We start from the raw sequence: 111986 nt of genomic DNA on the forward strand, positions 1-111986 counted from the left end.
GCCGGTTTCTTCCTGCTTCGTTAATCCAACATCTGCAATACCGCAGCTTGTTCCGGCGCCATCCGGCGCCGCGATCCAACACGGCCAGTCTCGGGGGGAGGACCACGGTTTGAGTCAGTGTGTTTTTGTAGCGCGTGAAAGTGATACGGCAGAAGGTCGTGTCGCGGCTTCCGTGGAAACCGTCAAGAGAATGAAAGGCCTCGGGCTGGATGTGCTCGTAGAGGCCGGAGCGGGGCTTCGATCCCGAATTCTCGACGCCGACTATGAAGCTGTCGGTGCGCGCATCGTCGGGGCCGAAGAGGCGAGATCCGCCGATGTGGTGCTCAAGGTGCGCCGGCCCTCATCCGCTGAAATCGCCACCTACAGGCCCGGTGCCGTCGTCATCGCTACGATGGATCCCTACGGCAACGAAGCTGCCATCGCCGAAATGGCGAATGCCGGTCTCACCACCTTTGCCATGGAACTGATGCCGCGTATCACGCGCGCCCAGTCGATGGACATCCTGTCCTCGCAGGCGAACCTTGCCGGCTATCAGGCCGTCATCGATGCAGCCCATGAATTCGACCGCGCCATGCCGATGATGATGACCGCCGCCGGCACGGTGCCGGCCGCCAAGGTCTTCGTCATGGGCGCCGGCGTTGCCGGTCTCCAGGCCATCGCCACCGCCCGCCGGCTCGGCGCGGCCGTTTCCGCGACAGATGTCCGTCCGGCCGCCAAGGAGCAGGTCGCTTCCCTCGGTGCCAAGTTCATCGCCGTCGAGGACGACGAGTTTAAGGCCGCGGAAACCGCTGGTGGCTATGCCAAGGAAATGTCCAAAGAGTATCAGGCGAAGCAGGCAGCCCTCGTCGCTGACCATATCGCCAAGCAGGACATCGTCATCACGACCGCGCTTATTCCGGGCCGTCCGGCACCGCGCCTCGTGACCCGCCAGATGCTGGCCGCCATGCGCAACGGTTCTATTGCCGTCGATCTTGCCGTCGAACGCGGTGGCAATGTGGAAGGCGCCGAGCCCGGCAAGGTCGTCGAGGTCGAGGGCGTGAAGGTCATCGGCTATCTCAACGTGCCGGGCCGTATCGCGGCCTCCGCCTCCGCGCTTTACGCGAAGAACCTTCTCACGTTCCTTGAGACCATGGTCGACAAGGAAACGAAATCGGTTTCGGTGAATGTCGAGGATGAACTCGTCAAGGCGACGATGCTGACCAACGGCGGCGCCGTTGTGCATCCGAACTTTGGCGGTGCGGTTCAGCAAGGGGAGGGCAAGTGATGGCGAACGAACTTCTCGACAAGGCAATCACTGATCTTGAACGCGCCGTGGAAGCCGTTCGTACGGCGTCCGAATACGTGCCGGATGCGGCCGCTGCCGCTGCGCACGGCATTTCCGGCGGGGCGATCGATCCCTTCGTCTTCCGCCTCGCGATCTTCGTGCTGTCGATCTTTGTCGGCTACTACGTGGTTTGGTCGGTAACGCCCGCGCTGCATACGCCGCTGATGGCTGTTACCAACGCCATCTCGTCGGTCATCGTGGTCGGTGCCCTTCTGGCTGTCGGCATCTCGCTTTCGGGTGTTGCGACGGGTTTCGGCTTCGTCGCGCTCATCCTCGCCTCCGTCAATATTTTTGGCGGCTTCCTCGTCACCCAGCGCATGCTGGCGATGTACAAGAAAAAAGAGAAGTGAGGGCGGCCAGATGAACGTGAACTTCGCAGCCTTCCTCTACCTCGTTTCCGGGGTACTCTTCATCATGGCACTGCGTGGCCTGTCGCACCCGACGACCAGCCGGCGCGGCAACATGCTCGGCATGATCGGCATGGGTATCGCCATCGGCACGACGCTGCTTCTGGCAACGCCGTCCTTCGGCGGCCTCGTGCTCATCGTGCTCGGCATTGCCATCGGCGGCGGTGCAGGCGCCTATATCGCCCGCTCGATCCCGATGACGTCGATGCCGCAGCTCGTCGCCGGCTTCCACTCGCTCGTCGGCCTTGCCGCTGTGCTGGTCGCCGCTGCCGCGCTTTATTCGCCGGTGTCCTTCGGCATCGGTCAGGTCGGTGAGATCCACGGCCAGGCGCTTGTCGAAATGGCGCTCGGTGCGGCCATCGGCGCGATCACCTTCACCGGTTCGATCATCGCCTTCCTGAAGCTCGACGGACGCATGTCCGGCAAGCCGATCATGCTGCCCTACCGGCATGTGATCAACATCGCGCTGCTGGCCGCGATTGTCGTCTTCATCGTCGGACTGACCCTGTCGGAAAGCCATTTCGATTTCTGGCTGATCGTCATCCTGGCGCTGGCGCTCGGCGTGCTTCTGATCGTACCGATCGGCGGCGCCGACATGCCCGTCGTCGTCTCCATGCTCAACTCGTATTCGGGTTGGGCGGCGGCCGGTATCGGCTTCACGCTGGGTAACCTCGCGCTCATCATCACGGGCGCGCTGGTCGGCTCCTCGGGTGCGATCCTGTCCTACATCATGTGCAAGGGCATGAATCGCTCGTTCATTTCCGTCATCCTGGGCGGTTTCGGCGGCGATAGCGGTGCGGCGGCAAGCGATGACGGCGTGCAGCGCACGGTCAAGCAGGGTTCGGCCGACGATGCGGCCTTCCTCATGGCGAATGCCAGCAAGGTGATCATCGTGCCCGGTTACGGCATGGCGGTCGCGCAGGCTCAGCACGCGGTACGTGAACTGGCCGATGCGCTCAAGAAGAACGGTGTCGAGGTCAAGTATGCCATCCATCCGGTCGCGGGCCGCATGCCCGGCCATATGAACGTGCTGCTTGCCGAAGCGAACGTGCCCTATGACGAAGTGTTCGAACTCGAGGATATCAACTCGGAATTCGCACAGGCCGACGTGGCCTATGTCATCGGCGCCAACGACGTGACGAACCCGGCCGCGCGCGACGACAAGTCCTCGCCGATCTACGGCATGCCGATCCTCGATGTCGACAAGGCCAAGACCTGCCTCTTCGTCAAGCGTTCGCTCGGCTCCGGATATGCCGGCATCGACAACACGCTGTTCTACAAGGACGGCACGATGATGCTGCTGGGCGATGCCAAGAAGATGACGGACGATATCGTCAAGGCGATGAACCACTAAGCGGTTCAAACCAGCCCGGAATGAAAAAGCCCGCGATCATCTCGCGGGCTTTTTGTTTGGGAAGAGCGACAGCCGTGTCAGGCAGGCTGGGGCTTGTTGCCGGCGCCGCGCGTGCGGGCGAGGCCATCCTTGGCCGGCTTGTAGTTGGGATCAAGGCGCAGCGCCTGCGAGTAGGAGCGGGAAGCCTTGGCCATTTCGCCGCGGCGCTCGTAGATCAGCGCCTGGTTTGCCCAGGATTCCGATAGCTTCCCGTCGAGGCCGATGGCCGTGTTGAAGTCCGAGAACGCGTTGTTGTCGTCGCCCAGCGCCGCATAGGAAATGCCGCGACCGTTATAGGGCTCAGCCGAGTTCGGCGACAGCGAGATGGCCTTCGAGAAGTCCTCGATCGCCTTTTGGTGCTGGCGGCGGGCCTGATAGATCAGGCCGCGATTGTGATAGGCACGGGGATCGGTCGTATCGAGCTCGATGGCGCGGTTGAAATCGCGGAACGCATCGTCCAGGCGCCCGGCCTGGCGGTACAGATTGCCGCGACCGATATAGGCCACGTCATAGCGCGGGTTGATCTGCAGCGCGGTGTTGTAGTCGGAGACCGCCTGCGCCTGATCGCCGAGGCTGCGCTGCACGAGCGCGCGGTTCGCATAGGCCTGGTAGAAACGCGGATTGAGCTCGATCGCCCGGTTGAAGTCGTCCAGGGCCCGGCGGTTTTCACCAGCACGGCCATAGGCCGAACCGCGCACATTGTAGCCTTCGGGGTCCTGCGGATTGGCGGCGATCACGGCCGAAAGCGACGCGATATTCTGCTGCGATCCCTGGGCGCGTTCGACCTTGAGGACATCCGTCGAGGTCGTTGACTGGCAGCCCGCCAGAAGAACGGCAAGCGAGGTCGCGGCAACCGCGGCCATCAGGGAGCGACGCATGTCAGCGGCGGGAAAGCGATTGTTCAGAAACCCGGTAGATGCAGCCATATTCAAGTGCGAATCCTCAAAGTAAGCTTCTCTTGCGCCTCATGCGCAAGGAAACCGCTACGGCTTTGTCAGCAATTCCGGCGGGTAATTGTAGCGGGTGCGCCCGAAATTGCACGGAACGTCTTTCATAAGGGTGAAAAAAGATCCGTTCACGTCAAAAAAGGCGGCGGCGATATGTTCGCCCCCGCCCGGTCTTGCATCCGAAAACGTCGAAATGACGGCCGATTAACGGGCGCCCGGACGTGCGCTGACGAGGCCTTCGCGCTGCGCACGCTTGCGAGCGAGCTTGCGAACGCGACGAACGGCTTCAGCCTTCTCGCGTGCACGCTTCTCAGACGGCTTTTCGTAATAGTCGCGCATCTTCATTTCACGGAAAATGCCTTCGCGCTGCATCTTCTTCTTGAGAGCGCGGAGAGCCTGATCAACGTTGTTGTCGCGGACAAGTACCTGCACGAGAATCCCGTTCCTTTGGTTGTTGTAAGCCATGCGAGTACTGGTCGCGAGGCAAATGGATGACGTTCGCTCAGCCCAACGGGCCGGCAATTGGCGGGTCGGATATCAGATCGTCTGAGGAAAGTCCAGCCTCTGACGGCGCGTGTTAAGGATATTTGCATGGCGCCGTCATAAATCCCCAGCAAAGGGCGGATGCGGGCCATGTCGCATGTGGTACAAGGTGCGCCTGAATGCGTCGCAAAGGATACGGCGCGAAACGCCAGGATTTGCTTTTTATCGGGGCAGGAAACAGCCGGCGCGACCGGCGAGATATTGAGGATACGGGATGCGCAAATATTCGGTTTTCGCCGTCGCCCGGGAGGCGATGCGCGGCCACAAGGGGTGGGAGGCGCAGTGGACCTCGCCCGAGCCGCGCAAGGAATACGACGTGATCATCGTCGGCGGCGGCGGCCACGGCCTGGGCGCAGCCTACTATCTCGCCAAGGAGCACGGCATCACCAACATCGCCGTGATCGAGAAGGGCTGGCTCGGCGGCGGCAATACCGGCCGCAACACGACCATCATCCGCTCGAACTATCTCTATGACGAGAGCATGGATATCTATGAGCACTCGCTCAAGCTCTGGGAAGGGCTGAGCCAGGACCTCAACTACAACGTCATGTACTCGCCGCGCGGTGTAATGATGCTGTCGCACAACGTGCACGACAAGCAGTCCTTCGGCCGCCACATTCATGCCAACCGCCTCTACGGCATCGATAACGAATGGCTGACGCCCCAGCAGGCGAAGGAATTCGTTCCGGTCCTCGATATTTCGGCCTCCGCGCGCTACCCCATCAATGGTGCCGCCCTCCAGCGCCGCGGCGGTACGGCTCGGCACGATGCTGTTGCATGGGGCTATGCCCGCGCGGCGTCGGATCGCGGCGTGCATGTTATCCAGAACTGCGAAGTGAAGGGCATCCGCCGCGGGCCCGACGGCGCCGTGACAGGCGTGGAGACCTCGAAGGGGTTCATCGGCGCCAAGAAAGTCGCGGTTTCGGCGTCCGGCCATAACTCGGTCATCCTGTCGATGGCAGACGTGAAGCTGCCGCTGCATTCGGTGCCGCTCCAGGCGCTGGTTTCAGAGCCGATGAAGCCGATCTTCCCGTGCGTGGTCATGTCCAACTCGGTGCATGCCTATATCTCGCAGTCGGACAAGGGTGAACTCGTCATCGGCGCCGGTACGGACCAGTACAATTCGTACTCCCAAACCGGCGGCCTGCAGATCATCACGCATACGCTGGATGCCATCTGCGAACTCTTCCCGATGTTCCGTCGTGTGAAGATGATGCGCCAGTGGGGCGGCATCACCGACAACACGCCTGATCGTTCGGCGATCCAGGGCGTGACGCCAGTGAAGAACCTCTTCGTCAATTGCGGCTGGGGCACCGGCGGCTTCAAGGCGACGCCCGGTTCGGCGCATCTCTTCGCGCATCTCATCGCGAAGGGCGAGCCGCACAAGCTGGCGGCCGGCCTGACGCTCGACCGCTTCCGCACCGGCCGCCTCATCGACGAGGCAGCGGCCGCGGCCGTGGCACACTGATGAACGTGGCGCTCGCCGCCGGATTGCTGATGACGGCCGGTGTGATGCCGGTGGGTTCGATCATTCCCGAACCCGACGATTTACGTCTTCAGTCGATCCGCAAGGCGGCGGGCGAGCAGAACTGGCCTTTCGTCGCGGAGAGGGGGATGCTGGGGTGCGTCGAAATGCTTGGCGAGCGGGTGGTCTATTTCATCCCGGGCGACGAGATGGAGCGGGCCTACAACATCGACATAAACCTTCTTGCGATGAGTGTTGCCAATCTCGGAATAACGAATGTGCTGGCCCCCTATGAGGATAGCGCGCAACTGCTTTACCGGCTTGTGCCTTTCGTCTCCATGGGACAGCGACTTTGCGATCAGGAACCGGGCACGTTTGTGACGGAACCGGAGCTTTAAACAGGTAGGAAACAATGCTGCTGATCTACTGCCCCTACTGCGAGGAAGAGCGCTCGGAGCTCGAATTCCGCCACGGTGGCGACGCGCACATCGCCCGGCCGACCAACATCGCCGACATTTCCGACGAGGAGTTCCAGGAATACTTTTTCCTGCGCGACAACCCGAAGGGGCTGATCTTCGAACGCTGGCGCCACATCCATGGTTGCGGCCGCTTCTTCAATGCGGCACGCGACACCGTAAGCGACAAGTTCGTCATGAGCTACAAGGCCGGCGAGCCGAAGCCGGATCTGCCGGGTGCCGCGCCCGCGTCCGAAAAGACTGTAGAAACCTATGAAGCCACGGAAGGAACCGCGAAATGAGCGGCGCCAATCGCATTGCCGGTCAGGGCCGCCTGACGCCCGCCAAGACAGCGCGTTTCACCTTCGACGGAAAGACCTATCAGGCGCTTGAGGGCGATACCGTCGCCTCTGCGCTGCTCGCCAACGGCGTGCATCTGGTCGGTCGTTCGTTCAAGTATCACCGCCCGCGCGGCATTCTTTCGGCCGGTCCGGAAGAGCCGAATGCACTGATCGACGTTTCCCGCGATGCCGCGCGCCGCCAGCCGAACGTGCGCGCGCCGGTGCAGGAAGTCTTTGACGGCATGAAGGTGGAATCGCAGAACCGCTGGCCCTCGCTCGCCTTCGATATCGGCGGGGTGAACAATCTGCTGTCGCCGTTCTTCGCAGCCGGCTTCTACTACAAGACCTTCATGTGGCCGAAGGCTGCCTGGGAGAGGGTCTACGAGCCCTTCATCCGCAAGGCCGCCGGCCTCGGCGTCTCGCCGACGGAAGACGATCCCGACCATTACGCCAACCGCTATGCGCATTGTGACGTGCTGGTTGCCGGCGCCGGCGTCGCCGGGCTGTCTGCAGCGCTGGCAGCGGCTCAATCCGGCGCCCGCGTCATCCTCGTGGACGAGCAGCCGGAAGTCGGCGGCGCGTTGCACTATGATACGTCGGTGAAGATCGACGGCCAGAACGGTTACGACTGGGCACAGGCGACGGTCGAGAAGCTGAAGGCGATGGAGAACGTCACCGTTCTGACGCGCACCACGGCCTTCGGCTACTACAACCACAATTTCGTCGGCCTCGTGGAGCGCGTCACCGATCATCTCCCCAAGCCGGACAAGACGCTGCCGCGCGAGCGCCTGTGGCAGGTCCGCGCCAAGCGCGTCATTCTCGCGACCGGCTCGATCGAGCGCCACATGGTGTTTGCCAACAACGACCGGCCCGGCATCATGCTGGCCTCGGCCGCGCGCACCTATCTCAACCATTTCGGCGTCGCTGTCGGCCGCAAGGTCGGCGTCTATACGGCAAGCGATTCTGCCTACGAGGCCGCCTTTGATCTGAAGCGGGCCGGTGTGACCATCTCTGCCATCGTCGACAACCGCGAGAAGCCTGGTGAGGCGGTGCTGACCGAAGCCCGCAGGCTCGGCATCGAGGTGCTGACCGGTCACTCGGTTATCGACACTAAGGGCAAGCTGCGTGTTTCTGCCATGTCGGTCGCCCGCAACGGCGGCGGTTCGGCGCGGTCGATCGCGATCGATGCGCTGCTGATGTCCGCCGGCTGGACGCCCTCCGTGCACCTCTTCTCGCAGTCGCGCGGCAAGGTAGCCTATGATGCGGCTTCCGGCCGCTTCCTGCCGGGCACCTATGCGCAGGATTGCCTTTCGGTCGGTTCGTGCAACGGTACCGACGGTCTTCAGGCAACCATCGAGGAATCGCTGGCTGCCGGCGAACTGATGGCACGCGCCACCGGCAATGAAGGCGGCGCCAAGGTCGAGCTTCGTGGCGAAAACGCTTTCGAATGGACTGGCGGCATGGCCGGTAGCGCCGAAGGCGCCGGCGCCGATACGACCGTCAAGGCTTTCGTGGACTTCCAGAACGACGTCTGCGCCAAGGATATCCGCCTTGCGGTGCGCGAAGGCATGCACTCGATCGAGCACATCAAGCGCTTCACCACCAACGGCATGGCGACGGACCAGGGCAAGCTGTCCAACATCCATGGCCTTGCCATCGCGTCCGAAGTGCTCAACCGCGAGATCCCGAAGATCGGCCTCACGACCTTCCGCGCGCCCTATACACCCGTTACTTTCGGTGCGCTGATCAGCCATTCGCGCGGCGCACTTTTCGATCCTGCCCGCAAGACGCCCATGCATGCATGGGAAGAAGCCCACGGCGCGGTCTTCGAGGACGTCGGCAACTGGAAGCGCGCCTGGTACTATCCGCGTTCGGGCGAGACGATGCACGATGCGGTCAACCGCGAGTGCCGCACGGTGCGTAACGCCGCTGGCCTCTTCGACGCGTCCACGCTGGGCAAGATCGAGGTCGTCGGGCCCGACGCAGAAGTGTTCATGAACCTCATGTACACCAACGCTTGGGATACACTGAAGCCCGGCCGTTGCCGCTACGGCATCATGCTGCGCGAAGACGGCTTCGTCTATGATGACGGTGTCGTGGGTCGCCTGTCGCAGGATCGCTTCCATGTCACCACCACGACGGGCGGTGCGCCGCGCGTCATGCACCACATGGAAGATTATCTCCAGACAGAATTCCCGCATCTCAAGGTCTGGCTGACCTCCACCACGGAACAGTGGGCGGTCATTGCAGTCCAGGGCCCGAAGGCGCGCGAAATCCTCGAGCCGCTAGTCGAAGATATCGACATTTCGAACGAGGCTTTCCCGCATATGAGCGTGCGCGAAGGCAAGATCTGCGGCGTGCCGACCCGGCTCTTCCGCATGTCCTTCACCGGTGAGGCGGGCTACGAAGTCAACGTTCCCGCCGATTACGGGCAAGCTGTCTGGGAAGCGATCTGGGCAAGGGCCGAGCCGCTCGGCGCCTGTGCCTACGGCACCGAGACCATGCACGTGCTTCGCGCCGAGAAGGGCTACATTATCGTCGGCCAGGACACGGACGGTACGGTCACCCCGCACGACGCCGGCCTCAGCTGGGCCGTCTCCAAGAAAAAGACGGATTTCGTCGGCATTCGCGGCCTCAAGCGGCCGGATCTCGTCAAGGAAGGCCGCAAGCAACTGGTCGGCCTCCTGACGAAGGACCCGAACGTGGTGCTGGAGGAGGGCGCACAAATCGTCGCCGATCCGAACCAGCCCAAGCCCATGACCATGCTCGGGCATGTCACGTCTTCCTACTGGTCGGAGAATTGCGGCCGGTCGATCGCCATGGCGCTCGTCGCCGGTGGCCAGGCCCGTCTGGGCCAGACGCTCTACGTGCCGATGCCGGACCGCACCATCGCGGTCGAGGTCAGCGACATGGTCTTTGTCGACAAGGAAGGAGGACGCCTCAATGGCTGATCAAGCTCTTCGCAAGCCGCCGCTTGGCCGCAGCCATGGTGGTTCCGCCAGTGCACGCGTCACGCCTGCCGCACCCGCAACCCGTCTTTCGCTGCGCGCCGGCGCCGATGCCGTCGGCACGCTTTCGCTGGCCTTCGGTCTCGAATTGCCGCAGCGTGCCAAGACTTCCGCCTCAGTCGGCGGTCGTCACGCAGTCTGGCTTGGTCCGGACGAGTGGCTATTGATCGACGAGAGCGGCGCGGACCTGATAGGCATTGCCGCTGGCGTTTCGGCGCTGCATTCGGCAACGGATGTCTCCCACCGCAACACGGGGATCATCGTTTCCGGTCCCAACGCAGCGGAAGCTATCGCAGCGGCCTGCCCGCTCGATCTCGGCAACAGGGTCTTCCCGGTCGGTGCTGCCGCGCGCACCGTACTTGGAAAGATAGAAATCGTTCTGCTGCGCACGGGGGAAGAGGATTACCGCGTCGAGTGCTGGCGCTCGTTCTCGTCCTACGCCTTCGGCATGCTGGCCGAAGGTGCGGAAGACGCCGGTCTCTAATGAAAAATCCCGCCCTGGAGGCGGGATTTTTTTAGACGTCCTCCGGCCGATCCTTCGGATCGAACTGAATGATGGTGATCCAGTCGGCGGTGAGTGCGGGCTTGCGCTCGTCCTCGATCTCCACGGAAACATCGTAGCGGATCGTCACCATGCCGGCGCCGCGGAAGCGCGCCTCGTCCAGCACGAACCGACCCCGCACGCGGGCACCGCTTTTCACCGGCGTGATGAAGCGGACCTTGTCGAATCCGTAGTTGATGCCCATCGTCTGCTCGATGATGCGCGGCACGCAATCGAAGTTCATGGCTGAGAGCAGCGACAGGGTCAGAAAGCCATGGGCGATGGTGCCGCCGAATGGCGTCTCGGCCGCCGCGCGGACGGGATCGGTGTGAATGAACTGGTGATCCTCGGTCGCACCGGCAAAACGGTCGATCATCGTCTGATCGACGACGAACCAGCGGGAAACGCCGAGTTCGCTTCCCACGAGTGCGGGCACATCTTTCAAATGAATATCTGCGGGCATAGGGCTTTCCATTGATCGATTGGCGTTCGTTCTAGAGACGCGCTTTGGCCGGGCAATGAATTTCAGTGGTTTTCGACAAGAATTTCGACTGTGCGTGCAGGCACCATTCCGTTGGGCGGACGGCCGACGGTGAGCAGGCTGACCCATTCGCGACCATCCGGCAAGGGAAGCGCCAGCGGCTGTTCACCATGGCTGCGATTGACGATGACCGCGAGGCGCACGATGCGCTGCTGCTGAGCGTCCGGTGTCTTGAAAAGGGCAACGAAGGTGCCTGCTCCCGGCTGCTCCCAGTCCTCCACGGTCATCGGCGTGCCGGCAGCGGTCAGCCATTCAACATCGCCGCCTCCGTTCAGAAACGTCGTCTCGGTCAGCGCCGGAAAACGCTTGCGGATCGCCGATAGCATGGCGGTGTGTTCGATCAGGCCGTCATCCAGATCCTTCCAGTCCAGCCACGTCAGTGCATTGTCCTGGCAATAGGCGTTGTTGTTCCCTTTCTGGGATCGGCCGCCCTCGTCGCCGGCTGTCAGCATCACCGTGCCGCGCGAGATGAAGAGGCTGGACAACAGCGCCTTAACGTCTGCCCGCCGGGCTGAAAGCACCACACCGTCCGTCGTCGAGCCCTCGGCTCCGTTGTTCCAGGAATGGTTCTCGTTGTGACCGTCCCGATTGTCCTCGCCGTTCGCCTCGTTGTGCTTGTGCGTGTAGGAAACGAGGTCCATGAGCGTAAAGCCGTCATGGGCGGCAAGGAAGTTGACGCTGCGTGTGCGATCCCCGCCATGGCGGGAGAAGATGTCCGACGAGCCCGCAAACGCTGTAACGAAGGCGCCGAGCTTGTGGCTGTCACCGCGCCAGAACATTCTCGTGTCGTCGCGATAACGGTCGTTCCATTCAAGAAAGGGGGCGGGAAAGTTGCCGAGCTGGTAGCCGCCGGGGCCGATATCCCAGGGTTCGGCGATCAGCACGCGGTCCTTCAACAAAGGGTCAGCGCAAATATCGGCCAACAGGGCCGCATTGGCCGAAAAGCCGTCGGCTTCCCGGCCGAGAATGGTCGCGAGATCGAAGCGGAAACCGTCGACCCCGGCCTGAAGCACGAAATGGCGCAGGCTGTCGATCACCAGCTGACGCACGACGGGATGCTCGCCGGCAATGGTATTGCCACAGCCGGTATCGTTGATCAGCTCGCCCGGCCGATCGGGTACGTGGCGATAGTAGGTTAGGTTGTCGAGGCCGCGCATGGAGAGCGTCGTTCCGTGGCGGTCGCTCTCCCCGGAATGGTTGAAGACGAGGTCGAGGATCACACCGATATTTTCGGCCCTGAGTGTGGCGACCGTATCGGCAAGCTCCTGCATCCCGCCGGGCACCAGACGCGGATCGAGTGCCATCAGCGCGATCGGATTGTAGCCCCAGCTGTTGGAAAGGCCGAGCGGCGGCAGATGCCGCTCATCGATCCAGGCGGTGATCGGCATCAGCTCGACGGCATCGACACCGAGCCGTTTGAGGTGCGCGATTACGGAGGGGTGGGCGAGTGCGCCGACGGTTCCGCGCATGGCCGCCGGCACGTCAGGATGCAGCATGGTAAAACCGCGAACCGCAATCTCGTAGATGAACCCGCCGGAGTGGAAAATCGGTGGCTTCACCTCGACGGGCCGGTCGCAGGTGACGATGGCCTTCGGCACGATATCGGCCGTTTCGGTGCCGAACTCCGTCAGGCGGGCGTCATGCACGAAGCAGCGGTCGAGCTCCTTTGCATAGGGATCGACAAGCAGCTTGGCAGGATCAAACCACAGGCCATGATCGGGCGAGTAGATGCCGTCGGCGCGAAAGCCGTAGCGTGTACCTTCCTGCGCGCCCTCGACGAAGACGCGGTGAAAGCCGTTCTCGTCCCGACCCATGGCGAGGCGGGCGAGTTCCTTGTCGCCGCTGGCGTCGAACAGGCAGAGATCGACACGCGCGGCATCGCGCGAATAGACCGAAAACTCCACTCCGTCCCCGGAGAGCGTCGCGCCCGGCGCAAAGGAGGGAGGGGTGAGGGCCATCTTACGTGATCACGCTGGGTTCTTGGCGGCCCGTCCGTGACTTGATGCCGGCGATCTCGTCGGCGACGGCAATGAGGTCGGCCAATGCTTCCTGCGTGTCCATGCCGTGGCGGGCTGCATCGGGCTCATAGCGCTCGATGTAAACCCGCAGCGTCGCGCCCGACGTGCCCGTGCCGGAGAGGCGGAAGACGACGCGCGAGCCGCCTTCGAACAGGATGCGGATGCCCTGGTTGCGGCTGACGGACTGGTCGACCGGGTCGTTATAGGCGAAGTCGTCGGCGGTCTCGATCGTGAGGGCGCCGAAACGCTTGCCGGGCAGGGTCACGAGCTTGTCGCGCAGGTTGGCGATTAGGCCGTTTGCAGCCTCGCTGTCGACCTCCTCGTAGTCGTGGCGCGAGTAGTAGTTGCGGCCAAAGCTCGCCCAATGCTGCTTGACGATGTCCAACACGCTTTCCTTGCGCACCGCCAGGATGTTGAGCCAGAGCAGCACGGCCCAGAGGCCATCCTTCTCGCGAACATGGTTGGAGCCAGTCCCGGCGCTTTCCTCGCCGCAGATCGTGGCAAGGCCGGCGTCGAGCAGGTTGCCGAAGAACTTCCAGCCGGTCGGAGTTTCGTAGATACCGATACCCAGCTTTTCTGCAACGCGGTCTGCGGCGCCCGATGTGGGCATCGAGCGTGCGATGCCGGCAAGGCCTTGTGCGTAACCGGGCGCCAGGTGGGCATTGGCGGCCAGCAGGGCTAGGCTATCGGATGGGGTAACGAAAATGCCCCGGCCGATGATGAGGTTTCTGTCGCCGTCGCCATCGGAGGCGGCGCCGAAATCCGGCGCATCATCGGCCATCATCGTTTCATAGAGCGCGCGCGCATGGACGAGATTGGGATCGGGATGGTGACCGCCGAAATCCGGCAGCGGCATGAAGTTCAGCACCGAGCCCTTGGCGGCGCCAAGGCGGTTTTCAAGGATTTCCTTGGCGTAGGGCCCGGTCACGGCGCTCATCGCGTCGAAGACGATGCGGAAGTCACCCGCGAGAAGGCCACGAATAGCCTCGAAGTCGAAAAGCTGCTCCATCAGCTCGGCGTAATCAGCGACGGGGTCGATGACGTTAACAGTCATCCCGGCGATTTCGTGCGTACCTTCCAGGTCGAGATTGACGTCCTCGACGTCTGCGATCTTGTAGCTGTCGATGGTCTTTGTGCGGGCGAAGATGGCGTCGGTGATCTTTTCCGGTGCCGGGCCGCCATTGCCGATATTGTACTTGATGCCGAAGTCTTCGGTCGGCCCGCCCGGATTATGGCTGGCGGAGAGCACGATGCCGCCGAAGGCCTTGTTCTTGCGGATGACGTTGGAGGCGGCCGGCGTCGAGAGGATACCGCCGCGACCGACGAGAACGCGGCCGAAGCCATTGGCGGCCGCCATCTTGATGGCGAGCTGGATGACCTCGCGGTTGTAGTAGCGGCCATCGCCGCCGATCACCAGCGTCTCGCCTTCAAAGCCGTCCAGCGAATCGAAGATCGATTGGATGAAGTTCTCCGCATAGTTCTGCTGCTGGAAGACCGGCACTTTCTTGCGCAGGCCGGACGTGCCGGGCTTCTGGTCGGTATAGGGCGCGGTCGTTACGGTCTTGATGGTCATAGGCTGATACTCTTCAGGAAAGGTTGGCTCGCGTCAGGAGACTGGAAAAAAGGTCGGCATAGCGGGCGGCGCTGCTTTCCCAGGAAACCTCCGCCTTCATGCCCTGGTTCTGGATGCGGCCCCAGACCTTCGGCTCCTGCCAGGCCTTGAAGACGCGGCGCAGCGCCTGGCGAAGGCCATCCGCATTGATGGGTGTGAACTGGAAGCCGGTCGCGACACGGGCGGAGAGGGCCGCCTCGTTGGCGTCGATAACGGTGTCGGCAAGGCCGCCGGTACGAGCGACGACGGGAATGCAACCATAGCGCAGGCCGTAGAGCTGGGTGAGGCCGCACGGTTCGAAGCGCGACGGGATGAGGATCGCATCTGCGCCTGCCTGCATGAGATGCGACAGCGGCTCATTGTAGCCGATGACGATGCCGATGCGTCCGCGATGCCGCGAGGCGGCAGCGAGAAGCGCGCCTTCCAAGCCCTGGTCGCCAGAGCCCAGCACCACCAGCTTTCCGCCCTGCTCGACGATCCAGTCGGTGACATCGGCGATGATGTCGATACCCTTCTGCCAGGTCAGGCGGCTGATGACGCAGAAAATCGGGCCGCCATCCTGCTCGATGTTGAAACGCTCCGCGACCGCCTGCCGGTTTACGGCGCGCTGCCTGAGCGAGCCTGCCGCATAGGGTCGGGCAATATGCGTATCGCTTTCCGGGTTCCAGACGGCCGTATCGATCCCGTTGACGATGCCCTCGAGGTCTGCCGAACGGGCATTGATCAGCCCTTCGAGACCCATGCCATATTCCGGCGTCATGATCTCCTGGGCGTAAGTCGGGCTGACGGTGGTGATCGACCACGCCGTGCGCAAACCGCCTTTCAGAAAACCGACATCACCGTAGTACTCCAGCCCGTCGACGGCAAAGGCTTGGGGCGGAAGACGCAGCTTGTCGAAGATGTCGGCACCGAACTGGCCCTGGAAGGCCAGGTTGTGCACGGTAAGGATAGTCGGGATGTGCTGCAGACCGGTGTAGCGCATGTAGACCGGGGTCATCGCGGCCTGCCAGTCATGAGCCTGAACGATATCCGGTCGCCAGTCAGGCAACAGGCCGCGGGCGACTTCGGCCCCCGCAAACGAAAGAGCCGCGAAGCGCTGCCAGTTGTCGACGAAGTCGTTGCCACTGCCGTCTGTATAGGGGCCGCCCGGTCTGTCGAAGAAGGTGGGTGCGTCGAGCACGAGGAGATCGAGCCCCTCGTGCGTCACTGCGAGAATGCGGGCAGGCTCGCCGAGGAGACCGTCGAAGGTGGCGACAACCTTTGGTCCGGTGAGGCGCTGCATGACGATAGGATAACCGGGCATCAGCGTACGTACGCGTATTCCATGTCCGGCCAGCGCGAGCGGCAGCGCCCCGGCAACGTCGGCCAGGCCTCCCGTCTTGATGAGCGGGAACACTTCGGATGCCACCGAAAGGATATTCATGTCCGGGTTAGAGCTCCAGCTTGTCGATCATGTTCTGCGTGATGAGGCATATTCCGTTTTCCGAGCGACGGAAGTGCTTGGCATCGAGTTCCGGATCCTCGCCGACGACAAGGCCCTCGGGGATGACGACGCCGCGATCGATGACGACATTCCGAAGCTGCGCGTGCCGGCCGATCATCACATTGGGCAACACCACCGCACCATCGAGGCGCGAGTAGGAATTTGCCCGCACGCCGGTGAAGAGAAGGCTGCGGTGCAGCGTGGAGCCGGAAATGATGCAGTCGCCCGAGACGAGTGAGGAGATCGCCGAGCCACGGCGGTTTTCGTCGTCATGCACGAACTTGGCCGGCGGCTTGATCTCGGCGAAGGTCCAGATCGGCCAGGAGCTGTCATAAATGTCGAGTTCCGGCGTGATGTGGGTCAGGTCGATATTAGCCTGCCAATAGGCATCGACCGTACCGACGTCGCGCCAATAGGCCTCGCGTTCGAAATCGGAGCGCACGCAGGAGGCGGTGAAGCGGTGCGCCACTGCTTTCCCGTGCTGCACGATATAGGGAATGATGTCCTTGCCGAAATCGCGGCTGGAGGTCGGGTCGGCAGCGTCGCGGCGCAGCAGGTCCATCAGGAACTTCGTGTGGAACACGTAGATGCCCATGGAGGCGAGCGCCATCTCCGGATTGCCCGGAATGCCCGGCGGGTCTGCCGGCTTTTCCACAAAGGCGATGATCTCGTCCTTCTCGTCCACATGCATGACGCCGAATCCGGTCGCCTCCATGCGCGGGACTTCCAGGCAACCGATGGTGACCTGCGCGCCGGAGTCCACGTGCTGCTGAAGCATCAGCTCGTAGTCCATCTTGTAAATATGGTCGCCGGCTAGGATGACCATGTATTCGACGCCGTAATCCTCGATGATATCGATGTTCTGGTAGACGGCGTCCGCGGTGCCTTCATACCATTGCGTCTCGGAGACGCGCTGGGAAGCGGGGAGGATGTCGAAGCTTTCGTTGCGTTCGGGGCGGAAGAAGTTCCAGCCACGCTGCAAATGGCGGATCAGCGAATGCGCCTTGTACTGGGTGGCCACCCCGATGCGGCGGATACCGGAGTTCAGCGCATTGGACAGCGCGAAATCGATGATGCGCGCCTTGCCGCCAAAATAGACAGCGGGTTTCGCCCGCCGGTCCGTCAGTTCCTTCAGGCGGCTGCCGCGCCCGCCGGCTAGAACATAGGCCATGGCGTCACGGGCAAGGGGTTGAATGCGCTTCTGCTCCATAGGTGTCCTCCCGATTCTTGTTTTATGCATCCAGCTCGAGCATCAGCGTCGCCAACGGCGGCAGCGTGATATTGGCTGTTATCGTTCCATCGCCGTGTTTTTTTGCCTGGACGGCGCCGCCATTCCCCTTGCCGCTGCCGCCATAGATTTCGGCATCGGTGTTCAGTATTTCCCGCCACCGTCCCTCCATCGGAAGCGGCACGCCGTAGTTCTCGCGGTAAACGGGCGTGAAATTCGTAACGATGGCGATCGGCTTTTCGCCCGGCGCCTTTCGCAACCATGCGAAGACGGAGTTCTCGCGGTCGTCGGCGATCAGCCATTCGAAGCCGTCGCCTTCGCAATCGCGCGCGTGCAGCGCAGCCTTGCGGCGATAGGTGCCGTTGAGGTCACGCACGAGCCGGCGCATGCCTTCATGCAGCGGATATTCCAGCAGATTCCAGTCGAGCGACCGTTCCTCGCTCCATTCCTGCCATTGGGCGAATTCCTGGCCCATGAACAGGAGCTTCTTGCCCGGATAGCCCCACATGAAGCCGTAATAGGCTCTGAGATTGGCGAATTTCTGCCAGTCGTCTCCCTGCATCTTGGCAATCAGCGAGCCCTTGCCGTGCACCACCTCGTCATGGCTGAGCGGCAGCACGAAGTTTTCCGTGAAGGCATAGAGCAGGCCGAAGGTCATGTCGTTGTGGTGGAACTTGCGATGAACAGGCTCGCGCGACAGATATTGCAGGGTGTCGTGCATGAAACCCATGTTCCACTTGAAGCCGAAGCCGAGGCCGCCGTCGTGCACCGGCGCGGAAACCTTCGGCCAGGATGTGGATTCCTCGGCAATGGTCAGCACGCCGGGGTGAGCGGCATAGACGCGCGCGTTCATCGACTGGAGGAACCGCACGGCCTCGAGGTTCTCGTTGCCGCCATACTCGTTCGGCACCCATTCGCCGTGCTTGCGGGAATAGTCGAGATAGAGCATCGAGGCGACGGCATCGACACGCAGGCCATCGAGGTGGAATTTCTCGGTCCAGTACAGCGCGTTGTTGACGAGGTAGGAGAGGACTTCTGCCCGGCCGAAATTGTAGATCGCGGTATTCCAGTCGGGATGAAAACCCTGTCGCGGATCTTCATGCTCATAGAGGGCGGTGCCGTCGAAACGGCCGAGGCCATGCGCGTCCGTCGGGAAATGCGCCGGCACCCAGTCGAGAATGACGCCGATGCCCACCTTGTGGCAGCCGTTGACGAAACGCGCGAACCCGTCCGGCTCGCCGAAGCGCGCGGTGGGCGAATAGAGGCCGGTTGTCTGGTAGCCCCACGACGGATCGAAGGGGAATTCGGAGACCGGCAGGAACTCGATATGGGTGAAGCCCATATCGACGCAGTAGGGTATGAGCCGCTCGGCCAGTTCGTCCCAGGTGAGGAAGCCGCCGCCGTGCTGGCGCTGCCAGGAACCGGCATGGACTTCGTAGATCGAGATCGGCTGGCGGCGGGCGTCAGCCTCGGCCCAATGTTTCAGATGCGCCTCGTCTTCCCATTTCTGGTCGATCTGGCCGGTGGTGACGGATGCATTCGCCGGGCGCAGTTCGGAACGACGTGCGAAAGGGTCGGCCTTGAGCGGCACGAGCGCGCCATCCGGCCCGACGATTTCGTATTTGTAGGCATGGCCGGGTCCGATTTCAGGCAGGAAGATTTCCCAGATACCGGTGTCGCGTCGCAGGCGCATCATGTGCCGGCGACCGTCCCAGGCGTTGAAGTCGCCGACGACGGAAACGCGCTTGGCATTGGGAGCCCAGACGGCAAAGTGGAAGCCGTCGACACCCTCCACCGTCATGGGATGGGCGCCCATCTTGTCGAAGAGCCGAAGATGCGAGCCTTCGCGGATATAATAATCGTCCATAGGCCCGAGAACCGGACCGAAGCTGTAGGGATCGATGACGATCCATTCTCCACTTTCATTGCGCGCATGATAGCGGATCGGCTGCAACTTTTTGACCGACACCTCGCCGGCGAATATGCCGGCCGAATCCAGCTGCTGCAAGGTTCCGACTTCCTTGCCGGTTAAGGTCTGGGCAATCACCTGTGTCGCGCCAGGCAGAAAGCATCGGGCGATATGACGGTCGCCGGAGACATGAAGGCCGAGAACTGCGAACGGATCCCAGTGCCGGCTTTCGAGGATTGCGTCGATGTCCGCCTTCGCCAGAAGCTCTAACGGTTGGTCCGTCGTGCCTTTGTTCGGCGGTGTGGTCATCAAGCTCTCCAGATTTCCTTGGCGTATTGACGTATGGTCCGGTCAGAGGAAAACCAGCCCATGCGCGCTGTGTTCCGGATTGTTTTTGAATACCACGACGTTTTATCGTTCCAGATGCCGTCCACCTCGCGCTGAGCCTTGGCATACGCGTCGAAGTCGGCGGCCACCATGAACCAGTCGTGATTGTAGATACCGTCCACGAGGCCGGTGAAACGATTGCGGTCGTCGGGGGAAAAGACGCCGGAGGAGATGGCGGCGAGCGCCTGCGAAAGCTCTTTCGACTGCTCGATGATGGCGCGCGGATTGTGCCCCTCGGCCCGCACCGTTGCGACCTCTTCGGCCGTCATGCCGAAGATGACGATGTTTTCTTCGCCGACATGATCACGCATTTCGACATTGGCGCCATCGAGCGTCCCGATGGTGAGCGCGCCGTTCAGCGCGAACTTCATGTTGCCGGTACCCGATGCTTCCATGCCCGCGGTGGAGATCTGCTCCGACAGGTCTGCTGCAGGAACCATGATCTCCGCAAGCGAGACATTGTAGTTCGGCACGAAGACGACCTTGAGCAGGCCGCGCACGGCCGGGTCGTTGTTGATCACGCGGGCGACGTCGTTCGCCAGCTTGATGATGAGCTTGGCGTTGTGATAGCTCGGCGCCGCCTTGCCGGCGAAGAGCTTGACGCGAGGCGTCCAGTCGAGTTCGGGATGCGAGCGGATTTGGTCGTAGAGCGCGACGGCCTCGATGATGTTGAGAAGCTGGCGCTTGTATTCGTGGATGCGCTTGATCTGGATGTCGAACATCGCGGTCGGATCGATGCGCACGCCCATGCGGCTGCCGACGAGATTGGCAAGGCGATTCTTGTTGTCGCGCTTGATCGCGGCGAAACGCTCCTGGAAATCCCTGTTGTCGGCGAACGCGTCGAGTGCTGTCAGGGCCTCGGCGTCGTCCATGAAGGCGTCGCCGATCGACTCGCGGATCAGGTTGAACAGGCCCGGATTGCACTGCATCAGCCAGCGACGCGGCGTGATACCGTTCGTCTTGTTGTTGATGCGGTCGGGGTAGAGCTTGTGAAGGTCCGCAAAGACGGTTTCCTTCATGAGTTCCGTGTGGAGCGCGGAAACGCCGTTGATCGAGTGGGAGCCGACGAAGGCGAGGTTGCCCATGCGCACGCGCCGTTCGCCCGATTCCTCGATCAGCGATATGCTGCGGATCCGCTGGTCCTCGAAATCCTTTTCCTTGCGGGCCTCCAGAAGGATCTTCGCGTTGATCGCGTAGACGATCTGCATGTGTCGCGGCAGCAGGCGTTCGAACAGCGGAACCGGCCAGCTTTCAAGCGCTTCTGGAAGAAGCGTGTGGTTGGTGTAGGAAAAGGTGCGGCGCGAGATATCCCAGGCCGTATCGAAATCCAGGCCATGCACATCGCTCAGCAGGCGCACGAGCTCTGCGACGGAGACGGCGGGATGCGTGTCATTGAGCTGGATGGCCACGGCGTCCGGCAGCGATGTGAAATCCGGGTACTGCTGGAGATGGCGACGCAGGATGTCCTGCAGCGAGGCCGAACAGAAAAAGAATTCCTGGCGCAGGCGCAGTTCCTGGCCGGCCGGTGTGGCGTCCGCGGGGTAGAGAACACGCGTGAGGCTTTCGGCCTTGTTGCTTTCCTTCAGTGCGCCGATGTGGTCGCCGGCGTTGAACGCCTCAAGAAGGATCGGATCGATCGGGTTGGCGGCCCAAAGACGCAGCGTGTTGACGCGCTTCGCCCGCCAGCCGACGGCCGGCGTATCGTAAGCGGTCGCGATAACGCGCTCAGCAGGCTTCCAGACGAAGCGCTGCTTGGCCTCGCCGATATTGATCGTTTCGACGATACCGCCATAGCCGATCTCGTAGGAACTCTCGCGCCGCTCGAACTCCCAGGGGTTGCCATGGGCAAGCCAGGTTTCGGGCAGTTCCACCTGCCAGCCATCCGCCATCTGTTGGCGGAAAAGGCCGTGCACGTAACGGATGCCGTAGCCGTAGGCCGGCACATCCACCGTGGCCATGCTTTCCATGAAGCAGGCGGCCAGACGGCCCAAGCCGCCATTGCCGAGGGCGGCATCCGGCTCCAGCTCCGCGATGACATCGATATCGACGCCGAGCGAGGCGAGGGCCTGGCGCATTTCCTCCATGATGCCGATATTCGTCATGGCATCGCGCATGAGGCGGCCGATGAGGAACTCCAGCGACAGATAGTAGACGCGCTTGGCGCCCGTCGCATAGGTGCGGCGGGTCGAGTCCATCCAGGCGTCGGTGATGCGGTCGCGGGCGACGAGAATGGCGGCCGTCAGCCAGTCATGCGGCTTGGCCACTTTCGGGTCCTTGCCGATGCGGTATTTAAGGCGTTCCAGAAGCTCGATCGCCAGTTGTTCGACATTTGAGGTGCGGAGCGCCGGAGCGAGGTCGCTGCTGTTAACCCGGTTCATCATCGGTGAACTATGCCCCTCGCGTCATTCTGTTTTCGGTGCTTCGAAAAGCGCGTTTAAATCAATTTATGCATCTATCCGAAGCGCTTGCAATATGCGTTTTCAAGAAAGGACGCATGCATTTTAAGTGGAGCTAAAGGACTATGAAAATGACAAAAAGACCGCTGTACGGACGCACAGCGGTCGTATTTTGAGACGTTGACTGTTTATTTCGTCAGACGAGAGACGACGGCGGCGGTTTGCGAGCCGATGACACTGAAAGCGCTGACGAGGGATTCTACATTTTCCGCCGCAAAATAATGCTGCTCGGTCGTCGCACAATACTTCAGGAGCTTCTGACCGCGTGCGGGCGCGAGAAAGGCAACGGCATAAACCTCGATATTTGCGGTTCGAGCCTCATCGCAACTGATCTTCGTATGCCGATCCGCCTCGGTATCGCTAGCCTGTTTTCTATAGTGCGTGTTCTCACCATCGGTCATGAAGACGATATAGCGGTTTGGCGTCTTGCCATTCTTGGTCTGGTGCGCCGTAAGTTCGCTTGCATCCTTGAGCCTTTTAACGGCTTCGGCGAAGGCGTCGCTTGAATCGGTTCCTCCCGTTGGCATTCTGGGTATTGCGTTGACATAATCGACCACGCTCTTCGTGCCCCACGCGAGGGCTGAAATCTGCGGCCATATTATATCGTTGTAAGAGGAAGCGCCCATGCGGACATATTGAGCATTCGGGTCAGCCTTGTTCATCTGCGTGGCGAGAGTTCCAACCGCTCTTTTAAGAGCATTGATTTTTGGAACGTAGCAAGGCTTGCTCTTTTTTAGGTTCGTTTGTTCGTTCCAGTTGGAACTTGTGAAATTCTGGCACGGATTATCTTTGCTCTCGATCTCAGTGGTAATAAACGACATCGAGCCGGAGCGGTCCAGCACGAGGAACATCGAGAAGGCATTCTTTGATTCCGTCGCGGAAACACTTTCGGCCGTGCTGGCTGCTGCAAGCTTGATCGTGCTGTGACCCAAAAGACGTGTGAAGACGCTGAACTTGACAGAGTAGCTTGTGGCAATGTCAACCGTGTAGGATTTGCCATTGTTCTGGATCGCTGTTTCCTTGATGTCGATGACTGGCGCGTCATCAACGAGCGTCTTGTCGCCTTCCTTGACGATCCCCGACGTGCCGCTCATCTGAAGGGCGAAAAGTTCGGCGGCAATCTTCTTGGCTTCGGCGGCCGTCTTGTTGTCGTTGGCCAATGCTGATGCCGCCGCGAGTGCGGCCGCATCCGATGCATCCTGGAGTTCGGCTTTCGCCAGAACCATCTTGGTCATGTCGATGGCGACGCCGCCGGCGGCGAGGATGACGGGTATCGTAACTGCCGTCACCATGGCGAAATTGCCGAGACGATCCTTCAGCAACCGCGAGAGGATCGCCGGTCCTTGTATCTTCTTCGTCATGAGATGCCACCCGCCATTGCCCTAATGTGCGGTCAACCTATCAGCGAAGTCTTATTCAACGGTTTGAAGGCTTGGTATAGTTTTCGTAAAATTGCGCCCATCCCGCAATTCCGACCATGGTTCTGTTCCCAAACGGGAATTCAGCCCGGCTGGCGCACGGGAACGACGTCGACCGCGTGGGTGGTCTGGTGTTCGCCATAGCCCTTGAGAACGCCGATCACCGGGACGACATCGGAATAGTCGCGGCCATAGGCGACAACGATATGGTCATTGCCGGCGGGAATATCGTTGGTCGGGTCGAGTTCCATCCAGCCGTTGACCCGGCCGCACCAATAGCGCACCCAAGCATGCATGGCGTCCGCGCCCTCAAGGCGTTCCTTGCCCGGCGGTGGAATGGTGCGCAGGAAGCCGCTGACATAGCCCGCGGGTATGCCGAGACTGCGCAGCGCAACGATCATCACATGAGAAAAGTCCTGGCAGACGCCACGTTTCAGCTTGAAGGCCTCGCGCGGGGTCGTGTCCACGCTCGTTGCCTCCGCGTCGTAGGTGAAGTCCTTGTGAATCCGCGCGCAGATGGCCGCGGCGATCTCGCGGACCGTCATATCAGGATTGACGATACCCCTAGCATAGTCGGTGATTTCAGGGCAGTCCTTCAGGCGCGGGCTGGAGCCGGTGTAATGATGCGGCGAGTTGGCATCGAGTGACCAGTGTCCGGCGATCTCCGACGGCAGGGCGTCCAGACGCGGCGAAAAATCCGCGGCGGCCTGCGGCACGTCGACATGAACGCGGGCCTGCATGCGGATGTCCAGGCGCTCGTGGTTGCTGCGAAACAGGATCGCGCTCATCGGATTTTCGAAGAAGTCGCTGTGATCGACGCGCTCGCCGGGCACCGGCGCCACGCCGATCGTCCCGGCCACCAGCCGCTGGCGCCGGCCCAGCGAAAGCGGCAGCACGCGCACGATATGCCGGCCGCCGGAGACCGGTGTGTCGTAGAGATAGCCGATGTGAAGGTTGACGTCGTAGAGCATGGTCACAGCGTCGTCCTCCAACTCAGCTCAGATAGGTTTGCGCGAGGATGTCGGACAGCTTTTCGAGCTCCGCCTCGAAGCGCTTGTAGACGGCGTCCGTCATCGTCTCCGGCGTCATTACGGCAAGACCGGCATGCAGGCGCATCGCCTCGCGGTAGAACGGCGACATCTGGCCGTTGGCATAGGCGTTCGGCAGTTGCTCGACCTCGTTCTTGATCTCGTTGAGCTGGTAGAGGATCGAGCGGGGATTGAGCGGATCGAGCGCCAGAAGGTCGGTCACGGTGAGGCGCGCGGTGGCGACGTTATAGCGGCGACGATGGGTCATCACGCTATCGCCGATCTCAAGCAGCATGTCGAGCGCCCCGTCAGGTGCATCCTCGCCCGACATGTGGCCGAGAAGGCGCGTCATGTGCAGACCGCGCTCGAGATAGCGACCGATGGACAGGAAGCGCCAGCCGGTGAAGCGATACATGTTTTCGTGCACGAGGCCTGCGAAGCCGGCGAGCTTGCGCAACAGCACGGTCATCGCGCGTGTGGCGTCGTCACCCGGCTCGATGCTGACATGGAAGCGCCGGGCTGTCTTCGACAGGTCGTTCAGCGCCAGCCAGCCATCGGGTGAGAAGCGGTCACGGATGTTGCTGGCGGAGAAGACGGCGCTGTCGATATTGCGGATGAGGCTTGTCGGCACGGCTTCCGATGTGTCGATGTCGAGCGCATCGAGATAATCGGTGACATCCTTCAGCAGCGGCTGGGACGGGTCGGCGTATTCAGCATAGCGGCCATGCCAGGCGCGCAGGATGCGCAATGCCCCTTCGGCACGTTCGATGTAGCGACCGAGCCAGAAGAGGTTGTCGGCCGCGCGGCTCGGCAGGCTGCCGGGCATGTTGCGGATGAACATCTCTTCCGCCGGCAGCAGGCTGGTGCGCTCCACCGGTTTGCGGCTGACGATCCAGACATCCGCCGCCGAGCCGCCTTCCTGCATGGCGATCGCGGAGACATTGTCGCCGGCACCGATGCGGGCAAAGCCGCCGGGCATGATCTGCCAGCCGTCGCGGGTGCGCGCAGCGAACACACGCAGCGACATCGGCCGCGGCACAAGCTTGCCGTCAACGAAGGCGGGGGTTGTGGAGAGCGTGACGGCTTCCTGCCCGACGAGCCTCGGCCCATCCGTTTCCAGCCACTCCGTAATCGATTGTCTTGCCGTTTCGCGCAGCGAAGAACCGAGGACGGACTGCTCGTTGTCATCGAAGAACGGGCGTGTCGAATAGGCCGGACCGACGATCATGCGCTCGATATGGCCCGCGACATGGGCGCGCTCGTCTTCCTGGCCGCACCACCAGGTGGCAATGGAGGGAAGGCGTTGGTCCTCGCCAAGCAGATGGCGACAGATATTGGGCAGGAAGGAAAGGAAGGCGCGTGTTTCAACGATACCGGCGCCGAGCGCGTTGACGAAGGTCACAGAGCCGGCGCGTAACGCCTCGACCATGCCTGGCGTACCGATATGGGAATTCTGGTTCAGCTCCAGCGGGTCGGCGAAGGCGGCATCGAGGCGTCGCCAGAGCACGCCGACAGGTTTGAGGCCCGCGACGGTGCGCACCATGACCTTGCCGCCAACGACGGTGAGGTCCTCTCCCTCCAGCAGCATGAAGCCGAGATAGCGGGCGATATAGGCGTGCTCGAAATAGGTTTCGTTGGCGAGCCCCGGCGTCAGGACGGCGATGCGGTCTTCGGCCGGCTTGCCCGCCTGCAGCGCATTGCGGAAGGCGCCGAAGAAGCCGGCGAGCCGGTGCGCATGGGTTTCGGCATACACATCGGAGAAGGCGCGTGTCGTCGCCACGCGGTTTTCCAGTGCAAAGCCTGCACCGGACGGGGCCTGGGTTCGGTCCGAAAGAACCCACCAGTTGCCGTCAGGGCCACGGCCGATCTCGAAAGACACGAAATGCAGGAAGTGCTGCCCGGCCGGCTGCACACCCACGAGCGGCCGCAGAAATTCGTTGTTGGACGCGACAAGGGCCGGTGGCAGGAGACCGTTCGCGACGAGATCGTTCTTGCCATAGATGTCGGCCACCACCGCCTCGAGCAGTTCGGCGCGCTGGACCAGCCCTCGCGAGAGGTCGTCCCATTCGGCCTCGTCTATGAGAACCGGGATGTGGGAGAGCGGCCAGGCACGGTCTGTGACCGTCTCCTTGCCATAGGCACGGTAAAAGACGCCGGCATCACGCAGGTAGCGGTCGACGCGGGCGAAGCGGCCGGAAAGCTCCGTCTCGTCCATCCGTTCGAGCGCCGAGAGGAAATGCCGCCAGACCGGACGGACATTGCCGTCCGTGTCGACCATCTCGTCCGCCACGCCAGGGAGTGGCGCATAGCCGCGGACCGGCTTTTCGGCCGCTCCGGCTTCGGGCTGTGCCTGCGCACTCGTGGTCTTCACTCACATTCTCCTAAAGGCGGCTAGAGCCCCGGCGGGCGGCGCAGATCCAGCGTCAGCGGGAAATCCGCCGACGGCGTTTCCGGCCACAGCGTGTAGCCGCCCGCCCGGTGACCCCACGGTTCGAATCGCGCCAGCCGGCGCGCCTCGGCCTCGTTTCCGTTCACCGGGAAGGTGTCATAGTTGCGTCCGCCCGGATGGGCAACGTGATAAATGCAGCCCCCGATCGCCCGCCGCGACCATGTATCATAAATGTCAAATGTAAGCGGGGCGTTGACGGGTAGCACAGGATGGAGGCCGGAGGCGGGTTGCCAGGCCTTGTAGCGCACGCCGCCGACGGAAACGCCCTGCGTGCCCGTCGGCTTGAGCGGCACCGGGCGGCCATTGCAGGCCACGGTGTAGCGCGCCGGGTTCGTTGTTTCGAGCTTCACCTGGAGGCGTTCGACAGAGGAATCGACATAGCGGACGGTGCCGCCGATCGCGCCCTGTTCGCCCATGACGTGCCATGGCTCCAGCGCTTGGCGCACCTCCAGGCCGACACCCTCATATTCCACCTCGCCACAGAAGGGAAAGCGGAACTCCAGCTGGGCGGCGAACCATTCCGGCCTGAGATCGAAGCCGTTGGCGCGCAGGTCGGCCAGCACGTCGAGAAAATCCTGCCAGACATAGTGCGGAAGCATGAAACGGTCATGCAGCGTCGTGCCCCAGCGCACGAAGCCACCTTCGGCCGGGTTCAGCCAGAAGCGGGCAATGAGCGCGCGGATCAGCAATTGCTGGGCAAGGCTCATGCGGGCATTGGGCGGCATTTCGAAACCGCGAAATTCCACAAGGCCCAGTCGTCCGGTGGGTCCATCCGGCGAGAACAGCTTGTCGATGCAGATTTCCGAGCGATGCGTGTTGCCCGTGACATCGGTGAGCAGGTTGCGGAAGAGCCTGTCGACGAGCCACGGCAGGGGCGGTGCGCCTTGGCCGGGGGGCGGAACCTGCGCGAGCGCGATCTCCAGTTCATACAGCGCATCGTGGCGCGCCTCGTCCATGCGTGGCGCCTGGCTCGTCGGGCCGATGAAGAGACCGGAGAAGAGATAGGAAAGCGAGGGGTGGCGCTGCCAGTGAAGCACGAGGCTCTTCAGCAGGTCAGGTCGGCGCAGGAACGGGCTGTCATTCGGGTTCATGCCGCCGACGACCACATGGTTGCCACCGCCCGTGCCGGTATGGCGCCCATCGATCATGAACTTGTCTGCGCCGAGCCGCGAAAGCCGCGCCTCCTCGTAGACCGCGCTGGTGATGTCGATGCAATCCTGCCAGCTGGAGGCGGGATGGATATTGACCTCGATGACACCGGGATCGGGAGCGACGCGGATGACGTTGAGACGCTCGTCCTGCGGTGGCGCATAGCCTTCGATGTGGACGGCGAGGTTGAGACGGGTCGCCGCCTGTTCTGCAGCCGTCACCAGTTCGAGGTAATCTTCCACGCGTTCGACGGGCGGCATGAAGACGCACAGCCTGCCATCGCGGGCCTCGACGCTCATGGCCGTGCGCACGGTGCCGACGATGTCGCTGCGAACCTGCTCGACGCGGCCCTGCTGCCCGGCATCACTCGCCTGAAACGACGCCTCGGCCATTGCGCGGCCGCCCTCGGCAAAGTCCGGCAGCGGCGGCTTTGCTTCCGAGGGATCGGCTGGATTGATGTAGGGATAATCCGATGGCGGCAGGTAGGGCAGGGCGCCGAGCGGCAGGCGATAGCCTACGGGGCTGTCGCCGGGAACAAGGAAGATCTTGCCGCGGCGCGTCTGCCATCGCTCGCTGATCCAGCGCTTGCCGGTCGCCTTTGCGTTCCACGCCTGCACCGGCAGGATGTGGCCGGTCGGTTTGGTAAGGCCGCGCTCGAAGACGCGCGCGATGCGGTTACGCTCCTCTGGGTCTTCGAGTTTCGAGTTCGACGGATCGACATTGTCTGGCAGGTTGCCTTCTTTGATGATCCACTCAGCAGGATCCTCGTAGGCGGGCTGGACCAGATCGGGCGCGAGACCAAGTTCCTGCGCGACAGCGCCGAGAAGGGCCGCCGCGTCGGCTTCGCTCACGGCGGCATCGCTGCCTTCCTCGGCAATCAGGTCCGGATTGTGCCAGATCGGCTTGCCATCGCGTCGCCAGTAAAGCGAGAAGGTCCAGCGCGGCAGGCTTTCGCCGGGATACCACTTGCCCTGTCCGTAATGCAGGAAGCCGCCCGGCGCGAAACGCTGACGCAGGCGACGGATCAGTTGGTCGGCCTTCTCGCGTTTGGTGGGGCCGACGGCATCTGTATTCCACTCGCCCGATTCGAAATCGTCGATGGAAACGAAAGTCGGCTCGCCGCCCATGGTGAGGCGCACGTCGTTTGCCGCCAGCACGCCGTCCACATCGCGGCCGAGCGCATTCAGCGCTTCCCAGCTTTCTTCGGAGAAAGGCTTTGTGATGCGCGGATGCTCGGCCACGCGATCCACCGTCATCGCGAAATCGAACGTGGTGTTCGCCTCGCCGAAATAGCCGCCGCTGATCGGGGCCGCATTGCGGTAGTGCGGCGTGGCGGCAAGCGGTATGTGGCTCTCGCCGGTCAGGAGGCCGGATGTCGGATCGAGGCCGATCCACCCGGCGCCTGGCAGATAGACCTCGCACCAGGCATGCAGATCCGTGAAATCGACTTCGGTCCCGGAGGGGCCGTCGAGCGCCTTCAGGTCCGGCGTCAGCTGGATGAGGTAGCCGGAGACGAAGCGGGCTGCAAAGCCAAGATTGCGCAGGATCTGCACGAGCAGCCAGCTCGAATCGCGGCAAGATCCAAGGCCGACTTCCAGCGTATCTTCGGGCGTTTGCACGCCCGGTTCCATGCGGATGACATAGCCGATCTTCTGCTGGAGGCGCGCGTTCAGCCCCACGACCATGTCCACCGTGCGTTGCCCGGGTGTGCGATCGACCGTCGCCATGAAGGCTTCGAGTGCGGCGCTCATGGGTTCGGGGGTACGGTAGATCTCGAGATCTTCGCGCAGGTCTTCCGGATAGTCGAACGGCCATTGTTCCGCCTGCTCTTCGACGAAGAAGTCGAAGGGATTGTAGACGGTCATGTCAGCGACGAGGTCGACCTCGATCTTCAGTTCGGTGACCGGATCGGGAAAGACGTAGCGGGCTAGGTAATTGCCGTACGGGTCTTGCTGCAGGTTTACGAAGTGGTTTTCGGGCGAGACCTTCAGCGCGTGGCTGATTACCTTGGTCTTGGAATGTGCCGCCGGCTTCAGCCGGATGATCTGGGGTCCGAGGCGGACCGGTTTGTCGTAGATGTAATGGGTGAGGTGGTAGATACCGGCCTTGATCGACATACGCGCTCTTGTTCCCCTCGGGCGGTCTCACGCCGCCATCGAGAGGATTTTGTGCGCTGCGAAGAAAGATTGCAAGCGGGATCGCAGCCGGGCGCGGAGCGAAAGCCGCGCGCCCGGGAAAACTTTATTCCGGCAGGATGCGCACGGCGCCCTTGTCGGCACTGGCGGCAAAGGCGGCATAGGCCTTCAGCGCCGTCGTGACGTTGCGCTTGCGCGGAGCAGCCGGCTTCCAGCCGAGCTTGTCCTGTTCGGCGCGACGGGCTGCAAGTTCGTCTTCCGAAACGGCAAGGTTGATGGTGCGGTTCGGGATGTCGATCTCGATCAGGTCGCCCTGACGCACGAGGCCGATGGCACCGCCCTGCGCCGCCTCGGGTGAGGCATGACCGATCGACAGACCAGAGGTGCCGCCGGAGAAGCGGCCGTCGGTAATCAGCGCGCAGGCCTTTCCGAGGCCCTTCGACTTCAGGTAGCTCGTGGGATAGAGCATTTCCTGCATGCCCGGGCCGCCCTTCGGGCCCTCGTAGCGGATGACGACAACATCGCCAGCCTTGACCTCGTTGCCGAGAATGCCCTTCACGGCCGCATCCTGGCTCTCATAGACCACGGCAGGGCCCGAGAATTTCAGGATCGATTCATCGACGCCGGCCGTCTTCACGATGCAGCCGTCGAGCGCGATGTTGCCAGAGAGAACGGCCAGGCCGCCATCCTTGGAGAATGGGTGTTCGACGGAGCGGATGACGCCGTTTTCGCCGTCCGTGTCGAGTTCGTCCCAGCGGGCTTCCTGGCTGAAGGCGACCTGGGTCGGGATGCCGCCCGGTGCTGCGCGGAAGAAGGTGCGCACGGTCTCGCTGGAAGTGCGCGTGATGTCCCAGCGGTCGATCGCGTCGCCCAGTGTTTCGGCATGAACGGTCGGGGTGTCGCGGTGGATCAGGCCGCCGCGCTCCAGTTCGCCGAGAATGCGCATGATGCCGCCGGCACGGTGCACGTCTTCCATGTGCACGTCCTGCTTGGCGGGCGCCACCTTTGAAAGGCACGGCACGCGGCGCGACAACTCGTCGATGTCGTCGAGGTCGAAGTCGATGCCGCCTTCATACGCGGCGGCGAGGATGTGCAGCACCGTGTTGGTCGAGCCGCCCATGGCGATATCGAGCGACATGGCGTTTTCGAAGGCTCGCTTGTTGGCGACGTTGCGCGGCAGGATGCTGTCGTCTTCCTGCTCGTAATAGCGGCGGGCGAGATCGACGATCAGGTGTCCGGCCTCGACGAACAGGCGCTTGCGGTCCGCATGGGTCGCCAGCGTAGAGCCGTTGCCGGGCAGCGACAGGCCGAGTGCTTCCGTCAGACAGTTCATCGAGTTGGCGGTGAACATGCCCGAGCATGAGCCACAGGTCGGGCAGGCTGAGCGCTCGATGACCTTGACGTCCTCGTCGGACATCTTGTCATCGGCGGCGGCGACCATGGCGTCGACGAGGTCGAGCGCATGGGTCTTGCCGTGCAGAACGACCTTGCCGGCTTCCATCGGGCCGCCGGAGACGAAGACGGAGGGGATGTTGAGGCGCATCGCAGCGTTGAGCATGCCGGGCGTGATCTTGTCGCAGTTGGAGATGCAGACCATGGCATCGGCGCAGTGCGCGTTGACCATGTACTCGACGGAGTCTGCGATGACCTCGCGCGACGGCAGCGAATAGAGCATGCCGTCATGGCCCATGGCGATGCCGTCGTCGACGGCGATCGTGTTGAATTCCTTGGCGACGCCGCCGGCCTTCTCGATCTCGCGTGCAACGAGCTGACCGAGGTCCTTCAGGTGCACATGACCTGGCACGAATTGGGTGAAGGAGTTCACCACCGCAATAATCGGCTTGCCGAAGTCCGAGTCCTTCATGCCGGTCGCGCGCCAGAGGCCGCGGGCACCGGCCATGTTGCGGCCGTGGGTGGTGGTTCGGGAGCGATATGCGGGCATGGTCAGTTCCTCGGAGATGGACGCGGCTGGCATATGGGGCCTTGGCGGCCGCATTGCGAGCCTTGAGAGGGTTCCCTAGCGCAAAACGCCTCGCGCGTCACGAAAGGAATGACGATTTTTTGCCGTCGCGGCGCAATTTCCTTGCCAGAAGCGGGCTTTGTGCTGACCGTTGTCGGCATGGTGCATTCGTGGCATGGTCCGCGACATGAACGAAAGCAGTCAGGGTTTGGCGGAGGCCGGCGGAGAAGGCGTGGAGGCGGCGCTCGACAAGAGCCCGCTCTACCTGCGTATACGCGACGTGCTGGCCGATGCGATCTCTGGCGGCCGCCTGCCGAAAGGCGCGCTCTTGCTGGAGGGGCCGGTCGCCACGCTTTTCGCCTCCACCCGCACGCCGGTGCGCCAAGCACTCGCCCTTCTCGAAGAGGGGGGCATGGTACGCCGGTTCGACGGGCGCGGGTTCCTTGTCGGACAGGGCCGCAGCGGACCGAAACGGGTGGCGCTGACGGCGGAAATGCTGGGCCTCGACGAGGAGGCGCCGGCGTTGCGCAAGGCCCCAGGCTGGGAGGCAATCTACGAGAGCCTTGAACGGGAAATGGTGCACCTCTCCGTCTTCGGGCGCTACCGCATCAACGAGGTGGAGCTGGCGCGCGCCCGCGGCGTCGGCCGGCAGGTGGCGCGCGATGCGCTTATGCGGCTGGAAGCCCTCGGTATCGTCGAGAAGGACGAGCGCATGCGCTGGACGCTGGTTCCGCTCGATGAACAGCGCATGCGCGACCTGCATGCCATTCGTGTCGCGCTGGAGCCCGTCGCATTGCTGCAGGCGGCCCCCTTCATTCCGCCGGCTGAGCGGCAGGTGATGACGGAGCGGCTGGAGGAGGCGCTGGCCGTCTATCCTGCCCTGTCCGTCGAGGCGATGGATGATCTGGAAACGGACCTGCACATCACCTGCCTTGGCTATTGCCCGAACCGCGAACTGCTGATCGCGTTGCGTCGCGCCCATTTCATGCTGAATGTCAGCAAGCATGTCATCGGCGTCTCGCACCGCATGCCCGAAGACGAGCCCTTCATCGCCGAGCATCTGGCGGTGTTTCGCGCGCTCGACGTCGAGGATTTCGCCCGGGCGGCCGAGACGCTGCGCCATCATATCGTCGTTTCGCTGCCCAAGGTGATCGGCCGCGTTGCGGAACTGCGCGGGGTGCACCGGCCGGACACACCGGCCTATGCGACGCTGGTGGCGCGCGCGGGAGAACCGGCATGAAGGTCAAGCGCATCGTCGCCAATATAGCGACGACCGATCCTGCGGAGGTGGCCGCCTTCTACAGGGAGGTGCTGGGTCTTGACCTGTTGATGGACCATGGCTGGATCGTGACCTATGGCAACCAAAGCCAGACATCACCACAGGTGAGCTTTGCCTCCGAAGGCGGGTCCGGCACGCCGGTGCCGGCGCTTTCGGTCGAGGTCGACGATGTCGAGGCGGCGTATCTGGCTGCGCGTGCTGGCGGTCATACCATCGAATACGGGCCGGTGGACGAGCCCTGGGGGGTGCGCCGCTTCTTCGTGCGCGATCCCGCCGGCACCCTCATCAATATCGTCATGCACACGCGATGATCAGGTGATAGCGCCGACCTGCCAGGGCACGAACTCGTTGTCGCCGTAATCGAAGGCCTCGCTTGCCGTCTTGCGTCCGGACGCGGTCTCGATGACGAATTCGAAAATACGGCGGCCAGCCTCCTCGATCGTCTCGCTGCCATCGACAATGGTGCCGCAGTTGATATCCATGTCGTCCTTGATGTGTTCGTACATGGGCGTGTTTGTGGCGATCTTGATGCAGGGGGCCGGCTTGTAGCCGGAAACCGAACCGCGGCCCGTAGTGAAGGCGACGAGATTGCAACCGCCGGCGATCTGCCCGGTCACGGCCGCAGGATCGTAGCCGGGCGTGTCCATGAAGACGAAGCCCGGCTCCGTCACTTCCTCTGCATATTCATAGACGGCATTGAGCGGCATGGAGCCACCTTTGGCGACCGCGCCGAGTGATTTTTCGAGGATGGTCGTCAGGCCGCCCGCCTTGTTGCCGAAAGAGGGGTTGTTGTTGAGTTCGGCATCATTGCGCGCCGTGTAGTCGCGCCACCAATCAATGCGCGACAGGAGCTTTTCTGCGACCTCCGGCCGGGCGGCGCGGCGGGTCAGCAGGTGTTCTGCGCCATAGATTTCGGGTGTCTCGGAGAGCACCGTCGTCGCACCTTCCTTTACAAGCAGGTCGGAGGCGACGCCGAGCGCCGGATTGGCGGAGATGCCCGAATAGCCGTCCGATCCACCGCATTCGAGCGCCAGCTTGATGCCCGACAGCGGCTGTGGCGTGCGGCGGATGCGGCCGACATCCGGCAGCATGTCGTCGATCATCTCGCAGGCTGCCTCGATCGTCTTTCGCGTGCCGCCCTGGTTCTGGATCATCATGGTGCGGAAGGTCTTGCCTTCCTCCAGCCCGGCCTCTTCCACGAGCGGGCCGTATTGAAAGGTCTCGCAACCCAGGCCGATCATCAGGATGCCGCCGAAATTCGGATTGCGTGCATAGCCTTTGAAGGTGCGCGTCAGAATGCGCCCGCCCTCGGATCTAAGGTTCAGCGCGCAACCGCCGCCATAGGTCAGCGCCACCACACCATCGATATTGTCGTGGCCGGCCTCGCGGAACCTGCGGGCATAATGCTCGGCCACATAGCGCGAGACCGTGGCGGAACAGTTCACGGTCGAGAGGATACCGATATAGTTGCGGGTGCCGATGCGGCCGTTGCCGCGGTCGAAGCCGTCGAAGGTGCGTCGCCGCTCCGCCGGCACCATGACGGGCGGAGCATTGTCCACGCAGAATTCATGTTTCAGTGCCAGGTCCAGGATGGCGAGGTTCTGCAGATGCACATGCTCGCCGGGCTGGATGGCCTTCGTCGCGTAGCCGATGATCTGGCCGTATTTCAGCACGGGTGCGCCCTCGGCAATGAGAGAGATCGCCACCTTGTGACCGCGCGGAATGCGCTCGGCGGCAATGACGCCGTTCACCAGCGCGCGGCCGGCATCGACATTGGCAGGCACGACGCCGACATTGTCCTTAGCGTTGAGTACGAGCACGGCGGGAAGATCGGCAATCATCGCATTTCCTCTGTTGGTCTGCGCATTATGCACTTTGCCAGCAAAAGTCAATATTTATGGCGGCGTGTCGCGATGGCGCGGGGCTATTCACCGGCCGCGCGCTTTTTCCGCGTGCCCCGTCGGTGGACGGATGCCGCTCAAGAGCCTATGTGTTTTGCGTTCACTACGAAGGAGAGGTCCATGCGTCCCATCATCGGCGTCATCGCCGCCGCTTTTGCTGTTCTGTCGCTTGCGGGTTGCAGCACGACGTCGTCGGCCGACAACACCACCTATGCACGCCCGCCGGTTTCGGACGGTGGCATGCGGGTTCCGCTGAACTGATCAACCGATCACGAAAAAAGAAAAGCCGGCCCGCAATGAACGGACCGGCTTTCTTGTTTGGCTTGTGCTTCAGTGGCTGTCGGCGAGCCTTGCGGCATCGATCGCCGAGGCCTGTTCGAAGCGCACGCCATTGAAGAAGGCGTTGAGAACCACAGCGGCGATGGACGCCAGCACGATGCCCGATTCGATGATCGGGTGGATCGCATGCGGCATCCACATCAGGTAGTTCGGCGCCAGAAGCGGAATCAGACCGAAACCGACAGAGACCGCGACGATGAACAGGTTGTTGCGCGAGGACTTGAAGTCCACCGTCGAGAGAATGCGCACGCCTGTAGCCGCGACCATGCCGAACATCACCAGTCCCGCGCCGCCCAGAACGAAGGTTGGCACGGCTTCCACCAGCGCGCCCATCTTCGGGATAAGGCCGAGCACGATCATGATGATGCCGCCGGCCACGCAGACATGGCGGCTTTTTACGCCGGTAACGCCGACCAGGCCTACATTCTGCGAGAAGCTCGTATAGGGGAAGGTGTTGAACAGGCCGCCGATCATCGTGCCGATGCCGTCGACACGCAGGCCTGCCGTCAACTGTTGCTGCGAAACCTGTCGGCCGGTGATTTCGCCGAGCGCCAGAAACATGCCGGTCGATTCGATCATGACGACGATCATGACGAGCGTCATGGTGGCGATCAGCACGGGATCGAAGATGGGCATGCCGAAATGCAGCGGCGTGACGACGGCGAACCAGCCGGCATCCGAAACGCGGTCGAAATGCATCATGCCGAGGATGGATGCGGCGAGACAGCCGATGATCACGCCGCAGAGCACCGCGATATTGCTGATAAGGCCGCGGCCGAACCGGGCGATAAGCAGGATGGAGACAAGCACAAGCGCCGAAAGCGCGATATGGCCGGGCTCGGCATAGATCGGGTTTGGAACGCTCGGTGCGAGGGCAAGACCATCCGGCACGGCCGGGCCGCCGGTTTCTGCCAGCGTCTTCATCTGGGCGAGCCATTCGCTGTGTGCCGGGTCCACCAGCTTGGGGGCGGTGGGGCCAAAGGGATTGCCGAAGATCCAGTTGATGCCCACGCGCATCAGCGAAACGCCAATCACCAGGATGATTGTGCCGGTGACGATGGGCGGGAAGAAGCGCAGCAGCCGGCCCATGACGGGTGCAAGCAGCAACGCGATAAAGCCCGCGCCGATGATGGCGCCGAAGATCATGCGCGCACCCTCCGTGCCCGGCACGGCATTGGCCATGGAGACCATGGGGCCGACCGAGGCGAAGGTCACGCCCATCATGACGGGCAGGCGGATGCCGACGTGGCGCCCAAAGCCGAGAGACTGGATGATGGTGACGATACCGCAGACGAAGAGGTCTGCGGAGATGAGGAAGGCGACGTCCTGCGGGCTGAGCTGCAGGGCGCGTCCGACGATCAGCGGCACCGCGACCGCCCCGCCATACATGACGAGGACATGCTGTATGCCGAGGGTGGCGAGCCTGCCCGTGGGCAACCTCTCATCCACGGGATGTATGCTGGATGCGTCGCTCATGGATACTCCTCCTATCACGTCGACCCCTCAAGTCCCGTCCTCCAACGGGAGGGGGCATCTTTGGGAGCCGGGGTGCGGGCTGCAAGTATAGGCGGGCAATAAACACTTTACGGATTTCCGGGGTAATTACGCACAGGCAGATTACCCGGAAACACCGGACATCATCGAAATTCCGTTTTCGTTTCAAGCGCTTGCGCAATTGGCAAATTTCCACGCAAGCTGTATGCGACGTTATTTGAACGTCAAAGTTGGAGTGTCGTCAACTTTTTCCTGCACGGCACAGCTGTCTTGCAAACGTTATTCGGCCGCGACGGGTGGGGTCGGTTCGGACAGCGTGTCGGCTGTCTCGGGCTTCTTCAGCTTCAGAATGATCGGCGCCACCAGCGATACGGGCTCTTCTCCCATGTCAGGCGTAAAAGTGGGGAAGGGCGCGGCACGATTTGCCATGTCGATGGCGACCGCATCCAGGTCAGGATTGCCTGAGGATGTGACGATACGGGCATCGGAGACCTTTCCGTCGGCAGAAATCCTAAACCCGACGCTGACCTCGAAATCGCCGTCCAGACCGAGCTCGCGCGCTTTTATCACCGCAAGCGTGCTCTGCCGCTTGATCTGTGCGCCGACAGCTTGCGACCAGCTCTTCTTGTCGCTTGGAGCAGGGCGCTGCGACGTAGCATCCTGCGCTGAGGCGGGGAGGGAAAGCGAAATGGCCGCTGCGGCGAAGGCCGCAAGAAAGAAACGTGCCGTCATGTCATCCTCGTTGTCCGGTGGAACATCGGTGATGGCGATAAGCGTTCAATGCGTCATTCCTTCGTGTCGGCAGCCTTGTTGCCGGAGGCGTTCAGAGCGTCCAGCGCTTTCATCGCTTCGTCCGCGGCGTCGTTCGCCTCCGCCCTGCTGGCGGCCGCGCGCGCTTCCGCTTCCACCTGTTCTTCGGCGGTACGGGCAGCATACCCACCCTGCGCCCGCTCGCCAATAGTCAGCCCGAAATCGACCGTCAGCATGGCCAGGAAGAGGGTGCCGGCGATGAGTGCGATGAGCCAGAAATAAAGCCGCATGCGAGCTCCGCTATGCACTGCCAGTTTCTCGGAAATGAGGAGGCGACGCGAACCGATCACGAAACCCGAAAAACAAAAAAGCCCTGTGAAAACAGGGCCTTTTGGATCGAATGGTGGGCGTGACAGGGATTGAACCTGTGACCCCTACGATGTCAACGTAGTGCTCTCCCGCTGAGCTACACGCCCGTTCGATGAGGCGCATAGACCACAAAACATCCGGCGGCGTCAATAGGCTTTTTGAAGCTTTTTTTACGTGCCGTTTTCGTGGTCTTTTCCGAGGCTTAGGCCGCCAGCATCTTGTTGACCTCTTCCACGAGATCACGCAGGTGGAAGGGCTTGGAGAGGACCTTGGCATCCTTCGGAGCCTTGGAATCCGGGTTCAGGGCAACGGCCGCAAAGCCGGTGATGAACATGACCTTGAGGTCGGGATCGAGTTCGGTCGCGCGTCGCGCCAGTTCGATACCGTCCATTTCGGGCATCACGATATCGGTCAGGAGAAGCGAGAAGGGTTCTTCGCGAAGCCGGTCGTAAGCGCTGGCGCCGTTGTCATAGGACAGCACCTGATAGCCCGCCTTTTCGAGCGCCTTCACCAGGAAGCGGCGCATGTCGTTGTCGTCTTCTGCGAGGAGAATCTTAGGTGTCATGGAATTCGGGAACCATTGCTGAGGTTATCTGCCCGCGGAGGGGCGCTGTTGCTACAAGATCGTATTCCGGTAAATATCCGGTGAATGGGGCAGGACAAGCCCCATCCATATGCCATCGAGTATGGACACGGCCTGGGCCCGCTGGCAACATGGGCGACGCAATGACTTTCAGGCATGGTAAAGGACGGCAATGGCGGAGGCTTTCAGCGAAATCAGCCACTTCGAAGTGCTGGAGCCGGTTTCGCAGAGCGTGCCCCTTGTCTTCAACTCGCCGCATAGCGGGCGACGTTATCCACAGGACTTCCTCGCCCGCTCGCGTCTCGATGCCCTCGGCATCCGCCGCTCGGAAGACCATTATGTCGACCAGCTCTTCTCCTTAGCCCCCGCGCTGGGCGCGCCCATGCTTGTTGCGCACTTTCCGCGCGCCTGGCTCGACGTGAACCGCGAGCCCTATGAACTCGATCCGCGCATGTTCGACGGGCCGCTGCCGTCTTATGCCAATATCAGCTCGATCCGCGTTGCGGGCGGGCTTGGCACGGTGCCACGGGTCGTTGCGGAGAACATGGAAATCTACAACGGCCGTTTGCCGGTGGAAGAAGCGCTCGAGCGGGTGGAAACGGTCTACAAACCCTATCATGCCTGCCTGCGCCGCCTCGTGGTGCGCACGCACGTTGCCTTCGGCTTCGCCGTCCTGATCGATTGCCATTCCATGCCTGGAAATATCCGCGTTTCCGGTTCGGGTCTGCGCCCGGACTTCATCATTGGCGACCGGTACGGCACCAGCGCATCCGGGGACCTGTCGCGCGTCGCCATGCGCCTGCTGGACGACATGGGATTTTCCGTCGTGCGCAACAAGCCTTATGCGGGTGGTTTCATCACGGAGCATTACGGCCGGCCCGCCAAGGGGTTGCATGCGTTGCAGATCGAGGTGAACCGCGGGCTCTATATCGACGAGACGACACTGGAGAAGAAGCCCGACTTCGCGGTGCTGCAGACGGCGATCTCTGCTTTCCTTCAGGACTTTTCGGATTACGTCGAGGAATATGCGGCCGACCGGTCGCTCGCTGCCGAATAGGCCCCGTTTCCTTCCAAAAAAAACCGCGCTTGTGGCGCGGTTCAAGTCTAGGGAGGAAACACCCAAGGAGGGTATTACAGCCACAAGTGACTGCCAGAAAACCCTAATGCTGCGCTGCACAAATGTCAAGTGCGGCTGCGAAGTATTCATCGCCCTGGAACAGATGACGCGACGGCGGTGACTCTCTCCAGTTTCGTTTTTCCTGCCAATGTTTTATGGGAAGGACAGTTTCCTTCGCTTGAGAGAATTCCATGCTGCCTGATCGTGCTTTTTTCGACCTTCTTGCCGAAGCGGCCAAGAAGGAAACTCTTCCGCGCTTCCGTGTCGGCGCGGACGTTGTCAACAAGGAGGCCGGCGGCTTCGATCCGGTGACGGAAGGCGATCGCGCCGCCGAAACCGCAATCCGCGCGCTGATCGAGCAGCATTTTCCCGAACACGGCATTCTCGGCGAGGAACACGGCTCCGTCGGTCTCGACCGTGAATATGTCTGGGTGATCGATCCTATCGACGGCACCCGCGCCTTCATTTCCGGCGTGCCGGTCTGGGGCACTCTGATTGGCCTCTATCGCAACGGCGATGCGGTCATGGGAATGGTCGACCAGCCTTTTACCGGCGAACGCTATTTCGCTGATGGCAAGGCCGCGCATTATGCCGGCCCGGATGGCAGCAAGACCCTGGCCACCCGGTCGTGCCCCAGCCTTGCCGATGCGATCATGTTCACGACCTCGCCGCATCTATTCACCGGCGGCGGACGGGACCGTTTCGAGGCCGTTCAGGACAAGGTTCGCCTTTTCCGCTATGGCGTCGATTGCTACGCCTATGCGCTGCTGGCGGCCGGTCATGTCGATCTTGTCGTGGAATCCGGGCTGAAGCCCTACGATGTGGGCGGCCTAATTCCCGTCATCGAGCAGGCGGGCGGCATCATCACGGCATGGGATGGCGGGCCGGCGGAGCGCGGCGGGGAGATCATCGCGGCCGGAAGCCGCGCGGTCTATGACGAGGCAATCGCGCTGCTCCAGGGCTGAACGGCTCAGGCTCCGAGGCTGGTATCCTCGGCGTCGCTGCCCGGAATGAATGCTTCGATGGCGGCCAGCACCTGGGCGCGATAGCGGTCTGCTTCCTGAAACAGCTCATGCCGCGCGCCGTCAATTTCGATCAGACGGCCGGCGCGGAAGATGCGGGCAAGATTTCCGACCGCGGCGCGTGGCACAAGGGCATCGGAGGTCGCACAGAGCAGAAGCGTGGGAATGCGGATGCGCGTCAGGTGATCCTGCCGCGTCACCTTCGCCATCGCCGCGAGCGCCTGGTTGAGCCAGCGTGCCGTTGGCCAGCTGATCGATAGTTCCGGATGTTCCGTAACGATGGCGAGGTTGCGCCGGAAGCGGCGTTCGTCCGATGTCACGATATTGCGTGGAAAATCGAGACGTGGATCGCCCTTGCGAAAGGTGCGCTTGCCGAGCCCGGACCAGGAGGCGAGCCGCGCGATGATGGAAATCTTGCGCTGGCTCATGGTCTGCCCGTCAAGCGCGATGAAGGGCGAGGCCAGCACCATGCGTTCGATGCGGTTTTCCAGGCTCGGCGCCTGCGACAGCGCGACAAGCGCGCCTGTCGAATGGGCGACGATGAAGAAGGGCAGGCGGGCGTCCGGCAGCACGATCTTTTCAAGAAACAGCGAGAGGTCGGCCTCATAATCTGAGAAGCGTGCGACATGCCCGGCCCGGTTGCCTGCGATCAGGCGGTCCGAGCCGCCTTGGCCACGCCAGTCGAACGTCGCCACCCACAGGCCGCGGGCGGTGAGGTCGTTGATCGTCTCGAAGTATTTCTCGATGCACTCGCTGCGGCCCTGCAAAAGAACGACGGTGCCTTTCGCTTCCCGCGTGTTCGAGCGGAAGACGGCGTAACGGATCTTCACGCCGCCGCTGCCTTCGAGAAAACCGGCAAAATGGTTCTCGGGAACGGGGTTGTCGGTGCTGGCGTGGAGGATCGGATCCATCGGGGCAGGCGGTCTCGAGGTTGCTAGTGGATGGATAGGCGCTTGGTCTCTGGCCGTCAAAGAAAAAAGCCGGATGCATGTGGCAACGGGGGTGGCACACATGCAGCCGGCGCAGTTTAACCAGGGCGGAAGGGACGTTGCACCCCGGTCTTCGAAAGCTTTCGCTTCCGATGTCGCGTTTCTAGCAAGGCCAAGCTGAACGATATCCGAAGCGCACGTTCATCCGCCGTTCATGCCGGAAAAATCGCGTAGCCGTCTTCCGGCCGCGGCAACCCCTTGAACGGGCCGAAAGACGTTCCCATCTCATTGACACGGGCGCCGAAAGGGCTCGTCGAGGTCTTCGTCGCCAGAATGGGGCGCAGACCGGATGAACCGGGCTGACCCTTCGGAAATCAGGGGCAGCCTTCAGAAAGATCGCAACCGTTGCTCTGAAGGAGGACACCATGCGTCACGTCGATTTCTCCCCCCTCTACCGTTCCACCGTCGGTTTCGACCGTCTTTTCACCATGCTCGATAGCCTTGGTCAGCCTGATCAGGCTCAGACCTATCCGCCCTACAATATCGAGCGTACCGGCGAAGACACCTACCGCATCACCATGGCCGTTGCCGGCTTCGATGAAAGCGAGCTTTCGATCGAAGCGCGCGAACATGCGCTGACCGTCAAGGGCGAAAAGAAAGACGAAACGGCTGATGAAAGCCAGTATCTCTACCGCGGCATTGCCAAGCGCGCTTTCGAGCGCCGCTTCCAGCTCGCCGATCATGTGGAAGTGCGCGCCGCTTCGCTGAAGAACGGCCTTCTCCACATCGATCTTCTTCGCGAGATTCCGGAAGCCGCCAAGCCGCGCCGGATCGAGATTGCGGCCGTCAACCGCGAAACCAAGCAAATCGAAGCCCAGAGCAACTAAGCCCGGCTTTATCGGAGTGAGGAGGGCGGTGCCGCAAGGCGCCGCCTTTTTCGTTTCAGAGAGCCGAAAGGAAGGCGTCGACGTCGGCCTCGCGGGTTGCGAAGCTTGTCACCAGGCGCACCAAGGTCTCGTCGTCGCGCATGGTCGCTTTCACGGCCGGTCCGGCGGGCCAGTCATAGAAGGCCGCACCTTTTTCCCGCAGCGTTTTCAAGACATCGTTGCGGATGATGGCGAAGAGTTCGTTCGATCCGGTTGGCCAGGCGAGGCGGGCCTTGTCGGAGGTTGTAAAGCCGTTCGCGAGGCGGTTCGCCATACCGTTGGAATGGCGGGCGAGAGTAAGCCACAGGTCATCGCGGAAATAGGCTTCGAATTGCGCGGCGATGAAGCGCGACTTGGAAAAGAGCTGGGCGGAGCGCTTGCGCAGGAAATGCATCTGCTGGGCTTTCGATGTGTCGAAGAGGACCAGAGCCTCCGCACACCAGCAGCCGTTCTTCGTGCCGCCGAAGGAGAGAATGTCGACGCCGCGTTTCCAGGTCATCTCCGCGGGGCTCGTCCCCAGATGCACGAGCGCATTGGCAAAGCGTGCACCGTCCATATGAAGTGGCATTCCGGCGTTCTTCACGACATCGGAAAGGGCGGCGATCTCGTCCAGCGTATAGGCCGTGCCGGCTTCGGTCGCCTGTGTTATGCTGACCGCCATCGGCTGGCCGCCATGCACGAAATCCGGCGGAAAGCGGCCGATGGCCGCGGTGAGCGCATCGGGCGTGATCTTGCCCGCCGGTCCATCGACGGGCACGAGCTTGGCGCCGGTCGCAAAGAATTCAGGGGCGTTGCATTCATCGACATTTATGTGGGCCTCGCGATGGCAAAAAACCTGACCACCGGGCCGGTTGACGCTTGCGAGCGCAAGCGAATTGGCTGCCGTGCCCGTGCCGACGAGGAAAACGGCGACATCGCGCTCGAAAATTTCCGAGAAGGTTTTTTCCACACGCTTGTCGAGGGTGCTGGTGCCGTAGGCCGGGGCGAAGCCGCCAGTGGCCTCCACAAGGCTTTGCGCAATGTCTGGATGGGCGCCGGCCCAGTTGTCGGAAGCGAAAAACATAGGAATCTCTGTACGGTTCAAGGCTGCGCAGACCATAATGCAGAAACCAAGGCGATCAATCGCCGCATTGATCCGGCATGGTGCGGTCGTCGAAAATGAAAGGAACGGAAACAATGTGGCGCCGTCCCGTAATTTAATTTCGGGCTTTCGTGGAAGGCGGCAATTTTTCTTCATAAGGTCGTGTTTATTTGGCATGATGGCCTTGCAGGCCAAGGGCGTTTCTGGCATAGAGCACATGAAATAGGACAGGGTTGCTGTCCTATTTCGGTCAAGAGACCGAGCGACGCCCCTCCCACGAGGCCGGGGCAGAGGCGACGGGCCAGGAGAGCCGCTCTCCAGAACGCCCCGCCGCCCAGGACGGTCCGATGATCGCTAGCTGATCGGTCGTCTTGGTTGACCGCGTCACGCTCAGGAACAGACAGTCATGGCCGAGGCTTGCTGCAACGCAGGCCGCGGCCATGTGGGTGGAAGCAAAAGCCTGCGAAATGCGGGCCACAGGAGAGAGACATGGTGAAGACCCAAGCACATGATTATCGGCAGACCCGGGCGCAGACGACGACTGCGACGGGCGCCAAAACGCGCGCTTCCGCCCTGGGCCTGCCAAAAAAACAAGGACTCTATGATCCGCGCAATGAGCACGATGCTTGTGGCGTCGGTTTCGTCGCGCATCTGAAAGGCAAGAAGTCGCACCAGATCGTGCAGGACGGGCTGTTCATGCTCGAGAACCTGACGCATCGCGGTGCCGTCGGCGCCGACCCGTTGATGGGCGACGGTGCGGGCATTCTCGTACAGATTCCGGACCGCTTCTTCCGCGAGGAGATGGCCAAGCAGGGCGTTACGCTGCCGAAGGCAGGCGAATACGCCGTCGGCCACATCTTCATGCCGCAGGACGAGAAGCTGGTCGATTATTTCAAGAAGGTCATCGGAGATGTCGTCGCGGAGGAGGGGCAGGTTCTGCTCGGCTTCCGTGATGTGCCGGTCGACAATTCCTCTCTCTCCAAGGCGCCGGAGATCGCAGCCACCGAACCGCGCCACGTTCAGGTCTTCATCGGCGCCGGTCGTGAAGCCGCGACGAGCGACGAGTTCGAGCGCCGTCTCTTCACGCTGCGCAAGGTGATCTCCAACCGCATCTATGACGAATATGAAGGTGAGGAGAGCAACTTCTATCCGGTCTCGCTTTCCGCGACGACCATCGTCTACAAGGGTATGTTCCTGGCCTATCAGGTCGGGGCTTATTACAAGGATCTTGCCGATCCGCGCTTCGAGTCCGCCGTCGCCCTCGTGCACCAGCGCTTCTCGACCAACACCTTCCCGTCGTGGAAGCTCGCGCACCCCTATCGCATGGTCGCTCATAACGGCGAAATCAACACGCTGCGCGGCAACGTCAACTGGATGGCGGCCCGCCAGGCCTCGGTCTCCTCGCCGCTCTTCGGTGAAGACATCACCAAGCTCTGGCCGATCTCGTATGAGGGCCAGTCGGACACCGCCTGTTTCGACAACGCGCTCGAATTCCTGGTGCGCGGCGGCTACTCCATGGCCCATGCCGTTATGATGCTGATCCCCGAGGCTTGGGCCGGCAACCAGCTGATGAGCCCCGAGCGCAAGGCGTTCTACGAGTATCACGCCGCCCTGATGGAGCCGTGGGACGGCCCCGCTGCCGTCGCCTTCACGGATGGCAAGCAGATCGGCGCGACGCTTGACCGCAACGGCCTGCGTCCGGCCCGCTATATCGTGACCGATGACGACCGCGTCATCCTGGCGTCGGAAGCCGGCACGCTTCCGGTCAAGGAAGAGAACATCATCAAGAAGTGGCGCCTCCAGCCCGGCAAGATGCTGCTTATCGACATGGAAGAGGGCCGTATCATCTCCGACGAGGAGGTGAAGTCGTCGCTCGCCGCCAAGCACCCCTACCGCGACTGGCTGGATAATACCCAGATCATTCTGGAAGACCTCGGTCCGGTCGAGCCGCGGGCGCTGCGCCGCGACGTCTCGCTGCGCGACCGCCAGCAGGCCTTCGGCTACACCCAGGAAGACACCAAGCTCTTGATGTCGCCCATGGCGACGACGGGGCAGGAAGCGATCGGTTCCATGGGTACGGACACGCCGATCTCGGCCATGTCCGACAAGACCAAGCTGCTCTACACCTATTTCAAGCAGAACTTCGCGCAGGTGACGAACCCGCCCATCGACCCGATCCGCGAGGAATTGGTCATGAGCCTCGTTTCCTTCATCGGTCCGCGTCCGAACATTCTCGATCATGGCGGCGCGGCCAAGGCCAAGCGCATGGAAGTGCGTCAGCCGATCCTTACCAATGGAGACCTCGAAAAGATCCGCTCCATCGGCCATGTCGAGGATCTCTTCGACACCAAGACGCTGGATTTCACCTATGACGTGGCGCGCGGTGCCGACGGCATGCCGGAAATGCTGGAGCGGCTGTGCGAGCGCGCCGAGCAGGCGGTCAACAGCGGCTACAACATCATCGTGCTTTCCGACCGCCAGATCGGGCCGGACCGCGTGGCGATCCCGGCACTGCTCGCAACGGCCGCCGTGCACCATCACCTGATCCGCAAGGGTCTGCGCACATCGGTCGGTCTCGTCGTGGAGACCGGTGAGCCGCGAGAAGTGCACCATTTCTGCCTGCTCGCCGGCTACGGCGCGGAAGCGATCAACCCGTATCTCGCATTCGACACGCTCACCGACATGCACAAGCGGGGCGAGTTTCCGAAGGAAGTCGATGCCGAGGAAGTCGTCTACCGTTACATCAAGGCGATCGGTAAGGGCATTCTCAAGGTCATGTCCAAGATGGGCATTTCGACCTACCAGTCCTATTGCGGCGCGCAGATCTTCGACGCCATCGGGCTGTCGTCCGAACTGGTCGACAAGTTCTTCTTCGGCACGGCGACCACCATTGAGGGCGTCGGCCTGGAACAGATCGCCCGGGAGACCTTCAACCGTCACAAGGCGGCCTTCGGGCGCGATCCGCTGCTTGCCAACACGCTCGATATTGGCGGCGAATACGCCTATCGCATGCGCGGTGAGGAACACGCCTGGACGCCCGACGTCATCGCCTCCCTGCAGCACGCGGTGCGCGGCAATGCCGCCGACCGCTACAAGGAATTCGCCGAACTGGTGAATGCCTCGTCGCTGCGCATGAACACGATCCGCGGCCTGTTTTCCATCAAGGGCGCGGAAGCGGCGGGTCGCAAGCCCATCTCCATCGATGAGGTCGAATCCGCAGCTGATATCGTCAAGCGCTTCTCGACGGGCGCCATGTCCTTCGGCTCTATTTCCCGCGAGGCACATACCACGCTCGCCGTCGCCATGAACCGGATCGGCGGCAAGTCGAACACCGGCGAAGGCGGCGAGGAGAGCGATCGCTACCTGCCGCTGCCTGATGGTTCGTCCAATCCCGAGCGTTCGGCGATCAAGCAGATCGCGTCGGGTCGCTTCGGTGTGACGACGGAGTATCTCGTCAATGCCGACATGCTGCAGATCAAGGTGGCGCAGGGTGCTAAGCCCGGCGAAGGCGGACAGCTTCCCGGCCACAAGGTGGATGCGACGGTTGCCAAGACCCGTCACTCGACACCGGGCGTCGGCCTCATCTCGCCGCCGCCGCACCATGATATCTACTCGATCGAGGATCTGGCGCAGCTCATCTACGACCTGAAGAACGTCAATCCCAAGGCGGATATCTCGGTGAAGCTCGTTTCGGAAGTCGGCGTCGGCACGGTTGCCGCCGGGGTCGCCAAGGCGCGCGCGGACCATATCACGGTCGCGGGCTTCGACGGCGGCACGGGCGCTTCGCCGCTCACCTCGCTGAAGCATGCCGGCTCCCCCTGGGAAATCGGCCTTGCGGAGACCCACCAGACACTGGTGCTCAACAAGCTGCGTTCGCGCATTGCCTTGCAGGTCGATGGTGGCTTGAAGACCGGCCGTGACGTCGTCATCGGCGCGCTGCTGGGCGCCGACGAGTTCGGTTTTGCCACCGCGCCGCTCATTGCGGCCGGCTGCATCATGATGCGCAAGTGCCACCTCAACACCTGTCCGGTAGGGGTCGCCACGCAGGACCCGGTTCTGCGCAAGCGTTTCAAGGGTACGCCCGAACACGTCATCAACTACTTCTTCTTCGTGGCCGAAGAGGTGCGTGAAATCCTGGCCTCGCTCGGCGTTCGCTCGCTGAACGAGATCATCGGCGCCTCGGAACTGCTCGAGAAGGAGAAGATGATTTCGCACTGGAAGGCCAATGGTCTCGACTTCTCTCGCATCTTCCACAAGGTGGATGCGCCGAAGGAGGCGACCTACTGGACCGAGCGGCAGAATCACCCGATCCACGACATCCTTGACCGCAAGCTCATTGAGCAGGCGAAGCCGGCGCTTGGATCCAAGACGCCCGTTGCCTTCGAAGTCGACATCAAGAACGTCGATCGGTCGGCCGGTGCTATGCTTTCGGGTGAAGTGGCCAAGCGTTACGGCTTCAAGGGTCTGAAGGACGATACGATCTCAGTGAAGCTGCACGGCACGGCGGGCCAGTCCTTTGGCGCGTTCCTTGCCCGCGGCATTACCTTCGATCTGGTCGGCGCCGGCAACGACTATGTCGGCAAGGGCCTGTCGGGCGGCCGCATCGTCGTGCGTCCGCCGGAAAACAACCGCGCGGTGCCGCATGAATCGATCATCGTCGGTAATACCGTTCTGTACGGCGCGATTGCAGGCGAGTGCTACTTCAACGGCGTGGCCGGCGAGCGTTTCGCCGTGCGCAATTCCGGTGCCGTCGCCGTCGTCGAAGGCGTGGGTGACCATGGTTGCGAGTACATGACGGGCGGTGTCGTCGTCGTCATCGGCCAGACGGGGCGCAACTTCGCGGCCGGCATGTCGGGCGGTGTCGCCTATGTGCTTGACGAAGCCGGCGATTTCGCCCGTCGCTGCAACATGGCGATGGTCGAGCTCGAGCCGGTGCCGGAAGAAGACGACATGCTGGAGAAGCTGCACCACCATGGCGGCGACCTCATGCACAAGGGCATGGTCGACGTGTCCGACGACATGACGCGCCATGACGAGGAACGGCTTTATCAGCTCGTCTCGAACCACCTGCACTATACAGGTTCGCCGCGAGCCAAGGAGATCCTCGACCATTGGGCCGATTATCGTCCGAAATTCCGCAAGGTGATGCCGGTCGAGTACCGCCGCGCGCTCGAAGAGATGGAGCGCATGAGGATGGGGGTCGCTGCCGAGTGAGGCAGCGGTTCACCAACCTTCACTGACCGATCGCTTCAAGCGATCAGGATCGAATTCATCTTGCCGGTCTTGCAGCGGGGGCTGCGACCGGCACGGGCCCCGGAACGGCGCCCGTCTTTGAGCAAGGATTACTGAAGTGGGCAAGGTAACTGGTTTCATGGAAATCGATCGGCAGGTGGCGAAGTATCAGCCGGCCTCCGACCGCATCCGCCATTTCCGCGAATTCACCATCCCGATGTCGGATGCCGAGGTGCAGAAGCAGGCTGCGCGCTGCATGGATTGCGGCATTCCCTATTGCCACGGTCCGACCGGGTGTCCGGTGCACAACCAGATCCCCGACTGGAACGACCTCGTTTATAACGGCAACTGGGAAGAGGCGATCCGCAACCTGCATTCGACCAACAACTTTCCGGAATTCACCGGCCGCGTCTGCCCCGCACCCTGCGAGGAGGCCTGCACGCTGAACCTCGAGGATACTCCGGTCTCGATCAAGACCGTCGAGCAGGCGATTGCCGACAAGGCCTATGAGATGGGCTATATCGTGCCGCAGCCGGCGACGGTGAAGACGGGCAAGAAGGTCGCCGTCATCGGCTCAGGCCCCGCTGGTATGGCCGCTGCCCAGCAGCTCGCCCGCGCCGGACACGAGGTCCATCTCTACGAGCGCGAATCCAAGGCCGGCGGCCTGCTGCGATACGGTATCCCGGACTTCAAGATGGAGAAGAACTTCATCGACCGCCGCGTCGACCAGATGCGCGGCGAGGGCGTGACGTTCCACTACGGCGTCAATGTCGGCATCGACAAGCCGATGGACGAGATGTTTGCCGAGCATGATGCCGTGCTCTATTGCGGCGGCTCCGAGACCCCGCGCGATGCAGGTATCCCCGGTGTCGAGTTCGCCGGCGTGCACGATGCCATGCCCTATCTCGTGCAGCAAAACCGCCGCGTCGGCCGGGAAAACATCGATAGCGTCGGCTGGCCGTCCGAGCCCATTCTGGCTGGCGGCAAGCATGTCGTCGTCGTCGGCGGCGGCGACACCGCATCGGACTGCGTGGGCACGGCGTTCCGCCAGGGGGCCGTCAAGGTGACCCAGCTCGACATCCGCCCGCAGCCGCCGGAGAAGGAAGACAAGCTTGCTGTCTGGCCGTTCTGGGCGACGAAGATGCGTACCTCCTCCTCGCAGGCCGAAGGTGCGGTGCGCGAGTTCCAGGTCGGAACGCTCGAATTCGTCGGTGACGAGGACGGTGTGCTGACGGGCGTGAAGTGCTGCCAGGTGGATGAGCGCCGCAGGCCGATCGCCGGTACGGAGTTTATCATCAAAGCCGATCTCGCCTTCATCGCCATCGGTTTCCGCGGTCCCGCAACCGACAGCGTGCTGAAGGATCTCGGGGACAAGCTTGCGATCAACACCGACAAGCGCGGCTCGTCGAACGTCATCGCCGATGACCGCGACTACAAGACTTCGGTCGACAAGCTCTGGACGGCCGGTGACGTGCGCCGTGGCCAGTCCCTCGTTGTCTGGGCGATCCGCGAAGGCCGTCAGGCTGCGCGCGCGATCGACGAGGCCTTGATGGGTGTGACCACGCTGCCGCGGTAAGGCACAGGGAGAGCGCGCCGAAAAACGGCGCGCTCTCGTCCGAGTGATCCAGTGACCCTGGCACGGCCGTGACCTGTCTTGGCCCGACCATTCCGTGGCTCAGGGCGTCGCGCTCTTGTTGAGGCGAAAATCATCCACGCGGCCGAGCGGGGCATCGGCGGTTTCGCCCTTTTCGACGAGCTTGTCCCTCAGGCTCTTGCCATTGCCCTTGATGGCGGCGGCGCCCAGAAGGGCAGTGCCGCCGTCGAGCGAGGGGTCGGAGAGGCTGATCGGCTGGGTCTTGGTGATTTCGGCATCCTCGACCGGCGGAGTGGCGACGATCAGGTCCTTCAGGTCGTTCTGCAGGCTCGGGCCGTCGGCCGCCGCATCGCCGAGGATACGGCGGATTTCCTTTTCCACGTAGAAGGCGAGCTTTCGCTTGCCGGCCGGCGTAAAGTTGATGCCGTCGGAGCCGCGCAGGCGCACTTGCTGGCCGTTGATGTCGGAGCCCGACGTCACGAACTTGCCGCCCTCGTCGACGAAGCCGTCCCAGATATCGACAAAGGTTCCGCCGGTCTTTTCGGCGCTGGCGCGGTAGATACCGTTCAGTGTCGTCATGTCTGCGGTGAGCGCCGAGGACTGGAAGGCGGGCATGCCCATCCAGAGCATCGGCTTGTTGCCCTCATGGGCGATTGCGGCAATACGCTCGACCCTGGTTTCATATTCCTTCGTCCAGGCTTCGGAGCGGAACTTCTCCTTTTCGCCTGCAATCGTCATCTGCTGCCGGTCATTCGCGCCGAGGCTGATCACGACAAGCGCCGGCTTCGTTTCCGCGATCAGGCCGGGCAGCGAGGCCGGCCAGTCGTAGTAATCGTCGCGCACGAGGCCGGAAGAGCCGTTCGTGCGCTTATCGACAATAATGCCGGGCGTGGTCTTGAAGGCCTCGATCAAGCCGTCACCGAGGCTGCCAGCAATGAAATCGCCTACGACGAGCACAACCTTCGCGTCCGCCAGCTTTTCCACCGGTGCGGGTTCGGGGCTCTTCGCCACTGCCGTTGCCGGGCGTTTTTTCCTGACGGTCGCGCGGGGTTTGCGAATGGTGGGTTCGGGTGCGACTTCCCTGGGCTTCTTTTTGCCGAAGAGAAATTCGAGGATCGATCTGCGCTCGACTCGCTCCTGCGCGCCGGCCGGCGTCGCCATGGGGGCTGCGAGGCTTGCGGAGACGGCGAGGGCAAGCCCGAGGCGGATGATCCGGATCGTCATGCTCATTGCAGGGCTCCGCGATTTCTACGCATTCTGCGGATGGTCGATGGCGGCATGATGGCAAATGCCAGGGGCGAGGGAAAGCAAAAAGGGCGCCGAAGCGCCCTCATGCCGGATTGCCGCTATTTTCAACGCTGGAGTGCGCGCAGGAGCTTCTGGCTCGGCTCGCCATCGGCGGGCAGGCCCATGCGGTTCTGGAAGGCCTGGATGGCGGCTTTCGAGCCCGAACCGAAATTGCCGTCGACCTCGCCGTCGTAATAGCCGAGTTCCTTCAGGCGCGTCTGGAGTTCGAACTTCTCGGTGATGTCGAGCGTGCCGTCCGGCCGCGGCCAGCGCTGCTTGACACCGCCGTAGCCGGCGATCTGGTCGGCGAGCATGCCGACGCCCATCGCGTAGGAATCCGAGGCATTGTAGCGCTTGATGACGAAGAAGTTCTTGGTCATCAGGAAGCCCGGCCCACCATTGGCCGGCATCTTCAGCTCCGCACGGTCCGAACCGTTCTTGAAACCGCTGCCGCCCGGACGCGTGAAGCCGAGCTTCGCCCATTGCGCGAGCGTCTTGGTCTGGCCGGAATATTTGCCGCCGCCCGATGGCACCACGATCTCGTAGCCCCAGGTCTTGCCCGATTGCCAGCCGTTCTTGGCCAGCAGGTTGGCTGCGGTGGCGAGTGCGTCGGGAATGGAGTTCCAGATGTCACGATGGCCATTACCGTCGGCGTCCACCGCATAGAGCATGTAGCTCGTCGGGATGAACTGCGTGTGGCCCATCGCGCCGGCCCAGGAGCCAGTCATGTCGCGCGCGGCAATGTCACCGCGCTGGATGATCTTGAGGGCGGCGATCAGCTGCGTGCGCGCATATTTCGCCCGCTTCTTGTCGGCATAGGCGAGTGTGGCGAGCGCGCGCGGCACGTAGTGCAGACGGTCGTCCTTTGCCAGCACCGCGCCGTAGTTCGATTCCATCGACCAGATGGCGAGCAGGATATTGCGGTCCACGCCGAAATGGCGCTCGACGGCCGCGAGCGTGCGGGCGTGCTTCTTCGCCATTTCACGGCCGATGCGCACGGTGTAGGGATTGACGCGGGAATCGAGGTAATCCCAGATCTGGTGCTTGAATTCCGGCTGGTAAGCGGCCTTCTGGAGCACATCCGGGTCGGGCGTCTTGATGCCGGCGAAAGCCTGCTGGTAGGTCGATTTGCTGATGCCTGCCTCTGCCGCCGTCTGATAGAAATCGGCGATCCACTTCTGGAAGCGCGCGTCCGCATGCGCAACCGCGGTCTGGGCAAAAAGGCCGGCCGAGAGGAGGAGGGTGAGCGCGGATCGGCGCAGAACGGTTTTGAGATTCTGTGTCATCAGCTGTCGTTTCCGTTTTCAAATTTCGGTTCGGTGGCCGGGAACCACCGGCGAGGACGCAAACTTATAAAAACGAAGTCAACAAATTCTTTACCATCAAACTTTTGCCCCGTCTCTCTTTGCAAAAAAATAGCAATTGGACACTATTCCGGCACAGTGATGGCTAGCCATGAGGGCAATTGGCTCAACGAGGTGAAAAATGTCGCAGACACGCAAGGTTCGCAAAGCAGTCTTCCCGGTGGCCGGTCTCGGCACCCGCTTCCTTCCGGCCACTAAGGCCGTTCCGAAGGAGATGTTGACCGTGGTGGACAAGCCGGTGATCCAATACGTGGTGGATGAGGCGCTGGACGCCGGTATCGAGCACCTCATTTTCGTGACGGGTCGCTCCAAGGCCGTCATCGAGGATTATTTCGATATCCAGGTCGAGCTCGAGCAGACGCTGCGCCAGCGCAACAAAACGGCGGAGCTGACGCTGCTGGAAAGCATCCTGCCGGTTGCGGGTTCCACGAGCTTCACGCGCCAGCAGGAGCCGCTTGGCCTTGGCCACGCAGTGTGGTGCGCGCGCGAGCTGGTCGGCAACGAGCCCTTTGCATTGCTTTTGCCCGACATGATCATGAAGGCCGAGAAGGGCTGCATGAAGGGCATGGTCGAGCTTTTCGAACATAGCGGCGCCAACATCATCGCCGTCGAGGAATGCGCGCCCGATCAGGCCCACAAATACGGTATCGTTGGCGTCGGCGAAAAGATCGGCGAAGGCTTTGCCATCACCGAGATGGTCGAGAAGCCGCCGAAGGGTACCGCGCCGTCCAACTTCTTCATCAATGGCCGCTACATCCTGCAGCCGGAAATCTTCCCGATCCTGTCAACGCAGGAGCGCGGTGCGGGCAACGAGATCCAGCTGACCGACGCTATGGTGAAGCTCGCGACCGATCAGAAGTTCGCCGCCTATCATTTCCGCGGCGAGACTTATGACTGTGGTGCCAAGGATGGCTTCATCCTCGCCAATATCGCCTTTGCGCTTGCGCGCGCAGATATCCGTCCTTCGGTCGAAGGCCCTCTGAAGGAACTGGTCGCGGGTCTGAAGTAAAGCTCAGCGACGCAAGACGAGACCGATACCGGCACGCGTGATGCCGGTATCGACCGTACCGCCCTGGCGCGTCAGTTCGTAGGAAACGTCGCCCGTGAGCGCCAGCCAGCGATTGACGTTCCACGTCAGGCCTGCCCCGGCGAGGTAGACGCTCTGGTTGGGGATGACCGTGGCAGACTTGAAGTCGCGCCACGTATAGGCGCCGGTCAGCCGTGCCACGAGGTTATCCCGCAGTTCGTGGGTCAGGGTCGCATCGGTCGTGTATTCGACATAGCCGCTCTGGCCGGGCGCGGTCGACGGCTCCAGCTCCGTGCGCAGGCCAAGCCGCAGGTCGGTACCACGTTGCGGCGACCAGAACACGGCGCCGTCCAGCGCGATGCCCTGGAGTGCGGCAAGGCGACTGTCGTCGAACGACGCGCGCTTGTAGCCGAGGCCGAGATCGCCGCGCAGCTTTTCGCCGAGATCGACTTCCACGCCTGCGCGGCCGCCGAGGGTGAGGGCGGAGCGTTCGTAGCCGAGCGAATCCCGCTTCTGATCATAGAACGACCGTCCGACGGAGGCTTCGAGATAGGGGATCAGGGCGGGCGACAGCGCATAGCCGACACGGCCGGTCAGCGTTCCCGCCGAGAAGTTGCGATCCGAGAGGTCCAGCTTGCTGCCGTCCTGAAGGGCTGCGTCGCCGTAGACCTCGCGGTCGAAATCCGCGCTGATCGTGCCGCGGATAAGGCCGAAATCGCGCTTCAGGCTCGCGCCGGCGGCGAATTTGTGCACGCCGGACTGGGTCGTCGCACCATTGATCGCGTTGGGATCGCTGGAGCTTTCGCGCTCGAACGCGTAGCCCGCGGTCAGGTTGGCGATCGTGTCGTTGCTGAGGTCGAGCCGCAGGTCGGCATTGACGTTGACCTTGGGCTCGGTTTCGCCGCTGCCGCTGATGTTGCGCTGATGAATACCCTCAGCATCGATCGTCAACTGGTGGCGCGACCAATCGGAGGTCAGCGAGCCCTTGAGGCCCGTCTGCCAGAAGGAACGGCTTGTGGAGACGGAACCCGTCTTTGTCTTTTCGTGGTTGATACCCTGCGAAAGCGAGGGCTTCAGAATGAACGTGCCAAGGCGGATACCGGTCGGCTCGTAGGGATTGCCGAAATTGCTGCGCACATTGTCGAGATCGGCCTCGCGCTGATTCAGTCGCTCGGCGCGGCGATCGGCCGGCAGGAACGCGCCGTTTTCGCCGGGCGTCGTCTCCACCAGTCGGGCCGCATCCTCGTCAGACATGGGGGCGCGCGCCTCTATCGCGCCCGTGGTCGTGGGCGTGCCGGACGTGCTGCCCGTTGCGGTCGCGTCAGTGTCGGTTCCCTCTTCGGTCGAGGCCAGTGGGTCCGGGAAGGCGCTTGAAGCGGGGACCGTTTTTTGCTGGGCCATGGCAGGCACGACTGCAAGCATGGTGCCGGCAAGCAGCAGCGCTGCCAGACGCCGTGTCGGGCGTGACCATAGGATCCCGCGTGCCTGTAGCTGTGCCTTTGCCATGATCGGCCCTGCGATTCTCGAATTCCTAAGCGAACGTAAACCGTCATGGTTAACGCTTGGTTTCGAGGACGGCATTGGTGCGGCTACGTTCTGCATGGACAGGTTCGGACAAAAACGCTAACGAGGCGCCCATGATCAAGAGACAGGCAAACGTTGACGGCGAGGGCGCCATTGCCTCTGCGCTGAGGACCGTCGAGACGGAGAAGGCGGGGCTGCTTGCCCTTTCGACCGCGTTGCAGGGCGACCTGCACGATGCGTTCTGCGAGGCCGTGCGCCTGATCGGCAGCATCGCAGGACGGGTCATCGTCACCGGCATCGGCAAGTCCGGCCATATCGGCGTGAAGATCGCCGCGACGCTGGCCTCCACCGGCACGCCCTCTTTCTTTGTCCACCCCGTCGAAGCCAATCACGGCGACCTCGGCATGATCGGCCGCGACGATGTTATTCTGGCGCTCTCCTGGAGCGGCGAGACGGCAGAACTTCAAGGCATCGTTTCCTATTCGCGCCGCTTCTCGATCCCGTTGATCGCCATGACGTCAGGTGAGCGCTCGGCGCTGGCACGCGAGGCCGATACGGTGCTTCTGCTGCCCAAGGTTCAGGAAGCCTGCCCGCACGGGCTTGCGCCCACCACATCGACGCTGATGCAGCTGTCGCTGGGCGACGCGATCGCGGTGGCGCTTCTGGAGGCACGCGGCTTTACGGCCATGGATTTCAAGACGTTCCACCCCGGCGGCAAGCTGGGCGCGAGCCTTTCCTATGTGGGCGATATCATGCACAGCGGCGAGAACATCCCGCTGGTGGCGCTCGGCACCTCGATGCCGGATGCGGTGCTGATGCTGGCGCAGAAGCGCTACGGCTGCGTTGGCGTCGTCAATGACGAAGGCCTTCTCGTGGGGATCGTCACCGATGGTGACATTGCCCGCAACCTGTCGCGCAACCTCTCCGAACTCGTCGTCGACGAGGTCATGACGCGCAGCCCCAAGACGGTGAAGCCGGCCACGCTCGCGACATCGGCGCTGGCGCTTCTCAACCAGCACAATATCTCGGCCCTGATCGTGACCGACGAGACATTCCGTCCCGTCGGCATCGTGCATTTTCACGACCTTCTGCGGATCGGCGTCGCCTGAGGCTCAGGCCGGCTCGACGGTGAGGTCACGGCCGTTGCTGGCGGTGACGCGCACGCGCGTGCCGATCGGCAGGTCCGGCCCCTGTACGCTCCACATCGTATCGTCCAGACGGATCCGGCCGCGCCCTTCGGCGAGGGGGTGCTCAAGAGTCGCGGTGCGGCCGACGAGGCTCTGGCCCCGCTGGTTCAGGTAGGGTTGGTCGCTCGCGGAGCCGTTGCGGCTGACGATGCGCCGGCCGAGAACGGCCGCGACCAGCGACAGCACGGCGAAGGCCAGCCATTGCACCTGCCAGACCCAGAAGGCCTCCCCCCACAGGAGAAGCGAAAGCGCGCCCGTTACGATGGCGGCGATGCCGATCCAGACGAGGAAGACGCCGGGCAGCAGCACTTCGAGGATCAGCAGGACGATCCCGAGCACCCACCACGCCCAGGGGCCAAGCTCGGTGACGATGCGCTGGATCATGTTCAGCTTCCCTGCGGCGTGTCGAAGGGGTTGCGGAAGGGCGAGGTGGCGGCGGTCGTGGTTGTGGCAGGCGTCGTCTGGCGCGCACGCTGGGGGTTGCCGCCGGCCGGGGCGTTGCCGTTGCCGAACACTTCCTTGGCAATGGCGCCGATACCGCCGAGGGAGCCGATGAGCGACGATGCTTCCATCGGCATCAGCACGATCTTCGAGTTGGGCGCCTTGCCGATCGCGGCCATGGCTTCGGTGTATTTCTGCGCGACGAAGTAGTTGATCGCCTGCACGTCGCCGGCGGCGATCGCCTCAGACACCATCTTGGTCGCCTTGGCTTCGGCTTCGGCGAGGCGCTCGCGCGCTTCTGCATCGCGGAAGGCGGCTTCGCGCTGGCCTTCGGCCTCGAGGATGGCGGATTGCTTGGCGCCTTCCGCGCGCAGGATCTGCGCATTGCGGGCGCCTTCTGCTTCCAGAACCTGTGCGCGCTTTTCCCGCTCGGCCTTCATCTGCCTGCCCATCGAATCGACCAGGTCCTTCGGCGGCGCGATGTCCTTGATCTCGACGCGGGTGATCTTGATGCCCCAGGGGTTGGCCGCTTCATCGACGACACGCAGCAGCTTGTCGTTGATCACGTCGCGATTGGACAAAAGCTCGTCCAGATCCATCGAGCCCATGACCGAGCGGATATTGGTCATGGTGAGGTTGAGGATGGCGTTTTCCAGGTTGGCGACCTGATAGGCCGCCTGGGCCGGATTGAGAATCTGGTAGAATGCGACGCCGTCGGCCGAGACGCTGGCGTTGTCACGGGTGATGACCTCTTGGGTCGGAATGTCCAGCACCTGCTCCATCACGTTCATCTTTGCGCCGATGCGGTCGATGAAGGGGATGATGAGGTTGAGGCCGGGCTGCAGGGTGCGGGTGTAGCGGCCGAAACGCTCCACCGTGTACTGGTAACCCTGCGGGATCGTCTTGATCCCGGCGAAGAGGATGAGGACCACCAGCACCACGAGGGCGATGACGACAATATCCAATCCTGCAAATTCCATTCTTCTTCTCCTGACAGCCATGTATCGCGGCGCACTGTAAGCAATACGTGCCGCGATACCAGTCTATTTGCTCAGGGCGAAGATTTATCCGGGCTCAGACCCAGCCGGAGAGCTCGCGGCGCACGACCGTTTCCAGCACGCTCATGCCTTCGGGACTGTCGTTGAGACAGGGAATATGCGCGAACTTCTCGCCGCCATTGTGCAGGAAGCTTTCAGCGGCCTGTTCGGCGATCTCCTCCAGGGTCTCGAGGCAATCGGAAACGAAACCCGGATTGAGCACGGCGATCCGCTTGATGCCCTCCTGCGCCAGTTTCTCGACGGTCTTGTCCGTGTAGGGCTGCAGCCATTCTTCCGGCCCGAAGCGCGACTGGAAGGTAATTACCAGCTTTTCCTTCGACCAGCCGAGCCGTTCGCGCAGCAGGCGCGCGGTCTTCTGGCACTGGCAGTAATAGGGATCGCCCTTGTCGAAGTAGCTTTGCGGAATGCCGTGGAACGAGGTCAGTACGCGCTCCGGCTCCCAGTCGAGCGTGGCAAGATGCTTTTCGATCGAGACGGCGAGCGCGTCGATATAGACCGGGTCGTCGTGATAGGGCGGTACGGTGCGCAGCGCCGGCTGCCAGCGCTGCTTGAGCAGGAACTCGAAGGCCTTGTCGTTGACCGTCGCCGTCGTCGCGGCCGCATATTGCGGATAGAGCGGGAAGAGGAGGATGCGTTCGCAGCCCTGCTTCTGAAGCGCTTCCATGCGCGACGCGATGGAGGGCTGGCCGTAGCGCATGGCCCAGTCGACGATGACGTTGGAATGTTCGGCGAGCGAGGCGGCCATCAGTTCGGCCTGGCTGCGCGTGTAGGTGCGCAGGTAGCTCTCGTTCTTGTCCTTGTTCCAGATCATCTCGTAGGCCTTGCCAACCTTGCCGGGGCGCGTGTTGAGCACGATCCCGAAGAGGATCGGATACCAGGCAATCTTCGGCCACTCGATGACGCGCTTGTCCGTCAGGAACTCCTTCAGGTAGCGGCGCATGGACGTGTAGTCGGTGCCGTCGGGCGTGCCCAGATTGACGAGCAGAACGCCCACCTTGCCGTGCTTGACGGGCGGATGACTTGTGGGCTTGGCGGCGCTGTCCTGCATGGTTCGGTCCTAAGCGTGCGGGGTTTCGGTCATTGTTCTTCTACGCGGCGATGGGCCGTTCGGTTCGGAATGGTTCTAAAAAGAATTGCCGGCCCGGAAAAGACCGGACCGGCAGAAAATGTGGAGACAAATTGTCCTTATTTCCCGGGAATGGAGAGTTCCGTCCCGATATGCAGGGCGCGCGGGCGCGGATTGCCATTGGCTTCCGCGATGCGGCGCCACAATGTGCCATCGCCATAGGCAGCCTTGGCGATGTCCCAGAGCGTATCGCCCCGCGCTATGACGTGTTTGCCACCGGCGGCGACCGTGCCGGCTGGCGTCGAAGTTGCCGCCTCGTCGGTGGCGGTCTTCGCCTCATTCGCAACTGGTTGCGTCGTTGCTGCGGTGACCTCGGCGATGCGTCCGTCGGTATAGGGCTTGTAGGGGCGATGCGCGGCAAGATAATCGGCCACGACCAGTTCGAGGTTCGGGCCGAAATCATAGGCGTTTTGCCCTGATGTCGCGAAGACCGAATAGCCGTCGCCGCCAGCGCGCATATAGTTGTTGGACACGACGCCGTAGGTCTTCGCCGGATCGAGCGGCGCGAAGGTCTCGCCTTCCTTCACCTCAACGGAGACGACGCGGCTGCCGGCCGGCTTCGATCTGTCGAAGGTGTATTTCAGACCGGAAACCTGCGGGAAGCGGCCCGCGCCGTCCTCGATCTCGCTGAGACCGTTCTCCAGCGCCAGGACCACGTCGGATCCCTTGAGCTGGAACGTCGCAAGCGAGTTCTGGAAGGGCAGCACGGTCAAGACCTCTCCCATGGTCACGACGCCCTTGTCGATCGATGCACGCAGGCCGCCGCCGTTCTGGATGGCGATGGATATGCCCTGGGCCTTCACGCGGTCGAGGATAGCATCGGCGACCAGGTTGCCCATGGTGCATTCCTGCGCGCGGCAGGTTTCGCGCGAACCGTCGATGGTGTCGGTCGTTTCTGCGACCTCTTTCTTCTTCAGTTCCTCGATCGGCGCGCCCAGTTCCTTCACGCGCGCGGCAAAGCCCGTGTGCGGTGTGACGGCGGCGTCAAGCAGGAGAGGCGCGCCGCTCGTCGCCGTCACCTTGCCGGCATCGTCGAAGACGACCTTCAGTTCACCGAGATATTTCGAATAGGCGTAGGCCTGCGCGATGGGAACCTCGACGCCGGCCGGGTTCTTCACGAGTGTGGGATAGGGACCGGCCGCCTTGTCGTCGGTGCTGGAAAGCAGCGTGTGACTGTGGCCACCGACGATCACATCGATGCCTTCAACGGCGGCGGCAATCTCCTTGTCACGCTTGTAGCCGACATGTGACAGGAGGATGATCTTGTTGACGCCCTCGGCTTCGATCGTCGGAATGACGCTCTTGAGATAGGTGATCTCGTCCTCGAAGACGACGCCCTTGCCGGGTGATGACGTCTCGCCCGTATCTGTTGCCAGCACCGAGACGACGGCGACTTTCTCTCCACCGATCTCCTTGACGACATAGCCCTTTATCCGGTTGGCGATGGGCGTCTCGGCGCCGGCCACCGTATTGCCGGAGATGACCGGGAACTTCACCTGGTCGAGAAACTTCGCAAGCTCCTCCGGGCCGTCGTCGAATTCGTGGTTGCCGACTGCCATCGCATCGAAGCCGATGCCGTTCATGAACTCGGCGACCGCCTGGCTCTTGTAGGTGGTGTAGAAGAGGGAGCCCTGGAACTGGTCACCGGCATCCAGCACCAGCACGTTGGCCTTCGCGTCCGTCAACGCCTTGCGCGCGTTATCGATGGCCGTCTTCACGCGGGCGATGCCGCCGAAGCATTCGTTCTTGCCTTCTTCCTCGGCAGAGCAGGTGGAATCGTACTTGTTGATGGCTTCGATGCGCGAATGCAGATCGTTGATGTGCAGGATGTTCAGCTCGTAGTCGGCGAAAGCCGAGCCGCTCGAAAGTGCGATGAGGGAGGCGGCCAGAAGGCCGGATCGGAAAATCGTCATGGTCCTCTTCTCCTTGTTTGCCGCGCCTGTCGGCACGGAACGCTGGCCGATCCCAGATAGACGGCGAACATGACAGCCAGCCGGTGAATGTTTTCATCGGTCGGCGGCAACTTCAAGAAAAAACAGGACGCGTGCTGCCTTCGGCACACGACGAAAAAGGGGCCTTTCGGCCCCTTGATCATGACATGCAATGCCGTTTCAGGCGCGGCGTGCGAGCGAGAACTGCGCACCGGCGGAGGTGGTGCAGTTCAGCTGCTGCTGGCTGACCAGCGCACAATTGACCTTGGACTGCGTGTTACGCACGAGCGAGGTCATGTTGATCTCGACCAGCGTCGGCGATGTATTGATGTAGGTGCCGGATGCCAGGAGCTGGTTGGTATCGGTTGTGCGCGTCGTGAATGTGCCGGCCGCAAAGGTCGAAACAATACCGTTCGGATCCACCCATGCGCCTTCGACGCCGGTCGGAACCGGGCGCTGGGCCATGGGCATTTCGCGCGGTGCACGTTCCGTTTGGCAGGAAGCGAGTGCTGCTGCTGCCGCAAGCAGGCCCAGGACAGCGATTGGTTTCATCTGAAGTCTCCCGAGGTCGTGGCCGGCGCGAAGCATCCGTCCATTTTGCCCGAACATGCCGCGAAGAGATTTTGAAAGCAAGACATGCCGCCCGGTGGATGGGCATTATCCCATTGAAAGCGAAGACGCCCGCAGCAGGCCGCGGGCGTCTTTCAAGCAGATGACGGGTGCCGTGATCAGCGAACGAGAATGTTCTTGAACTGCCAGGGGTCCTTTGTGTCGAGGTCTTCCGGGAAGAGGCCCGGGCGGCCATCAAGCGGGGTCCAGTCGGTGTAGTGGCCTTCAACCGGGCCGAGATAGGGCGTCTGCACTTCCAGGCAGCGCTTGTAATCGATCTCGTCGGCTTCGACGATGCCGGCTTTCGGGTTCTCGACCGCCCAGACCATGCCGGCCAGCACGGCCGATGTCACCTGCAGGCCCGTGGCGTTCTGGTAGGGAGCGATGCGACGGGTTTCCTCCAGCGAGAGGCGCGAGCCGTACCAATAGGCGTTCTTGTCGTGACCGTAGAGGAGAACGCCGAGTTCATCGACGCCATCGACCAGCTCGTTCTCGTCGAGAACGTGCAGGACAGGCTGCTGCTGGCCGCCGTTGCCGAACATCTCGTACAGCGACAGGATGGCGTCGTTGCAGGGATGGTAGGCATAGTGGCAGGTCGGGCGATAGGCGACATCGCCGTCCTTATCGCGCACCGTGAAATAATCCGCGATGGAGATGGATTCGTTGTGCGTGACCAGCAGGCCGTATTGCGGGCCGGGGGTCGGGCACCAAGTACGCACGCGGGTATTGCCGCCCGGCTGCTCCAGATAGATCGCCGCCTTGCTGCCCTTCTTGTGCTTCTTGGCATTCTTCGGCATCCACTTCTCGTGGGTGCCCCAGCCGAGTTCGGAAGGCTGAAGGCCTTCGGAAATGAAACCTTCGACCGACCAGGTGTTCCAGAACGTGTTGAAGGGCTTCGGGTTCTTGGTGCGCTGGGTGTCGCGCTCGGCGATGTGCACGCCCTTGACACCCACCTTCTTCATCAGCTTGGCCCAGCCTTCGCGGTCATGCTGCGAGGGCTCTTCGAACTTGATTTCGAGGTCCTTGGCGAGGTTGAGGAGCGCCTGCTTGACGAACCAGGAAACCATGCCCGGATTGGCGCCGCAGGTGGAGATCGCCGTCGTGCCGCCGGGGTTCTTGTCCTTCTCCTTGCGCAGCGTTTCGCGAAGCGCGTAGTTCGTACGGTCGGCATTCTTCATGCCCTTGTCGAAGTAGAAGCCGAGCCAGGGCTCGACGACCGTGTCGATGTAAAGCACGTCGAGCTTGCGGCAGAGCTTGATGAGGTCGACGGAGCCCGTGTCCACCGAAAGGTTGACGCAGAAGCCTTGGCCTTCGCCTTCCGTCAGCAGCGGCTTCAAAAGGGTCTTGTAATTGTCTTTCGTGACATGCGCCTTGATGTGACGGACGTCGTGACGCGCGTAGATTTCCGCATCGGCGGCATCTTCACGCGGCTCGATGACGATCAGCCGGTTCCGGTCATATTTAAAATGGCGCTCGATCAGCGGCAGCGTGCCGCGACCGATGGAGCCGAAACCGATCATCACGATCGGGCCGGTAATTTCGCCATGTACCGGGTAGGTGCTGTCTGCCATTTGGTTCTCCTGCGGGGCGGCCGCTTGCGCTCGAAAAAAGGGCCTCGAAGGCCCCCATAGCATAATATGCCAGCGCTAGAGCACAGTTTTCTGTCACAATAAAGATTGCCGGGGAATTCCTTGGCGATATTCTTAACCGGTTGGAACCGCCGGTAATTCAGGGTTCAGGCGAGGCGTGCCCGGATGAGGCCGCGCAAGGAATTTCCCATCAGGACGGCGCCCTTCTCGATGTCTTCGGGGCGCAGGACCGCCTCGATGGCCCGGCCGCTTTCCAGAAGCTCTTCCCTGAGTACGCCTGCAAGCAGACCCGATGCCAGCGGAGGCGTTTTCAGGATGCCGGAGCCGTCATCGAGGAAGAGCGAGGTTATGGTGCCTTCGCACACATCGCCGCGTTCATTGAGGAGGATCATCTCGTCGGCTTCGCTGGCAGGCGCTTCCGCTCTGGCGGCGGCGTAGAGGGCGCGTCGGGACGTCTTGTGGCGCAGCAGCGGGTCGGTGGACGAGAGCCGCGTGGTGGCGATTTTCACGCGCCAGACGGTATCCGCCGCAAGCGGTGCGAAGGGGGCGGTCTGCACGTCGGCCCGGCCGTCGGCGAAAAGTTCGAGGCGCACCCGCACCGCTGTGTCGGCACAGGCGGTGGCGGACAGGGCCTCCCCCGCTTTTTTGGTGCCGGGCAGCCCTAGTGCGGCAGCGGAACGCGTGAGGCGAGACAGATGCCGTTCAAGCCTGATGAAACCCGTGCCGGGTTCGAAGCGCAGGGTCTCGATCAGCGAGATATCCATTGGTCCCCCACGGCGAAGCGCGCCTTCAGCAGGCATTCCTCATATTCCGATGCAGCGGTGGAATCGAAAACGATGCCGCCGCCGACATTGAAGACCGCGTTGCCGTCGTCGAACAGCGAGATCGTGCGGATGGCGACGTTGAAGCGCATGATTCCGTCGGGAGCGATGAAGCCGATCGCGCCGCAATAGGCGTCGCGCGGGCCGTCTTCCAGATCGTGCAGGATTTCCATCGCGCGCATCTTCGGCGCGCCGGTGATCGAGCCGCAGGGGAAGAGGGCGGCGAAGATCTCGCGGATGGAGGTGCCCGGGGTGAGCTTCGCCCGCACATGGCTCACCATCTGATGCACCGTCGGGTAGGTCTCGACGGCGAAGAGTTTCGGCACATGCAGGGTGCCGACCTCGGTGATGCGCGAAATGTCGTTGCGCAGGAGATCGACGATCATGCGGTTTTCCGCCTGCGTCTTGGGATCAGCCTGCATGGTGGCGATGATGCTCTCGTCTTCGGCGGCACTCGCCCCGCGCGCGGCGGTACCCTTCATCGGATGCGTCTCGATCCATCCGTCCCTGTCGATGTCGAAGAAGAGTTCCGGCGAGCGGGAAAGCAACTGCGGACCGTCGAGGGAGACGAAGGCGCCGTAGCGCACCGGCTGGCGTTCGATGAGCGACCAGAAGGCGGCAAGTGGATCGCCGTTCCAGCGCGCGCGGATCGGCATTGTAAGGTTCGCCTGATAGCAGTCACCCTGCCGCAGATGCTGGTGGAGGCGGTCGAAACGGCTGCGGTAGGTTTCGAAGTCCCAGTCAGCTTTCGGCTCGGTCAGGAACGGCTCGTTCTCGGTGCGCTGCCGCGGGCTTGCCAGCGGGTGGCCATCCGCAGGCTTTTCGAAGATGCCGAAGCTCATCAGCGGCGTCGGGCGGCCTTCGACGGCAAGCCTTGCCAGTTTTTCCTCAAAGAAGTGGCCGGCCTCATAGCTCATGAAGCCGGCGATCCAGTGGCCCTTCGCCTGTGCAGCCTGAAGCGCTGCGAAGGCAGGCTCGAAGCCGCCACGGTCTCGCACGGTGACGACCGCCAGCGGATCGGCGAAAACCACCGTCCGGTCCTCGCGGTCGTCCCTGAGGAGCACAAAGCGTTCGCGGTCGGTCATGCGGGCGGCGTCCGGCTTCCGTTTCGATTACGCCTTATCAAGCGCTTCCAGTTCGTCGATCAGCCCCTCGATCATCGACAGTCCCTTGCTCCAGAACGACGGATCGCTCGCATCAAGGCCGAAGGGCTTGAGAAGCTCCGTGTGGTGTTTCGTGCCGCCGGCCTTGAGAAGGTCGAAATACTTCGCCTGGAAGCCCGCCTCGGCCTGACTGTAGACGGCGTAGAGCGAGTTCACGAGGCAGTCGCCGAAGGCATAGGCATAGACATAGAAGGGCGAGTGGATGAAGTGCGGGATATAGGCCCAGTAGGTCTCGTAGCCCTCGGAAATGCGGATTGCCGGGCCGAGGCTCTCTTCCTGCACGGAGAGCCAGAGTTCCCCGATCTGGTCGGACGTGAGCTCGCCTTCCTTGCGGGCGGTGTGCACCTTGCGCTCGAATTCGTAAAAGGCGATCTGGCGCACGACTGTGTTGATCATGTCCTCGACCTTCTGGGCGAGCATGGCCTTGCGTTCGCGCTTGTCCTTCGTCTTGTCGAGCAGGCTGCGGAAGGTCAGCATCTCGCCGAAGACCGAAGCGGTTTCGGCCAGCGTCAGAGGCGTGGAGGCCATCAGCGCGCCCTGGCCGCCGGCCAGAACCTGATGCACGCCATGTCCGAGTTCGTGGGCGAGGGTCATGACGTCGCGCGGTTTGCCCATGTAGTTGACGAGCACATAGGGATGCGCGGACGGAACGGTGGGATGCGCGAAGGCACCGGGAGCCTTGCCGGGGCGCACCGGCGCGTCGATCCAGCCCTTGTCGAAGAATTCCTTGGCAATGTCGGCCATTTCAGGCGCGAAGGCGCCGTAGGCGGCAAGCACCGTGTCGCGTGCTTCGTTCCAGGGAATGATCGCGTCGGGCGTTTCCGGCAGCGGCGCGTTGCGATCCCAAAACTCCATCTGCTCCATTCCGAGCCACTTCGCCTTCATCGCATAGTAGCGGTGGGACAGACGCGGATATGCGTCGCGCACGGCTTCAGCGAGCGCTGCGACCACTTCCGGCTCGACACGGTTGGCAAGGTGGCGGCTGTCGGCGATGTCGGCAAAGCCGCGCCAGCGGTCGGAGATTTCCTTGTCCTTGGCGAGTGTGTTGGTGATCAGCGTAAAGGTGCGGATATTGTCCCTGAACGTCTTCCCCAGCGCCTCGGCGGCCTTGCGGCGGGCGTCGCGATCGGGCGACTGCAACTGGTTGAGGGCGATTTCGAGCGGCAGTTCCTCGCCGTCGATCGTGTAGCGCAGCGACGCCATCGTCTCGTCGAAGAGGCGGTTCCACGCGGCCGCACCCGTCATCGACTTCTCGAGGAAGAGCTGTTCGGTCTTGTCGTCGAGCTGGTAGGGCTTGTCCTTTCGCAGGTCCTCGATCCACGGACGATAGTGCGCGGCCAGCGCATCGTTTTTCAGCGCCGCGTCGATGCGCTCGTCCGCTATCCTGTTGAGTTCAAGGGAGAAAAACAGCAGGTGCGCGCCAAGGTCGGTCAGCTTGGCCTGGATGTCGCCATAGAATTTGCCGTTCGCCGGCTCGGTCGTGTTGGTGAAATAGGTGAGGCCGGCAAAGGAGATGAGGCGGCCCATCACGTCTTCCAGCGCCTCGAATTCGCGCACGGCGGCGCCGATGCCATCGTCACCGGTCTTTTCTGTGGCGGCTTCAAGCTTGCCCTTCCACCGGGCTTCGAAGGCGAGCGTGTCGGCTTCAGCCTTCTTCATATCGGCCTGGAATTCGGGAGAGGTCTGGGAAGGATAGAGATCGGTGAGGTTCCAGCCGGGAAGGTCACCGAGTTGCGCGCTTGCGGCGGCTTCGGCCGGTGCGAAGGTGATCCGGGGTTCGGGGAAATTGCGGGTCATCTCTATCTCTCTTCCTGAATGGGCAGATCGGTGTCCTGCTTGCGTCGGCAATGGTTAAAATGCAAGCCTTTCTCAAAACGGCATGTTCAACCCTTTCTGCCAAGGTCCACTGGTATTCAGTTTCCCGGGGCATGCATGACGCATGCCTTAGGCAAGGAGGTTCCAGTGACGGCCCATATTCTTGTCATCGATGACGATCCTGTCCAGCGCAGGCTTCTGAAGAACATGATCGAGCGCTCCGGCCATGTCGCCCATATGGCGGAAAACGGCCGCGCGGGCCTCGATCTGCTCGATCGCAAGGGCGGCCTGATCAACGTTATCCTGCTCGACCTGATGATGCCGGAGATGAACGGTACGGCATTTCTCGAAGTGCTCGCCGAGCGCGAGAACACCATTCCCGTCATCGTGCAGACAGGACAGGGCGGTATCGAGACGGTGGTCATGGCCATGCGGGCCGGTGCCTTCGATTTCGTCGTGAAGCCGGTTTCGCCGGAGCGTCTGGGTGTCGCCGTCGGCAACGCGCTCAAGATGGATCAGCGCGAAGGCCGCAGCCGCGCCGGGCGCCGCAATCGTGCCGAGACCATCCATTTCGAGGACATCATCTCGGCAAGCCCGGAAATGCTGCGGGTCATCGAGCTCGGCCGCCGCGCCGCGCAGTCCAACATTCCGGTCGTGCTGGAAGGCGAATCGGGCGTTGGAAAGGAAATGGTGGCGCGCGCCATCCAGGCGGCGAGCGACAGGGCCAACAAGCCTTTCGTCACCGTCAATTGCGGCGCCATTCCGCACAATCTGGTCGAGAGCATCCTGTTTGGCCATGAAAAGGGTGCGTTTACGGGCGCGACGGAGCGCCATACCGGCAAGTTCATGGAGGCCGACGGCGGCACGCTGTTCCTCGACGAGATCGGCGACCTGCCGCTTGAGGTGCAGGTGAAGCTGCTGCGTGCCGTGCAGCAGGGCGAGATCGAGACGATCGGTGCCCGTTTCCCGCAGAAGGTCAATGTGCGCCTGATCTCGGCGACCAACCGTGATCTCATCAACGAGGTGCGCGAGGGGCGCTTCCGCGAGGACCTCTACTATCGCCTGAACGTCTTCCCGATCACGATCCCCGCACTGCATCGGCGCAAGGAGGACATCCCGGTCCTGGTGCGTGCATTCGTGCAGCGCTTCGCGGGTGAACAGAAGCTCGCGCGGCCGCTCGGCGTGTCAGCCGGCGCCATGGCGCTGCTGACGGCCTATGACTGGCCGGGCAATATCCGCCAGCTGGAAAATGCCATCTTCCGCGCCGTGGTGCTGGCGGAAGGCGATGAACTGACGGCTGCCGACTTCCCGCAGATTGCGGCGCAGGTTCCCGGCTACGGCCTTGCCGAGAACGGCGGCGTGAACTTCGAGGCCGTGGCCGCGCGCGCGCCGGAACACTCCATGGACATCCGCCTGCCCGGCGTCTACCCGGATTTCCGCGCCGCCGAGGCCGTGGACACGACGCCCGACAACGCCATCGCAAGCGTCGACAGGGGCGGCCATGTGCGCAAGCTGGCCGATGTGGAAGAAGAACTGATCCGCTTCGCCCTAAAGTTTTACCATGGCCAGATGAGTCAGGTTGCCCGCAAATTGGGCATCGGCCGTTCGACTCTCTACCGGAAACTGAAGGATTACGGCATCGACCCTGATGATCCTATGAAGGAGGCTGCGTAAAAACTGCTGGAATCCCCGTCACTTGAGATTTCCTGATTGCCGTTTATTCCCTGTTAGTGGATTGTTCACTATAACGGGTGCGCGAGGACGAGTGTGGCCGATTTGCCATGCTCTCACCGCATTTGGCATTCATCTGGGGCAACGGACGCTCGTTGTCCTTCGGACGGGGTAAGAGTTGGCAAATTTGTTCGCATCGATGAAGCGCACGGGGACCTCCCTGAGCAGCCTGTGCAAGACTGTATTGCATAAGCTGCCCAAGGTCGTGACCACGGCTGTGCTCTCTGCTGCCCTCGTTTTGCCGGCGGCCATTCCAGCGACGGTTCAGGCCGAGAGCGGCAACCGCACGCTGAAGCTCTATTACATCCATACGAAGGAAAAGGCCGAGATCACGTTCAAGCGCAACGGGCGCTACGATCAGCGCGGTCTCAAGCAACTGAACACTTTCCTGCGTGACTGGCGCCGCAACGAGCCGACGAAGATGGATCCGCGCCTCTTCGACCTTGTCTGGGAAGTCTACCGCAAGACCGGCGCCACGGGTTACATCAACGTCGTTTCCGCCTATCGCTCGCCCTCGACGAACTCGATGCTGCGGACGCGCTCAAAGGGCGTCGCAAAGAAGAGCCAGCACATGCTCGGCAAGGCGATGGACTTCTACATCCCCGGCGTGAAGCTCTCGACGCTGCGTGCCACTGCCATGAAATTCCAGGTGGGCGGGGTCGGCTACTACCCGACGTCCGGTTCGCCCTTCGTGCATCTCGATGTCGGAAGCGTGCGTGCGTGGCCGCGCATGAGCCGCCAGGAACTCGTCCAGCTCTTCCCCGATGGCAAGACCATGCACGTTCCGACGGACGGCAAGCCGCTGCCTGGCTACGAGCAGGCCGTTGCCGATTACAAGCGCCGCGTGGGCTCAAGCGCCATTCAGGTGGCCGGTGGCGGTTCGTCGCCGACAGCATCCAAGCGCAAGGGAGGCTTCCTCGCTGCCCTCTTCGGCGGTGGCGGCGATGAGGATGAAGAACCCGAAATGATCGCAAGCACCACGGCGATCGCCGACGACTTCGATGAAGGCGCGGCACCCGGCCGCAGAGCGACGCAGCAGACCGCTGAGCCTGCCGCCGTTGCGGCCGAAACGGAGGTTGCATTCACCGCGCCGGTTCCGGGCAGCCGCCCTGCCTTCAAGTCGAACGAGACCGCAAGCGAGCTTGCGTTGGTCGCGCCGACAACGAGCGGTGCCGTTGCCGCGCTCGAAGCCGCGACGACGGAGGGCCAGAAGCCCGAATTCGAGGATCTCGCCGCCTACAAGATTCCGCTTCCGGTATCGCTGGGTGCACGCGGCCAGGCCGGCGATGCGCAGCCTGATAGTGTCGTGACCGCCGAGGCGGCGACGGAGGATGCCGAGCAACTCGCGATGGTTCCAGTGCCGGGCCTGCGTCCACAGGTCGAGCTTGACAAGTCGCAGACGGCGCTGATGGCCGCTGCGGAAGCGGATGTCGCGCTGCCGGCGACGGCCGACCGCTCCGGCCTTGCCGCGCTTGGTTCGCCTGCCACGGGTGTGGAGGGCGATCCGATCGAGATGGCCGCGCTCGCGTCTGATCGTGGCGCAAGCCGTTCGCTTTCCGGTGTCGATGCCTTCGAAAGCAATGCCGCCGCAGAAGAAACCCCGACGAAGGGCGGGCGTCCGAAGAAGAAGGATGCCGAGGCCGCAAACCGCGGTGCCATCCGTACCGAGCCGAAGGCCACGCAGAAGATCCTGTCGCAGTGGGCGCTGGCCCAAGACAGCGTCTCGGCGAATGCCAAGCCGGTCAAGGCGCCACGTTTCGTCAGCCGCACGCTGCGCGCCGCGCCGACGACTGTCTACCTCGCCGGCTTCCAGCCGGAGAGCAAATCCGTGGACTCGGGTCGTTTCAGCGGAACGGCGGTCAACTTCATGGAAGTGCGTAAATTCGAGCGGGCCGAGAACTAGGCTTGTCTTACCACTTAAAGAAAAACCCCGCTGGAGCGATCCGCGGGGTTTTTTCTTGCGTTTCTATCCGGTCTTATTCAGCATCCGGCGGCAGTTCGATCATGCCGAGAGCCTGGAGGTAGGTGTCGAGGATGGCTTCCTGCTCCATGCGCTCGTCCTTGTCCTGCTTGCGGATCTGGATGACCTTGCGCAGGATCTTGGCGTCGAAGCCCGTACCCTTGGCTTCGCCATAGACGTCCTTGATGTCGTCGGCGATGGTTTTCTTTTCTTCCTCGAGACGCTCGATGCGTTCGATGAAAGCGCGAAGCTGGTCGCGTGCGACGCCGTGGGCATCCGACATGATGTTCTCCTTGGTGGGCTAGAAATTCGTGAGCGCCGTGACTTGCCGCGAACTTCCGGCAAGATCAAGACCTATCGCACGGTCCTTCAGGATTTTCGCAACGGTGTCGTCTATTCTTTCGGACGGTTCGTCTCGAAGGCTGTCTTCTGCGCGTCGGTGGCGTCGCGCTGGTAACGGTCGCGCCATTCCTCGTAGGGCATGCCGTAGATGATCTCCCGCGAGCTTTCCTTGTCGAGCGGCACACCGGCTTCGCTGGCCGCATCGCGATACCAGTTCGACAGGCAGTTGCGGCAAAAACCGGCGAGGTTCATCAAGTCGATGTTCTGCACATCGGTGCGCTCGCGCAGATGCCTGACCAGCCGGCGGAAGGCGGCTGCCTCGAATTCGGTCTGCTGCTCTTTGCTCAGTTCGGTCATGATCTCGGCCTCAGTAAGGTCCCGTGCGGGACGGGAATATCTCGTATGTGTGCAGGCTTTCGTCCGCGTTCAACCGGGCGAAGACGGGCGCGAGCCGGTCAACCCATCGCGCGATGCCCTCGGCATCGCCGATCTCGTCCTGGCGGATCTCGATGAGCGCATGGGCGATCCCCGGCTTCATGCAGTGGCGGAACATGGTGTCGCCGCGCAATGCGCCGTCATAGGGTTCGTTGTCGCCGACCACTACGTCGCCGGGCGCTTCTAGCGCCGCGAGCAGCGGGGAAACCGCGCGATGGTCATTGTCCCACAGCACCGTGACTTGCCAAGGGCGCGCGACGCCTTTCCAGGTGGGGGTGAAGGAGTGCATGGACAGGACGAGCGGTGCCTTTCCGGTCTTCTCCGTGACGGCTGCGATCGTGCTGGACACCGCATCGTGATAGGGGCGGTGATAGGTATCGAGGCGATATTGCCATTCTTCCGGCGTGATCGGATGATTGCCTGGAACGATCGCTCCGTCGGAGATGCGCATGACGAGCGTCGGGTCGTCTTCGCCGCGGTTGGGATCGATCAGCAGGCGGGAAAAGCGGCTCATGACAACAGGCGCGTTCAGGCGCTGGTTCAGCCCTCGCACGAGACCCTCGACGCCGATATCATAGGCGATGTGGCGCTCAAAGGCGCTTTCCGGCAGGCCAAGGCGGCCGTAACGCGCAGGCAGGAGATTGGTGGCGTGGTCCGCCAGGATAACGAGCCCGAGGGAGAGGTCGCCGTCGATGATTTCGAAAGGAGGGTGGTCCTGCATATCTCTTGCCATATGTGTGTCACACAAGCCGATTGATCGCACGGGGTGGTGTTGCCCGCAAGAAGTGTGGCCTTGCCCGCCGAAAGGATTCACCGCGTTGTCGTTAAAATGTAATCGATTAGTGTTGCGTTGACATTCATGCCACGCCGTCGCAAGAAAGCGCATATTCAAATCAACGGAGTTCCATTGGAAGCCGTGAGAACCAAGAGCCAACGCCCGTTTTTCCCGAAAGCCAGCGGCCTTCTGCAGGCCGGTCTTTTTCTCGCATCGGCTTTCTTTGCCCTTTCCGTTCCCGATGCCGCAAAGGCGGAGTTCCGTGTCTGTAACGGAACCCAGAACCTTGTGGGCGTCGCTATAGGCTATCGCGCCAAGGAGGGCTGGATCAGCGAAGGCTGGTGGCAGGTGCCCGCCACGACCTGCGCGACGCTGATCGAGGGCGAGCTGCAATCGCGCTACTATTATCTCTATGCCGAAGACGCCGCCCGAGGCGGCCGCTGGACCGGTGACGTCAACATGTGCGTCGCCGAAAACGAGTTCAAGGTCACCGGTGTCGAAGACTGCTTCGCACGCGGGTTCCAGCGCATGGGCTTCAAGGAATATGACACGGGGCGGCAGGGAAGCTGGATGGTACAGCTTTCCGATACGCCCGGCACGCAGGAAAGCCAGAACTGATGAGACGGAACAGAAAAGTCAAAATCCTCGCCACGCTCGGACCCGCATCGGCTGAAGAGCAGATGATCCAGAAGCTGCACGAGGCGGGAGCAGACCTGTTCCGCATCAACATGAGCCATGCCAGCCATGATCTCATGCGCACGCTGATCAGCCGCATCCGCGCCGTCGAAGCCCGCTGTGGCCGCCCGATCGGCATTCTCGCCGACCTTCAGGGCCCCAAGCTGCGCGTCGGGAAGTTTGCCAATGGGTCGGAAGAGCTCACGCCCGGCCAGACCTTCACGCTCGACAATCGCGACGAGCCGGGTGACAACACCCGCGTTTTCCTGCCGCATCCGGAAATCCTTGAGTCCGTCAAGGCCGGCGACCGGCTCCTCATCGACGACGGCAAGCTGCATCTTCGCGCCGAAAGCGCCGACGGCAAGGCGATCGTCTGTACCGTCGTATCAGGCACCAAGATTTCCGACCGCAAGGGCGTCAGCCTGCCCGACACGCTGCTCGGCGTCGGCGCACTCACGGAGAAGGATCGCGTCGACCTCGACGCCGTTTTGGCAACCGGTAGCGTCGACTGGGTCGCGCTTTCGTTCATCCAGCGCCCGGAAGACCTCGTGGAAGTGCGCAAAATCGCGCGCGGCCGCGTCGGCCTGATGTCCAAGATCGAAAAGCCGCAGGCTGTCGAACGCATCGATGAAATCATCGAGCTTTCCGACGCGTTGATGGTGGCGCGCGGTGACCTCGGCGTGGAAATGCCGCTCGAAGCCGTTCCCGGCATCCAGAAGCAGCTCATCCGCGCCTGCCGCCGCGCCGGCAAGCCGGTCGTCGTCGCGACCCAGATGCTGGAATCGATGATCTCCGCGCCGGTCCCGACCCGCGCCGAAGTGTCCGACGTCGCGACTGCGGTGTTCGAAGGTGCGGATGCCGTGATGCTCTCGGCCGAATCCGCCTCCGGCGCTTATCCGATCGAAGCCGTATCCACCATGGCGTCCATCGCCAGCACGGTCGAGCGCGATCCGCACTACCCCGGCATCATCTACGCGCAGCGTTCGACGCCGGAAGCCACGGGTGCCGATGCTATCTCGCTTGCTGCCCGCCAGATCGCCGAGACTCTGCAGCTGTCGGCCATCGTCTGCTACACCTCGTCGGGTACGACGGGATTGCGTGCCGCCCGCGAGCGGCCCGAAGTTCCGGTTCTGGCGCTTTCGCCGGTCATCGAGACGGCCCGCCGCCTTTCGGTCGTGTGGGGCCTGCACTGCGTCGTCACGGGCGATGCGGAAGACCTCGACGACATGGTGAACCGCGCCTGCCGCATTGTTGTTGCTGAGGAATTCGGCAAGCCGGGCGACCGCATCATCATCTCGGCCGGCGTTCCGCTTCGCACGCCGGGCGCCACAAACATGCTGCGCATCGCCTATATCGGAGCTGACGGCGTCAGCGGCGTCTGAGCGGCGCGCTATTTGGTATTTTGCTTTGCAAGGTGGGCTTCGGCCCGCCTTGCTGATTCCTGGAGGTCGCGATCGCGACCGGCGATCTTTTCGATGGCCTCGACGGCGAGATCGGTCACGACATAATCCGGCTTATGACCGAGGTTGCGGATCCAGACGAGTTCCGATCCGGCAATGTCGCGCGCCAGCCCGCGGGAATGGATTTCCTCATAGACGACGCCATCCGAATCGCCGGTGACGATGACCGTCGGCGTGCGGATTTCCCGATAGCGCGGTTGCACGCGGCGGACATATGCGAGCAGGTTGGCAACGTCGATTGCATTGTTGCGGAACGTCGTCGGGCGCAGCACCAGGGCAGGGGCCGTTGCGTCGACATAGTCCTGCGGTCGCGGGTTCGGTTCGAAGACCGAACGCGTGCCGCTTTCTATGCGCGTAAGGCCGGCGGGCATCGCAACGATATGGCTGAACAGCCAGCCAACCACCGGCATCTTCGCAAGGTTATAGTACCAGTCGACACCGCCCGGCCAGGGATGGGTCGCGGGCGCGAGGAAAAGAAGGCCGGCTGTTTTCTCTGGATGTTCGAGGGCAAAGCTGGCCGCGATGGCTCCGCCGAAGGAGTGGCCAACGATGATTGCGCGCTCCATGCCCCGCGCCTCCATCAGGCGCGCAATAGCGCGGGCCTGCCCGTCGGGCCGCGCATTTTCCGGGCCGCCACGGTCGGAATAGCCATGGCCGGGCCGGTCAAGGAAAAGCAGATCGGACCGGCCCTCCAGCGCCGGACGGAAGGCGTGCATGGGGTCGCGCAGATTGCCGCTTGCGCCGTGGATGAAGACGATCGGCGGCAGGTCCGCCTCGCTGCCGGCGGGTACGAACACGCTGTTCATGCGCATGCCGCCGATATCGATGAGCTCGCCGATATTGTCGTATCGTCGCTCGATCGACTGCGTCTGCCATGCACTGAAGAGAAAGCCGACAAGCGCGAGAGCAAAGGGGACGGCGAGGAGGGCTGTCAGCATGGAGGCCGGGCTGCATGGAGAAGGGAGGGCTGCTGTAAGGCTACAGCCTGTTTACGACGACGGAGCCTTGGCGGATCACCTGTGGATCACGTCCTCTGTCCGGTCAGTTTTTCGGCGAGTTCCCCAAGGGCCTTCTGTGCCTGCCGCTCGGTCGGGTAGACCAGAAGGAAGCGCTCCCAGGCCTTCAGTGCCATCTCGTCCCGCCCTGTCTGGGTCATGATGCCCGCCATGCCCGCGAGTGCGCCAAAGTGGCGGGGCTCGAGCCGCAGGACCTGGTTGATGTCGGACATCGACTTGCGATAGTTGCCCATCTTGAAATGCAGCGTGGCGCGCCGGTTCCATGCTTCCGCATGGTCGGGCTTCAGGCGAATCGCCTCATCGAGGAAATCGAGTGCGGCGGCGTTCCGGTTCTCTTCGACGGCTTTGTCCGACTGCTGGGTGAGAAAGTTGATGGTGGCGCTGCCGGAATCCTGCCATTCGCGTCGGATCTGGTTGGCAATGCCCTTCGCCTTGTCAGGGTCGCCCTCACGCTTCAACTCGCCGAAAAGCTTGTCCAGACGCTGCGTCTGGGTCGTGAAGGCACTGCTGGACGACGGATCGACAGAGGCCTTGTCGGCCTGCTGTGCCAGTGCCGCTGCCGGAGCAGTACCGGCGAGGGCGAAAGAAAGCAGCAATACGGAAAACGAGAAAAAGCGCATGGCGGTCATGGTAAACCGCCAGCGCGCAACTTCAAACAGTTTTTGTTCATCACTGTCCGCACGAGGGGACAGGCAGACGCGATCAGCCCTGACGAGCCTTGAAGCGCGGGTTCTGCTTGTTGATGATGTAGATGCGGCCCTTGCGGCGAACAAGGCGGTTCTCGCGGTGGCGAGCCTTGAGCGACTTGAGCGAATTCTTGATCTTCATTTTTCTGATCCGCGTATTGCAGGGCGATGGACTCGCCGGATTTCCTCAATCAAAAACGCGCCGTTTCGGGCGCGCTTTCAGGTTGGGCAGGCATGTAACCCGTGACATTTCCGCTGTCAACCACAGGCGCCGGGTTTTCCATGCCGATCGCCGGTTTTCCAGTCTCTCTCAATCGAAAATCTGGGTGACATGCCCCATCTTGCGGCCGGGACGCGCTTCCGTCTTGCCGTAGAGATGGACGAGCACGCCGGGCCGGGCGAGCCAGGCGGGAACGTCGTCGATATCGTCGCCGATGAGATTCTGCATCACGCAATCGGAGTGCCGGCGCGGGTCGCCAAGCGTGTGGCCGGAGATGGCGCGGATGTGCTGCTCGAACTGCGATATCACGCAGGCCGCTTCCGTCCAATGGCCGGAATTGTGCACGCGCGGCGCGATTTCGTTGGCCACGAGGCCGCCATCCGGCAGCACGAAGAATTCCACACCGATAACGCCGACATAGCCGAGATTGTCGAGGATGGCGCGGGCGGCTTTGCGGGCGAGATCCACTGTTGCTTCGCTGACACGGGCGGGCAGGGTGGACGTGTGGAGAATACCGTTGGTGTGAACGTTTTCCGCCGGATCGTAGCAGGCGATGGTGCCGTCGCGGTCTCGCGCGGCGATTATCGAGATCTCTCGCTCGAAGGGCACAAGGCTTTCGAGAATCAGCGGTACGCCGCCGAGCGTCTCGAACGCGCCGTCGCGGTTTTCGGCCGGCGAGCGGAAGACGCGCTGCCCCTTGCCGTCATAACCGAGCCTTCGCGTCTTGAGCACGCCCACGCCGCCGAAACGATCGAGGGCAGCTTCGAGATCGCCCTGGCTGTCGACGGCGGCGAAGTCGGCGGTGCGGATGCCGCAGTCACGGATAAAGCTTTTTTCGACAAGGCGGTCCTGCGAGACTTCCAGCGCCCGCGGCGGCGGATAGACCGGGACGGCGGCGGCCAGCGCCTGGGCAGCGGCGACGGGCACGTTCTCGAATTCGTAGGTCACGACATCGCAGACGCGGGCGAGCTCGGCAAGCGCATCGGCGTCGTCATAGGAAGCGACGATCTGGGCGTTCGCCACCTGTGCGGCTGGACAATCGGCCTGGGGTTCAAGGATGACGGTGCGCAGGTTGAGGCGCGCTGCCGCCATGGCAAGCATGCGGCCGAGCTGACCGCCGCCGATGATACCGATCGTGCGTGCGCTCATAGCGGGCCATCCACGGGATATTCGGCGACGGCGTTCGTCTGCGTCTCGCGCCATTCGTCGAGCCTATGGGCGAGTTCCGGGTCGTTGAGCGCCAGGACGGCGGCCGACAGGAGCGCGGCATTGACGGCGCCGGCGCGGCCGATGGCGAGCGTGCCGACGGGAATGCCGGCCGGCATCTGAACGATCGACAGCAGGCTGTCCTGACCGGAAAGCGCCTTGGACTGAACCGGTACGCCGAAGACCGGAAGTGGCGTCATGGCCGCTGCCATGCCGGGAAGGTGCGCCGCACCGCCGGCACCGGCGATGATGATCTTGAAACCCTCGGCCTTGGCGCCGCGCGCGAAGCTGTAGAGCCGCTCGGGCGTGCGATGCGCCGAAATGATACGGGCCTCGTAGTCCACCCCGAGCGCATCGAGCGTGTCGGCGGCGTTCTTCATCGTCTCCCAGTCGGACTGGCTTCCCATGATGATGGCGACGGGTGGCGTTTCTGTCGTGTCCAAGGCGTCTCGTCCGGTTCAGGCGATGATGTCGGGAATGATCTGATCTTCCAGCTTGGAAATCTTGTCCTTCAGGACCAGTTTCTTCTTCTTCATGCGCTGGATTCTCAGGGCTTCACAGCCAGTCTGGATCATGGCGTTGATGGCTGCGTCATAATCTTCGTGCTCCTGGCGAAGCCGTGCGGCCGCAAGCCGCAATTCCGCCTGGTCCTGATCTGCCATGCTGTTTTTCCCCGTCGTCGGAAACAGCGGTTGGCCCGCTTGCCTCCATTCTCAATCAATCGTGCTCCTATCACGAAAGCTGTGGTAACGGGAAGTTATCCCTTGCCACGTTTTCGCCTTCGACAAATGAAAAATGAAATGGCACACTAACTTTGTTGCAACCTGGACCATCCGGTCCGTACGGGATCGGGTGGAAAACAAAAGGAAGGAACTGTCACATGACGATTGAGGCTCACCTGGCTACGCTGGAAAAGAAGCATTTCGCTCTGGAGGAAGAGCTGCATGCTGCGGTCACGCGCCCCTCCTCGGAGGATCAGACGATCGCGGAGATCAAGCGTCGCAAGCTGCGCATCAAGGATGAGATCGAGCGGCTTCGCTCGGCGCACTGAAGACAGGAATTCCACGGAGAATTAAGGGAGCAAGTCGCGGAACAGACGGTCTGTATGGGAAGATCAGGGTAGGAGCCCGTTCCGCGAAACCACTTCCCGCAATGGAAATACCGCAATAGAAATCATCGATGTCGTGACGCCCTGGCAACCGGATCTCCGTGCCGGGGCGTTCTGTTTCAGGACCAGAACTGGTCGAGCCAGAGATTGAGCCTGTCGAAGCCCTTCGCATTGATCGCATAAATCCGCTTCGTGCCCGCCGAGGTCACGCTGACAAGATTGGAATCAAGCAACGCCCTGAGATGTTGCGACACCGCCGGCCGGCTGATCGGCAAACCCTCGGATAATTCGTTGACCGTGCGCGGCGACCGGCGCAACTCCTCCAGCAGGAACCTGCGGTTGGGATCGGCAATCGCAGCAAAGGGATCAGGGTTCGCCATGGCTGAACGCTATGGCAAAGCAGCATTTCCGGCAAGTATTTTGTGCGCTGCGGCAACTTTCAGATGAAGGCGAGGATGCCGTCGTAGACGAGCTTCGTACCCGCAATCAGTGCCATGGAATACATGAAGGGATAGAACACTTCCGGCTTCATGCGCTTGACCATGAAGCCCCCGAAGGCTGTGGCGACAATGGCAAGCGGCACAAGCGTCGCGGAGATGGTCAGGTTCGTCGTGTCGAGCTGGCCGAGCGCGAAATAGGGGCCGAGCTTGATGAGGTTGAGAATGGCGAAGAACCGCACCGCTGCGCCGGTATAGTCGCGCGGCGGCAGCTTTAGCGGTAGGCCATAGACCTGGAAGGGCGCCCCGCCGGCGTGGGCGACGAAGCTGCCATAGCCGGAGAGCGTGCCGAAAAAGGCCGCCGGCACCAGGCGATGCGGCTTCGGCTCGATGACGTGGCCGTGGCGGACGCGCCAGCTGTTGTAGAAGTAGCGCAGCACGAACAGCACGGTGATGAGGCCGATGATGAGGCGCAACGCATCGCGCGGCACATAGGCAGACGTGGCCCAGCCGATGGCGATACCGAGCAGGGCTCCGGGCAACATCATTTTCAGGAGCTGGCGGTTGTTGTGCTTGCGCCATATCCAGAGCGACACCCAATCCATCACCACGAGAATGGGCAGGAGGATTGCCGCGGCCTGAACCGGCGGTACGGCCATGGCGAGCAGCGGCACACCCATGAGGGCGAGTGCCTCGCCCATGCCGCCTTTGGTTAGGCCGACGAGAAGCACAGCGGGAATCGCTGCGTAATAGATGGTAGGGTCGATGGACATTGCTGACGGTTGATCCTGTTCGTCCTTCCGTCTATCCGCTTTGTTCTGTTATGACGAGCCTGGCTACCGCTAATCCTAGGAAAGTGCCTTTCATGTCCGATGTCGAAAACCGCTGCCGCCTTGTGCTGATCCTTCCGGAAGGCGATGACCTTTCCGCGCGGGCCGCAATGTTGGAAGGCGCGCTGAAGGGCGGCGATGTCGCGTCCGTGATCCTGCCGCAATACGGCCTCGACGACAGTGAGTTTCAGAAGCATGCAGAAGTGCTGGTCAAGATCGTGCAGGACGCAGGCGCGGCCGCGCTCGTCGCCGGCGACACGCGCGTCGCGGGCCGTGCGAAAGCCGACGGCATCCATGTGACCGGCGGACTGGAGGCATTCGCGGAGGCGGTTGAAAAGTTCACGCCCAAGCTGATCGTTGGCGGCGGCAACGCCACGGATCGCCACAAGGCGCTGGAGATCGGCGAAATCCAGCCGGACTACATCTTCTTCGGCAAGATCGGCGGCGACATCAAGCCGGAGGCGCATCCCAAGAATGTGGCGCTCGCCGAATGGTGGGCGTCCATGGTGGAAATCCCCTGCATCGTTCTGGGCGGAACGGACCCGCAGTCTGCGCTGGTTGTCGCAGAAAGCGGCGCGGAGTTCGTGGCGCTCGAAAAGGCCGTTTTCGCAGAGCCGGCGCAGGCACCCCACGTCGTTGCCGCCGTAAATGCACTGCTTGACGAAAAAGCGCCACGGTTTGGGGAATAGTAGCCGCTCATGATCAGGGTCGTCCTTTCGCAAGCTTGCCGTATCGTGCCGGTGGCGCTTCTTGCCACGGGCGTTTTCGCGTGCGCGCCAGCCTTCGCGCAAGTGGCGAAAAAGGGCCCGGCTGTCACTGCGGGCGACAACGGAAAAGAAGACCGGCCGACGGCGGCGGAACCCGCAACGCCCGCGGATGAGGGCAAACAGGCGGACGGGCCCTCCGGCGGTCTGGGCGTGCTGGACCGCATGGGTGCGGAGCTTCCCGAATTGCCGGCGGAGAAGCCGTTCACCGGAAAAGTCGACGAGGCCTATGGCGCCTTCCAGCGTGGTCGTTACCTGACGGCGATGGAACTGGCTTTACCGCGCGCGCAGCTGGGAGACCGGGCCGCGCAAACGCTGGTCGCCGAAATTCTCGACCGGGGCCTCGGCGTAAAGCGCAACCGCGATCAGGCGATGTTCTGGTACGAGCAGGCCGCCAATGGCGGCGACCCGACCGGCATGTTCAAATATGCGGTTCTGCTGATGGAGCGTTCCCGTTCGAAGGATGACCGCAAAAAGGCCGACGAGCTGATGAAGAAGGCAGCCGATCTCGGCAACCCGTCGGCCCAGTTCAACTACGCCCAAGTTCTGGTGGCCGACAGCCCGGGTGAGAAGGGCTTGCGGGAGGCATTGCCCTACTATGAGAAATCGGCCGAGCAGGGCATTGCCGATGCGCAATATGCGCTCTCGCAGATTTACATCAGCCTGAAGGACCTGCCGGACGAAAAGAAAAACCGCGCCCGGGAGTGGTTGCTGCGGGCTGCGCGCGCCGGTTACGACACCGCACAGCTGGACCTCGGCATGTGGCTGGTCAACGGCACGGCCGGCGAGCGGGATTACGAGGCGGGCTTCAATTGGCTGAAGCGCGCCGCCGAGGGCGGCAACGCCGTCGCCCAGAGCAAGCTTGCGCAGCTCTACATCCACGCCATAGGCACGAAATCCGATCCCGTCGAGGCGGCGAAATGGTTCGTGCTGGCACGTCGTGCGGGACTTAGCGATCCTTCCCTCGAGGATTTCTATCTGGGGCTTGAAGAGTCCCAGCAGAAGGCGGCGATTACGGCTGCCAACAAGTTCCGCACAGGGTCCTGACGGGCGTCTATTTACCCTGTTGCACGATCGGTGCCCCTGCTTTGCGTGTCGTGCAGAGGCTTGAGGCTTGAAACTTCGGGGGATTTGTGGTCTTGAGGCGCCACATCCGGTCCCGGTACATTTTCGCGCTGCGGCTTTTGCCGCCCGATGCGCCGGACATTCCCGAAGGACATTCATTTCATGGCACGTTCCGCTCTTCTCAACGTCATGGTTCAGGCCGCATTCAAGGCCGGCAAGTCGCTCGCGCGCGATTTCGGCGAGGTGCAGAACCTGCAGGTTTCGCTGAAAGGGCCGGGCGACTACGTTTCGCAGGCCGACCGCAAGGCCGAAAAGCTCATCCGCGAGGAGCTTATGAAGGCCCGCCCGACCTACGGTTTCCTCGGTGAAGAATCCGAGGAGATCATCGGCACGGACGGCGCGCATCGGTGGATCGTCGATCCGCTCGACGGCACGACCAACTTCCTGCACGGCATTCCCTTCTTTGCGATCTCGATCGCGCTGGAGCGCAATGGCGAGATCGTCGCGGGCGTCGTGCTGAACCCGGCGACGGACGAACTCTTCACCGCCGAGCGTGGCGGCGGTGCCTTCCTCAACGATCGCCGTCTGCGCGTTGCGGCGCGCAAGAACCTGTCGGATGCCGTCATCGGCTGCGGCGTTCCGCATCTGGGTGACGTCAACCACGGCAAGTTCCTCATCGAACTGCGCCATGTCATGGGCGAAGTCGCCGGCGTGCGCCGCCTTGGCTCGGCTTCGCTCGATCTCGCCTATGTGGCAGCCGGTCGCTTTGACGGCTTCTGGGAGCGCGACCTCATGCCGTGGGACATCGCGGCCAGTGTTCTCCTGATTCGCGAAGCCGGCGGCTATGCAACCGATCTCGACGGCAGCAACGCTGTGCTGTCGAGCGGCACTGTCGTTGCGGGCAACGAATATATCCATAAGGCGTTGCGCGAGGTCGTGCAGCGGCCTGTACCGTCACGCTGACGGGTGAAACGCGCGGTGCAGGAATGCACCGCTGTTGCCGCCAAGCCCTTCAATTCGGCTCAATCTTCCACTAGTCTCCGCCCCGACGAGGAAGCGGAGATGCGACTATATGGCTAAGCTGGCGCTGTCGGGCTGGGGCGGAACCGACGAGACCGGGCACGAAGACCCGCACAAACTTTCAAGTCCCATGGCCTTCTTCTGGACGATGGTGATCTTTCTCATCATCGTCGGTTTCGTGGCCGCCATCCTCTTTCGGCAGGCGCAGACTGCGTTTCTCAGCAATCCCGGTCTAAACGGCCTCATCCTCGGCGTGCTGCTGATCGGCATCCTGCTGGTGTTCAATCATGTGCTGGCGCTGCGGCCGGAAGTGCGCTGGTTCAATTCCTTCCGTGCAGCCGGCAGCGCGGAGAAGGTCGGGCGCGATCCTGTGCTGCTGGCGCCGATGCGCGCCCTGATCGGCCGCCGCCATTCCATGACGCTGTCGACGACGACGCTGCGCTCCATCCTCGATTCGATCGCCACGCGTCTCGATGAATCGCGCGACACCTCACGTTACCTGATCGGCCTGCTCGTCTTCCTCGGTCTTCTCGGCACGTTCTGGGGCCTTCTCGGCACGATCGGTTCGATCAGTTCCGTCATCCAGTCGCTCGACGCAGGCGGCGGCACGGCGAATGATATTCTCAACGCGTTGAAGGAGGGGCTATCCGCACCGCTCCAGGGTATGGGCACCGCATTCTCCACGTCGCTTTTCGGCCTGTCCTCCTCGCTGGTGCTCGGCTTCCTCGACCTTCAGGCCGGCCGTGCGCAAAACCGCTTCTATACGGAGCTGGAAAACTGGCTTTCATCGGTGACGGATGTCGGCTCCGAACACCAGCCGCTTGCCGGCGCTCTCGAAACCTCATCCTCCGCCGATGTGCAGGCGCTGGCCGAGCAGATCCTCAAGCTTGCGCAGGATGGCGGCGGTAGCCGCTCGACGGCCGCGATGGCAAGTCTCGCCGAAGGCATTCAGGGTCTCGTGAAGAACATGCGCAGCGAACAGCAGATGCTGCGCGACTGGATCGAGGCGCAGCAGGAGGAATCGAAGGCGCTGCGCCGCACGCTTGACCGTCTCGTCACGCGCACCGCCGAGAAGGCCGAAAAAGCCAAGATTTCAGGGGGCGAATAGACATGGCTCTCGCCCGAAACAGGCGCAGCCAACGCGCGGTGGATTACTGGCCGGGCTTTGTCGATGCCCTGTCGACGCTGCTGCTCGCCATCATGTTCCTGCTCACGGTTTTCGTGCTGGCTCAGTTCTTTCTCAGCCGCGAGATTTCCGGCAAGGACGACGTGTTGAACCGTCTGACGAGCCAGATCAACGAACTGACACAGCTTCTGGCGCTGGAAAAGAGCGGCAAGCAGGACCTTGAGGATGCACTGGCCAATCTCCAGGTTTCTCTTGCCCAATCGGAAAGCGACCGCACGCGCCTCCAGCAGCTGCTCGATAGCGGCGCCGGTGCCTCCGATGCGGCCAGCGCGCGTGCGACCACGCTTGAAGGCGAGCTGGATGCGGAAAAGCAGGTGTCCGCCCGCGCGATGAGCCAGATCGAATTGCTCAACCAGCAGATTGCTGCGCTGCGCAGCCAGATCGCCGCCGTCGAGGAGGCGTTGCAGGCGTCGGAAGCCAAGGACCAGTCCTCGCAGGCAAAGATTGCCGATCTCGGCCGTCGTCTCAACGTGGCGCTGGCGCAGCGCGTGCAGGAACTCAACCGCTATCGCTCGGACTTCTTCGGTCGCCTGCGGGAAATCCTGTCGGATCGCGAGAACATCCGCATCGTCGGCGACCGTTTCGTGTTCCAGTCGGAGGTGCTCTTCCCCTCCGGCGGCAGCGATCTCAACGAGGCCGGGCAGGTGGAGATGCGCAAGCTGGCTGCAGCCCTTCTCGATCTTGCGCGGGAAATCCCGCCGGAGATCAACTGGGTGCTGCGGGTTGACGGCCACACGGACAATGTGCCGCTTTCCGGTACCGGACGATATCGCGACAACTGGGAACTGTCGTCCGCCCGTGCGACGTCGGTCGTGAAATTCCTCATCGCCAATGGCGTGCCGGCCAACCGCCTGGTGGCGGCGGGATTCGGCGAGTTCCAGCCGATTGCCGAAGGCGATGACACAAACGCGCGTTCCACCAACCGGCGCATCGAGCTGAAGCTGACGGAAAAATAACGGCCGGGATTTTGTTTCCCGGCCTGTTGTCTCTACCGCCGCACGATCAGCTGGCGGCGCGTGCTTCGCCCAGGAAGGCCTGGCCGCCGTGATCGAATTGCAGCCGGGCGAGGCGGGCATACAGTCCGCCCTGCTGGATCAGCGACTGGTGCGTGCCTTCTTCCACCAGTCGGCCGCCATCCATCACGAGGATGCGGTCGGCCTTCAGCACGGTCGCAAGACGATGCGCGATGACGATGGTGGTGCGCTTGCCCATCTGTCCGTCGAGCGCGCGCTGCACGAGGGTTTCGCTTTCGGCATCGAGCGCCGAGGTGGCTTCGTCGAGCAGCAGGAGCGGCGCGTCCTTGAGGATGGCGCGGGCGATGGCGATGCGCTGGCGCTGGCCACCGGAGAGCGTCACGCCCCGTTCGCCGACCATGGTGTCATAACCCTTGTCGAGGCGCGCAATGAATTCCTCGGCCTGTGCGGCCCGGGCGGCGGCATGGATGGCGTCATCGCCGACATCGGGCATGCCGAAGGCGATGTTGTCGCGGATCGACGCGGCAAAGATCGTGACATCCTGCGGCACGAGCGCCATGCGGCGGCGGATCTCCTCCGGATCTGCTGCACGCAGGTCCACGCCATCGAGCAGGACGGTGCCGGAATCGGGATCGTAGAAGCGTTCGACCAGCGACAGGATCGTGCTCTTGCCGGCGCCGGAGGGGCCCACGACCGCTACGGTTTCGCCTTGCTTCACGGCGAAGGAGAGGCCGTTCAGGCTGCGATAGCCCGGGCGGGCCGGGTAGGAAAATTGGACATCCCGGAAAGTGAGTTCACCATGTGCGGGAACCGGCAGCGCGACCGGATTGGCGGGCGCTGTGATGGCCGGCGGTTCCTCGAGCAATTCGCTCAGGCGCTCAGCCGCACCGGCGGCCTGCGAAAGTTCGCCCCAGACTTCCGAGAGCGCACCGAGGCTGCCGGCCGCGAAGACGGCATAAAGCAGAAACTGGCCGAGCGTACCGGCCGAAAGTGTACCCGCCAGCACATCGCGTGCACCAAACCACAGCACGGCGACGACCGAACCGAAGATCATGGCAATGGCAAAGCCGGTCAGCAGCGAGCGTGCACGGATGGCGCTGCGCGCGGCTTCATAGGCGCTTTCCACCTCGCCGAAGAAGCGGGCGCGTGCCGCATTCTCGGCATTGAAGGCCTGGAGCGTGCGCGTCGCGCCGATCGCCTCGCCGGCATAGGCGGACGCGCTTGCAAGCGTATCCTGCGCCTCGCGCGAGCGGCGTCGCACCGAGCGGCCGAAGGCCACGAGCGGAAAGACGATGACCGGGATGGCGGCAATGACAAGGCTCGACAGCTTCGGGCTGGTATAGACCATCATGGCAATGGCCCCGAAACAGAGGATGAGATTGCGCAGCGCGACGGATGCGGTTGCGCCGACGGTGGATTTGATCTGCGTCGTATCGGCTGTCAGCCGTGAGACGATCTCGCCGGACTGGTTGACGTCGAAGAAGGCCGGGGAGAGCTTAGTTACGTGGGCGAAGACGTCGCGGCGGAGGTCGGCGACGATGCGTTCGCCAAGCGTGATGACGAAGTAGTAGCGAAGGCCGCTGGCGAGTGCCAGCAGACCGGCCAGCACGAAGAGCATCGCGAAGTAGGTATTGATGAAGCCGGCATCGGCGCCAGAGAAGCCGTTGTCGATCATGCGGCGCACCGCGATCGGCAGCACGAGTGTCGTGACGGCAGCCAGCACGAGGGCGACCAGCGCGCCTCCGACAAGACCGCGATAACGGCCGATATAGGGAGCAAGCCTGCCCAGCGGACGAATGTTGCGACGCGCGGTTTTCTGTGCCGCGTTTGTCTCTCTGTCTGTGGACACCATACCCCCGTTTCCAGTGCCTGGCGGCACGAATTCTCTTTCGGCTCTTGTTATCCAGACGGCCTTCATGTATAGGCTCGCCATCGAATTGGGAAGCCGTAGGTCTAGCCGACTGCGGCTTCATTTACGTCTTTGGCTCCGCTGCCGCAATGCGTTGCGACAAATGGCCCCCGGAACAAGCAGGAAGAGTGTCATGAAGGCTGATATCCATCCCGACTACCACGTCATCAAGGTCGTCATGACCGATGGCACCGAGTACGAAACCCGCTCGACCTGGGGTTCGGAAGGTGCCACGATGAACCTCGAAATCGACCCGAAGTCGCACCCGGCCTGGACCGGCGGCAACCAGCAGATGCTGGACCGCGGCGGCCGCGTTTCCAAGTTCAAGAAGCGTTTCGAAGGCCTCGGCCTCTAATCTCCGCTTCCAAAGAATTGCAAAAACCCGGCTTCGGCCGGGTTTTTTTGTTGCCTGTATTTGGTGGGTTGCCCGTCTACCTGCGGGCGCCCTTCTCTCGGTCAAGGTTTGAGGAAAGCGGCGAGCCTATCGTTCCTCGCCCCTTGTAAGGCGAGGATGCCCGCTGGCAGGTGAGGGGTAGTACAGAACTGCGGGCAACAAAAAACCCGGCCGAAGCCGGGTGTTCTACATCTGCCTGCGCCGTCTTCAGCTGTTGCCGAAGGCGGTCTGCAGCAGGCTGAGCTGGGCCTGGACGCTGTTCTGGTTATCCGGCTGAAAGGCCTGGACATCCTGCGGGCGGTAGATTTCGCGGTCTAGCAGGGCGATGCGGTTCTGCAGGCGAAGCGAGCGCTCGATCAGGTCGCGGAAGGCTTCCGGCAGGTCGTTCCAGCCAGGGGCGGTCTTGTCGACATTGAAACTGTCGAGGCGGACCTTGCTCTTTTCCGACAGGACCTGGTCGCGGCTCATCTCGCCATTGTTGACGGCGCGCTGAAGCAGCAGCCAGGATGCCATCTGCATCAGGCGGGTGGTGAGGCGCATCGATTCAGCTGCATACAGCACGGATGCCATGCGCGGCAGGACCTTCGAGGCCTGGCGACCGACACCGTCCAGATAACTCGCAGTTTCCTCGACGAGACCCATGCCCTCGGCATAGATGGACTTGAATTGTGCGGACGACGCCACATGGCCAGCGAAGCTGACGGTATTCAATCCTCTTTCGGACATGGTTCTTTCCCTGTTGAACGCATCACTTGCAGGTAACGGCAGGTCGGACGCTGGTGTTCCAGCTCTTCGTTCCATGGCGTGAGGATGATCTCTTAGCCTAATTCGCGCAAGGGTATTCTTAAGAAAGGGTTAATCTCCACAATTGTTTCCGGACACTTTGCGGCGGCTTTGCGGCAAACAAAAAAAGAGCCGCGAAAAGCGGCTCTCAAGGTAAAACAGGGAGAAAATCAGACCGATTCGCCAAGCGGTGAAAATGCCTGAACCCGGAAGGACCGGATGTGCAAGTAATAGGCTGTAAGGCTTAATGGCCGGTTAACTTTGTTGCAGCTTTGCCGATAACTGTGCCTTTTCGGCCAGGGTGCGAAAATTGGTGCCTAGCGAAACAGGCTTTCGGCCGCCGAACGGCTGGCATCTTTCTTCTGCCGCTCCGCTTCCAGCCGCGCGATTTCCTGTTTCAGCAGGTCGATTCGCGCTGTCAGCTCATCCGCGGACAGCAGCGACAGGTCGCTGCCGATCTCATGCGCAATTTTCTTCTTGGGCCGATCGTCGTCGAAGAGGCTCATGCGGTCTGCTCCTCCTGTGGTGCGTCGGCGCCGGCCTGCACCTGGGGCAGGGCGCGCGGCGACAGCTGAAGGCTTTCCGGCGTGGTCATCGTGCCGGGGTTGATGGTGGTGTAGGAATCGCGCATTTCGGCCGGTACTGCGGCGCGACGCCGGCTGCGCAGGATCGCGTAGGCGGTGATCAGGATATGGGCGCAGCATGTGACGGCGAAGAGGGCATAGGGGCCAACGGCCGACATGATCGGGCCGCCGATCGTCGGTCCGATGATCGTGCCGACGCCGTACAGCAAGAGCAGGCCGCCGGACACCTTCACGAAATCCTCGGGGCTGGCGAAGTCGTTGGCATGCGAGACGGCGATGGGATAGAGCGCGTTTGCCATGGCGCCATAAAGTGCCGTCAGCACGAGCAGGAGAGTCACCGACGCCGGCTGGAAGACGAAGAGTGCGAAACCTGCCCCGGCGGCAATGGCCGACAGAATGGCAAGGACGATCCGCCGGTCGACGCGATCGGAAATGCGGCCGGCTGGCAGCTGCATGACGGCGCCGGCGAAGATGGCCACGCTCATCATGATGGCGATGGTGCTGGATGTCAGGCCGGCATTGGCGCCAAAGACCGCGCCGAGCGTGCCGAAGGCGCCATTGGCGATGCCGATCAGCACGATGCCGACGCAGGCGATGGGCGAGGTGCGGTAAAGGGCGGGAATGTCGAGCTTGACCTGCTTCAGCGGCTGTGGCGATGCGGCGGTGGAAAGCGTCGTCGGCAGCATGGCCAGGCAATAGAGGATACCAGCGAACATGAAGAGCATCGGCGTCGTGACGTCGCCGAGTGCGACCGTCATCTGACCGCCAACGGTGCCGACGAGCGTGATGGCGATGTAGAGCGAGAAGATCAGTCCGCGGCTTTCGTTGGTGGCGCGTTCGTTCAGCCAGCTTTCGATGATCATCGACGTTCCGGCGATCGAGAAGCCCGTGATGGCGCGCAGCAAGATCCACCAGAACGGATCGACGATCATCCCGGTCATCAGCGCTATGATGGCGATCAAGGACGCGAAGCCCGAAAAGGCGCGCACGTGGCCGATGCGCTTGACGACGGTCGGCGCCAGGAGGCAGCCCAGCACGAAGCCGGATGCCCAGGACGTGCCGAGCAGACCGAGCATCGTCGTCTCATATCCTTCGTAAGCGCCGCGCATGGGAAGCAACAGGCCATGCAGGCCGTTGCCGAGGAAAAGAAACAGCGTGCCCATGAGAAGCGCGAAGACGGAAATGAGATTTTTACGCATGATTTTTTCGCAATGTCATCGATGGGAAAGGAATAGCGCACCTGCTGCCGATTGCCAGATGCAAACACGGCGCGCGTCGTGTTTTCAGACGTCGTGCTGATCGCTTGGAAAAATGTCTGGGGTGTGACAGGAAGAGCGGAGAAAGGCCGTCATGTCGAAAATCCTTCCTGCCCTGCTGCTTGTTGTCATGCTGCTGCACCTCATCCGGCCCATCGGCCTGCCGGGGCTGAAACGGCGCGCGGATTTCTGGAAGATCGCCGTCGTTGCCATCGTGCTGATGATGTTGACGGTTCTCATCCGCCCCTGAAACGCAAAAGGGCCACCCGAAGGTGGCCCCCATGAGGTTTGGTCCGGTGCGGACCCGAGCCTTACGGCTCGAAGGAAGGCGGGATCAGAACGAGGGCTGCCTCGTTTCGTTCACCACAATTCCCATGCCCGAAGCCAAGACCGAAATCTCATTAGACATTGGATCACCTTCCTTTCTGTTCGTTGACGATAACAGCAATGTAGGTGATCCCACGCGGTACACAAGCCCTTCGCGTTATTTCTGCTGGTTGAGCACGTCGACGCCCGGAAGCGGCTTGCCTTCCATCCACTCCAGGAACGCTCCGCCAGCCGTCGAGACATAGGTGAAGTCGTCTGCCACGTCGGCATGGTTGAGGGCAGCCACGGTATCGCCGCCTCCGGCGACGGAAACGAGTTTGCCGTCCTTGGTGCACGCGGCGGCATGCTTGGCGGCTGCCACCGTGGCGGCGTCGAAGGGGGCGATCTCGAAGGCGCCGAGCGGACCGTTCCAGACCAGCGTCGAGGCGCGCGAAATCCAGGCATTGACGGCGTCGATGGTCTTCGGGCCGACATCGAGCATCATTGCGTCGGACGGGATCGCGCTGACGGCAACGACCTCGTTTTCGGCATTCGCCTTGAATTCGCGGGCAACGACGCCGTCTTCCGGCAGCACGATCGCGCAACCGGCGCCTGCGGCCTCGATCATGATCTGCTTGGCGGTGTCGGCGAGGTCATGCTCGCAGAGCGACTTGCCGACATCCGTGCCGCGGGCGGCGAGGAAGGTATTCGCCATGCCGCCGCCGATGACCAGTGCGTCGACCTTCTTCACGAGGTTCATGAGCAGGTCGATCTTGGTGGAAACCTTCGCACCGCCGACGATGGCGACGACGGGCCGGTTCGGATTGCCAAGACCCTTCTCGAGCGCTTCCAGTTCGGCCTGCATGGTGCGGCCGGCATAGGCGGGTAGGAGATGAGCAAGGCCTTCGGTCGAGGAATGGGCGCGATGCGCGGCCGAGAAGGCGTCGTTGACGTAGATGTCGCCATTGGCGGCGAGGGCGGCGGTGAAGTCCGCGTTGTTCTTCTCCTCGCCCTTGTGGAAGCGGGTGTTTTCCAGGAGCAGGATGCCGCCGTTGCCGAGTTCTGCGATGGCGGATGCCGCGGCATCGCCGACGCAGTCGGATGCGAAGGCGACGGTGGTACCGAGAACCTCGTTCACCGCCGGCAGGATCTGCTTGAGCGACATGTCGGCAACGACCTCGCCCTTCGGCCGACCGAAATGCGCCAGCAGGATGACCTTGGCGCCCTTCTTCGACAGTTCGAGGATGGTGGGCGCGACACGTTCGATGCGGGTCGCATCGGTGACCTTGCCGTCCTTGACCGGCACGTTGAGATCGACGCGGACGAGCACGCGCTTGCCAGCGATGTCGGTGAGGTTGTCGAGGGTCTTGAAGGTCATGGGAGGGCTCCCGTCAGAGTCTTGCGAATAGGGTGGGATAGTCGGTCACGAAGCCGTCTGCATCGACAGGCAATTCCGCTTGGAAGGTCCGGTCAGCGGCCTGGTAGAGGTAGCGTCGCGCTGGGTCGAGGCATGTGTAGTTCTGCCCGTCCGGAAACGGCGAAAACGTATCGAACGGCACATAGACCATTTTCAGCCGCACCGTTCCGGCTTCGGGCGCAAGCCCCAGCCGGCGGATCGGCAGGGTATTGGTGAAGGGCGTTCCCGCCAGATCGATATCGATGCAGCCGTCGAAGGCCGCAAGCGGTTTGCCGCTGTGGCTGCGCCACTGACCTTCGCCGTTCGATGTCATCGCCACGCCACGGCCATCCGTCTCTTCCACGCGGAAGGAGCGGACGCACCAATTCGTATCGAGATCGATACGGTAGTGGACGCCGAAGGGGCGTCCGTCGCTGTCTTCGCCGACAACCGTACTTTCGGCGCGGATTCCGCCTTCGATGGCACGCACGGTAAGGTGTTCCAGCCCCTCGCCCTTCAACGGACGCCAGCGGGCCGTCTTGAAGGTGAGGGGCGGAAACATGATGGGCGTCCTTAGATCAGCTTCGCGAAGGCAACGGCCGTATCGGACATGCGGTTCGAGAAGCCCCATTCGTTATCGTACCAGGTGAGAATACGAACGAAGTTGCCTTCGAGGACCTTCGTCTGGTCGGTCGCGAAGATCGACGAGTGGCTGTCGTGGTTGAAGTCCTTCGAGACGAGCGGCTCGTCGGTGTAGCCGAGGATGCCCTTCAGCTTGCCGTTGGAGGCAGCCTTGATGGCTTCGTTGATCTCGGCGGCCGTCGTGTCGCGCTTGGCGACGAACTTGAAATCGACGACGGAGACGTTCGGCGTGGGAACGCGGATCGAGGTGCCGTCGAGCTTGCCCTTGAGGTGCGGCATCACGAGGCCGACGGCCTTCGCAGCGCCCGTGGAGGTCGGGATCATCGAGAGGGCAGCAGCGCGGGCGCGGTACAGATCCTTGTGCATCTGGTCGAGCGACGGCTGGTCGTTGGTATAGGAGTGGATGGTCGTCATGAAGCCATGGTCGATGCCGACGAGGTCGTCGATGACCTTCACGACGGGCACGAGGCAGTTCGTCGTGCACGAGGCGTTGGAGATGACGAGGTGATCCTTCGTCAGCTGGTCATCGTTGACGCCGTAGACGACCGTCAGGTCGGCGCCGTCGGCCGGAGCCGAGACGATGACGCGCTTGGCGCCGGCCGTCAGGTGAGCGGCGGCCTTGTCGCGGGCGGTGAAGATGCCCGTGCATTCCATGGCGATGTCGACGCCCATGGCGCCGTGCGGCAGCGTTGCCGGATCCTTGATGGCGGTAACCTTGATCGGCTTGCCGCCGCCGACGGTGATCGTGTCGCCGTCGACCTTCACTTCGGCCGGGAAACGGCCGTGGATGGAATCGTAGCGCAGAAGGTGCGCGTTGGTCTCGACCGGGCCCAGATCGTTGATCGCCACGACCTCGATATCGGTGCGGCCGGATTCGACGATGGCGCGCAGGATGTTGCGGCCGATGCGGCCGAAGCCGTTGATGGCAACTTTCACAGTCATTTGGGGTCTCTCCCTATGGATAAACGTTTTGGCGGTGAGAGGCGCGGCGAAAGCCGCGCCTTCGGGCACTCAGCCCAGCTTGGCTTCCGCGGCGGCGACGACGGCTTCCGGCGTGATGCCGAAGTGCTTGTAGAGCTCCTTGTAGGGGCCCGATGCGCCGAAGGAAGACATGCCGATGAAGATGCCATCCGAACCGATGAAGTGATCCCAGCCCTGGCGGATGCCGGCTTCGACGGCGATCTTGACCGGCGAGTTGCCGATGACGGCCTTCTGGTAGGCTTCCGGCTGCTCTGCGAAAAGTTCGAAGCAGGGAACGGAGACGACGCGGGTGGAAATACCCTTGGCCGTAAGCGTCTGCTCGGCCTTGACCGCGATCTCGATTTCCGAGCCGGATGCGAAGATCGTCACCTGGGCGTCGCTGGCCGACACGAGGTCATAGGCACCGCGGGCGCAGAGGTTCTCTTCTTCGTATTCCAGACGGACCGGCATCAGGTTTTGGCGGGTAAGCGCCAGGCCAGAAGGACGGTTGTGGCTTTCGAGCGCCAGCTGCCAGCACTCCGCCGTTTCCGTGGCGTCGGCCGGACGGAACATGAGCAGGTTCGGAATGGCGCGCAGAGCGGCCATCTGCTCGACCGGCTGGTGCGTCGGACCGTCTTCACCAAGACCGATGGAGTCGTGGGTCAGGACGTGGATGACGCGGATGCCCATCAGTGCGGCAAGGCGGATCGACGGACGGCAGTAGTCCGAGAAGATCAGGAAGCCGCCGGAGTACGGGATCAGGCCGCCGTGCAGCGCGATACCGTTCATGGCAGCGGCCATGCCGTGCTCGCGGATGCCGTAGTGGATGTAACGGCCCGAGAAGTCGGTCGGTGTGATCGACTTGGTCTGGCTCGTCTTGGTGTTGTTCGAGCCGGTCAGGTCGGCCGAGCCGCCGAGCGTTTCGCTGAGCACGCCGTTGATGACTTCGAGCGCATCTTCCGAAGCCTTGCGGGTAGCCGGGTTCGGCTTCGTTTCGGCAAGCTTCTTCTTGTAGGCGGCGATTGCGGAATCGAGGCTGCCTTCGAGGTCGCCGGCAAAACGACGGACGAACTGCGCCTTCTTTTCGGCATCCGTCTTGTCGAGGCGGGCTTCCCATTCCTTGTGCGCCTTGGCGGAGCGAAGGCCGGCGAGGCGCCAGGCGTCGAGGACGTCGGAGGGAACCACGAAGGCTTCCGATTCCCAGTTCAGCGCCTTGCGGGTAGCGGCGATTTCTTCCGCACCGAGCGGCGAACCGTGGACCTTGTGCGTGCCGGCCTTGTTGGGCGCGCCGAAGCCGATGGTCGTCTTACACGCGATCATCGTGGGCTTGTCGGACTTGTGGGCTTCTTCGATGGCAGCGGCAATCGCATCCGGATCATGGCCGTCGACCGCAATCGTGTGCCATTGGCTCGCGCGGAAGCGGGCGTGCTGGTCGGTCGAGTCGGCCATGGAGATCGGGCCGTCGATCGAAATGTTGTTGTCGTCCCAGAACACGATCAGCTTGTTGAGCTTCAGGTGGCCTGCGAGGGAGATTGCTTCCTGGCTGATGCCCTCCATGAGGCAGCCGTCACCGACAAGCGCGTAGGTGTAGTGCTCCATCAGGTCCGAACCGAACTCGTCGCGCAGCTTGCGCTCGGCGAGCGCCATGCCCACGGCATTGGCAATGCCCTGGCCGAGCGGGCCGGTCGTCGTTTCGATGCCTGCGGCGTGGCCGTATTCCGGGTGGCCGGCGGTCTTGGCGCCGAGCTGACGGAAGTTCTTGATCTCGTCGATCGTGATGTCCTCGTAGCCCGTCAGATAGAGCAGCGAGTAGAGGAGCATCGAACCATGGCCGGCCGACAGGACGAAACGGTCGCGGTTCGGCCAGTGCGGAGTCTTCGGATCGAAGGAGAGAAAGCGGGTGAAAAGAACCGTTGCGATGTCTGCTGCGCCCATGGGAAGGCCGGGGTGGCCGGAGTTCGCCTTTTCCACGGCATCCATGGAAAGGAAGCGAATTGCGTTCGCCATCCGGTCGTGTTTTTCGCGAGAGATCATGACTGTTCCGTATTCTTCGGGGTGTCAGGGCCGGTGTCCCTGAGGGGCGCCGGTTGGAAGCGGCTGACACATAGCAGGTGCACCGTCTAAGTCAACGAATTCGGCTGTTCCTGCGGCGTTTGAGCGCCGAATTCGCCGGGTTTTTTAGCGTTTTCTGGCGGGTGCGGATGCCACCGCACGGCAGCCATCTGGAAGCTGATCCACAGGGGCTTTCCGGTGGGTGCACCCGCGCAGTTGACGCTCTGCCCCGCAGTTGAATACTGTCAACGCGTGGGAACCGGCGCTGGCGGCGGCGATTCGTGTTTTTTGAGAGTGCCGGTGAAGGCGTTATGACACACGGGGAAACAGTCAGGGCTGCAATCGAGGAGCTTCGCAAGGCGCTTGGCAGTCTCGAGAATGCGCTCGACATGCGCTTTGACCGTGAACGGGAACACGGCGAGGTGGAAGGCGAGGTGCGTCGCGTTAATGCCGACCGTTCGCGGCTTGCCCAGGAGCTGGACCAGTCCGAATTCCGCGCCAACCGGCTGGAAGAGGTCAACCGCGAGGTGTCCCGCCGTCTCGTCACGGCGATGGAGACCATCCGCGCCGTACTTGACCGATAGGCGCAACAGAAAGAATCCGCATGGCTCAGGTAACCGTTCAGATCGATGGCAAGGCCTATCGCATGGCCTGCGAGGAGGGGCAGGAGTCCCACCTGGAAGACCTCGCCGCCGGGTTCGATCGGTATGTCGGGCACCTCAAGGAGCAGTTTGGCGAGATCGGCGACCTGCGCATCACCGTCATGGCCGGCATCATGGTCATGGACGAGCTCAACGATGTGACGCGCCGGCTTGAAACGCTGGAAAAAGAAACCGAGCAACTTCGCAGCGGCCGCGAAGGCGTGCTGGTCGAGGTGTCGCGCAGCGAAGAGGCGATCGCCCAGGCGCTCGGCGAACTCACCAACCAGATTCAGGGCATGGCCGCCAAGCTCAACGGCAAACCGCAGGTCAACTGATCCGGGCGTTGTTTTTCGTTCAGACAGCCAACGCTTAGTCGATTGCCACTGGCGAAGGCGCTGCTTTGCGCCTATATGTCATGAGCGATCTGCGCTTCCCGACAGGAACCACAATCCCTGGGGCCATACTCGATCCAAAGGGAGCTGTCCCTGGCCAGGCCCGTGGGCTTGGACATATGGCGCCCACCTACGTTTGTAGGCACCCAGGATCGTAAATCTCCATCGGTCGCCGCGGATCGCACCCTCTCTGTTTTCTCCGGTGCCCAGTGCAGAACTGGCGGTCGCTCAGCCGCAGGATTCGACGGGCGTGAAGATCTTGCGCAGCTGGGAAAGCGGCGCAGCGCCGGGATTGGCTTCCTGGTAGACCTCATTGTCGAACCAAGTGTCGGACGTGCCGATCTCGATCGCGCTGTCCGCCCACCACGGCTTGAAGACGCCGCTGACCAGTTTCATTTTCACCTCACCCGCGCCGACGCTTTCCACCTGCCAGCATCCGTCTCCTTCACCCTCTTCGGCGCCGGGCAGAAAGCTGTTCGTCGTGGAATCCCAATGCTGGGTTTGCCGCACGAAAAGCCCGGGCTTGAACACCGTGTCGGCATAGGCTGCCGACGGTCCGCAAAGGGTGACGGCAAGGGCGAGTTTGGAAAGAAACGGTGTTGTCGTTTTCATGGATACCCTCTCGTGCGCAGGATAGTCCGTTCCGAGTTATGGCGCGAGCCGGTAAAGTCAAAGTCGAAAGCGGATTGGCGTTTAGCAAACGAAAAAGGCCGCCCGTGAGGGGCGGCCTTTCGATGGTTGGTTCTTGAAATCGTCGCTTACGCGGCCGCCTTCAGTTCCTTGTCGATCATGGCGCGCAGGCTGCCGAGGTCCTTCGCGAAGGCGCGGATGCCTTCGGATAGCTTTTCGGTGGCCATGGCATCTTCGTTCAGCATCCAGCGGAAGGTCTTCTCGTCGATCTTGATCGGCGAAACCTTCGCAGCCTTTTCCGGCGAGAGCTTGCGCTCAAGCTTGCCTTCAGCAGCGTCGAGTTCCTCAAGAAGGGCCGGGCTGATCGTCAGGCGATCGCAGCCGGCGAGGGCTTCGATTTCGCCGATGTTGCGGAAGGAGGCGCCCATGACGATCGTGTTGATGCCATTGGACTTGTAATAGTCGTAGATCGAGCGGACCGACACCACGCCCGGATCTTCTTCGGCCGTGAAGGTCTTGCCCGATGCCTTGACGTGCCAGTCGAGGATGCGGCCGACGAAGGGCGAGATGAGGAACGCGCCGGCATCGGCGCAGGCGATCGCCTGGGCCTTGTTGAAGAGCAGCGTCAGGTTGCAGTCGATGCCGTCCTTCTGGAGAACTTCCGCCGCGCGGATACCTTCCCAGGTGGAGGCGAGCTTGATGAGGATGCGGTCGCGGGTGATGCCGCGTGCCTCATAGGCCTTGATGATGTCGCGACCCTTGGCAATCGAAGCCTCGGTATCGAAGGAAAGGTCTGCATCGACTTCGGTCGAAACACGGCCGGGGACAAGCTCAGCAAGTGCTGCGCCGACGGAAATGGCGAGACGGTCGGCAACGGCCGCCACGACGCCTTCACGGTTTCCGCCCTGGGACTGGCCCCAGCGGATCGCTTCTGCGACCGTGTCGGCAAACATCGGCGTGCCGAGCGCCTTGAGAACGATCGTGGGATTGGTGGTGCAATCGACCGGCTTCAGGCGGCGCACGGCTTCGATGTCGCCGGTGTCTGCCACGACGGTCGTCATCGCGCGAAGTTGTTCAAGCTTGGACGTCATATCCGAAATCCCGAAATGGTTGTTGCTGGGTGGCGTTCCAACGGAACGCTGAACCCTCCTCCATGTTCCTCGTCGGCAAACGCGTGCGGCGACAGTGCTTCCTTTTCCGTCGCCGCGCGTGCCCGCACAACCAATCCGCCGACGGAATGCCGCCAGCCGATATGAGCGGACTATCGTCCTTTGCGAGCAAAAAATCAAGTACTTTTGCTGATTGTTTTGAACATATGTCGCATTTTTGCGCGATGTGTTATGGTGCCTGCACGCTGCAAGGCAGCGCAAGTAATCGCAGAAACGGGAGGCGACGTGGCAAGGCTTCGGCGCGACACACATACGGCCTATTCGGAATCGGCGGCACTTCGGCTGCGCGCCGCCTGGCTCTATTACAATCAGGGCCTCACGCAGAAGGATGTCGCGGAAAAGATCGGCGTCAGCCGCTCCACCGTCATCCGCATGCTCGATGAGGCGCTGAAGCGTTCCGAGGTCCAGATCTGGATCAATGAGGGCATTGCTGATTGCGTGGAACTGGCCGTCAGGCTCGAGAAGGCCTACGGGCTTGACGAGGCCGTGGTGGTGCCGGCGGCCAATAGCGCGGAGGCGACGGCCAAGAGCGTGGGGCTCGCGCTCGGGCAATTCCTGACCGAGGCGATTCCCGATGACTGCACGGTCGGGGTCGGCTGGGGGCGGACGCTGACGGCATCGCTGGCAAGCTTCCGCCCGGCGCGGCGCGAGCGCGTCAAGGTCGTCTCGCTGCTCGGCGGCGTGGTCGAGGCGCATCAGATCAACCCGATCGAATATACCTGGCAACTGGCGAGCCAGCTGGGAGCGGAATGCTACCTGTTCCTCGCACCGCTGCTCGTCGATTCCCGCGAGACCAAGCGCAGCCTCATCGAGAAATGCGGCCTTAAGACCTTGTTCGACCTTGCTGAGAACATGGATATCGCCGTCGTCAGCTGCGGTGATATCGGCCCGCGCTCCAGTTCTCTGTCACGCGACTTCATTGCCCGCCATGAGCTGGAGGAACTGGTTGCGGCCGGCTGCGTCTGCGACACGATGTGCAATTTCCTCGACGCTGAAGGGCGCACGATCGATCATCCAATCCGCGACCGCGTCATGTCGATCGATCTCGATACGGTAAAAAAGGCGCGTCACATCGTGCTCGTCTCGGGCGGGGCGCACCGGGCTCCGGCCATCCGGGCCACGATCCGGCGTGTCGGCTGCAATACGCTGATCACCGATGAAGGCGCGGCGTTGGCCATGCTGCAACTGGCCGAAGACGCCGCTTCGGCTGATCTCAAATCAGATTGAGGCGCAGCGCACGCGTAATCGCGCCCGTAATGTTGCGCGCGCCGAGCTTGTCGGTCGCGCTGCGCATCGCGTCCGCCACGCGCTGCGAGGCCAGGTCGGTTTCCAGCACGATCTCACCCGGGCTCCTGCCGAGGGCGGCGAGCTCGAGACATCTCTTTTCTATTTCCGTCAGTTCGGGGCAAGGGGGGCGGTTACTCGGCGCAGGCATGCGGCCCGGTTAGAGACTTGGCGTGCCTGCGGAAAGTTCAAACTGTCGCAATGCTTAACGCGCGCGGTCGATCTCTGCCACACATGTGCCATTTCGGGATTCGGCGTTGCTGCCGGCGAATGCCTGCTTTGGTCGGATGAGGGATTTGCCTTTGCGCACTTTCACCTGATAAGGCACGGAAAAATGCTGGAGATACCCGTGACATCTTCCATGACGGCGAAGGAACAGAAGGCGGCGATCCGCAACGAACGGCTTGCCTTGCGCGATGCCATGACGCCGCAGGCGCGTATCGAAGCGGGACAGGCTATGGCGTTTCATGCCGGCGACCATATCGCCTTTGCGCCGGGCACCGTCGTTTCGGGATTCTGGCCGATTCGCTCCGAGGCCGATATCCGGCCGCTCATGGCGCATCTGCGCACGCGGGGCGCCAGGCTTTGCCTGCCCGTCGTGCTCGACCGGGAAACCATAGTGTTTCGCGCATGGGAACCGGATGCGCCTGTGGTCAAGACGGGCTTCGGCACGACAGGGCCGGGACCTGAGGCGGCCTTGCTCGAACCCGATATTCTTCTTGTTCCGCTTTCCGCGTTCGACAGAGCCGGGAACCGGATCGGTTATGGTGCCGGTCACTATGACCGCGCGATCGACCGGCTGAAAGCGAAAGGACGGGCGCCGAAACTGATCGGCATTGCGTTCGACTGCCAGGAAGTGGCATCAGTACCGGCGGAACCGCACGACGTCCCCCTCGACGCCATTCTCACGGAAAGCGGTCTCCGAATGGTCCAACAGGTTTCTTAAGGCAGTTCGATGCGTTTTCTCTTTCTGGGCGACATGGTGGGCAAGACCGGGCGGACGGCCGTCTGGGAGCGCCTGCCGGGATTGATCAGCGATTTCAAGCTGGATTTCGTCGTCGTCAACGGGGAGAACGCGGCCGGCGGCTTCGGCATCACGGAAGATATCTATCTCAGCACCATCGATGCCGGTGCCGATGTGGTGACGACCGGAAACCACGTCTGGGACCAGAAGGAGGCGGTGGGCTTTGCGGGCCGTCACGACCAGTTCCTGCGCCCCGCCAACTATCCAGCCGGCACGCCCGGCCGCGGCGCGAACCTCTTCATCGCCCGAAACGGGGCGCGCGTGCTCGTCGCCAACATCATGGGCCGCGTGTTCATGCATCCGGAACTGGACGATCCCTTTAACGCGGGCGAGGCCATCCTTGCTTCCTGCCCGCTCGGTGAGCAAGCGGATGCCATCATCTTCGACTTCCATGCAGAAGCGACGAGCGAGAAGCAGTGCTTCGGCCATTTCGTCGATGGGCGCGCCAGCGTCGTCGTCGGCACACATACCCATGTGCCGACCGCCGACTGCCAAATCCTGAATGGCGGAACGGGTTACATGTCGGATGCCGGGATGTGCGGCGATTACGACTCATCACTCGGCATGGAAAAGGAAGAACCGCTCAACCGCTTCATCTCAAAGATGCCGAAAGGCCGGTTCGAGGCCGCCTCAGGCCCGGCCACGATCTGTGGACTTGCCGTGGAAATCTCTGACCGCACCGGACTTGCCGAGAAGATCGCACCGCTTCGCCTCGGGCCACGCCTTAGCGAAACGGTGCCAAGCTTCTGGTAACGTCAGATCATACGGCGCAGATGATCGGCTGAACCTTCGTTGAAGCGCAGATGCGCCTTCACGCCAACATCAGGCTCTTCATCCGGATTGAAGTTGGCCTTGGCGATTTCCCAGCCGAATTTCAGCTTGCTGCCGGTCGAAGCCCAGATTTCGGCATCGTCCATTTCGAGCGCGAGCATGGTCAGCTTCGGATCGCTCTTGCCATGGTCGAACCATGCCTCGACGATCGAGCTCCAGTATTCGTCGATCTTGGCCGGATCCTTGCGTACGCTCAGACGGCCGGCAATGCAGGCGTGATAGTCGTGGTCCTTGCCCACAACGCAGAAATGGGCGTGCGCGCCGGGCGTCAGCGCCTTGACGATCTCGGCGTCTGTCCGGGTGAAAAACCAGATCGTCGCCGTCTGGCGGTCGAGCTGCGGCGACATCGGTTGCATGTGCATGTGGCTGCCTTCGACGCCGAGCATGCCGGCATGAATCTTGTCGATCTCGTCGAAGAGCTGCTCCTTGGGATTTTCGCGTGCACGGGTAATGTTGGACATGGTGTTCCTCGCAATCGTTGGTCGGTTCCCGCGGAAAACGTGAGGCCCCCGCCGAAGGTTCCGCTCAACGGATTGTGATCGCGCACCCGGTATCGCGGCCTCGACGTGATGATGCACCGGGCGCATAGTCGCATCGACCAATGAACGGAGCCGCTCATGCCGCATCTCCTGCTCATTCCGTTGATCGTGGTCGCCGTGTATCTCCTGGCGCCGCGTCCATCCCTTGCCCAGTCCGAGACGCCGCCAGTCAGCCAGTGCCAGATGATTGCCCGTGCGTTGCCGTCCGTCACTTTTGCCAGCTTTTCCGCCGACCCGGTGCTGAAGGTGCAGGCCAAGGCGGATGAGGAGGTGCGCATCACCTATATCGGCCATTCGACCTTCTTTATCGAGACGCCGGCCGGGGTGCGGATCGCCACCGATTATAACGGGTGGTATGCGCCGCCGGCGGTGCCGGATGTCGTGACGATGAACAAGGCGCATTCCAGCCACTATACGCTGAACCCCGATCCCGGGATCAACCATGTCCTGCACGGCTGGGACGAGGCCTCCGAGAACGGTGCCGACCACGATATCGTCGTTGGCGACGCTTACATCCGCAATGTGCCGACCGATATCAGGGGTTGGGGCGGCGCGATGGAGCCGAACGGCAATTCCATCTTCATCTTCGAGGTCGCGGGCCTGTGCATCGGCCATCTCGGCCATCTGCATCATGAACTGACGGAGAAGCAATATGCCGAGATCGGCCGGCTCGACGTTCTCATGGTGCCGGTCGATGGTGGGTTGACGATGGGGGCGGAAAGCATGAGCCGCGTCGTGCAGCGCCTTCGTTCCGCGCTCATTCTGCCCATGCACCGTCGCGGACCGCCGATCAGCCGGTTCCTTTCGATGTTCGGCAGCGGCTTCGATGCCGTGACCGACGATGACGCCAGCGTCACGGTTTCCATCCGCAGCTTGCCGAAACGGCCGACGATTCATATTCTCTCCGGCGTCTGACGCCGGAGTTGATGTGATGCGTTTCGTTCTTGCCGTGCCTGCCGTGCTGCTTTCATCGGCCCTTGCCTTCGCGAATGGCGCGCCGACACCCGGCGGGCCCGCAGGAGATGCCGGCAAGCCGCGCCAGACGGAAGCCAAGCCGGTGGAAAAGCTGCCGACACGCGCCTTCGGCGTGGCCGAACATTTCGTCATGCCATCAGGCAATATCGGTTGCACCTACATTCCCCAGGGCGGGACGGATGTATATCAGCCGCCGGATGGCGGCCCGGAACTCTCCTGCGACCGTATCGAGCCGAAATATCTTCGAGCGACCCTCGGGCGCAGCGGCAAGGCCACCGTCTTGTCCAATGTCGGCGACCAGGGCTGTTGCAGCGCGGATCGGACCATCGACTACGGCGAGGTCTGGAATGGCGGCCCGTTCACTTGCTACTCGGAGCGCACGGGGCTGACCTGCGAGCGCAATGACGGGCATTCCTTCCTGCTGAGCCGCGCCCGCGTGCGCGCAGACTAAGCCGCCGCGCTTTGTTCTGCCGCCCTGCTGGACGTGCGGCGGCAATGAAATTATAAGGCGGCATTCCGAAAATCGGGGCGGCAGGCCGGCGCGATACAGCGCCCTTGTGCTCCAGCGTACAGACCGGCGACCGAAACGACGGGCGCCAAACGAGACAGGGGTGCCATGGCTGGCCATTCACAGTTCAAGAATATCATGCACCGCAAGGGTCGGCAGGATGCCGTGCGGTCGAAAATGTTCTCCAAGCTTGCCCGTGAAATCACGGTTGCGGCGAAGACGGGTCTGCCAGACCCTTCGATGAACGCCCGGCTGCGTCTGGCCATCCAGAACGCCAAGGCGCAGTCCATGCCGAAGGACAATATCGAGCGCGCCGTCAAGAAGGCCTCGGGTGCCGACAGCGAGAACTACGAAGAAGTCCGCTACGAAGGCTATGGCCCGGGTGGCGTCGCCGTCATCGTCGAGGCGCTGACCGACAACCGCAACCGCACGGCTTCCTCCGTCCGCTCGACCTTCTCCAAGGCAGGCGGCGCGCTGGGTGAAACCGGTTCGGTTTCCTTCTCCTTCGACCGCGTCGGCGAGATCACCTACAAGCTTTCCGTCGGCGACGCCGACGCCGTCATGGAAGCCGCCATCGAGGCCGGCGCCGAGGACGTGACGACGGACGAGGACGGCCACACGATCATCTGCGGTTTCGAGGATATCGGCGAAGTGTCCAAGGCGCTCGAAGACAAGCTCGGCGAGGCCGAGACCGTCAAGGCGATCTGGAAGCCGCAGAACACGGTGCCGGTGGACGAGGAAAAGGCGCAGTCGCTGATGAAGCTCATCGACACGCTGGAAGACGATGACGACGTGCAGAACGTCTATTCGAACTTCGAAGTCTCCGACGAGGTCATGGCCAAGCTTTCGGCCTGATCGGATCCTCGATCTCTTCCGTCGCATCGGGCGGCCCCGAGAATGGCGTAGGGAGTGATTGCGAACAGCAAAAAGGCCGGGGTTTTGTCCCCGGCCTTTTGTTATGGCGCCTCGGCCAATTCCCGCTGTGCCTGCGCAAACAGCCGTACCGATTTCAGCCGCGCATCCATGTCGTAGATCGGCATGGAGATGATCAGTTCGTCTGCCCTGGTCAGATCCAGGAAATCGGCGATGCGCCGGCGGATTTTTTCAGGGCCGCCGACGACGGCATATTGCAGCGTATGTTCGACATTGATGTGCTCCTGCTCGCTCCAGAAGCCGTCCATGCTGTCCACCGGTGCCGGGAAGGCGCCGGGCGTGCCGCGGCGCAGGCGCACGAAGGATTGCTGCATGGACGTGAAGAGGTAGTCGGCTTCCGCATCCGTATCGGCAGCGGCTCCCATCACGCCCACCATGGCGTGAGGCTTGTCGAGATGCTGCGACGGCTCGAAGCGTTCACGGTAGATTTCCAGTGCCGAGAGCAGCATGTCGGGAGCGAAATGTGAAGCGAAGGCGAAGGGCAGGCCGAGCATGCCGGCCAGATGCGCCGAATAATGGCTGGAGCCGAGCAGCCAGACGGGCACGTTGCTGCCTGCACCGGGAATGGCGATGACCTTCTGCTCCGGGCTGATCGGCCCCATAAGCTGCATCAGTTCGACCACATCCTGCGGAAAATTGTTGGAACTGGTTTCGAGGTTGCGGCGTAGCGCCTGGGCCGTGCGCATGTCGGTTCCCGGCGCGCGGCCGAGACCAAGATCGATGCGATCAGGGAAGAGGGCTGCAAGCGTACCGAACTGTTCGGCGATGACGAGCGGCGAATGGTTCGGCAGCATGATGCCGCCGGAGCCCACGCGGATATTCTGCGTGCCGGCGGCGACGTGGTGGATGACGAGCGCGGTGGCGGCGCTGGCAATGCCGCGCATGCCGTGATGCTCCGCGAGCCAGAAGCGCTTGTAGCCCTGTGCTTCGGCTTCCTGCGCAAGGCGTCGGGAACTGGCCAGCGACTGGGCGACGGTGCCGCCTTCGATGACCGGTGAAAGGTCGAGGATGGAGAAGGGCACCATGGATGCAGCCTCATGTAAGGGAATTTGATCGTCCTCCCATGTAGGTTCAGTTTCGTGAAATCCAAGCGAGGCGTTCCGAGTTTGTGACGATAGCTTGAATGTTTTTGTTTTGTTCACATTTGGCTGGCAGGGTCCGTCCGACAGGATTAGGGTTCACGCATGCAGGAAACGATTCGCATCATTGGCATCGATCCCGGGCTCCGCCGCACCGGTTGGGGTGTCATCGAGACACTCGGCAATTCGCTGCGCTTCGTGGCGTCCGGAACCGTGACCTCCGATGGCGACATGGACCTTGCCTCGCGCCTATGCCAGCTGCATGACGGCCTTGCCGAAATCATACACAGCCACCAGCCGCACGAAGCCGCCGTCGAGCAGACCTTCGTCAACAAGGATGCAGTGGCAACGCTGAAACTTGGCCAGGCGCGCGGTATCGCCATGCTGGTGCCGGCCCGTGCCGGCCTGCGCGTCGCCGAATATGCGCCCAATGCCGTCAAGAAGGCGGTGATAGGCGTCGGTCATGGCGAAAAGCAGCAGATCCACATGATGCTGAAGGTCCTCATGCCCAAGGCGACCTTCGTGGGCAATGATGCCGCTGACGCGCTGGCCATCGCCATCTGCCATGCCCACAATCGCCAGGGCCTGTCTGGCCGTCTCGCCAAGCTTGTCGGCTGATTTGTTCTTGACTTGTTCCGGTGTGGCGGATAGGTAATACCTCAGAGGTATTACTATGCGCGTGACAGAAAAAGGTCAGGTGACCATCCCCAAGGAGATACGCGACCGATTGAATATCGGCCCTGGCTCGGAGGTGGATTTCGTTGCGGACGACAAGGGCGCGAGGCTGATCGTCGTCGCTGGTGGCAAGAGTGCGGAGCCGGACGATTTCGAGGCCTGGCTGAAGAGTCGAAGCGGTATCTTCGACACCGGCGGCATGACGACCGACGAATATATGGAATGGCTCCGTGGACCCCGCGATGACCTCGGTTCTGATTGATACGAACATCATCATCGATGTCTTTGGGCTCGAAACGCCGTTCAAGGACTGGTCGTCGCGCACCATTCTCGCGCTCAAGCCGGATGTTCAGTTCGTCCTCTCTCCCATCGTCTGGGCGGAGCTTGCCGGGTTGATGGCGAGCGAGGATACCCTCGCGCAAACGCTTTCACGGCTCAACCCGGTTCGCGAGGCCCTGCCGTTTTCCGCCGCCTACCAGGCGGGACTGGCGCATCAGCGGTATCGCCGCGCCGGCGGACTGCGCGAGCGCACGCTACCGGACTTTCTGATCGGGGCCCATGCCGCGGTTCGGGCCCATCGGCTTCTTACACGCGATGCCGCCCGTTACCGTGGCTATTTCCCTGCGCTCGACATCATCTCTCCCGAAACTCATCCCTGACGGATCCTTCCATGATCGGCAAACTCAAAGGCACTATCGACGAGATCGGCGAGGATCATGTGGTCCTCGACGTGCACGGGGTCGGCTATGTCGCCCATTGTTCGGCCCGCACGCTCGGCAAGCTCGGCTCCGCCGGCGAGGCGGCCGTGTTGTTCATCGAAACCTATGTGCGCGAGGACCAGTTCCGGCTGTTCGGCTTCCTGACGGCGCTGGAACGGGAATGGTTCCGCCTGTTGCAGAGCGTGCAGGGTGTCGGCTCCAAGGTCGCGCTCGCCGTGCTCTCGACGCTCACGCCGGGTGAGCTGGCCAATGCTATCGCGCTGCAGGACAAGACAGCGGTGTCGCGGGCGCCGGGTGTCGGGCCGAAGGTCGCCGTGCGCATCATGACGGAACTGCGCAACAAGGCCCCGGCTTTCTCCGGCGAGGCCGGCGCTTCCATCGGCCTCAAGCAGGAACTCGGCGAAGGCGTTGCCTCCGCACCCGTTTCCGATGCCGTTTCGGCGCTCACCAATCTCGGCTACTCGCGCGACCAGGCCGCCAATGCCATCGCAGCCGCGCTGAAGAATGGCGGGGAGGGCGCTGACAGTGCCAAGCTCATCCGTCTCGGTCTCAAGGAATTGTCGCGGTGACGCGGTTGCCTTCCGCCGTGGACAATGGGATTAGGGCGCGATGAGCGACGAAAACAGACTGCTTTCGCCGGACAAGCGCGGCGAGGACATCGACACGGCCCTGAGGCCGCAAACGCTGGACGACTTCACCGGCCAGGCGGAGGCGCGCGCCAACCTCAAGATCTTCATCGAGGCGGCGAAGAATCGCGGCGAAGCGCTCGATCATGTGCTGTTCGTCGGCCCGCCCGGTCTTGGCAAGACCACGCTCGCCCAGATCATGGCGAAGGAACTCGGCGTCAATTTCCGATCGACCTCCGGCCCGGTCATTGCCAAGGCCGGCGACCTTGCGGCGCTGCTCACCAATCTCGAGGAGCGCGACGTGCTCTTCATCGACGAAATCCACCGCCTCAATCCGGCCGTCGAGGAGATCCTCTATCCGGCCATGGAGGATTTTCAGCTCGACCTCATCATCGGCGAAGGCCCCGCCGCGCGCTCGGTGAAAATCGATCTTTCTAAATTCACACTAGTCGCTGCCACCACGCGTCTCGGGCTTTTGACGACGCCGCTGCGCGACCGTTTCGGCATCCCGGTACGGTTGAATTTCTACACCGTCGAGGAACTGGAATCGATCGTCCGACGCGGCGCCCGGCTGATGGGGCTCGGCATGACGGACGAGGGCGCGCGCGAGATTGCGCGCCGCGCCCGGGGCACCCCGCGCATCGCTGGCCGGCTTCTACGCCGGGTGCGCGATTTCGCCGAGGTGGCACGGGCGGAAGCCGTCACAAAAACAATCGCCGACGAGGCGCTGACGCGGCTTCTGGTCGACAATATGGGCCTCGACCAGCTCGACCGGCGCTATCTGTCGATGATCGCGCATAATTTCGGCGGCGGGCCTGTCGGGATCGAGACGATCGCTGCGGGGCTTTCCGAGCCACGTGACGCCATCGAGGATATCATCGAGCCCTACATGATCCAGCAGGGCTTCATTCAGCGCACGCCGCGCGGTCGCGTTCTGACCGCAAATGCCTGGAAGCATATGGGCCTCACGCCGCCCAAGGAGCTGGAAGCCACGCAGTTCCGGCTGGGGCTCGAGGATGAGTGAGCCGGATCGCCACATGATCCGCATCGACCGCAAACCCCAGCTTTTCAGCTTTCGCGTGGCGGGCCTGATCTTCCGTGACGGTTATCTTCTCGCGCAGCGCGCGGTGAAGGACGATTACTGGGCGCTGCCCGGAGGGCGCGCCGAGATCGGCGAAAGCTCGCAGGAGACGATCCTGCGGGAAATGCGCGAAGAACTCCATCGCGACGTGCGCATCGAGCGCCTGCTATGGACGGTTGAAAGCTTCTTCGCTTATCAAGGTTATGCCGCGCACGAACTCGGTTTCTATTATCTGCTGTCCATGGACGAGGACTTTCCCTTCCACGAGACCGACATTGTGCACCGCATCGTCGATGGTCTCGAAGTGGAATTCCGCTGGTTGCGCGCCACGCCTTCGGCACTGGTAGGTGACCGGCTGAAGCCGCAGTTCATTGCCGATCACATAGACCGTCTGCCGGCCGCCGTTCAACATGTCGTCATTCGGGAAGGGGTGTCGCGGCAGGCCGAAACGGAGACTGAAGCTTGACAGATATGCCTCACCATCTCTCGGGTGAACTGACCGAAGCGGGCCATAGGCTCGTGCAGCGGGTCTATTACGAAGACACGGATTTTTCCGGCGTGGTCTATCACGCGCGCTACCTGCATTTCTTGGAGCGCGGACGCACGGACTATCTTCGCCTGCTCGGGGTCGAGCAGGGTAGCCTCGTGCTGGAGGAAGACCGTGAGGGGCTCGTCTTCGTGGTGCACCGCATGGAGATCGATTTCAAGGCGCCGGCGCGCATGGACGATATCCTGACGATCCTCACCTCCACCGAAAAGGCCGGCGGCGCCAAGATGATCCTGAACCAGGAAATCCGCCGCGGCGAACAGCTACTGATTGCCGCGCGCGTCATCATCGCCGTCATCAATGCGCAGGGCAGGCCGCGTCGCCTGCCGGAGGCACTCGCCACCCGTTTTCTTACCAGAGCGCAAGAATTGACCAGTGTCGTTTAGCGGTAACGCTCCCTTAACCATAATGATGTCTTACTCGGTTGGTGAGGATTTTGTGCACTGCACGTCATCCTTTAACCAAATTTGCCGTGAAGAAGGCAGGTTGTAAGCGTTTGACCGGCATGGCGGCCGGCAGCATCAACCGGACATTCTTGACGGGCTGCGAAGCGGGTGCGGATCGAGATCCTGGCTGCGACGTGCGTTTGTGAATGCCCTAGCGGCCCCAACTCCCAGGCGGTCGCGACGGCGGAATGTTACCCGGTCGGGCTGCGATGTGCCCGTGCCGGGTATTTGGATTCGGGGACATAGGTCTATGGAACAAGTGGGTTTGGATGCCGCGCACAGTGTGACCCTCTGGGGTCTCTTCATGCAGGCCGGTTTCGTCGTAAAGCTCGTCATGCTCGGCCTGATCGCCGCGTCCGTCTGGACATGGGCGATCGTCGTCGACAAAACGGTGACATATGGGCGCGCCCGTCGTCAGCTCGATAATTTCGAGCAGGTCTTCTGGTCCGGGCAATCACTCGAGGAGCTCTATCGCACGCTGTCCGACCGTCAGACGTCGGGCATGAGCGCCATCTTCGTGGCGGCGATGCGCGAATGGAAGAAGAGTTTCGAACGGGGTGCGCGCTCGCCAATCGGCCTTCAGATGCGTATCGACAGGGCGATGGACGTGACGCTGTCGCGCGAATCCGAAACGCTGGAAGCGCGCCTCGGCTCGCTTGCCACCATCGGCTCGGCAGCCCCGTTCGTCGGGCTTTTCGGTACGGTCGTCGGTATCATGACGTCGTTCCAGGCCATTGCAGGCTCCAAGCAGACGAGCCTTGCTGTTGTGGCGCCCGGTATCGCGGAAGCGCTTCTAGCGACGGCAATTGGCCTTCTCGCCGCAATTCCGGCGGTTATCGCCTACAACAAGTTCTCCGCAGATGCAGGCAAGCTGACCTCGCGCATGGAAGGTTTCGCCGACGAGTTCTCGGCCATCCTCTCGCGCCAGATCGACGAAAAGCTGCAGCCGCGCGCCGCAGCGCAGTAACGGCAGACTGAAACGGAGACAACGCCATGGGCATGTCAGTCGGTGCAAAGAATTCGGGCGGCGGTCGCCGCCGTCGCGGCGGTGGCAAGCGGGCCCCGATGAGCGAAATCAACGTGACGCCGTTCGTGGACGTCATGCTCGTTCTGCTCATCATCTTCATGGTCGCTGCGCCGCTCATGACGGTCGGCGTGCCGATCGACCTGCCGAAGACGCAGGCCGCGGCCCTCAATGCCGATACGCAGCCGATCACCGTTTCGGTCAAGTCGGACGGGCAGGTCTACCTGCAGGAAACGGCAATCCCGATCGACGAGATCGCCGCCAAGCTGCAGGCCGTCGCGACGACGGGTTACACCGAGCGCGTCTTCGTGCGCGGCGACGGCAATGCGCCCTATGGCGTGGTCGCCGATGTCATGTCGCGCATCCAGGCTGGTGGTTTCACCAATATCGGCCTCGTCACCGAGCAGAAACCGGACAGGTAACAGCACGCCATGAAGGGCAGCCTTGCCACATCCGCCGTGCTCCACTCCCTGGTTCTGACCTGGGCGCTGGTATCGCTCGGCTCTCCCGAAAGCTTCGACGTGGCTAACGTCGAAGCGATGCCGGTCGACATCGTGTCGATCGAGGAGCTGACGCAGATCCAGCAGGGCGACAAGAAAGCCGAAATGAAGGAAAAGGCCGCGCCGGTTCCGACGAAGAAGGAAACGCCGGTCGAAAACGCGGAAAATGTTGGCGACAACGAGGTCGACCTGAAGAACCTGCCGACGCCGGGTGAAAAGCCGCGTGATATCGAGACCGCGGCGGCACCGGAAAAGGCGGAGAAGGTCGTTCAGACGCCCGATTCCAAGCCCGTCGAACAGGTGCAGGACGAGCAGAAGGCCAGCGAGCCCTCGACCGAGGTCGCGGCCATTGCCGAGCCCAAGCAAGAGGTCAAGCCCGACCCGAAGCCGGAAGCGACACCCTCCGAGGAGAAGCCCGCCGCCGACCCGGAAGCCG

General features: G+C 62.4%; 105 protein-coding genes, 1 tRNA gene and 1 other RNA gene (2 of these 107 running past the window's edge). 50 read left to right on the forward strand and 57 right to left on the reverse strand.

Translation table 11 applies throughout. The features are described 5' to 3' along the window. From MKI86_RS15130 to MKI86_RS15145, 4 genes are all read left to right on the forward strand, one after another. Positions 1 to 24, forward strand: partial view of an aa3-type cytochrome c oxidase subunit IV gene (locus tag MKI86_RS15130; RefSeq protein ID WP_241601846.1) — the 3' end only. 201 nt of this gene lie to the left of the window's left edge; the window shows 24 of its 225 coding nt (coding positions 202-225); its start codon lies beyond the left edge, outside the window; the stop codon is at positions 22 to 24. Between the two features lie 85 nt (positions 25 to 109). Further along, complete coding sequence (locus tag MKI86_RS15135) at positions 110 to 1264, forward strand: Re/Si-specific NAD(P)(+) transhydrogenase subunit alpha (protein ID WP_241601859.1); 1155 nt, start codon at positions 110 to 112, stop codon at positions 1262 to 1264. Continuing rightward, positions 1264 to 1674, forward strand: a complete 411-nt coding sequence (locus MKI86_RS15140; protein WP_241601861.1) for an NAD(P) transhydrogenase subunit alpha part 2 — start codon at positions 1264 to 1266, stop codon at positions 1672 to 1674. Before MKI86_RS15135 ends, MKI86_RS15140 begins: the two co-directional genes overlap by 1 nt. A 10-nt stretch (positions 1675 to 1684) precedes the next feature. Continuing rightward, positions 1685 to 3085 (forward strand): NAD(P)(+) transhydrogenase (Re/Si-specific) subunit beta, encoded by a 1401-nt coding sequence (locus tag MKI86_RS15145; RefSeq protein ID WP_241601862.1) that lies wholly within the window; start codon positions 1685 to 1687, stop codon positions 3083 to 3085. 77 nt (positions 3086 to 3162) lie between these two features. Here MKI86_RS15145 and MKI86_RS15150 read toward each other — a convergent pair whose 3' ends face one another. Next, a complete protein-coding gene (locus MKI86_RS15150; protein WP_241602526.1) occupies positions 3163 to 4002 on the reverse strand; it encodes a tetratricopeptide repeat protein in 840 nt (279 codons plus the stop codon). 273 nt (positions 4003 to 4275) lie between these two features. Further along, a complete protein-coding gene (rpsU, locus tag MKI86_RS15155) occupies positions 4276 to 4503 on the reverse strand; it encodes a 30S ribosomal protein S21 (protein WP_134645949.1) in 228 nt (75 codons plus the stop codon). 325 nt (positions 4504 to 4828) lie between these two features. Here rpsU and MKI86_RS15160 point away from each other — a divergent pair, with 325 nt between their 5' ends. From MKI86_RS15160 to MKI86_RS15180, 5 genes are read left to right on the forward strand one after another with little or no spacing between them, the layout of a single operon-like run. Continuing rightward, positions 4829 to 6082: a sarcosine oxidase subunit beta family protein gene (locus MKI86_RS15160; protein WP_241601863.1), complete on the forward strand. Its 1254-nt coding sequence runs from the start codon at positions 4829 to 4831 to the stop codon at positions 6080 to 6082. Next, complete coding sequence (locus tag MKI86_RS15165; RefSeq protein ID WP_241601864.1) at positions 6082 to 6477, forward strand: hypothetical protein; 396 nt, start codon at positions 6082 to 6084, stop codon at positions 6475 to 6477. The genes MKI86_RS15160 and MKI86_RS15165 overlap by 1 nt, the downstream gene beginning before the upstream one ends. Before the next feature lie 14 nt (positions 6478 to 6491). Next, on the forward strand, positions 6492 to 6836 hold the full coding sequence (locus MKI86_RS15170; protein WP_241601865.1) for a sarcosine oxidase subunit delta: 345 nt from the start codon (positions 6492 to 6494) through the stop codon (positions 6834 to 6836). Next, the gene (locus MKI86_RS15175) at positions 6833 to 9826 is read left to right on the forward strand and encodes a sarcosine oxidase subunit alpha (protein WP_241601866.1); all 2994 of its coding nucleotides are present in this window, start codon (positions 6833 to 6835) and stop codon (positions 9824 to 9826) included. The genes MKI86_RS15170 and MKI86_RS15175 overlap by 4 nt, the downstream gene beginning before the upstream one ends. Continuing rightward, the gene (locus MKI86_RS15180) at positions 9819 to 10367 is read left to right on the forward strand and encodes a sarcosine oxidase subunit gamma (RefSeq protein WP_241601867.1); all 549 of its coding nucleotides are present in this window, start codon (positions 9819 to 9821) and stop codon (positions 10365 to 10367) included. Before MKI86_RS15175 ends, MKI86_RS15180 begins: the two co-directional genes overlap by 8 nt. A gap of 31 nt (positions 10368 to 10398) precedes the next feature. Here the strand turns inward: MKI86_RS15180 and MKI86_RS15185 are convergent, their stop codons facing one another. The 12 genes from MKI86_RS15185 to ilvD form a co-directional block, all read right to left on the reverse strand. Further along, positions 10399 to 10887, reverse strand: a complete 489-nt coding sequence (locus MKI86_RS15185) for a MaoC family dehydratase (RefSeq protein WP_241601868.1) — start codon at positions 10885 to 10887, stop codon at positions 10399 to 10401. Positions 10888 to 10949: 62 nt separating this feature from the next. After that, the gene (gene glgX / locus MKI86_RS15190; RefSeq protein ID WP_241601869.1) at positions 10950 to 12923 is read right to left on the reverse strand and encodes a glycogen debranching protein GlgX; all 1974 of its coding nucleotides are present in this window, start codon (positions 12921 to 12923) and stop codon (positions 10950 to 10952) included. A 1-nt stretch (position 12924) separates the two neighbouring features. Further along, positions 12925 to 14556, reverse strand: coding sequence for an alpha-D-glucose phosphate-specific phosphoglucomutase (locus MKI86_RS15195; protein ID WP_241601871.1), 1632 nt, complete (start codon positions 14554 to 14556; stop codon positions 12925 to 12927). Between the two features lie 13 nt (positions 14557 to 14569). Further along, positions 14570 to 16018, reverse strand: coding sequence for a glycogen synthase GlgA (gene glgA / locus MKI86_RS15200; RefSeq protein ID WP_241601873.1), 1449 nt, complete (start codon positions 16016 to 16018; stop codon positions 14570 to 14572). A gap of 7 nt (positions 16019 to 16025) precedes the next feature. Next, complete coding sequence (gene glgC / locus MKI86_RS15205; protein ID WP_241601875.1) at positions 16026 to 17288, reverse strand: glucose-1-phosphate adenylyltransferase; 1263 nt, start codon at positions 17286 to 17288, stop codon at positions 16026 to 16028. A gap of 22 nt (positions 17289 to 17310) precedes the next feature. Beyond that, positions 17311 to 19524 (reverse strand): 1,4-alpha-glucan branching protein GlgB, encoded by a 2214-nt coding sequence (gene glgB, locus MKI86_RS15210; protein WP_241601877.1) that lies wholly within the window; start codon positions 19522 to 19524, stop codon positions 17311 to 17313. Further along, positions 19524 to 21983: a glycogen/starch/alpha-glucan phosphorylase gene (locus MKI86_RS15215; RefSeq protein ID WP_241601880.1), complete on the reverse strand. Its 2460-nt coding sequence runs from the start codon at positions 21981 to 21983 to the stop codon at positions 19524 to 19526. Before MKI86_RS15215 ends, glgB begins: the two co-directional genes overlap by 1 nt. A 203-nt stretch (positions 21984 to 22186) precedes the next feature. After that, on the reverse strand, positions 22187 to 23419 hold the full coding sequence (locus tag MKI86_RS15220; RefSeq protein WP_241601882.1) for a vWA domain-containing protein: 1233 nt from the start codon (positions 23417 to 23419) through the stop codon (positions 22187 to 22189). Positions 23420 to 23559: 140 nt separating this feature from the next. Further along, positions 23560 to 24447, reverse strand: coding sequence for a transglutaminase family protein (locus MKI86_RS15225; RefSeq protein ID WP_241602528.1), 888 nt, complete (start codon positions 24445 to 24447; stop codon positions 23560 to 23562). A gap of 22 nt (positions 24448 to 24469) precedes the next feature. Continuing rightward, entirely contained in the window at positions 24470 to 26875 is a 2406-nt protein-coding gene (locus MKI86_RS15230; protein WP_241601883.1) for a circularly permuted type 2 ATP-grasp protein, read from the reverse strand. Between the two features lie 20 nt (positions 26876 to 26895). Then, positions 26896 to 30219, reverse strand: coding sequence for a transglutaminase family protein (locus MKI86_RS15235; protein WP_241601885.1), 3324 nt, complete (start codon positions 30217 to 30219; stop codon positions 26896 to 26898). A gap of 124 nt (positions 30220 to 30343) precedes the next feature. Further along, positions 30344 to 32179 (reverse strand): dihydroxy-acid dehydratase, encoded by a 1836-nt coding sequence (gene ilvD, locus MKI86_RS15240; protein WP_241601888.1) that lies wholly within the window; start codon positions 32177 to 32179, stop codon positions 30344 to 30346. Positions 32180 to 32384: 205 nt separating this feature from the next. On the opposite strand from ilvD, the gene MKI86_RS15245 reads away from it, so the two are divergent. Both MKI86_RS15245 and MKI86_RS15250 read left to right on the forward strand, forming a co-directional pair. Beyond that, positions 32385 to 33437, forward strand: a complete 1053-nt coding sequence (locus tag MKI86_RS15245) for a GntR family transcriptional regulator (RefSeq protein ID WP_241601901.1) — start codon at positions 32385 to 32387, stop codon at positions 33435 to 33437. Beyond that, entirely contained in the window at positions 33434 to 33787 is a 354-nt protein-coding gene (locus MKI86_RS15250; RefSeq protein ID WP_241601905.1) for a VOC family protein, read from the forward strand. The genes MKI86_RS15245 and MKI86_RS15250 overlap by 4 nt, the downstream gene beginning before the upstream one ends. Here MKI86_RS15250 and MKI86_RS15255 read toward each other — a convergent pair whose 3' ends face one another. Beyond that, on the reverse strand, positions 33788 to 35317 hold the full coding sequence (locus MKI86_RS15255) for a UxaA family hydrolase (protein ID WP_241601907.1): 1530 nt from the start codon (positions 35315 to 35317) through the stop codon (positions 33788 to 33790). A gap of 180 nt (positions 35318 to 35497) precedes the next feature. Here MKI86_RS15255 and MKI86_RS15260 point away from each other — a divergent pair, with 180 nt between their 5' ends. Further along, a complete protein-coding gene (locus MKI86_RS15260; protein WP_241601910.1) occupies positions 35498 to 35638 on the forward strand; it encodes a YgdI/YgdR family lipoprotein in 141 nt (46 codons plus the stop codon). A gap of 69 nt (positions 35639 to 35707) precedes the next feature. On the opposite strand, the gene MKI86_RS15265 is transcribed toward MKI86_RS15260, so the two are convergent. From MKI86_RS15265 to cpdR1, 5 genes are all read right to left on the reverse strand, one after another. Then, on the reverse strand, positions 35708 to 37192 hold the full coding sequence (locus MKI86_RS15265; protein WP_241601913.1) for a nucleobase:cation symporter-2 family protein: 1485 nt from the start codon (positions 37190 to 37192) through the stop codon (positions 35708 to 35710). 297 nt (positions 37193 to 37489) lie between these two features. Beyond that, positions 37490 to 37942 carry an energy transducer TonB gene (locus MKI86_RS15270; protein ID WP_241601918.1) on the reverse strand — a complete coding sequence of 151 codons (453 nt, stop codon included), beginning with the start codon at positions 37940 to 37942 and terminating at the stop codon, positions 37490 to 37492. A gap of 53 nt (positions 37943 to 37995) precedes the next feature. Beyond that, positions 37996 to 38250, reverse strand: a complete 255-nt coding sequence (locus MKI86_RS15275; RefSeq protein ID WP_241601921.1) for a hypothetical protein — start codon at positions 38248 to 38250, stop codon at positions 37996 to 37998. A gap of 111 nt (positions 38251 to 38361) precedes the next feature. After that, a tRNA-Val gene (locus MKI86_RS15280) sits at positions 38362 to 38436 on the reverse strand. A 95-nt stretch (positions 38437 to 38531) separates the two neighbouring features. Next, on the reverse strand, positions 38532 to 38894 hold the full coding sequence (gene cpdR1 / locus MKI86_RS15285; protein WP_023512679.1) for a response regulator CpdR1: 363 nt from the start codon (positions 38892 to 38894) through the stop codon (positions 38532 to 38534). Between the two features lie 190 nt (positions 38895 to 39084). On the opposite strand from cpdR1, the gene MKI86_RS15290 reads away from it, so the two are divergent. After that, positions 39085 to 39969 carry an N-formylglutamate amidohydrolase gene (locus tag MKI86_RS15290; RefSeq protein ID WP_241601924.1) on the forward strand — a complete coding sequence of 295 codons (885 nt, stop codon included), beginning with the start codon at positions 39085 to 39087 and terminating at the stop codon, positions 39967 to 39969. A gap of 251 nt (positions 39970 to 40220) precedes the next feature. Then, positions 40221 to 40994 carry a histidinol-phosphatase gene (hisN, locus tag MKI86_RS15295; protein WP_241601927.1) on the forward strand — a complete coding sequence of 258 codons (774 nt, stop codon included), beginning with the start codon at positions 40221 to 40223 and terminating at the stop codon, positions 40992 to 40994. A gap of 5 nt (positions 40995 to 40999) precedes the next feature. Here the strand turns inward: hisN and MKI86_RS15300 are convergent, their stop codons facing one another. Continuing rightward, complete coding sequence (locus MKI86_RS15300; RefSeq protein ID WP_241601936.1) at positions 41000 to 41962, reverse strand: alpha/beta fold hydrolase; 963 nt, start codon at positions 41960 to 41962, stop codon at positions 41000 to 41002. A 443-nt stretch (positions 41963 to 42405) separates the two neighbouring features. Here MKI86_RS15300 and MKI86_RS15305 point away from each other — a divergent pair, with 443 nt between their 5' ends. Continuing rightward, the gene (locus MKI86_RS15305) at positions 42406 to 42867 is read left to right on the forward strand and encodes an Hsp20 family protein (RefSeq protein WP_241601939.1); all 462 of its coding nucleotides are present in this window, start codon (positions 42406 to 42408) and stop codon (positions 42865 to 42867) included. 55 nt (positions 42868 to 42922) lie between these two features. On the opposite strand, the gene MKI86_RS15310 is transcribed toward MKI86_RS15305, so the two are convergent. Then, positions 42923 to 43969, reverse strand: coding sequence for a threonine aldolase family protein (locus MKI86_RS15310; RefSeq protein WP_241601942.1), 1047 nt, complete (start codon positions 43967 to 43969; stop codon positions 42923 to 42925). A 507-nt stretch (positions 43970 to 44476) separates the two neighbouring features. Between MKI86_RS15310 and gltB the strand changes: the two genes are divergently transcribed. Then, positions 44477 to 49201, forward strand: a complete 4725-nt coding sequence (gene gltB, locus MKI86_RS15315; RefSeq protein WP_241601945.1) for a glutamate synthase large subunit — start codon at positions 44477 to 44479, stop codon at positions 49199 to 49201. A 136-nt stretch (positions 49202 to 49337) separates the two neighbouring features. Beyond that, positions 49338 to 50795 carry a glutamate synthase subunit beta gene (locus tag MKI86_RS15320; protein WP_241601948.1) on the forward strand — a complete coding sequence of 486 codons (1458 nt, stop codon included), beginning with the start codon at positions 49338 to 49340 and terminating at the stop codon, positions 50793 to 50795. 99 nt (positions 50796 to 50894) lie between these two features. Here the strand turns inward: MKI86_RS15320 and MKI86_RS15325 are convergent, their stop codons facing one another. Both MKI86_RS15325 and MKI86_RS15330 read right to left on the reverse strand, forming a co-directional pair. Beyond that, complete coding sequence (locus MKI86_RS15325; protein ID WP_241601952.1) at positions 50895 to 52043, reverse strand: SGNH/GDSL hydrolase family protein; 1149 nt, start codon at positions 52041 to 52043, stop codon at positions 50895 to 50897. 122 nt (positions 52044 to 52165) lie between these two features. Next, positions 52166 to 53386, reverse strand: a complete 1221-nt coding sequence (locus tag MKI86_RS15330; RefSeq protein ID WP_241601955.1) for a lytic murein transglycosylase — start codon at positions 53384 to 53386, stop codon at positions 52166 to 52168. A gap of 199 nt (positions 53387 to 53585) precedes the next feature. Between MKI86_RS15330 and galU the strand changes: the two genes are divergently transcribed. After that, a complete protein-coding gene (galU, locus tag MKI86_RS15335) occupies positions 53586 to 54473 on the forward strand; it encodes a UTP--glucose-1-phosphate uridylyltransferase GalU (protein WP_241601958.1) in 888 nt (295 codons plus the stop codon). Positions 54474 to 54476: 3 nt separating this feature from the next. Here galU and MKI86_RS15340 read toward each other — a convergent pair whose 3' ends face one another. After that, positions 54477 to 55997 carry an outer membrane beta-barrel protein gene (locus MKI86_RS15340; protein ID WP_241601961.1) on the reverse strand — a complete coding sequence of 507 codons (1521 nt, stop codon included), beginning with the start codon at positions 55995 to 55997 and terminating at the stop codon, positions 54477 to 54479. A gap of 131 nt (positions 55998 to 56128) precedes the next feature. Between MKI86_RS15340 and MKI86_RS15345 the strand changes: the two genes are divergently transcribed. Further along, entirely contained in the window at positions 56129 to 57124 is a 996-nt protein-coding gene (locus MKI86_RS15345) for a KpsF/GutQ family sugar-phosphate isomerase (RefSeq protein WP_241601964.1), read from the forward strand. Between the two features lie 3 nt (positions 57125 to 57127). Here the strand turns inward: MKI86_RS15345 and MKI86_RS15350 are convergent, their stop codons facing one another. The 9 genes from MKI86_RS15350 to MKI86_RS15390 form a co-directional block, all read right to left on the reverse strand. After that, positions 57128 to 57586 (reverse strand): NfeD family protein, encoded by a 459-nt coding sequence (locus tag MKI86_RS15350; RefSeq protein WP_241601967.1) that lies wholly within the window; start codon positions 57584 to 57586, stop codon positions 57128 to 57130. 2 nt (positions 57587 to 57588) lie between these two features. Then, the gene (locus MKI86_RS15355) at positions 57589 to 58623 is read right to left on the reverse strand and encodes an SPFH domain-containing protein (protein WP_241601970.1); all 1035 of its coding nucleotides are present in this window, start codon (positions 58621 to 58623) and stop codon (positions 57589 to 57591) included. Between the two features lie 94 nt (positions 58624 to 58717). Further along, positions 58718 to 59749 carry a ferrochelatase gene (hemH, locus tag MKI86_RS15360; RefSeq protein WP_241601990.1) on the reverse strand — a complete coding sequence of 344 codons (1032 nt, stop codon included), beginning with the start codon at positions 59747 to 59749 and terminating at the stop codon, positions 58718 to 58720. 137 nt (positions 59750 to 59886) lie between these two features. After that, positions 59887 to 61740 carry a 5'-nucleotidase C-terminal domain-containing protein gene (locus tag MKI86_RS15365; RefSeq protein ID WP_241601993.1) on the reverse strand — a complete coding sequence of 618 codons (1854 nt, stop codon included), beginning with the start codon at positions 61738 to 61740 and terminating at the stop codon, positions 59887 to 59889. A 198-nt stretch (positions 61741 to 61938) separates the two neighbouring features. Beyond that, complete coding sequence (omp10, locus tag MKI86_RS15370) at positions 61939 to 62310, reverse strand: outer membrane lipoprotein Omp10 (protein ID WP_241601996.1); 372 nt, start codon at positions 62308 to 62310, stop codon at positions 61939 to 61941. Positions 62311 to 62486: 176 nt separating this feature from the next. Further along, positions 62487 to 63938: a homospermidine synthase gene (locus MKI86_RS15375; protein ID WP_241602000.1), complete on the reverse strand. Its 1452-nt coding sequence runs from the start codon at positions 63936 to 63938 to the stop codon at positions 62487 to 62489. 164 nt (positions 63939 to 64102) lie between these two features. After that, a complete protein-coding gene (locus MKI86_RS15380) occupies positions 64103 to 64720 on the reverse strand; it encodes an aminotransferase class IV family protein (RefSeq protein WP_241602002.1) in 618 nt (205 codons plus the stop codon). Further along, positions 64705 to 65862 carry an aminodeoxychorismate synthase component I gene (locus MKI86_RS15385; protein WP_241602004.1) on the reverse strand — a complete coding sequence of 386 codons (1158 nt, stop codon included), beginning with the start codon at positions 65860 to 65862 and terminating at the stop codon, positions 64705 to 64707. The genes MKI86_RS15380 and MKI86_RS15385 overlap by 16 nt, the downstream gene beginning before the upstream one ends. A 27-nt stretch (positions 65863 to 65889) precedes the next feature. Further along, on the reverse strand, positions 65890 to 67737 hold the full coding sequence (locus tag MKI86_RS15390) for a M3 family oligoendopeptidase (RefSeq protein ID WP_241602007.1): 1848 nt from the start codon (positions 67735 to 67737) through the stop codon (positions 65890 to 65892). A gap of 165 nt (positions 67738 to 67902) precedes the next feature. Here MKI86_RS15390 and MKI86_RS15395 point away from each other — a divergent pair, with 165 nt between their 5' ends. Both MKI86_RS15395 and mepK read left to right on the forward strand, forming a co-directional pair. Continuing rightward, the gene (locus MKI86_RS15395; protein WP_241602010.1) at positions 67903 to 69429 is read left to right on the forward strand and encodes a sigma-54-dependent transcriptional regulator; all 1527 of its coding nucleotides are present in this window, start codon (positions 67903 to 67905) and stop codon (positions 69427 to 69429) included. A 196-nt stretch (positions 69430 to 69625) separates the two neighbouring features. Further along, the gene (gene mepK, locus MKI86_RS15400; protein WP_370879994.1) at positions 69626 to 71389 is read left to right on the forward strand and encodes a peptidoglycan L,D-endopeptidase MepK; all 1764 of its coding nucleotides are present in this window, start codon (positions 69626 to 69628) and stop codon (positions 71387 to 71389) included. A gap of 73 nt (positions 71390 to 71462) precedes the next feature. Here mepK and MKI86_RS15405 read toward each other — a convergent pair whose 3' ends face one another. The 3 genes from MKI86_RS15405 to MKI86_RS15415 all read right to left on the reverse strand — a co-directional run bounded on the left by MKI86_RS15405 (position 71463) and on the right by MKI86_RS15415 (position 72944). Continuing rightward, entirely contained in the window at positions 71463 to 71729 is a 267-nt protein-coding gene (locus MKI86_RS15405; RefSeq protein ID WP_241602014.1) for a DUF2312 domain-containing protein, read from the reverse strand. Positions 71730 to 71839: 110 nt separating this feature from the next. Next, a complete protein-coding gene (locus MKI86_RS15410) occupies positions 71840 to 72145 on the reverse strand; it encodes a DUF1244 domain-containing protein (RefSeq protein WP_241602017.1) in 306 nt (101 codons plus the stop codon). 10 nt (positions 72146 to 72155) lie between these two features. Further along, on the reverse strand, positions 72156 to 72944 hold the full coding sequence (locus tag MKI86_RS15415; RefSeq protein ID WP_241602020.1) for an N-formylglutamate amidohydrolase: 789 nt from the start codon (positions 72942 to 72944) through the stop codon (positions 72156 to 72158). Between the two features lie 186 nt (positions 72945 to 73130). Here MKI86_RS15415 and MKI86_RS15420 point away from each other — a divergent pair, with 186 nt between their 5' ends. Further along, complete coding sequence (locus MKI86_RS15420; protein ID WP_306424464.1) at positions 73131 to 73616, forward strand: DUF1036 domain-containing protein; 486 nt, start codon at positions 73131 to 73133, stop codon at positions 73614 to 73616. Next, positions 73616 to 75055 carry a pyruvate kinase gene (pyk, locus tag MKI86_RS15425; protein WP_241602022.1) on the forward strand — a complete coding sequence of 480 codons (1440 nt, stop codon included), beginning with the start codon at positions 73616 to 73618 and terminating at the stop codon, positions 75053 to 75055. Before MKI86_RS15420 ends, pyk begins: the two co-directional genes overlap by 1 nt. 8 nt (positions 75056 to 75063) lie before the next feature. Here pyk and MKI86_RS15430 read toward each other — a convergent pair whose 3' ends face one another. The 6 genes from MKI86_RS15430 to MKI86_RS15455 all read right to left on the reverse strand — a co-directional run bounded on the left by MKI86_RS15430 (position 75064) and on the right by MKI86_RS15455 (position 78923). Continuing rightward, on the reverse strand, positions 75064 to 76071 hold the full coding sequence (locus tag MKI86_RS15430; protein WP_241602026.1) for an alpha/beta fold hydrolase: 1008 nt from the start codon (positions 76069 to 76071) through the stop codon (positions 75064 to 75066). A gap of 86 nt (positions 76072 to 76157) precedes the next feature. Further along, positions 76158 to 76778 (reverse strand): tetratricopeptide repeat protein, encoded by a 621-nt coding sequence (locus tag MKI86_RS15435; protein ID WP_241602030.1) that lies wholly within the window; start codon positions 76776 to 76778, stop codon positions 76158 to 76160. Positions 76779 to 76851: 73 nt separating this feature from the next. Beyond that, positions 76852 to 76977 (reverse strand): type B 50S ribosomal protein L36, encoded by a 126-nt coding sequence (ykgO, locus tag MKI86_RS15440; RefSeq protein WP_024271182.1) that lies wholly within the window; start codon positions 76975 to 76977, stop codon positions 76852 to 76854. 168 nt (positions 76978 to 77145) lie between these two features. Further along, positions 77146 to 78204 (reverse strand): 5-(carboxyamino)imidazole ribonucleotide synthase, encoded by a 1059-nt coding sequence (locus MKI86_RS15445; protein ID WP_241602033.1) that lies wholly within the window; start codon positions 78202 to 78204, stop codon positions 77146 to 77148. Beyond that, on the reverse strand, positions 78201 to 78668 hold the full coding sequence (gene purE, locus MKI86_RS15450) for a 5-(carboxyamino)imidazole ribonucleotide mutase (protein ID WP_241602530.1): 468 nt from the start codon (positions 78666 to 78668) through the stop codon (positions 78201 to 78203). Before purE ends, MKI86_RS15445 begins: the two co-directional genes overlap by 4 nt. Positions 78669 to 78719: 51 nt before the next feature. Further along, positions 78720 to 78923 carry a YdcH family protein gene (locus MKI86_RS15455; protein WP_241602036.1) on the reverse strand — a complete coding sequence of 68 codons (204 nt, stop codon included), beginning with the start codon at positions 78921 to 78923 and terminating at the stop codon, positions 78720 to 78722. A 218-nt stretch (positions 78924 to 79141) separates the two neighbouring features. Here MKI86_RS15455 and MKI86_RS15460 point away from each other — a divergent pair, with 218 nt between their 5' ends. Further along, positions 79142 to 79312 (forward strand): YdcH family protein, encoded by a 171-nt coding sequence (locus tag MKI86_RS15460; RefSeq protein ID WP_134645844.1) that lies wholly within the window; start codon positions 79142 to 79144, stop codon positions 79310 to 79312. A 176-nt stretch (positions 79313 to 79488) separates the two neighbouring features. Here the strand turns inward: MKI86_RS15460 and MKI86_RS15465 are convergent, their stop codons facing one another. After that, on the reverse strand, positions 79489 to 79749 hold the full coding sequence (locus MKI86_RS15465) for an ArsR/SmtB family transcription factor (protein WP_241602040.1): 261 nt from the start codon (positions 79747 to 79749) through the stop codon (positions 79489 to 79491). Between the two features lie 59 nt (positions 79750 to 79808). Continuing rightward, positions 79809 to 80579, reverse strand: a complete 771-nt coding sequence (locus MKI86_RS15470) for a sulfite exporter TauE/SafE family protein (RefSeq protein WP_241602041.1) — start codon at positions 80577 to 80579, stop codon at positions 79809 to 79811. 92 nt (positions 80580 to 80671) lie between these two features. Here MKI86_RS15470 and MKI86_RS15475 point away from each other — a divergent pair, with 92 nt between their 5' ends. The 5 genes from MKI86_RS15475 to MKI86_RS15495 all read left to right on the forward strand — a co-directional run bounded on the left by MKI86_RS15475 (position 80672) and on the right by MKI86_RS15495 (position 85627). After that, positions 80672 to 81325 carry a thiamine phosphate synthase gene (locus tag MKI86_RS15475; protein WP_241602043.1) on the forward strand — a complete coding sequence of 218 codons (654 nt, stop codon included), beginning with the start codon at positions 80672 to 80674 and terminating at the stop codon, positions 81323 to 81325. Between the two features lie 9 nt (positions 81326 to 81334). Further along, a complete protein-coding gene (locus MKI86_RS15480; RefSeq protein WP_241602045.1) occupies positions 81335 to 82447 on the forward strand; it encodes a tetratricopeptide repeat protein in 1113 nt (370 codons plus the stop codon). Between the two features lie 180 nt (positions 82448 to 82627). Continuing rightward, positions 82628 to 83428, forward strand: coding sequence for an inositol monophosphatase family protein (locus tag MKI86_RS15485; protein WP_241602047.1), 801 nt, complete (start codon positions 82628 to 82630; stop codon positions 83426 to 83428). 109 nt (positions 83429 to 83537) lie between these two features. Then, positions 83538 to 84593 (forward strand): MotA/TolQ/ExbB proton channel family protein, encoded by a 1056-nt coding sequence (locus MKI86_RS15490; RefSeq protein ID WP_241602049.1) that lies wholly within the window; start codon positions 83538 to 83540, stop codon positions 84591 to 84593. Between the two features lie 2 nt (positions 84594 to 84595). After that, positions 84596 to 85627, forward strand: a complete 1032-nt coding sequence (locus MKI86_RS15495; RefSeq protein ID WP_241602051.1) for a peptidoglycan -binding protein — start codon at positions 84596 to 84598, stop codon at positions 85625 to 85627. 46 nt (positions 85628 to 85673) lie between these two features. Here MKI86_RS15495 and MKI86_RS15500 read toward each other — a convergent pair whose 3' ends face one another. Continuing rightward, entirely contained in the window at positions 85674 to 87497 is a 1824-nt protein-coding gene (locus MKI86_RS15500; RefSeq protein WP_241602054.1) for an ABC transporter transmembrane domain-containing protein, read from the reverse strand. Between the two features lie 190 nt (positions 87498 to 87687). On the opposite strand from MKI86_RS15500, the gene rpmE reads away from it, so the two are divergent. Continuing rightward, on the forward strand, positions 87688 to 87909 hold the full coding sequence (gene rpmE / locus MKI86_RS15505; RefSeq protein ID WP_117370525.1) for a 50S ribosomal protein L31: 222 nt from the start codon (positions 87688 to 87690) through the stop codon (positions 87907 to 87909). Positions 87910 to 88155: 246 nt separating this feature from the next. Here the strand turns inward: rpmE and rcdA are convergent, their stop codons facing one another. From rcdA to MKI86_RS15520, 3 genes are all read right to left on the reverse strand, one after another. After that, positions 88156 to 88674, reverse strand: a complete 519-nt coding sequence (gene rcdA / locus MKI86_RS15510) for a protease adaptor protein RcdA (protein ID WP_241602055.1) — start codon at positions 88672 to 88674, stop codon at positions 88156 to 88158. Between the two features lie 374 nt (positions 88675 to 89048). Next, positions 89049 to 89237 (reverse strand): DUF1192 domain-containing protein, encoded by a 189-nt coding sequence (locus tag MKI86_RS15515; protein WP_241602059.1) that lies wholly within the window; start codon positions 89235 to 89237, stop codon positions 89049 to 89051. Continuing rightward, positions 89234 to 90514 (reverse strand): MFS transporter, encoded by a 1281-nt coding sequence (locus tag MKI86_RS15520; protein ID WP_241602061.1) that lies wholly within the window; start codon positions 90512 to 90514, stop codon positions 89234 to 89236. Before MKI86_RS15520 ends, MKI86_RS15515 begins: the two co-directional genes overlap by 4 nt. Positions 90515 to 90665: 151 nt before the next feature. On the opposite strand from MKI86_RS15520, the gene MKI86_RS15525 reads away from it, so the two are divergent. After that, positions 90666 to 90821 (forward strand): hypothetical protein, encoded by a 156-nt coding sequence (locus tag MKI86_RS15525; RefSeq protein WP_241602063.1) that lies wholly within the window; start codon positions 90666 to 90668, stop codon positions 90819 to 90821. A 234-nt stretch (positions 90822 to 91055) separates the two neighbouring features. On the opposite strand, the gene MKI86_RS15530 is transcribed toward MKI86_RS15525, so the two are convergent. From MKI86_RS15530 to tkt, 4 genes are all read right to left on the reverse strand, one after another. Further along, positions 91056 to 92255 (reverse strand): phosphoglycerate kinase, encoded by a 1200-nt coding sequence (locus MKI86_RS15530; protein WP_241602064.1) that lies wholly within the window; start codon positions 92253 to 92255, stop codon positions 91056 to 91058. Positions 92256 to 92268: 13 nt separating this feature from the next. Next, entirely contained in the window at positions 92269 to 92835 is a 567-nt protein-coding gene (locus MKI86_RS15535; protein ID WP_241602066.1) for a putative glycolipid-binding domain-containing protein, read from the reverse strand. A gap of 11 nt (positions 92836 to 92846) precedes the next feature. Next, a complete protein-coding gene (gene gap, locus MKI86_RS15540) occupies positions 92847 to 93857 on the reverse strand; it encodes a type I glyceraldehyde-3-phosphate dehydrogenase (protein ID WP_241602068.1) in 1011 nt (336 codons plus the stop codon). Positions 93858 to 93926: 69 nt separating this feature from the next. Beyond that, entirely contained in the window at positions 93927 to 95909 is a 1983-nt protein-coding gene (tkt, locus tag MKI86_RS15545) for a transketolase (protein WP_241602071.1), read from the reverse strand. A gap of 329 nt (positions 95910 to 96238) precedes the next feature. Between tkt and MKI86_RS15550 the strand changes: the two genes are divergently transcribed. From MKI86_RS15550 to ssrS, 3 genes are all read left to right on the forward strand, one after another. Beyond that, positions 96239 to 96511 (forward strand): DUF4164 domain-containing protein, encoded by a 273-nt coding sequence (locus MKI86_RS15550; protein WP_134645812.1) that lies wholly within the window; start codon positions 96239 to 96241, stop codon positions 96509 to 96511. Between the two features lie 20 nt (positions 96512 to 96531). Continuing rightward, a complete protein-coding gene (locus tag MKI86_RS15555) occupies positions 96532 to 96903 on the forward strand; it encodes a cell division protein ZapA (protein WP_241602073.1) in 372 nt (123 codons plus the stop codon). Between the two features lie 83 nt (positions 96904 to 96986). After that, positions 96987 to 97145, forward strand: a non-coding RNA gene (gene ssrS / locus MKI86_RS15560) — 6S RNA. A gap of 43 nt (positions 97146 to 97188) precedes the next feature. Here the strand turns inward: ssrS and MKI86_RS15565 are convergent. Both MKI86_RS15565 and tal read right to left on the reverse strand, forming a co-directional pair. Then, the gene (locus MKI86_RS15565) at positions 97189 to 97572 is read right to left on the reverse strand and encodes a hypothetical protein (RefSeq protein ID WP_241602075.1); all 384 of its coding nucleotides are present in this window, start codon (positions 97570 to 97572) and stop codon (positions 97189 to 97191) included. A 146-nt stretch (positions 97573 to 97718) separates the two neighbouring features. Further along, positions 97719 to 98681, reverse strand: coding sequence for a transaldolase (gene tal, locus MKI86_RS15570; protein WP_241602077.1), 963 nt, complete (start codon positions 98679 to 98681; stop codon positions 97719 to 97721). 303 nt (positions 98682 to 98984) lie between these two features. On the opposite strand from tal, the gene MKI86_RS15575 reads away from it, so the two are divergent. From MKI86_RS15575 to MKI86_RS15585, 3 genes are all read left to right on the forward strand, one after another. Then, on the forward strand, positions 98985 to 99986 hold the full coding sequence (locus tag MKI86_RS15575; protein ID WP_241602078.1) for a sugar-binding transcriptional regulator: 1002 nt from the start codon (positions 98985 to 98987) through the stop codon (positions 99984 to 99986). A 418-nt stretch (positions 99987 to 100404) separates the two neighbouring features. Continuing rightward, the gene (locus tag MKI86_RS15580) at positions 100405 to 100989 is read left to right on the forward strand and encodes a 5-formyltetrahydrofolate cyclo-ligase (protein ID WP_241602532.1); all 585 of its coding nucleotides are present in this window, start codon (positions 100405 to 100407) and stop codon (positions 100987 to 100989) included. 9 nt (positions 100990 to 100998) lie between these two features. Next, a complete protein-coding gene (locus tag MKI86_RS15585) occupies positions 100999 to 101820 on the forward strand; it encodes a TIGR00282 family metallophosphoesterase (protein ID WP_241602080.1) in 822 nt (273 codons plus the stop codon). Between the two features lie 2 nt (positions 101821 to 101822). Here the strand turns inward: MKI86_RS15585 and MKI86_RS15590 are convergent, their stop codons facing one another. Then, positions 101823 to 102359: a pyridoxamine 5'-phosphate oxidase family protein gene (locus MKI86_RS15590; protein WP_241602082.1), complete on the reverse strand. Its 537-nt coding sequence runs from the start codon at positions 102357 to 102359 to the stop codon at positions 101823 to 101825. Positions 102360 to 102515: 156 nt separating this feature from the next. Here MKI86_RS15590 and MKI86_RS15595 point away from each other — a divergent pair, with 156 nt between their 5' ends. The 3 genes from MKI86_RS15595 to MKI86_RS15605 all read left to right on the forward strand — a co-directional run bounded on the left by MKI86_RS15595 (position 102516) and on the right by MKI86_RS15605 (position 104775). After that, positions 102516 to 103352, forward strand: a complete 837-nt coding sequence (locus MKI86_RS15595; protein WP_241602083.1) for an MBL fold metallo-hydrolase — start codon at positions 102516 to 102518, stop codon at positions 103350 to 103352. A gap of 16 nt (positions 103353 to 103368) precedes the next feature. Beyond that, positions 103369 to 103863, forward strand: a complete 495-nt coding sequence (locus tag MKI86_RS15600; RefSeq protein ID WP_241602084.1) for a hypothetical protein — start codon at positions 103369 to 103371, stop codon at positions 103861 to 103863. A gap of 165 nt (positions 103864 to 104028) precedes the next feature. Beyond that, positions 104029 to 104775 (forward strand): YebC/PmpR family DNA-binding transcriptional regulator, encoded by a 747-nt coding sequence (locus MKI86_RS15605; protein WP_241602087.1) that lies wholly within the window; start codon positions 104029 to 104031, stop codon positions 104773 to 104775. Positions 104776 to 104876: 101 nt separating this feature from the next. Here the strand turns inward: MKI86_RS15605 and MKI86_RS15610 are convergent, their stop codons facing one another. Further along, positions 104877 to 105878: an LLM class flavin-dependent oxidoreductase gene (locus MKI86_RS15610; protein ID WP_241602090.1), complete on the reverse strand. Its 1002-nt coding sequence runs from the start codon at positions 105876 to 105878 to the stop codon at positions 104877 to 104879. A 159-nt stretch (positions 105879 to 106037) separates the two neighbouring features. On the opposite strand from MKI86_RS15610, the gene ruvC reads away from it, so the two are divergent. From ruvC to tolA, 10 genes are all read left to right on the forward strand, one after another. Then, positions 106038 to 106550 (forward strand): crossover junction endodeoxyribonuclease RuvC, encoded by a 513-nt coding sequence (ruvC, locus tag MKI86_RS15615; protein WP_241602093.1) that lies wholly within the window; start codon positions 106038 to 106040, stop codon positions 106548 to 106550. A gap of 55 nt (positions 106551 to 106605) precedes the next feature. Then, on the forward strand, positions 106606 to 106869 hold the full coding sequence (locus MKI86_RS15620; RefSeq protein ID WP_134645786.1) for an AbrB/MazE/SpoVT family DNA-binding domain-containing protein: 264 nt from the start codon (positions 106606 to 106608) through the stop codon (positions 106867 to 106869). Next, the gene (locus MKI86_RS15625) at positions 106850 to 107266 is read left to right on the forward strand and encodes a type II toxin-antitoxin system VapC family toxin (RefSeq protein ID WP_241602096.1); all 417 of its coding nucleotides are present in this window, start codon (positions 106850 to 106852) and stop codon (positions 107264 to 107266) included. The genes MKI86_RS15620 and MKI86_RS15625 overlap by 20 nt, the downstream gene beginning before the upstream one ends. A gap of 11 nt (positions 107267 to 107277) precedes the next feature. Continuing rightward, positions 107278 to 107895, forward strand: a complete 618-nt coding sequence (gene ruvA / locus MKI86_RS15630) for a Holliday junction branch migration protein RuvA (RefSeq protein WP_241602098.1) — start codon at positions 107278 to 107280, stop codon at positions 107893 to 107895. 40 nt (positions 107896 to 107935) lie between these two features. Then, on the forward strand, positions 107936 to 108976 hold the full coding sequence (ruvB, locus tag MKI86_RS15635) for a Holliday junction branch migration DNA helicase RuvB (protein WP_241602100.1): 1041 nt from the start codon (positions 107936 to 107938) through the stop codon (positions 108974 to 108976). Beyond that, positions 108969 to 109499: an NUDIX hydrolase gene (locus MKI86_RS15640; RefSeq protein WP_241602102.1), complete on the forward strand. Its 531-nt coding sequence runs from the start codon at positions 108969 to 108971 to the stop codon at positions 109497 to 109499. Before ruvB ends, MKI86_RS15640 begins: the two co-directional genes overlap by 8 nt. 5 nt (positions 109500 to 109504) lie before the next feature. After that, entirely contained in the window at positions 109505 to 109966 is a 462-nt protein-coding gene (gene ybgC, locus MKI86_RS15645) for a tol-pal system-associated acyl-CoA thioesterase (RefSeq protein ID WP_370879995.1), read from the forward strand. A gap of 310 nt (positions 109967 to 110276) precedes the next feature. Next, positions 110277 to 110993, forward strand: coding sequence for a protein TolQ (gene tolQ / locus MKI86_RS15650; protein WP_134645776.1), 717 nt, complete (start codon positions 110277 to 110279; stop codon positions 110991 to 110993). A 26-nt stretch (positions 110994 to 111019) separates the two neighbouring features. Then, positions 111020 to 111472 (forward strand): protein TolR, encoded by a 453-nt coding sequence (tolR, locus tag MKI86_RS15655; protein WP_241602107.1) that lies wholly within the window; start codon positions 111020 to 111022, stop codon positions 111470 to 111472. A gap of 9 nt (positions 111473 to 111481) precedes the next feature. Beyond that, positions 111482 to 111986 carry the 5' end (the start) of a cell envelope integrity protein TolA gene (gene tolA, locus MKI86_RS15660; protein WP_241602110.1) on the forward strand. 608 nt of this gene lie beyond the right edge of the window, so 505 of the gene's 1113 nt are visible here — the first part of the coding sequence; the start codon lies at positions 111482 to 111484; its stop codon lies off the right edge, out of view.

This window comes from Shinella sedimenti (assembly GCF_022601905.1).
Taxonomy (GTDB): Bacteria; Pseudomonadota; Alphaproteobacteria; order Rhizobiales; family Rhizobiaceae; genus Shinella; species Shinella sedimenti.

What these genes read in the sequence shown, in the direction of transcription:
- MKI86_RS15140 (WP_241601861.1), top strand. Translation starts at nt 1,264, where the DNA reads ATGGCGAACGAACTTCTCGACAAGGCAATCACTGATCTTGAACGCGCC.
- MKI86_RS15145 (WP_241601862.1), top strand. Translation starts at nt 1,685, where the DNA reads ATGAACGTGAACTTCGCAGCCTTCCTCTACCTCGTTTCCGGGGTACTC.
- MKI86_RS15150 (WP_241602526.1), bottom strand. Translation starts at nt 4,002, where the DNA reads ATGCGTCGCTCCCTGATGGCCGCGGTTGCCGCGACCTCGCTTGCCGTT.
- MKI86_RS15160 (WP_241601863.1), top strand. Translation starts at nt 4,829, where the DNA reads ATGCGCAAATATTCGGTTTTCGCCGTCGCCCGGGAGGCGATGCGCGGC.
- MKI86_RS15165 (WP_241601864.1), top strand. Translation starts at nt 6,082, where the DNA reads ATGAACGTGGCGCTCGCCGCCGGATTGCTGATGACGGCCGGTGTGATG.
- MKI86_RS15170 (WP_241601865.1), top strand. Translation starts at nt 6,492, where the DNA reads ATGCTGCTGATCTACTGCCCCTACTGCGAGGAAGAGCGCTCGGAGCTC.
- MKI86_RS15175 (WP_241601866.1), top strand. Translation starts at nt 6,833, where the DNA reads ATGAGCGGCGCCAATCGCATTGCCGGTCAGGGCCGCCTGACGCCCGCC.
- MKI86_RS15180 (WP_241601867.1), top strand. Translation starts at nt 9,819, where the DNA reads ATGGCTGATCAAGCTCTTCGCAAGCCGCCGCTTGGCCGCAGCCATGGT.
- MKI86_RS15185 (WP_241601868.1), bottom strand. Translation starts at nt 10,887, where the DNA reads ATGCCCGCAGATATTCATTTGAAAGATGTGCCCGCACTCGTGGGAAGC.
- glgX (WP_241601869.1), bottom strand. Translation starts at nt 12,923, where the DNA reads ATGGCCCTCACCCCTCCCTCCTTTGCGCCGGGCGCGACGCTCTCCGGG.
- MKI86_RS15195 (WP_241601871.1), bottom strand. Translation starts at nt 14,556, where the DNA reads ATGACCATCAAGACCGTAACGACCGCGCCCTATACCGACCAGAAGCCC.
- glgA (WP_241601873.1), bottom strand. Translation starts at nt 16,018, where the DNA reads ATGAATATCCTTTCGGTGGCATCCGAAGTGTTCCCGCTCATCAAGACG.
- glgC (WP_241601875.1), bottom strand. Translation starts at nt 17,288, where the DNA reads ATGGAGCAGAAGCGCATTCAACCCCTTGCCCGTGACGCCATGGCCTAT.
- glgB (WP_241601877.1), bottom strand. Translation starts at nt 19,524, where the DNA reads ATGACCACACCGCCGAACAAAGGCACGACGGACCAACCGTTAGAGCTT.
- MKI86_RS15215 (WP_241601880.1), bottom strand. Translation starts at nt 21,983, where the DNA reads ATGATGAACCGGGTTAACAGCAGCGACCTCGCTCCGGCGCTCCGCACC.
- MKI86_RS15220 (WP_241601882.1), bottom strand. Translation starts at nt 23,419, where the DNA reads ATGACGAAGAAGATACAAGGACCGGCGATCCTCTCGCGGTTGCTGAAG.
- MKI86_RS15225 (WP_241602528.1), bottom strand. Translation starts at nt 24,447, where the DNA reads ATGCTCTACGACGTCAACCTTCACATCGGCTATCTCTACGACACACCG.
- MKI86_RS15235 (WP_241601885.1), bottom strand. Translation starts at nt 30,219, where the DNA reads ATGTCGATCAAGGCCGGTATCTACCACCTCACCCATTACATCTACGAC.
- ilvD (WP_241601888.1), bottom strand. Translation starts at nt 32,179, where the DNA reads ATGCCCGCATATCGCTCCCGAACCACCACCCACGGCCGCAACATGGCC.
- MKI86_RS15245 (WP_241601901.1), top strand. Translation starts at nt 32,385, where the DNA reads ATGAACGAAAGCAGTCAGGGTTTGGCGGAGGCCGGCGGAGAAGGCGTG.
- MKI86_RS15250 (WP_241601905.1), top strand. Translation starts at nt 33,434, where the DNA reads ATGAAGGTCAAGCGCATCGTCGCCAATATAGCGACGACCGATCCTGCG.
- MKI86_RS15255 (WP_241601907.1), bottom strand. Translation starts at nt 35,317, where the DNA reads ATGATTGCCGATCTTCCCGCCGTGCTCGTACTCAACGCTAAGGACAAT.
- MKI86_RS15260 (WP_241601910.1), top strand. Translation starts at nt 35,498, where the DNA reads ATGCGTCCCATCATCGGCGTCATCGCCGCCGCTTTTGCTGTTCTGTCG.
- MKI86_RS15265 (WP_241601913.1), bottom strand. Translation starts at nt 37,192, where the DNA reads ATGAGCGACGCATCCAGCATACATCCCGTGGATGAGAGGTTGCCCACG.
- MKI86_RS15270 (WP_241601918.1), bottom strand. Translation starts at nt 37,942, where the DNA reads ATGACGGCACGTTTCTTTCTTGCGGCCTTCGCCGCAGCGGCCATTTCG.
- MKI86_RS15275 (WP_241601921.1), bottom strand. Translation starts at nt 38,250, where the DNA reads ATGCGGCTTTATTTCTGGCTCATCGCACTCATCGCCGGCACCCTCTTC.
- cpdR1 (WP_023512679.1), bottom strand. Translation starts at nt 38,894, where the DNA reads ATGACACCTAAGATTCTCCTCGCAGAAGACGACAACGACATGCGCCGC.
- MKI86_RS15290 (WP_241601924.1), top strand. Translation starts at nt 39,085, where the DNA reads ATGGCGGAGGCTTTCAGCGAAATCAGCCACTTCGAAGTGCTGGAGCCG.
- hisN (WP_241601927.1), top strand. Translation starts at nt 40,221, where the DNA reads ATGCTGCCTGATCGTGCTTTTTTCGACCTTCTTGCCGAAGCGGCCAAG.
- MKI86_RS15300 (WP_241601936.1), bottom strand. Translation starts at nt 41,962, where the DNA reads ATGGATCCGATCCTCCACGCCAGCACCGACAACCCCGTTCCCGAGAAC.
- MKI86_RS15305 (WP_241601939.1), top strand. Translation starts at nt 42,406, where the DNA reads ATGCGTCACGTCGATTTCTCCCCCCTCTACCGTTCCACCGTCGGTTTC.
- MKI86_RS15310 (WP_241601942.1), bottom strand. Translation starts at nt 43,969, where the DNA reads ATGTTTTTCGCTTCCGACAACTGGGCCGGCGCCCATCCAGACATTGCG.
- gltB (WP_241601945.1), top strand. Translation starts at nt 44,477, where the DNA reads ATGGTGAAGACCCAAGCACATGATTATCGGCAGACCCGGGCGCAGACG.
- MKI86_RS15325 (WP_241601952.1), bottom strand. Translation starts at nt 52,043, where the DNA reads ATGAGCATGACGATCCGGATCATCCGCCTCGGGCTTGCCCTCGCCGTC.
- MKI86_RS15330 (WP_241601955.1), bottom strand. Translation starts at nt 53,386, where the DNA reads ATGACACAGAATCTCAAAACCGTTCTGCGCCGATCCGCGCTCACCCTC.
- galU (WP_241601958.1), top strand. Translation starts at nt 53,586, where the DNA reads ATGTCGCAGACACGCAAGGTTCGCAAAGCAGTCTTCCCGGTGGCCGGT.
- MKI86_RS15340 (WP_241601961.1), bottom strand. Translation starts at nt 55,997, where the DNA reads ATGGCAAAGGCACAGCTACAGGCACGCGGGATCCTATGGTCACGCCCG.
- MKI86_RS15345 (WP_241601964.1), top strand. Translation starts at nt 56,129, where the DNA reads ATGATCAAGAGACAGGCAAACGTTGACGGCGAGGGCGCCATTGCCTCT.
- MKI86_RS15350 (WP_241601967.1), bottom strand. Translation starts at nt 57,586, where the DNA reads ATGATCCAGCGCATCGTCACCGAGCTTGGCCCCTGGGCGTGGTGGGTG.
- MKI86_RS15355 (WP_241601970.1), bottom strand. Translation starts at nt 58,623, where the DNA reads ATGGAATTTGCAGGATTGGATATTGTCGTCATCGCCCTCGTGGTGCTG.
- hemH (WP_241601990.1), bottom strand. Translation starts at nt 59,749, where the DNA reads ATGCAGGACAGCGCCGCCAAGCCCACAAGTCATCCGCCCGTCAAGCAC.
- MKI86_RS15365 (WP_241601993.1), bottom strand. Translation starts at nt 61,740, where the DNA reads ATGACGATTTTCCGATCCGGCCTTCTGGCCGCCTCCCTCATCGCACTT.
- omp10 (WP_241601996.1), bottom strand. Translation starts at nt 62,310, where the DNA reads ATGAAACCAATCGCTGTCCTGGGCCTGCTTGCGGCAGCAGCAGCACTC.
- MKI86_RS15375 (WP_241602000.1), bottom strand. Translation starts at nt 63,938, where the DNA reads ATGGCAGACAGCACCTACCCGGTACATGGCGAAATTACCGGCCCGATC.
- MKI86_RS15380 (WP_241602002.1), bottom strand. Translation starts at nt 64,720, where the DNA reads ATGGATATCTCGCTGATCGAGACCCTGCGCTTCGAACCCGGCACGGGT.
- MKI86_RS15385 (WP_241602004.1), bottom strand. Translation starts at nt 65,862, where the DNA reads ATGACCGACCGCGAACGCTTTGTGCTCCTCAGGGACGACCGCGAGGAC.
- MKI86_RS15390 (WP_241602007.1), bottom strand. Translation starts at nt 67,737, where the DNA reads ATGACCCGCAATTTCCCCGAACCCCGGATCACCTTCGCACCGGCCGAA.
- mepK (WP_370879994.1), top strand. Translation starts at nt 69,626, where the DNA reads ATGAAGCGCACGGGGACCTCCCTGAGCAGCCTGTGCAAGACTGTATTG.
- MKI86_RS15405 (WP_241602014.1), bottom strand. Translation starts at nt 71,729, where the DNA reads ATGTCGGATGCCCACGGCGTCGCACGCGACCAGCTTCGCGCTTTCATC.
- MKI86_RS15410 (WP_241602017.1), bottom strand. Translation starts at nt 72,145, where the DNA reads ATGACCGAACTGAGCAAAGAGCAGCAGACCGAATTCGAGGCAGCCGCC.
- MKI86_RS15415 (WP_241602020.1), bottom strand. Translation starts at nt 72,944, where the DNA reads ATGCAGGACCACCCTCCTTTCGAAATCATCGACGGCGACCTCTCCCTC.
- pyk (WP_241602022.1), top strand. Translation starts at nt 73,616, where the DNA reads ATGAGACGGAACAGAAAAGTCAAAATCCTCGCCACGCTCGGACCCGCA.
- MKI86_RS15430 (WP_241602026.1), bottom strand. Translation starts at nt 76,071, where the DNA reads ATGCTGACAGCCCTCCTCGCCGTCCCCTTTGCTCTCGCGCTTGTCGGC.
- MKI86_RS15435 (WP_241602030.1), bottom strand. Translation starts at nt 76,778, where the DNA reads ATGACCGCCATGCGCTTTTTCTCGTTTTCCGTATTGCTGCTTTCTTTC.
- ykgO (WP_024271182.1), bottom strand. Translation starts at nt 76,977, where the DNA reads ATGAAGATCAAGAATTCGCTCAAGTCGCTCAAGGCTCGCCACCGCGAG.
- MKI86_RS15445 (WP_241602033.1), bottom strand. Translation starts at nt 78,204, where the DNA reads ATGAGCGCACGCACGATCGGTATCATCGGCGGCGGTCAGCTCGGCCGC.
- purE (WP_241602530.1), bottom strand. Translation starts at nt 78,668, where the DNA reads ATGGGAAGCCAGTCCGACTGGGAGACGATGAAGAACGCCGCCGACACG.
- MKI86_RS15455 (WP_241602036.1), bottom strand. Translation starts at nt 78,923, where the DNA reads ATGGCAGATCAGGACCAGGCGGAATTGCGGCTTGCGGCCGCACGGCTT.
- MKI86_RS15460 (WP_134645844.1), top strand. Translation starts at nt 79,142, where the DNA reads ATGACGATTGAGGCTCACCTGGCTACGCTGGAAAAGAAGCATTTCGCT.
- MKI86_RS15465 (WP_241602040.1), bottom strand. Translation starts at nt 79,749, where the DNA reads ATGGCGAACCCTGATCCCTTTGCTGCGATTGCCGATCCCAACCGCAGG.
- MKI86_RS15470 (WP_241602041.1), bottom strand. Translation starts at nt 80,579, where the DNA reads ATGTCCATCGACCCTACCATCTATTACGCAGCGATTCCCGCTGTGCTT.
- MKI86_RS15475 (WP_241602043.1), top strand. Translation starts at nt 80,672, where the DNA reads ATGTCCGATGTCGAAAACCGCTGCCGCCTTGTGCTGATCCTTCCGGAA.
- MKI86_RS15480 (WP_241602045.1), top strand. Translation starts at nt 81,335, where the DNA reads ATGATCAGGGTCGTCCTTTCGCAAGCTTGCCGTATCGTGCCGGTGGCG.
- MKI86_RS15485 (WP_241602047.1), top strand. Translation starts at nt 82,628, where the DNA reads ATGGCACGTTCCGCTCTTCTCAACGTCATGGTTCAGGCCGCATTCAAG.
- MKI86_RS15490 (WP_241602049.1), top strand. Translation starts at nt 83,538, where the DNA reads ATGGCTAAGCTGGCGCTGTCGGGCTGGGGCGGAACCGACGAGACCGGG.
- MKI86_RS15495 (WP_241602051.1), top strand. Translation starts at nt 84,596, where the DNA reads ATGGCTCTCGCCCGAAACAGGCGCAGCCAACGCGCGGTGGATTACTGG.
- MKI86_RS15500 (WP_241602054.1), bottom strand. Translation starts at nt 87,497, where the DNA reads ATGGTGTCCACAGACAGAGAGACAAACGCGGCACAGAAAACCGCGCGT.
- rpmE (WP_117370525.1), top strand. Translation starts at nt 87,688, where the DNA reads ATGAAGGCTGATATCCATCCCGACTACCACGTCATCAAGGTCGTCATG.
- rcdA (WP_241602055.1), bottom strand. Translation starts at nt 88,674, where the DNA reads ATGTCCGAAAGAGGATTGAATACCGTCAGCTTCGCTGGCCATGTGGCG.
- MKI86_RS15515 (WP_241602059.1), bottom strand. Translation starts at nt 89,237, where the DNA reads ATGAGCCTCTTCGACGACGATCGGCCCAAGAAGAAAATTGCGCATGAG.
- MKI86_RS15520 (WP_241602061.1), bottom strand. Translation starts at nt 90,514, where the DNA reads ATGCGTAAAAATCTCATTTCCGTCTTCGCGCTTCTCATGGGCACGCTG.
- MKI86_RS15525 (WP_241602063.1), top strand. Translation starts at nt 90,666, where the DNA reads ATGTCGAAAATCCTTCCTGCCCTGCTGCTTGTTGTCATGCTGCTGCAC.
- MKI86_RS15530 (WP_241602064.1), bottom strand. Translation starts at nt 92,255, where the DNA reads ATGACCTTCAAGACCCTCGACAACCTCACCGACATCGCTGGCAAGCGC.
- MKI86_RS15535 (WP_241602066.1), bottom strand. Translation starts at nt 92,835, where the DNA reads ATGTTTCCGCCCCTCACCTTCAAGACGGCCCGCTGGCGTCCGTTGAAG.
- gap (WP_241602068.1), bottom strand. Translation starts at nt 93,857, where the DNA reads ATGACTGTGAAAGTTGCCATCAACGGCTTCGGCCGCATCGGCCGCAAC.
- tkt (WP_241602071.1), bottom strand. Translation starts at nt 95,909, where the DNA reads ATGATCTCTCGCGAAAAACACGACCGGATGGCGAACGCAATTCGCTTC.
- MKI86_RS15550 (WP_134645812.1), top strand. Translation starts at nt 96,239, where the DNA reads ATGACACACGGGGAAACAGTCAGGGCTGCAATCGAGGAGCTTCGCAAG.
- MKI86_RS15555 (WP_241602073.1), top strand. Translation starts at nt 96,532, where the DNA reads ATGGCTCAGGTAACCGTTCAGATCGATGGCAAGGCCTATCGCATGGCC.
- MKI86_RS15565 (WP_241602075.1), bottom strand. Translation starts at nt 97,572, where the DNA reads ATGAAAACGACAACACCGTTTCTTTCCAAACTCGCCCTTGCCGTCACC.
- tal (WP_241602077.1), bottom strand. Translation starts at nt 98,681, where the DNA reads ATGACGTCCAAGCTTGAACAACTTCGCGCGATGACGACCGTCGTGGCA.
- MKI86_RS15580 (WP_241602532.1), top strand. Translation starts at nt 100,405, where the DNA reads ATGACGGCGAAGGAACAGAAGGCGGCGATCCGCAACGAACGGCTTGCC.
- MKI86_RS15585 (WP_241602080.1), top strand. Translation starts at nt 100,999, where the DNA reads ATGCGTTTTCTCTTTCTGGGCGACATGGTGGGCAAGACCGGGCGGACG.
- MKI86_RS15590 (WP_241602082.1), bottom strand. Translation starts at nt 102,359, where the DNA reads ATGTCCAACATTACCCGTGCACGCGAAAATCCCAAGGAGCAGCTCTTC.
- MKI86_RS15595 (WP_241602083.1), top strand. Translation starts at nt 102,516, where the DNA reads ATGCCGCATCTCCTGCTCATTCCGTTGATCGTGGTCGCCGTGTATCTC.
- MKI86_RS15600 (WP_241602084.1), top strand. Translation starts at nt 103,369, where the DNA reads ATGCGTTTCGTTCTTGCCGTGCCTGCCGTGCTGCTTTCATCGGCCCTT.
- MKI86_RS15605 (WP_241602087.1), top strand. Translation starts at nt 104,029, where the DNA reads ATGGCTGGCCATTCACAGTTCAAGAATATCATGCACCGCAAGGGTCGG.
- MKI86_RS15610 (WP_241602090.1), bottom strand. Translation starts at nt 105,878, where the DNA reads ATGGTGCCCTTCTCCATCCTCGACCTTTCACCGGTCATCGAAGGCGGC.
- ruvC (WP_241602093.1), top strand. Translation starts at nt 106,038, where the DNA reads ATGCAGGAAACGATTCGCATCATTGGCATCGATCCCGGGCTCCGCCGC.
- MKI86_RS15620 (WP_134645786.1), top strand. Translation starts at nt 106,606, where the DNA reads ATGCGCGTGACAGAAAAAGGTCAGGTGACCATCCCCAAGGAGATACGC.
- MKI86_RS15625 (WP_241602096.1), top strand. Translation starts at nt 106,850, where the DNA reads ATGACCTCGGTTCTGATTGATACGAACATCATCATCGATGTCTTTGGG.
- ruvA (WP_241602098.1), top strand. Translation starts at nt 107,278, where the DNA reads ATGATCGGCAAACTCAAAGGCACTATCGACGAGATCGGCGAGGATCAT.
- ruvB (WP_241602100.1), top strand. Translation starts at nt 107,936, where the DNA reads ATGAGCGACGAAAACAGACTGCTTTCGCCGGACAAGCGCGGCGAGGAC.
- MKI86_RS15640 (WP_241602102.1), top strand. Translation starts at nt 108,969, where the DNA reads ATGAGTGAGCCGGATCGCCACATGATCCGCATCGACCGCAAACCCCAG.
- ybgC (WP_370879995.1), top strand. Translation starts at nt 109,505, where the DNA reads ATGCCTCACCATCTCTCGGGTGAACTGACCGAAGCGGGCCATAGGCTC.
- tolQ (WP_134645776.1), top strand. Translation starts at nt 110,277, where the DNA reads ATGGAACAAGTGGGTTTGGATGCCGCGCACAGTGTGACCCTCTGGGGT.
- tolR (WP_241602107.1), top strand. Translation starts at nt 111,020, where the DNA reads ATGGGCATGTCAGTCGGTGCAAAGAATTCGGGCGGCGGTCGCCGCCGT.